Genomic DNA, 115343 nt, shown 5'->3' with positions numbered 1-115343 from the left:
CGGGCTCTACATCGCCGACTATGGCGAGCAACGCTCGCTCCTGATGCGAACTTTGTTCCGTCAGGTCCAGATGATCGATGGCTTCGAGCTTACCGAGCCGAATGCGCGGGGCTGCGTCCCCGAAATCCTGTGCAGCGCGGGTTTTCGCGATGTCGAGGAAGTCCGGGCCATCCAGACCCCGACGGGCTCGATCTCCCTCTATCGGGCGGAGCGCTAGCACGCGCCGCGGCTAGTCATGCTCCGGCTCGGCGCATTGCTCGCTGGCGGATTCCATCTGTAATGTCGCGTGCGCGATTGCGAACGCGTCGTGCAACGCTTCCGAAACCGCCAGCCGAACGGCGTCCGCTTCGCGCCCCGGCGTCAGGACGACATGCGCCGTCAGGCTCATATCGCGGCCTGCGATGGACCAGAGATGGAGGTCATGGACTTCGGCCACACCCTCGACAGCTGCGATGCTTGCGCGCACCGCCCCCAGATCGACGCCGCGCGGAACGCCTTGCAGCAGGATATTGGTGGTGTCGCGCAGAAGAATCCACGTCCGCGGCAGCACCCAGAGACCGATCGCGATCGCGACGATCGGGTCGACCCAGCTCCAGCCGGTGAAATGGATCAGGATCGCGGCCCCGATGACCCCGAGCGAACCGAGCATATCGGCCCAGACCTCGAGATAGGCGCCTTTGACGTTGAGGCTCTCATCCTTGCCGCCCGCAAGCACGCGCATCGATACAAGATTGATGATGAGCCCTGCGGCGGCAACCGCCAGCATGCCGAGCGACTGGACCTCCTGCGGCTCGACGAAACGCTTGATCCCTTCGTAGAGAATGTAAGCGGCAACCGCGAAGAGCAGCAGCGCATTGAACGCTGCGGCGAGGATTTCGAAGCGGCGGTAGCCATAGGTGCGCTTGACGTCGGCGGGGCGGCGGCCGATGCGGATCGCGGCCAGCGCAATCGCGAGCGCGGCCGCATCGGTGAACATATGCGCCGCATCGGAGAGCAGGGCGAGGCTGTTGAACAGCCACGCCCCTACCAGTTCGGCGACGAGAAATGTGCCCGTCAGCGCCAGCGCGATTGTCAGGCTCCGGCTGTTCGCGCCCGCCGCATGGTCGTGCCCGGAATGGCCGCCCTCTTTTTGACTATGCGAATGCGCCATCGTTCGTCCTTTCGTCCTTCAGCGCGCGTCCGCCTCCATAACGCGCGTAGAGCGTCGGAAGTACGAACAGGGTGAGCAAGGTCGCCGAGATCAGCCCCCCGATCACCACTGTCGCGAGCGGTTTCTGCACCTCGGCGCCGGCGCCGGTCGCTAGCGCCATCGGCACGAATCCGAGACTTGCGACAAGCGCGGTCATCACCACGGGACGCAGGCGCATGAGCGCGCCTTGCCGCGCGGCTTCCGCCCGCGCCATGCCCGAGCGCATCAGCTCCTGGATCGACGACACCATCACGAGCCCGTTGAGCACCGCGATACCCGACAGCGCGATGAACCCGACTGCTGCCGAGATGGAGAAATCCATGCCGCGCAGGAACAGGGCAAGCACGCCGCCGATCAACGCCAGCGGCACCCCGGTGAACACGATCGCCGCGTCGCGCGGCGAACGAAGCGCGCCGTAGAGCAGCAGCAGGATCAGGATGAAACACGCCGGGATGACGAGCAGGAGCCGATCGCGAGCGGAGGCCAGATTCTCGAACTGTCCGCCCCATTCGAGGTAGCTGCCCGCGGGTAAGCGGACATCCTTCGCGATACCTGCCTTGGCATCGGCGACGACGTCGGAAATCGCGCGGCCGCGAACATTGGCCTGGACGACGACGCGCCGCTTGCCATTTTCGCGACTGATCTGGTTGGGTCCATCGACGACGCGGATGTCGGCGACGCTGGCAAGCGGCACGAAAGAGCCGCCGGGAACGCGGACCTGCACCTGTTCGAGCACCGAGAGGTCCGAGCGCTGCGCGTCCGACAGCCGGACGACCACGGGGAAGCGGCGGTCGCCCTCGAAGATCGTGCCGGCCTGGCGGCCGCCGATCGTCGCGGTTACGACATCCTGCACATCCTGTGCGGTGACGCCGAGTCGCGCCATCGCCTCGCGGTTCGCCCGAATATCGAGCATCGAGAGACCTTCGGTTTCTTCGACACGCACATCGGTCGCGCCAACGGTCTTCCGCAAGATCGCGGCGATTTCCTGCGCGGTCCGGGTCATGGCGTCGAAGTCGTCGCCATAGACTTTGACGGCAATGTCGCCGCGTACGCCGGCGATGAGCTCGTTGAAGCGCATCTGGATCGGCTGCGTGATCTCATAGGCATTGCCCGCAATCTCGTTCAGCTCCTTTTCCAGCCGTTCGACCAGTTCGGCCTTGGGCAGGCTGGGGTCGGGCCACTCCTTTCGGGGTTTCAGGATCACGAAATTGTCGGTCGCATTGGGCGGCATCGGATCGGAGGCGAGGTCAGCCGTTCCGGTCTTCGAGAAGACGATGTCGACCTCGGGCTGCTTCGAGAGCATCCGTTCGATCGGCACCTGCATCGCCTGGCTCTGCTGGACCGAGGTCGAGGGAACGCGGAACGCCTGGATAAGCAGGTCGCCCTCGTCGAGCTGCGGCAAGAACACCTGGCCGAGCGAGAAGAAGGCAAGGATTGCGACGACGAACCCGCCGATCCCGGCGCCGAGCGTGACCTTGGGTTTGCTCATCGCCCGGTCGAGACCGGGTTCGTAGCGTTGCTTCAGCCACACCATGACGCGGCCCTCCTTCTCCTCGACGCGCTTGGAGAGCCAGATGGCGATCGCGGCCGGCACGAAGGTGAGCGAGAGGATGAAAGCGAAGGCGAGCGCAATGATCACGGTCAGCGCCATCGGAATGAAGGTCTTGCCTTCGACACCGCTCAAGGTGAGCAAAGGCACATAGACGAGGATGATGATCGCCTGGCCATAGACCGAGGGGCGCACCATCTCGCGCGCCGCCGCTGCGACCGAAGCAAGCCTCTCCTGAAGCGTCAGGATCCGCCCCTCGCGGTGCTGGAACTCGGCCATGCGTCGCAGCGCATTTTCGACGATGATGACGGCGCCATCGACGATCAGGCCGAAGTCGAGCGCGCCGAGGCTCATCAGGTTCGCCGACACGCCAGCGCGCAGCATACCGAAGCTGGTGAGGAGCATGGTGATCGGGATAACGAGCGCCGCGATCAGCGCCGCGCGGAAATTGCCGAGCAGCAGGAAGAGCACGACGATAACAAGCAGCGCGCCCTCGGTCAGGTTCTTGCCGACCGTCCAGATCGTCGAATTGACGAGCTTGGTGCGATCGAGAACCGGCTCGATGACGACGTCGGGCGGGAGCGACGCGTTGGTCGCTTCGAGCCGGTCGGCAACCGCGGTCGCGACGGCTCGGCTGTTCTCGCCGATGCGCATGATCGCGGTGCCGACGACGACCTCGGTGCCATTCTCCGATGCCGAGCCCATGCGTACGGCTTGGCCGGTACGGACGCTTGCCACCTGGTCGAGCGTGATCGGTACGCCCGACCGCGTCGCGACCACGACCCGCGACAGCTCGGCGGTATCGCGAATGAGCGCATCGGAACGAACGGCAAGCCCTTCGCCGTTGCGTTCGACGACCCCGCCGCCGACGCTTGTGTTGTTGCGTTCGAGGGCTTCGGCAAGATCGGTGAGGCTGAGGTCGAGCGCCGCCAGCCTTTGCACATCGGGCACGACCATATATTGCTTCGAATAGCCGCCGATCGCATCGATCCCGGCGACGCCCGGGACGGTACGGAGCAGCGGCGTGACGATCCAGTCCTGCGCGGTGCGAAGATAGGTGGCCTTGTCCGCCTCGGTGACGAGGCGTTCGCCCTCGGGCGTTACATAGCTGCCGTCGGGTTGGAGGCCGGGTTCGCCGGGCTTGTGCGTATCGTCCTTGCGGTGCGCGAGACGCACCGTCCACATATAGACTTCGCCGAGACCCGTCGCGATCGGACCCATCTCGGGCCGGACGCCGTCGGGCATGGTCTCGGTCGCTTCATTGAGGCGCTCGCCGACCTGCTGGCGCGCAAAATAGATATCGGTCCCATCGGTGAAAACGGCCGTGACCTGTGCGAAACCGTTGCGGCTCAGCGAGCGTGTATATTCAAGCCCTGGAATCCCCGCGAGCGCAGTCTCGATCGGGAAGGCGACCTGCTTCTCGACAAGTTCGGGTGAAAGCGCCGGCGCGCGGACGTTGATCTGGATCTGGTTGTTGGTGATGTCGGGAACCGCGTCGATCGGCAGGCGCGACAGCGCGAAGGCTCCGATGACGGCGGCAATGGCGGTGAGCAGGACGACAAGCCAGCGCTTCTCGACCGCCCAGGTGACGGTGCGGGCGATCATGGCTTAATCCTCATGGCCTGCTTCGCCCTTGCCGATTTCCGACTTGAGCGCGAAGCTGTTGGTGATGGCGATCTGTTCGGTGCCCTTGAGCCCCGAGCGTATGATCACATTGGCGCCGGCGCGGTCGCCCAGCACGACCGGAACGACCTCGAAACCCTCTTTGGTGCGAACGAACACGACACTCTTGCCTTCGACGGTCTGGATCGCGGTCGAGGGAATGCTGATCGATGCATCGCCGTCTGCGTCAGCGAGCGCGACCGAGGCGGTCACCGCTTCGCCGACGCGCCATTGTCCGGCGCGATTATCGAGGATCGCGATCGCGGGCACGAGCTTCGTGGCCGGATCGAGCGCGGGCGAGACGAAGCTGATCTTGCCGGTCGCCTGGCGTCCGGGCGCGCTGACCGAAACGATAGCGCCCGGGCGAATGCGTCCTGCGTCCGCGGGCTGAAGGTTCAGCGACAGCGAAACGCTCGACAGGTTCGCGATGCGGTAAAGCTCGGCGTCGGCGGCGACGGTCTGTCCGAGAACGACGCTGCGCGCGATCACCTGTCCCGAGATCGGTGCGGCAATCGCGATCCGGTTGAGCTGGCCGCCACCGCCCCCCGCTGCCGATACCTGTTGCTGGGCGAGCTGATAAGCGATCCGCGCCTCGGTCGCGGCGGTGCGCGCCGCAATGACATCCTGCTCGGGCGACACGCGCTGCGCGAACAGCCGCTCCTCGCGGGCGAGATTGGAGTTGGCGAGCGCGAGGCGCGCGCGCGTGGCCTGCACTTCGCCCTGGAGCTGTGCTGCCTCGCGGCTTTCGATGATCGCGAGCGTCTGTCCCCGGCCGATGGTCTGCCCAAGATTGCGATTGAGGGCGACGACGCGCCCGCCGATCGCGGCCGACACGGCTTGGGTTGCTTGCGGATCGCCTTCGATCGTCGCCGGCAATTGCAGGGCGCCGGCGCTGCCGCCCGTCGGGCGACCGAGGGCGATCCCGGCGATCTTGATCTGTTCGTTCGTGAGCGCGATTTTTCCTTCGTCGGCATGGCCGGCCTCTTCCTCGCCATGCTCGTCGGCGGGCTTGGCGCTCTCGCCGCCGCCGCACGCCGCGAGGAAGAGCGGCAGTGTCGCGGCGAGCAGCAGCTTTCGGCTGATGTTGATGGTCATGGCGTCAATTTCCTTCGAGGGGCGCGGGAGCCGTGAGGCGTTCCAACCGGGCCTTGGCAAGTTGATAGGAGGCGAGCGCTTCGATCGACGCGACCCGCATCTCGGTCAGCGTCCGTTCGGCATCGAGCAGTTCGAGCTGCCCGAACTTGCCCTCGCGGTAGCCGATGCGCGCGATCCGGGCCGCTTCCATCGCCGCCGAGAGGGCGGGGCCGCTCGCGACCCGCGCCGTCGCTGCCGCATTGGCGGCCTCTGTCTCGGCATCGCTGATCGCCTGCTCGACGTCGAGCGCGGTGACGCGGCGCTGCGCGTCGGCGCGCCGCCGCTCGGCATTCGCCTGGTCGACCGCCGCGCGTCCGTTTTTGAACAGCGGCAGTGGCACCGAAACGCTGAACACCGCCGCCACATCGTTGGTCGCCTCGATCCGGCGAACCCCCGGCCCGACCGTGACGTCGGGCACGCGTTGCGAGCGTGCCAGCCGGACGCTGGCATCGGCGGTCCGGAGATCGGCGTCGGCGGCCGCCAACGCGAGCGTGCCCGCCGCCGAAACGGGGCGGGGTGGACCCGTCGTTCCGTTTCCGGGTCCGCCGAGCACCGCTATGTCGAGCGGGCCGGCGACCGGACGTCCGACGCGCCGCGCGAGATTGGCACGGGCGGCATCGGCGAGGCGCCGCGCCTTGTCGGCCTCGGCTTCCGCGGTCAGGCGCGCGACTTCGGCGCGCTCCTGTTCGAGCGGCGATGCGCGCCCCGCCTGCACCCGGATTGTCGCGGCGCGCGCGGTGTCGCCCGCGATACGATATTGATCCTCGGCCATCGCGACCCGCACTTCGGCGGCGGAGGCCTGGATATAGAGTTCGGTCACTTGCAGTCTTACGTCCGCCTGGGCGATCGCCTGGGCGATTTGCGCGCGGTGCGTCGCGGCATGGGCAACCGCGACGCGCGCTTGCCGCTTGCCGCCGAGTTCGAGCGGGATCGCGACGCTTGCCGTCACATCGGCGCCATTGACGCCATTATAGGGCCCGGTGCCGACGAAATTCTCGACTTCGACCGAAAGCGCGGGATTGGGCCGGAGCCCCGCCGCGCGGCGCGCGGCGTTTGCGGCATCGACGTCCGCCGCCGCGGCTTCGGCCGCGGGCGCGCTGCCGCCCGCGAGCGCAACGGCCTCGTCGAGCGTCAGAAGCGGGCCGGATATCTGGCGGCTTTCGGTGCCGGCCTCCTGTGCGTGCGCGATCGCGACGCACGATGTGGCTGCCACCAGGGCAGCAACGAACCTGAACATAAAGATTCCATCCTCGGTTGATCGGAGAGATCGCCGCGTAAAAAGCGGCGAGCGTGCTCAGATCGCGAGGAGCGGCGGATCGAGTAGCGGGGGCAGGATGCGCGAAGCGAGCTCGGTCGCGGGCGCGGCAAAAAGCGGCGCGCGGGCTGGTTGCGCTGGGGTGTCGGTCGACGTGGCCTTGAGGTCCGGTGCGACCGGGCAATGATGATGCCCGCCATGCACGAGCTGCGATGCGGGATTCTGCCCATCCTGTTCGTCGTCGCCGGCCGACAGGTGAAAGGCGGTTTCGCTTGCCGTGGAATGCGCCGACGCCGGTTCGGCGACGTGCATGCTGCAAAGCAGCACCCCGATGATCATCAGCAGTCGCATGAACGCATTCGGCATGGCCGTTCCCTTATCAGCGCGAAACCGGTTTGTCGTGTGGCGAAATCATCTTGGCGAGATCGGGCGGCACCGGCATTGGCAGGAAGGCGCTGATCCGGGCGCGGCCGGTATTGCCGATGGGCAGCCTGCCGGTCAGCGATCCCAGCGGGACGAGGGCAAGCCGCAGCAGCTGGCCGGCCACCTCGCGCCCGTCGCGAAGGACAATCGCAAAACCGAGCATGTGCCAGTGCGCAGACAGGTGAAGTGCGAAGAAGGGCTGCGCGACGATGTGCGCGCGTCCGATGGCGTTCCAGGCGGCAGGATGGTCGCCGTCGCGGCGAGCGGCACGATATTGCGTCATCTCGACCGCGATCAGCGCGGCCGCGTCCCGACGGTTCGACATGCTCATGCGATTATCCCTCCGCTCGATTCGCTGCCCTTATGCACCCTGTAGCTACTACAGGGTCAAGTCTGCCGATCGGGTGCCGGTCACGCGGGGTTGAAGGGCTCCAGCATGCCGAACCATGCGACGAGCGCGAGGATCGCGAGACCTGCCAAGGCTTCGAGGATCAGGCTGCGGCGCATCGCGCGCGCGGCGCTGGCAGGATCGGTATCGGGCTCGTCCAATGCTCGCGCGAGCGCGGGGGTGAGGCGCCAGCGGTTGGCGGCGGCGAGCGCCAGCATCGCGGCGAACAGGAAGAGCTTTATCGCGAGAAGCTGACCATAGGGCGAGGCGATCGACCGCCCGATATTCGCGGCCCCGACGATCATCTGGCCGTTCACCAGTCCGGTCGCCGCGATCAGGAGCACGCACAATGTCCCCACCGGCGCGAACCGGTCGAGGCTTCGGGCCGTCATCGCGAGACGGTCTTTTGCGACCGGTTCGCCCGGACGGAGCATCAGGAGGAAGCCGGTAATCGCGCCCAACCAGATCGCGGCGGCAATCATATGGAGCGCGTCGCTTGCCCGGTGAATCCATCCGGCGGTGCCTTCGCTCGCGCCGGCATGGCCCGACCAGCCCAGCGTCGCCAGCGCGACGGCTCCGGCGACGGCGACGATCATTGTCGCCGCGACCGGGCTGCGGGCGATACGGAAAGCGGCGACCGCGGTGACAAGCAGGGCTGCCATGCGCACGAGCCAGGCGACGCCGACATCGGTCTCGCCCACGAGCGCGACGACCATTGCCGGGTCGATGGCGAAGATCCCGATCCCCTGCATGCTGGCGGTCAGGACCGCCATGCCCATGAGCGAAAGGAACAGGGCCGCGGCGCAGAGCCACCGCATCGGCCGGGAGAGGATCGATCCCAGTTCGGGATCCTGCCGCTCGCCAGGCTCCAGCGCATGGAGCGGGAAAGCGGCGAGTCCCGCGATGAGCATCAGGACCGCGAACAGCGCGAACCGGACACCCATCAGGAGGAGATCGGCCACGGCCTTATTTCACCGTGAAGCTGAATTCGCTTCCCATGCGGTGCGTATCGGCGCCCGCTGCCGACCATGTGACCTTGTAGGTGCCGGGGACGAGCGCGCGCTTGGCGGTGAGCGTCAGCGACTTGCCGTCCTTGCCCATCGACGACGTCGCCGGAATCTTCATCGGCGCGTGATTGGCCATGCCCGGCATGCCGGTCATCACCAGCTCGGCTTTCACGGTCGAGGCGATCAGCTTTTCGTTGAAGCGCAGGTTGACCGAGGTCACTTTCGAGGCGGTCGCATTCGCGGCCGGGGTCGAGGCGACGAGCTTGGCATGGGCGCTCGCCGCGACGGGCGTCAGGAGCAGCGCGAGGGCGGCGGTTGCAGCGGGGAGAAATGACTTCATTATAAAAACCTCCAAATTCGGGTCTGTCCTGCTAATACGCAAAGCGGCGGCACGGCCCTCGGAAAATCGGCAAGCTCTTGTTGGATTATTTCTGAGGGATGATGCGATCGTGCGCGTATTATCTGTTGTGGACTGCAGGAAGGCCGATGGACGAACTCCGGATTTTGAATGAAGCGCAGGTGCCGATCGAGCTCGAAACGCTCGACGAGCGTGTGCTGTCCGCGCTCGCGGGTCGGCAGCGCGAGGCGTCGGCGGTGCGGCGCATGATGGCGATTGCCGCTTTCGTTTCGCTGGGTGGTGGCTTCGTTGTCGGCAGCGCGGTCGTTCCGCCCGCCGTTGCCGCGAGCCCGATCACGCCGCTCATTCCGGCCAGTCCGCTGGCCCCCTCGACCTTGCTGGATTCGCGTTGATGACGTCGTCGCGCCGTTTGCTGCTCTTCGGTCTGGTCGCGTTCGTCGCGGCACTCGCTGGCGTGCTCGCCGGACGCCTCGTCGTCGAGGCGCCGCGTGCCAGCGAAACCGAACTTCACGCGCTTCTCCATCGCGAGCTGAAGCTTTCACCCGCGCAGAAGGTGAAGCTCGACAAGATCGAGGCGAAATTCGCGACCCGGCGCGATGCGCTCGAACTCGACATGCGCGCCGCCAATATCCGGCTCGCGCAGGCGATCGAAGCCGAACATGGCTATGGACCGCGCGTTACCGAGGCGATCGACGAGACCCACCGCGTGATGGGCGAGCTGCAGAAGGAAACGCTCCAGCATCTGTTCGCGATGCGCGTCGTCCTCGACCGCGAGCAGGCCGCGATGTTCGACAAGAGCGTGGTCCAGGCGCTGACCGCCGATGCGCGGTGACCCTCGACCTTGCGCAATGTAGCGACCGCGAGCTCGCTGCGCTGGCAAGCGCCGGTCAACAACAGGTCTATCGGGAATTGTTGCGACGGTACAAGGCGCCGGTCTTTCGCCTGATCCGTGCCAATATCGGCGACCCGGACGAGGCGATGGATTTGACGCAGGAAACTTTTGTCGCCGGCTTTGCGGCGCTTGGCCGCTATGATGCGGACCGGCCGTTCCGGATATGGATCGCCCGGATCGCGCTCAACAAGTGCCGCGACTGGGCGCGGCGCCGCGCGGTCCGGTCCTTCTTCGCGCGCGCCTTGCCGCTCGAAAGCGCCCATGACGTCGCGAGCGATGGCCCGGCGCCCGATGCCGAAGCGGCCGACCGGGCCGAACTCGTCCGTGTCCGCGCCGCCATGTCGCGCCTCGCACCCAATTTGCGCGAGGTTCTGGTGCTTCGCGGCGTCGAGGAACTGAGCCAGGCGGAAACCGCCGAACTGCTCCAGACAAGCGAGAAGACGATCGAAATGCGGCTCTACCGTGCCCGTGCGAAATTGAAGGCGCTGCTCGGCGAGACGGCCGTGCGCGAGACAGGCTGAAGGCAGGAGCGCAGCTCATCACGCAATTTCGTCCGAAAGGGTGAGGGGCGGGGGAGCGTGCCGCGTATGACTATTGAGACAAGGCAATATCCGGGAATTTTATGCAGATAGACAGGCGTCGTTTCGTGACGGGGGCATTGGGCGGCGGAACCGTGGCCGCGCTTGCTCCCTGGTTTCCGGCCTGGGCGCAGTCGGTGTCGTCCGGTATCGTCGCGCCGCTGCCGACAGTGTCGGGCAACGATATCAGCCTTCGCATCGCGCGTCAGACGATGCGGATCGACGGCAAGGTCAGCCGCGCGATCGGGATCAACGGCACCGTGCCCGCGCCGCTCGTGCGCCTGAAGGAGGGACAGACGGCACGCCTCACGGTCATCAACGACCTCGATGAGGACAGCTCGATCCATTGGCACGGGCTGATCCTGCCGTTCCACATGGACGGCGTGCCCGGCGTCAGCTTCCCCGGGATCAAGCCGCGATCGCGCTTCGTCTATGAATTTCCGGTCGTGCAATCAGGGACCTATTGGTATCACAGCCATTCGGGGCTTCAGGAACAGCTCGGGCATTACGGCCCGATCGTCATCGATCCCGCAGGTCCCGATCCGATCGGTTATGATCGCGAGCATGTCGTCGTCCTCTCGGATCATAGCCAGCTGTCGCCCGAGGCGATCTTTCGAAAGCTCAAGGTCAACCCGGGCCATTTCAACATGCAGCGCCAGACCCTGTCCGGTCTGCTGGCCGGCAAGGACCAGTCGCTGAAGGAGCGCGTCGAATGGGGCGCGATGCGCATGGACCCGACCGATGTCGCCGACGTCAATGGATCGACCTATAGCTTCCTCGTCAACGGCCACGGTCCGCGCGATAATTGGACCGCGCTCTTCAATCCCGGCGAGCGCGTGCGGCTGCGGATCATCAACGCGTCGGCGATGACGATCTTCAATGTGCGCATCCCTGGCCTCAGGATGACCGTCGTTCAGGCCGACGGGCTCAACGTCGTGCCGACCGAGATCGACGAGTTCCAGATTGCCGTCGCCGAAACCTATGACGTCATTGTCACCCCGGTCGAGGACCGTGCCTATACCTTCGTTGCCGAAGCCAATGATCGCTCGGGCATGGCGCGCGCGACGCTCGCGCCGCGCGCCGGCATGGCCGCCGCGGTGCCGCCGCTCCGCGAACGCCCGCTGGCGACGATGAAGGACATGGGCATGGGCGCGATGGCGAGCGGCGATGCGTCGTGCACGCCCGAACATGCGGCAATGGGCCATTGCACGCCTCCGCCGGCTGACGGCGGGGCCGTCGATCACGCGGCGATGGGGCATGGTGCAGGGGGCATGAACCACAGCATGCGCGACTTCAGCGTCGCGCCGCAGGTCAAGCGCGACCCCAGCGTCCAGTCGATCTCGCCGATGCCGGTCGACCGTATGGGCGAGCCGGGGCAGGGGCTCGAGGACGTCGGGCACAAGGTGCTGACCTATCACGACCTTGTCGCGCTCGAACGCAACCCCGACGTGCGCGCCGCCTCGCGCTCGCTCGACATCCACCTCACCGGCAATATGGAACGCTTCATGTGGTCGTTCGACGGCGTGAAAATGTCCGACCATCACGAACCGATCCCGTTCATCGAGGGCGAGCGGGTGCGGATCAACCTCATCAACGATTCGATGATGAGCCACCCGATCCACCTGCACGGCCATTTCTTCGAACTGGTCACGGGCAAGGGCGATCGCTCGCCGCGCAAGCATACGGTGCTCGTCCAGCCCGGCGGCACCGCGAGCTTCGACTTCACCGCCGACGCGCTCGGCGACTGGGCGTTCCATTGTCATATGCTTTACCACATGCATGCCGGGATGATGCGCGTCGTGAGCGTCCGTCCGAAGGGAGAAGCCGAATGACGCGCATCGCGCTCCTCCTCTCGGGCATCGCGCCGCTCGCCTTCGCGGTTCCCGCCGCGGCCCAGTCGGCGGATCATTCGATGCACGGTTCGGCGCCCGCGCCGGCGGCAAAGCCATCGGCCGAGTCCCCGGGCTGTTCGCCCGAGCATGCGGCGATGGGCCATTGCACACCGGAACCCGATGTCTCCGAAAAGGAGGCTGAGGACGTGCGCGCGGTGGATCAGGGGACGATGCTGTCATCCGATCCCGATTGTCCGCCCGAACATGCCAAAATGGGCCATTGTACCCCGAAGGCCTCGCCCGCCATGGCGGGGATGGAGAAGGCGACCGCGGTGAGCGGCACGGACTTGCCGCCGGGCGATGGCACCGCGCCGGCCCCGCCGGCCGACTGGTATGCCGACCGCATCTATCCGGGCGCTGAAATGGAACATTCGCGCCACGAGATGATGAAGGAGAATGGCGCGCAGACCATCGCCTTTATCAGCTTCAATCTCGCCGAATATCAGGCGCGCAAGGGCGGCGACGGTTTCCGCTGGGCTGGCGAGGCCTGGTACGGCGGCGACATCAACCGGCTGACGATCAAAAGCGAAGGCGAGGGCGTCTTTGGCGAAGGCATCGAGGGCGCCGAAATTCAGGCGCTCTACAGCCGCGCGATCGGCCCCTATTTCAACGCGCAGGCGGGTATCCGGCAGGATCTGGGCCCCGGCCCCGACCGAACCTATGCGACAATCGGCTTCGAGGGGCTGTCGCCCTATTGGTTCGAAGTCGAGGGCGCGTTGTTCCTCTCGAACAAGGGCGACCTGCTCGGCCGCCTCGAGGGTTATTACGACCAGCGCATCACCCAGAAACTGATCCTCCAGCCGATGGCCGAACTCAATTTCTCGGCGCAGGATGTGCCCGAAACCGGAACGGGCTCCGGCTTGTCCGACGTCGAGCTCGGGCTTCGCCTGCGGTACGAAATCGTCAGGGAGTTTGCGCCCTATGTCGGTGTCGAATGGGCGCGCAAGGTGGGCGATACCGCGCGCTTTGCCCGCGCGGCGGGCGAGGATGCGAGCGGGGTCAGCTTCGTCATGGGGATACGCGCCTGGTTCTGAGCCGCGGCGGGCGGCGCATCAGGAGGAGGCACATCGTGTGCACGCCTGTCGCCGCCTTGCGCTCCAGGCTTTCGCAGGCGACGCCGCTATCTAGCTGGTGATCGTCGCCCGACCCGGCGCAGGCCCGGCCGGGCCCGGCCAAAGGCGGTGGGATCTCCCGCCGCCGCTCCTTCGCGAACGACCGAAAGCGATGAAAGGACTCGCCGTTCCCCGGCATCCCGCGCGATTCGCCGGGGATGGAAATGCCCGACGCGAGCAAGAACGCCTTCGACGTGACGGCCTTCGGCGGCGAGGGCCAGTCCCGGGTTTTTGCGGCCCGGCCGGCGCCCGGCACGCATCGCCGCCCGCGTTCAAAAAAATGTCATTCAGCGTGAGGGGTAGATGCTTCGGATGCGTATTATATGGACCGACTACGCGCCCATGAGTACCATCTAAGATATTGATCTTCAACGTAAATTTTTATTGACCTGTATATACATTTGATGCTCTCTGCGGTGGGTAACGCAACCAACAGGGGGTTTCGCGATGAAGATCAGGACAGTTTTGCTCGCCGGTGCAGCGGTTTGTGCGGGCATTTCCGCGCCAGCATTCGCGCAAGCCGAGTCGGCACCCGAGACGGGCGCTGAGGGCGCGACCAGTGGCAGCGATATCGTTGTGACCGGGTCGCGCATCCGCCGCCAGGATCTCGCCGGGGTTGGACCGGCAACGGTGGTCTCCGCCGAGCAGATCGAGAATACCGGCGTCGTCAATATCGAGACCGTGCTGCAGCGCCTCCCCGCCAATGCGGGCTTCGCGGGCAACCAGACCTCGGCCTATTGGGCGAACAACGGCTATGGCACCGCACAGGTGAACCTCCGCGGCCTCGGCATCAAGCGCACGCTCGTCCTGCTCAACGGTCGCCGTCTCGTCGCGGGTGGCACCGGGGCGAACTCGTCGCCCGACCTCAACATGATCCCCGTCGCGGCGCTCGCGCGCACCGACGTCCTCAAGGACGGGGCTTCGGCGATCTACGGCGCCGACGCGATGGCGGGCGTCGTCAACCTCGTGACCCGCACCGACTATGAAGGTCTTGGCCTCAGCGTTCGTCAGGGGCTTACCGAAAAGGGCGACGGGTCGGACTTCACCGCCGACCTGCTGTGGGGTGTTCGCAATGATCGCGGCGGCTTCATGGCGGCGGTCACCTATCAGAAGACCAAGGCGGTCAACATGGCGAGCCGCGCGCCCTGCTCGCTGGCGGAAACCACGCCCGGCGCGCTGAGCTGCGTCAACAGCGCGTCGACCATCGGCGGCCGCGCGGTGCTGCCGAACGGTCAGCAGATCAACTTCAATCAGGTGCTGGGCGGCAACGGCAATTTCTTCGAGCCGTATAGCGCGGCGAAGCATAATTTCAATTCGAACCCGTTCCTGAACGCGGTCAGCCCCGTCGAGCGCGTCAGCACCGCCTTTTTCGCCGACTATGACATCACCGACAATATCGAGGCGTTTGGCGAATTCCTCTATACGTTCCGCAAATCGAACCAGATCGCGACGCCCGGTACGCTGCGAAATCTTTCGATCGCGGCGAGCAATCCGACCAACCCGACGGGGCAAAATATCGTCCTGATCCAGCGCCGCCTCGCCGAACCGGGGCCGCGCCAGTTTTTTCAGGAAACCGATACCTGGCAGGGCACGTTCGGCCTGCGCGGCAAGCTCTCGAACAATTGGGGGTGGGAAGTCGCGGGCGCGTTCGGCCGCAACACCGCGGTCGACGGGTCGACCAACGTCGCCAATCTGGAGCGTGTCCGCAACACGATCGACACGACCAAGTGCAGCCTCGCTGCCGGTGCGACGATCCCCTGCGCCGACTATCTTGGCTTCGGCGACCTGACCCCGCAGGTTCTCGACTATATCCTCTTCACATCGCGCGATCGCGGCGGGAATGAGCTGGCGACGGTCACCGCCGACCTCAACGGCGATCTGTTCAAGCTGCCTGCGGGGCCCGTCTCGTTCGCGGCGGGCGTCGTCTATCGCAAGGAAAAGGGCTGGCGCGATCCCGATCCGCTGACCGTGCTCGGTATCGCCAACACCAACCAGCAGAGCCCGATTTCGGGAACCAGCACCGCCAAGGAAGCCTATCTCGAGCTGTCGGTGCCGATCCTGGCCGATACGCCTTTCTTTCAGGCGCTGACGGCGGGCGGCGCGGTCCGCTATTCGAACTATGATTTGTTTGGCAGCGACTGGAACTACAAGGGAAGCCTCGACTGGGTCATCAGCGACAGCTTCCGCCTGCGCGGCACCTATGGCACCGGTTTTCGCATTCCGAATGTCCCCGAATTGTTCGGCGGCGTGTCCGAGGGCAATCTGACCACGACCGATCCGTGCTCGCGCTATTCGACCAGCGGCAATGCCGGGCTGATCGCCAACTGCCGGGCGTCGGGAGTCCCTGCGAACTATGTCCAGCTCGGCACCACGATTTTGACGACGGTCGGTGGCAACGAGAATTTGCAGCCCGAAAGCTCGACCACCTGGACGGTCGGGACGGTCGTTTCGCCCAAGGGGCTGATCCCCGGCCTGTCGCTCACCGCCGACTGGTTCGACATCACGATCAAGGACGCGATCCGCGCGATCCCCGGATCGACCAAGCTCGCCATCTGCTACGCCAGCACGAACCTGTCGCATCCCTTCTGCGACGATTTCACGCGCAGCCCGCTCACCGGCGAAGTCACTTTCCTCTCGGCGCAGCCGATCAACACCGGACGCGAGGAAATGAACGGGCTCGATCTCGGTCTCGTTTACGCGGGCGGCATCGGCAGCGTGAACATCTCGCTCGACGTCAACCTGACCTACCTCAACAAATATGTCGTTCTGCCTTTCCCCGGCGGCGCGCCGATCGATTTCGACGGCTTCATCGGGGGCGGTAATGGCGGCTATTCGAAATGGCGCGGCTATGGCGTGCTGACCGCCGAAAAGGACGGTATCAGCGCGACCTGGTCGACCCAGTGGGTCGGCAAGGCGACCGACTTCAATGCGGCGCCCGGCGAGATCGGCTACAGCACGCCCAATGTCTTCTACCATAATCTTCAGGTCGCGTTCGAGATCGACGAAAAAACCCGCTTCCAGCTGGGGGTCGACAATCTCTTCGATCGCAAGGCGCCCTATATCCAGAGCTTCACCGATGCGAACACCGACACGATGACCTATGATCTGCTCGGACGGCGTTTCTACGTCGGTTTCCGCACGGCATTCTGAGGGCAGGGGAAATGGCGATCCGTTGGCCGCTGCTTGTTCGGCGAACGCATAAATGGCTGGCGCTGGTCGTCGGCGTCCAGGCACTGCTCTGGACGCTGACCGGCCTCTATATGGTGGTTGTCCATATCGACATCATCCACGGCGACAATCTCGTGCGGGCGCCGGTTGCCGAACCGTTCGACCTTGCCGGCCTTGCACCGCCCGCGCGCATCGTCGCGGCGGCGCCCGGCGCATCCGAGCTCCGGCTGCAGCGCTTCTTCGACCGGCCCGTCTGGCGCGCCGAGACACCCGAAGGCGCGCGCCTCTACGATGCCCGCTCGGGCGCGCCGCTGCCTGCGCTGACCGAGTCCCAGGTTCGGGCGCAGGCGCGGCGCATCTACACCGGCGACGGGCGGATCGTGTCGGTGCGTTTGCTCACTACGGCACCGCAGGAAATGCAGTCGCGAAAGCCGCCTTATTGGCAGGTCGAGTTCGAGGGCTGGAATCGTCCGACGCTCTATCTCTCGCCGCAAACCGGCGAGCTGATTTCGCGCCGCCATGCGCTGTGGCGCGTCTTCGATTTCGCCTGGATGCTCCACATCATGGACTATGACGAACGGACCGACGTCAACAATCCGCTGCTTCGCGTCGCGACATGGAGCGCCTTTGCCATGGCGCTGACGGGCGCCTGGCTGCTGATCTGGTCCTTCAAGCGTCGCAAAAGGAACAAGGCATGAAACGCATCCGGCTGACGCCGCTGTTCTTCCGGCGCATTCACAAATGGGTGGGGCTCATCCTGGGCCTCCAGTTCCTCCTTTGGGCCTTGAGCGGCTCGGTGATGGCGCTGCTCGACAAGGACAAGGTCGGTGGCCATGACGGCGGCATGTCGCACGCGCATCCGCTGCCGGCCGGGGCGTATTTCGACGTCGCCGCCTTGCCGCGCGGCGAGCCCGTGACCGGGGTGATCCTGCGCGACCTCGGCGCCCGGCCGGTCTACGAGCTTCGTTCGGCCAAGGGCGTTCGTCTGGTCGACGCGACGAGCGGCGCGCTTGTTCATGTCGACGAGCAAATGGCGCGCGATGTCGCCGCAATGATGAACGAGGCGCCGATCCGCAAGGTCAGCGTGCTGGCGAAGCCGAATCTCGAATCGCGCGACCATGAAGGCGCGATGTGGCGTGTCGACTTCGCCGATGCCGAGAATAGCAGCGCCTATGTCGCGCTCGACACCGCGCGCTTTCTCGTCATGCGCGGCGATACCTGGCGGACCTGGGATTTCTTCTGGATGCTCCACAATATGGACTATGTGAACCGGAAGAGCTTCAATCACCCGCTGATCATCTTCGTGGCTTTTGGCGTGCTGTGGCTGTCGGGGACCGGTTTCTACCTGCTGTTCAAGAGTTTCAGCCGCGCCGACTTCCGCTGGCTGCGCCGGCGCCGCAAACCCGTCGTCACCCGCAGCGCGGCCTGACCTGCCGGCGGTCAGTCGTCGATCGAGAAGGCGGCCGACAGCTCGAAGCGCGATCCCGGATGCGTCAGCCAGGCGTGGCTGACGAGGCGCGAATGGCTCCATGTCCGGCGCGTCATCCGCAGCACGGGTTCGCCGTCCGACAGCCCCAGCATGCTGTGGGTGCGCGCATCGGGCATTTCGGCGCGAACCCGATGTTCGACGCGCTCGAGCGGCGCCGTCCTTGTCAGATATTCGTTCGGCGTCATCTGCGTGAAGTCGATCTTGCCATAGTCGGGGGCGGCCGACGCGAGCACGAAACGCTCTTCGAGCTGGATCGGGAACTCGGCTTCATGATGCACGATGATCGAGTGGAACAGCCGGGTCCCGACCGGAACCTCGAGCAGCGCCGCCATGTCGGCATTGGCGCGTATCTCGTCATTCTGCACGACGCGCGCGCGGTAGACATGCCCGCGCTCCCGGATTTCTTCGGCGATATTGCGGATTTCGATCATCTGGCCGATCGGCTTGGGCTCGGCGATGAACGATCCGCTGCCCGCGCGGCGCACGAGGACGCCCGCGGCCTGTAGCTCGCGTAGGGCCCGATTGGCGGTCATGCGCGACACGTCGAACTGCTGGACCAGTTCGGCTTCCGACGGCACCCGGTCGCCCGGCTTCAGATGCCCGTCGCGAACGGCATCGCAAATGCTCTGCTTGATGGCGGCGTAACGAGGCGGAGACCGGTCATTTTCGTCGTCGGGGCTGCGGGGCCGGGCGGCCGCGGATCCAGTCGAAAGCTTTGATCCGCGTCCGCGCGTGCGAGTGATAAAATCCATAACCCGTCTATACAGGTTGCGGTCGGTAGAAGCCAAGCACGCTGTTTGCAGGGTGCTCAGACGCCCGGCAGGCCGGCCAACTGAGCCGGCGTCACGACGGGTTCGTTTCGATCCTTGCGTTCCGAATAGCGGTCGACGAGCTGGGCGGCGTGACCGCGCGTCAGCACGGTGAAGCGTACAAGCTCTTCGGCGACATCGACGATCCGGTCATAATAGCTAGAGGGCAGCATACGGCCCGCCTGGTCGAATTCCTGATAGGCCTTGGCGACGCTCGACTGGTTGGGGATGGTGACCATCCGCATCCAGCGGCCGAGGATGCGGAGCGTGTTGACGCTGTTGAACGATTGCGAACCCGCCGAGACCTGCATGACCGCGAGCGTGCGGCCCTGCGTCGGTCGGAGGCCCTTATAAGCGAGCGGCAGATGATCGACCTGCGCCTTCATGGTCCCGGTGATCTGGCCGTGACGTTCGGGGCTGCACCAGACCTGGCCTTCGGACCAGAGCGAATGCTGCCGGAGCTCCTCGACCGCCGGATGATCGTCGTCGGCGATCAGGTCGGGAAGCGGCAGGTCCGTGGGATCGAAGATACGCGTCTCACAGCCGAAAAGCTGGAGCAGGCGCGCAGTCTCTTCGACGACGAGTCGCGAGTAAGATCGTTCGCGCAAGCTCCCGTAGAGCAGCAGGATGCGCGGCGCGGGATCGAGCGGGCCGAGGCCCAGCGCCGGTTGTGACCGGACATATTCTGGGCTCAGCGCCGGAAGATGGGTGGGGTCGGTGAGTGTGCGGAGGCGCGAGAAGGTCGGGGCAGTCATGGAGATCAGTCTTTCGCGGGGGTGGACGACGGAAACCAGCGGCGTCCGAACCAAAAGGCGACGCTTACCAGCAGGATAAGCACGGGAACCTCGACGAGCGGGCCGATGACAGCGGCGAAGGCGACCGGCGAGGCAAGGCCGAAGGCGGCGATGGCGACCGCGATCGCGAGCTCGAAATTATTGCCGGCGGCGGTGAAGGCGACCGCCGTCGTGCGCGGGTAATCGGCCTCGATAAGCTTGCCCATCCAGAAGCTGATGACGAACTGTACGACGAAATAGATGGTGAGCGGGATCGCGACGCGCACGACGTCGCCGGGGATGGCGATGATCTCGCCGCCCTTGAGGCTGAACATCGCGACGATCGTGAACAGCAGCGCGACAAGCGTGATCGGCGCGATGCGGGGCAGGAAACGCGCTTCATACCAGTCATTGCCTTTGGCGCAGGCCAGCCATTTGCGGGTAAGATATCCCGCCGCAAAGGGAATGCCGAGGTAGATGAGGACCGCCTCGGCGACGGTCCGGAAGCTGACGTCGATCACGCTGCCTTCGAGCCCGAAATGCGGCGGCAAGATGGTCAGAAAGAACCAGGCATAGACGCTGAAAAACAGGATCTGGAAGATCGAGTTGAAGGCGACGAGCGCGGCGACATATTGATTGTCGCCGTTCGCGAGCTGGTTCCACACAATCACCATTGCGATGCAGCGCGCGAGACCGATCAGGATCAGCCCGGTCATATATTCAGGCCTATCAGACAGAAAGATCACCGCGAGCGCGAACATCAGCACCGGACCGATGATCCAGTTCTGGATGAGCGAGATGGCGAGAACGCGCTTGTCCTCGAAGACTCGTGGGAGCTCATCGTAGCGAACGCGTGCCAAGGGCGGATACATCATCAGGATGAGGCCGATCGCAATCGGGATATTGGTCGACCCGACCGACAGCGCGTCGATCGCGGCGGGCAGGCCGTCGAAGGTCGACCCGAGCCAGACGCCGAGCGCCATCGCAAGGAAGATCCAGAGCGTCAGGTAGCGATCGAGGAACGACAGTGGTTCCCGCTTGATAGCATTGGACATGGATGTTTTTCCTCAGGGCTGGACGCGATTTCCATCTGCATCGACGACGCGCTCGCCATCCTCCTTTGCAAAGGCGCCGAGCTGACGGGCCGGAAGGATATCGAGCGCCGCTTCGGATGGCCGGCAGAGCCTCACACCGAGCGACGACACGACAAGCGGTCGGTTGATCAGGATCGGGTGCGCCATCATCGCCTCGACCAGCGCCGCATCGTCGAGGGATGGATCGGCAAGACCCAGCTCGGCATAAGGCGTCCCCTTTTCGCGAAGGAGCTCGCGCGGCGCGATGCCCGCCCGCTCGATCAGTTGTGCGAGCAGGGCGCGCGACGGGGGCGTTTTCAGATATTCCACGACATGCGGCTCGATCCCGGCGTTGCGGATCAGCGCGAGCGTGTTCCGCGACGTCCCGCATTCCGGGTTATGATAGATGATGATATCGGTCATCGGGCGGGTTCCTTCAGCAGCACGCCAATTCGGCAAGCAGGGGCTCGCAAAGCTCGGCGCGCCCCTGGCAACAATCCTTGGCGAGGAAGAGCATCAGGCCGCGAAGGGCGTCGATATCCGCGCGCTGGATAATCTGGCGCCCGCGCTTCTCGGATATCACGAGACCGGCTTTCGCGAGTACCGCGAGATGAGTCGAAAAGGTGCTTTGGGTGAGTGCCGACGCCTCGACAAGCTGACCCGTCGACAGGCCTTCTGGTTCATGTTTGACGAGCAGGCGGAACGCATCGAGGCGGGTCGGATGCGCCAGCGCGGCGAGAATGGCCAAGGCGGAATCGGTTTGCATCCATCGGAATTATCCGATGGAATCTCGTCCGTCAATTCTTATCGGGAATATCCGATGGGTTTGCCCGGCTGCGCGATCCCGCTATAGTTTCGTAACCTGCTTCGCGTTGGTCGCTGCGAATGAAAATCGACATAGGTGGCCGGTGCATGGAGGCCGCGCCGGCAAGGGCGCGGGAATCAGTCCGCCGAGAAGTTCAGTGACACGAGGGCAAAGACGAAGAGAAGAGCCACGGCGGTGAACAAGGCGGTCGTCGCCGTGAACAGGATCGCGCTCGACGGCCGCCGCGCATAAAGTTCGCTGGCGTCGCTCGCGCTCGCCGCATTGGCCATATCGTCCGCTTCCTCGCCGGGGGCGGCTTTGAGCAGCGCCGCGCTGATCGCGCTCGCCGGGACGGGCGTCAGGAACTCGCAGCCGAAGAGCCTGCCGTCATGGCGAACGACGCGCGCGGGAGCGGCGCCGAGTTCCGGCAAGACCAGCAGGAAGGTCTCGCCGATGGAAAAGCCAGCGTCGGTCTCGATCAGCAGGCCGGTCCGCGACAGGTTGCGGATGATCACGGCGGATTCGGCCGTGGCCGTGCGCGCCGCGACATCGAGCCGAAGCGTGCGGCGGCTCGTTCGCCTGCGATCGGTCGTTTCGACGGGGACCGCGATATGCGCCAGCAAGGATCTCACCAACCTCTCCTTTGGTGAACCATTATCGTCCGGCAACCCTTAATATTGCATTTTCGCCGCGGTTTTTTGGGTGCGCCGGTCGGGTGCATTGGCGTTGCTAAGATCGTGCCGCATTCACTTAACGCCGCGTGGAGAGTTGGACCGATTCGCCGCTCGGACGGGGCGGCGAATGCGACGAGCCGTGTTAATTTGTGGTTCTAATTGGGACGAGGGCATCGCTTTGGTGGTGAGCGATCTTGATAGGGAATTCACATTATATCATTGAATATATGTTGTATTCTGCTCCACAGGCGATGCGAGGATGATCGCTCGTTTAGTGCAAATTAGCGATTGATAAAAATGTGTTAACGCGCTTGCGGATTTCCGGGAATCCATGTTTCCTAATGCGTGGGGAAGGTCCGAGTCGCTTGGACCGTGGGTCGCACTGACATTGGTGGAAATTTTGCTGTGCCGTTTTTGCGGCAGGGCGAGGTGCGTTCGAGGGAAATTGACATGGATGCTTTCGACAATCCGGCGCGGAATGGCATGACGGGTCCCGAGCGCGACGGCGCATCGAACGAGCCATCGAATCGGGCCGTACCGGGCGGCGAATTTCTTGCCGCCGCGGCGAACGTGACCGCCGCCGCATCGGTCATACCGCTGGCGATCCAGGCGATCCTCGTTCCCGACGCAAGCGGCCGCATCGTCCTGCCCGCGGGCGCGTCGATCGACGATATCACGATCTCGGGCACCGACCTTGTCATCACCCTGCCGAACGGTCAGGTGTTCATCATTCCCGGCGGCGCGGTCGATGTCCCGTCGATCGTCGTCGATGGCGATACGGTGCCCGCGAGCACGGTGGCGCAGCTGCTGGAGAATCTGGGCGAGCTGAACCCCGAAGCCGGTGTCCGCAGCTCGGGCGGCAATTTCGCCGACCCCGAAGGCCCGATCCAGGATGCCTATGCGCTCGGCGACCTGCTGCCCTATACCGAACTTGCCTTTCCGCAGCCCGAAGGCCGCGAACTGATTCCCGACGCTCCGGATGAAGAGCCGACGATTTCCATTGTCACCCCCGACCAGCCGGCCGGGGCGCTCGACGCGACCTCCAGCGTCAATGAAGCCGGACTTCCGGCGCGCGGCAATGAACCCGCCGGAAGCAACAGCGCGGCGACCAGTGAAACCGTCACGGGTTCGATCGTCATCGATGCGCCCGACGGGCTGGTGTCGGTCGCGATCAACGGCACCGTCGTCACCGGCGTCGGTCAGGTCATCACCTCGCCGCTCGGCCAGCTCACCATCACCAGCGTGACGCCGGACAATATCGGCTACAGCTACACGCTGGCCGACAACACCAATGCCAATGCCAATCTGACCGACGTCTTCAATGTCGTCGTTACCGACCGCGACGGCGATACGGCGCCCGCGCGGCTGACCATCTCGATCATCGATGACGTCCCGACGGCACGCAACGACACCGACCAGCTTGCGGGCGGCAGCCGTGGTCCCGAAACGGGCAATGTGCTGACCGGCGTGGGCACCACCAGCGGGACGCCCGGCGCCGACACGCAGGGCGCCGACAGCGCCACCCTCACCGGCATTCGCGGCGCGGGCAGCGAGAGTTTTGCGGCGCCCGGCACGGTCCAGGGCCAATATGGCGCGCTGACCATCAACGCCAACGGCAGCTATTCTTATACCCGCAATCCGGGCACGCCGGGCGGCGTCAGCGACGTCTTCACCTATCGCATCACCGACGGCGACGGCGATACTTCGACCGCGACGCTGACGATCGCGATCGGCGACGCGCCCACCACGATTACGTTCGTCCCCGGCGACGGGGAAAGCGACGCCGGCACGATCGTGCGCGAGGCCGACCTGCCGGCGCGCGGCGGCGAAGCGCCCGGCTCGCAGTTCGACGGCGATGCGGCGTCGACCAGCGGAACAATCACCTTTACCGCGACCGATGGCGTGGGCAGCGTGACGATCGAGGGCGTGACCGTCACGCCGGGATCGCTGCCGCAACAGATTGTCAGCGATGCGACCGGAACGCTGGTCGTCACGGGCTACTCCTACAATGCGCAGACGGGCCAGGGTTCGTTCACCTATGTCTATACGCTGAAGGACAATGTTCTCGACGGCGACGGTTCGACCGTCAGCTTCGACTTCACGATCACCGATCTCGACGGCGACGCCGCTTCGGATACGCTGGACATCGACATCATCGACGACGCGCCGACGGCGCGCGCCGACCTCGACAGCGTGACCGAGGACGGCCCGACGGTCGCCAACGGCAATGTGCTGACCGGTGCGGGCGGCAATGACGCGAATGCGACCGACGGCGTCGCCGACGTGCAGGGCGCCGACGGTGCGACCGTTACCGCGGTCACCGGCGGCACGGTTGGGACGGCACTGGCGGGCGCCTACGGCGCGCTGACGCTCAACGCCGACGGCAGCTACAGCTACGCTCTCAACAATGCGGCGCAGCCGGTGCAAGGCCTTTCGGCCGGGCAGACGCTGACCGAGACCTTTACCTACACGATCACCGACGGCGACGGCGATACGTCGACGACGACGCTGACGATCATAATCAACGGCGCCGACGACGGCATCACGATCAATGGCATCAACACCGAAGGCGGCGACCTGACGGTCGACGAGGATGACCTCGCCGACGGTTCGTCGCCCGACGCGGCGGCACTGACGCAGGCCGGCAGCCTTTCGATCTCGACCCCCGACGGGCTCGGCAATGTGACGATCGGCGGAACGCAGGTCGTGACGAACGGCGTGTTCACGGCGGGCACCGCGACGAGCCCGCTCGGCACGATCAACATCACGGGCTTCACCCCGGTGACGGGTGCCGACGGGTCGGTGATCGGTGGCACCTTCACCTATAATTATGTGCTGGGCGACAACACGTTGACCCACGGCGCGCAGGGCGAGGACAATGTCACCGACAGCTTTGCGGTGATCGTCACCGACAGCGACGGGTCGACCGGCACCGACAGCATCGATGTGCGTATCATCGACGATGTCCCGACCGCGCTTCCCGATGTCGACAGCGTGACCGAGGATAGCGGAAACGGCGACAATCCGGCCGCTGCCGATGGCAATGTTTTGACGGGCTTGGGTGGCGGCGACGCCAATGCGACCGACGGGGTCGCCGACACTCAAGGCGCCGATGGTGCGACGGTCACCGCCGTCGGCGGCGGCACGCTGGGTGAGGCTTTTGCCGGCGCCTATGGATCGCTGACGCTGAACGCCGACGGCAGCTATCGTTATGTGCTGAACAACCAGGCGCAGCCGGTGCAGGGCCTTGCGGCCGGCGAATCGCTGACCGAGATCTTCACCTACACGATCACCGACGGCGATGGCGACACCGCGACCGCGACGCTGACGATCACCATCAACGGCGCCGACGACGGCGTGACGATCAATGGCCTGAATGCCGAGGGCGCCGAGGTCATCGTCAACGAGGACGATCTGGCCGACGGTTCGTCGCCCGACCCGGCGGCGCTGACCCAGCCGGGCAGCTTCACCGTGTCGACCCCCGACGGGCTGGGCAATGTGACGATCGGCGGCACGCAGGTCGTGACGAACGGCGTGTTCACCGCGGGCACCGCGACGAGCCCGCTCGGGGTCGTCAACATCACCGGCTTCACGCCCGTCCTGGGCACCGACGGATCGGTGATCGGCGGGACTTTCACCTATAATTACGTCCTTTCCGACAATACGCTGACGCACACGAGCATCGGCGAGGATTTCGTCGGCGACAGCTTCGCGGTCGTCGTGACCGACAGCGACGGATCGAGCGCGAATGCCAGCCTCGACGTGCGCATCATCGACGATGTGCCGACCGCCAATCCTGACGCGGACAGCGTCAGCGAAGATGGCGGCACGGGCGAAAGCCCTCCGACCGCCGACGGCAATGTGCTGACCGGTTCGGGCGGCACCGACGCCAACGCAACCGACGGTGCGGTGGATGTGCGCGGCGCCGATGGCGCGAGCGTGACGGGCGTGGGATTTGGCCAGACCGCCGGCACCGTGGGGGCGCCGCTCGCTGGCGCCTACGGTACGCTGACTCTCAATGCTGATGGCAGCTATAGCTATGTCCTCAACAATGCGGCGCAGCCGGTGCAGGGTCTTTCGGCGGGTCAGACGCTGACCGAGATCTTCACCTATACGATCACCGACGGCGACGGCGATCCGGCGCCGACGACGCTGACGATCACGATCAACGGCGCCGACGACGGGGTCACGATCAATGGCCTCGACGTCGAGGGCGCCGAACTGGTGGTCGACGAAGATGGCCTGGCGGCGCGCCCCGGCGAGGCGCCCGGGTCGGCTCCGAACCCCGCCAATGTCACCGACAGCGACAGCTTTACCGTCTCGACCCCCGACGGCATGGGCACGGTTGTGATCGACAGCTTCAACGGCGTGCCGCTCGGTGCCCCGCTGACGCTGGTCGTCGCCAACGGCACCTTTACGCCGCAGTCGGTCACGAGCGCCTATGGCACGCTCACCGTTACCGGTTTCACCCCCGTGACCGGCGCCGACGGATCGGTGATCGGCGGGACGTTCACCTATAATTATGTGCTGAACGACAACCGCGCCGACCATCCGGCAATGGGCCAGGACGGCCGCGACGACAGCATCGGGATCAAGGTCACCGACGCCGACGGTTCGACCGCCAGCGCGTCGATCGACGTCCGCATCGTCGACGACGTTCCCGACGCGATCAATGACGGCACGACGCAGACGATCGAGAATGCGCCGGTGACGATCAATGTGCTCGCCAACGACGTCCAGGGCGCCGACAGCGTCCAGCCTTCGGCGGTCCAGCTCGTCGCCGGTTCGCTCACCGGCACGGGCGCCCTCGTCAACAATGGCGACGGCAGCTTCACCTACACGCCCGGCGCGCAGGAAACCGGCAGCGTCAGCTTCCAGTATCGGATCACCGACGGCGACGGCGACACCGACGTCGCCACCGCGACGATCACGCTCGTCGCCGATTCGGCGCCGCAGATCGGCAAGATTGCTGACGTCACCGTCGACGAGGACGGCCTCGTGGGCGCCAATGCCGACAACGGTCTGTCCGGCGAAGTGACCTCGACCGGCAGTGCGAGCGCCAATGGCACGATTACCGTCGATTTCGGCAGCGACGTCCCCGCGACGCTCGCGGGTTCGCTTGTGCTCAATGACAGTGCCGCGCTCGACACGCAGCTGACCGTCAACCTTGTGCCGGTGACCTTCGAGAAGGTCGGCAACGATCTCGTCGGCTCGGTCGGCGGCAATGAAGTGATCCGCATCAGCCTGACGGCCCCGGCCGCGGGGCCCGGCGCGACGCAGGTCACCTATGGCTATACGGTCACCCTGTCGCAGGCGATCGATCAGGCGGCGGCGGGCAGCGAGGATAGCGATTTCCTTGCGGGGATCGGCTTCACCGTCACCGACAATGACGGCACCACGGCGTCGGGATCGTTCGGTGTCACGATCGTCGACGACCTGCCGACGCTCAACCTTTCGGATACGCCGACGACCGTCGTCGAAGGCGCGACCGCGACGGGCACCTGGACGCTCGACCGCGGCGCCGACGGCGTCGCCTCGGTCAATGTCAGCTTTGGTAGCGGCAACGCGACGCTGTCGCTCGCACCCGGAAGCAGCGTTTCGATTACCCAGCCGACGGGCACGCTGACGGTCAACGCCAACGGCACCTTCAGCTTTGCGGCGGCGGGGAACCAGAACAACGCCACGAATCCGTCCGCCAGCTTCACCCTGTCGGCGGTCGACCGCGACGGCGATCCGACATCGGACAGCCTGACGATCGCGATCGACGACGGCGCGAATCCGCGGATCGTCAAGCCGATCACGCTGACGGTCGACGAAGCCGCGCTGATGGACGGCAGCAACTCGGCGAGCGGTGCAGAAGTCAGCAGCGGCGACCTCTTTTTCGGTGCAGGCTCGGACGCGCTGTCGGGTTTCGCCTTTACCGGCGTCGCCGGGCTTGTCGCCAATCTTGACGGGGCGGGCACCGACATTTTCTGGTCGATGGCGCCCGGCGGGCAGACGATCACCGGCTCGCTGACGTCCGGTGGTCCCGCCGCGATCACGATCAGCCTGACGGCACCGGCATCGGTCGCGCCCGACACCTTCGGGCTTGCGACGGTCACCGTCACGCTCGCCGACAATCTGCCCCACGCGCTCGCGATGGCCGCGCAGACGCAGGCGCTTGGCACCGTCACGGTGCAGGCGACCGACACCGACGGCGACCTCGCGACGGGCGTCGTCACCGTGCAGGTCACCGACGATGTTCCCACCGCCGATCCCGACACCGACAGCGTGACCGAGGATGGTCCCTCGACCGCCGACGGCAATGTTTTGACCGGTACGGGCGGCACCGACGGCAATGCGACCGACGGTGATGCGGACGTCAGGGGCGCCGATGGCGCGAGCGTCACGGGCGTGAGCTTTGGTGCGACGGTTGGCGTCGTCGGCGCGGGGCTGGCGGGCGCCTATGGCACGCTGACGCTGAACGCCGACGGCAGCTATTCCTATGTCCTCAACAATGCGGCGCAGCCGGTGCAGGGTCTTTCGGCGGGTCAGACGCTGACCGAGATCTTCACCTATACGATCACCGACGGCGACGGCGATCCGGCGCCGACGACGCTGACGATCACGATCAACGGTGCCGACGACGGGGTCACGATCAATGGCCTCGACGTCGAGGGCACCGAACTGGTGGTCGACGAAGATGGCCTGGCGGCGCGCCCCGGCGAGGCGCCCGGGTCGGCTCCGAACCCCGCCAATGTCACCGACAGCGACAGCTTTACCGTCTCGACCCCCGACGGCATGGGCACGGTTGTGATCGACAGCTTCAACGGCGTGCCGCTCGGTGCCCCGCTGACGCTGGTCGTCGCCAACGGCACCTTTACGCCGCAGTCGGTCACGAGCGCCTATGGCACGCTCACCGTTACCGGTTTCACCCCCGTGACCGGCGCCGACGGATCGGTGATCGGCGGGACGTTCACCTATAATTATGTGCTGAACGACAACCGCGCCGACCATCCGGCAATGGGCCAGGACGGCCGCGACGACAGCATCGGGATCAAGGTCACCGACGCCGACGGTTCGACCGCCAGCGCGTCGATCGACGTCCGCATCGTCGACGACGTCCCGGCCGCCTCGCCCGAGGCGAACCAGAATGTCGCCGAGGGCGCGACGGTTACCGGCACGCTCGACTTCGTGCAGGGCGCCGATAGCGCGACCGTCACCCAGATCAACGGCACCGTCCTGCTGTTCGGTGGCGACGGCTTCTCGCAGGCCATCGACATCGGTCACGGCACGATCAAGGTGAAGGCCGACGGCAGCTACAGCTTCACCGCCGACGCATCGGTGCCCGGCACCGGCAGCGCGTCCGCGACCTACACGGTCACCGATGGCGACAACGACACGGCGACCGCGTCAATCAGCTTCACGATCACCGACGCCAACGTCCCGACCGCGGGCCAGACGGAGGCTTCTGTCGACGACGACGCACTCGCCGGGGGCAATCCCGCCAGCACGATCGGCGACCTGGCCGATCCGAACAGCGACGGCGACAATAATCAGGCGACCTTCAGCGGTCTGCTCGACCTCAATTTCGGTGGCGATGGTCCGGGTTCGGTAAGCTTCGCCGCGATGAACGGCCTGTTCGTCATTGTGGGCCAGGAATCGGTCCAGCTTGGCTGGAACGCGGGCACCAACATACTGACCGGCACCGGTCCGCGCGGCTTGCTGTTCACCGTCGAGGTCACCAACCCCGCGACCGGCGCCTATAAGGTGACGCTGGTCGACAATGTCCTGCACACACCGGGCGGCGACGAGAATGACGCCACGGCGGTGCTGGGCTTCATTGTCAGCGACAGCGACGGATCGACGGCGCCGGGCACGCTCCGGATCACCTTCGACGACGATACGCCGACGGTGGTTGCGAACACCACGCAGCCGGTGCTGACGGTCGATGAATCAACGTTCGGCACGGACGCGCCGTTCAGCTTTGCCTCGGTCTTTACCCCGACCTTTGGCGCCGACGGCGCCGCGGCGGCGAATTCGACGACCTATGCGCTCGGCATCACGGCCGGACCGACGGGTCTTGTCGACACGCTGACGAACCAGGCGGTGGTGCTCAGCGTCGTCGGCGGCGTGGTCCAGGGCCGGACCGCGACCTCGGACGAGCTGGTCTTCACGGTCAGCGTCGCGGCGAACGGCACGGTCACGCTCGACCAGAGCCGCGCGGTCGTCCACACCCCGAACAGCGGACCCGATCAGCCGACGAGCCTGTCGGCAGACAATCTGATCACGCTGACCGCAACGGTCACCGATGCCGACGGAGACACGGCGACCGCCACCGCCAATATCGGCCAGAATCTGGTATTCGAAGACGATGCGCCGGTGGCGAATGACGATATGGCGGGCCTCACCGAAGGCGGCCCGATCTCGGTCACCTTCGACGTCGACACCAACGACACCGACGGCGCTGACGGTTTCGGCAGCCGCACCTTCACCAGCCTGACGGGCACCTATGGTACGATCACGATCAATGGCGACGGCACGCAGACCTATACGCTGACCGCCGCCGGCCAGACCGCGATCAACGCGCTCGCCCCCGGGGCAACGCTGACCGACATCTTCACCTATACGCTGACCGACAAGGACGGTGACAGCGACCCCGCGACGCTGACGGTCACGCTGACCGGCACCGACGACGGCGTGACGATCACCAATCTGGTGCCCGAGGCGCAGGGCGGCGATGTCTCGGTCGACGAAGACGACCTGCCCGCAGGTTCGGATACGGCGAAGGAATCGCTCACCCAGACCGGCACCTTCAACATCTCGGCACCCGACGGCGTCGCGAACCTCACGATCCATGGCGTGCAGGTCATCAACAACGGCGTGTTCACGCCGGCGACAATTCCCACCCCGCTCGGCAACACGCTGAATATCACGGCCTATAATGCGGCGACTGGCGAGATCAGCTATAGCTACACGCTGGCTGCCGCCGAGGTCCATGCGACGGGCGCCAGCGAGAACAGCCTGTTCGAGAATTTTGTCGTCACCCTGACCGACGTCGACAATGATACGACCAGCAGCACGCTGTCGGTGAATATCATCGACGATGTGCCGACCGCGCGACCCGATGCCGACATCGTCGTCGCCGAGGATGCGGCGGCGGTGGGCGGCAACCTGCTGACCAATGACACGCGCGGCGCCGATGGCGCGAGCGTGACGTCGGTGACGATCGGGGCGACGACCACCGCGATCGCGCCGGCCGGCACCACGACGATTACCACGGCGAACGGGGTCTACACCTTCACTGCGGCCGGCGCATGGACCTTCGATCCGAACCCGGTGAACAGTGCAGCACCGGTCGATGCCGGCTTCAGCTACACGATCACTGACGGCGACGGCGATCCTTCGACCTCGACGCAGGCGATCAGCCTGACCGACGGCGCCAATCCCATCGGCGGCGGGTCGATCACGCTCGCGCTCGACGACCAGAATCTGGTCGATGGCTCGACGCCCGCAAACCCCGACTTCACCAGCGGCTCGCTCGTCTTCACCCCGGGTTCGGACGCCATCGCCTCGATCGTCTTCGCAAGCAGCGTTGCGGGTCTCGGCGGCGGCCTGACCTGGTTGCGCGTCTCCGACACGCAGATCACCGGCTCCGACGGTGCGCGGCTCGTCGTCACGCTCGACCTGGTGCGCGTGGGCAATAATGCCTCGGTCACCGCGACGCTCAACGATAATTATGACGACCATCCGACGATCAATGTCGACGACCTCGTCAACCTCGGCTCGGTCGGTGTTGTCGCCACGGACGTCGATGGCGATACGGCGAACGGTACGGTCAATGTCACCGTTTCGGATGACCTGCCGACGGCGCGTCCCGATACCGATGCGGTGACCGAAGATACGGTGCAGACCGCGACCGGCAATGTCCTGACCGGCGTCGGCACGACCAATGCGCCGGGCAGCGCCGACACGTTGGGCGCCGACGGCGCGGCGGTGACGGGCGTCGCTGCCGGGGCTTCGCCGACGCCGGTGACGGGCAATGTCGGCCTGGTGGTCAACGGGACCTATGGCACGCTGACGCTGGGCGCCGGCGGCGGCTACACCTATACGCTGAACAACGGCAATGCGACGGTGCAGGCGCTCGGTGTGGGTGAAACGCTGCTCGAAACCTTCACCTATACAATCACCGATGGCGACAATGACCATTCGACGACGACGCTGAAAATCACGATCAACGGCTCGAACGACCTGCCGACGATCGGGACGGCGGCGACCGCGGTATCGGACGAAGGCCTGCCGGGCGGTTTCCCCGATACGACGGGCACGGTCGATACGACCAACCTCACCGTCCGGAACGGAACGATCACCGCCACCGACCTCGATGGCGATGCGCTGACCTTCTCGCTCGGCGCACCGGCGACGTCGCTGTTCTCGGGCGGTCAGCCGATCGTGTGGGACACGACCAATCCGCAGCTTTTGCTGGGCAAGGTCGGTGGCAATACGATCATCAGCGTTTCGATCAATAACAGCGGCAACTTCACGGTAACGCTGTCGGCGCCGATCGATCATCCCAACACGACTGTGGAAGACGCACTGTCGCTCGTGGTGCCGGTCAGCGTCAACGACGGCACGACGACGGTGACCAACGCGACCGCGCTGACCATCGGGCTCGAAGATGACTCGCCGATCGCGATCGCGCCGCTCAGCGCGGCGCTGATCAATGCCCCCGGCTCGTCGGTGTATCAGTCGCTCGATACCGACGGCGATGTCGATAACAATTATGGCGGCGACGGACCGGGAAGCGTGATCTTCACCGCGGCGACGATCGCGGCGCTCCAGGCGCAGAATCTGACGGCGGGCGGTCTGACGCTCAACTATGTCATCTCGGCGGACGGCACCGTCCTGACCGCCGAAAAGCCGAACGGCGACGACGTCTTCATCATCCGCCTGCAGCCGGCGGGCCACGCCGACCAATATCAGGTCCAGATGATCCAGAAGCTCGATTCGACCCAGACGGTCGATTTCAACAGCGGCGGCTATAATTTCGTCGGCGGCAATACCGCGTGGGTCGGCTTTGTTAAGACCGGCGACAATAACAGCCAGGACATTCTGGTCACGCCGATGAAGAATGGCGTCGACGGCGGCACGGTGAACGCGAACAACACCGAAACCGGCGTCGATAACAACAATGTCGGGGCGAACGAGGCGGTGCGCGTCGATTTCGTCATCGACCTGACGGGCTCGCCCGCCAACGGGCAGGACTATGGCGTGCTGGCCAATCAGAACCATGCTTTCGACTCGCATTACAATGCGAACGGAGCATCGGCGCTGTTCACCAATATCAACTCCAGCAGCAGTGTCCGACTTGTCGCGCGCGACGATATCGACACCGACAACGACATCGGCGACGGTGTGAAGGACACGATCACCAAGGTCGCGATCAGCTTCAACAATGCGACGCTCTCCGTGACGGCGAATGGCACCTATAATGTCGGCGGCCAGAACTTCACCGTGACCTTCGCCAACGGCGAAGCGACCGTCGCCGGTGTCGTCGAGAATACCGTCGTCGCCGGCTTTACCGCCGATGGCTACAACAGCATCGAATTCCACCATGCCGGCGGCGATACGTTCAAGATCGGCGACTTCGGTGCGGTCGTGCAGACCGAAAACCCGGTGAACTTCAACGTCCCGGTCACGATCGTCGACGGCGACGACGACGCCGCGCAGGCGTCGCTTGCTATCACCACGGCTTCACCGCTGCTGGTCATCGGTTCGGCAACCGCCGATGTCGTGGGTGAACCCACCGACCATGTCGTCGCCAATCCGCAAGGGCAGGCCGACGGCGCCGTCCAGGGCGGCGCGTTCGACGATACGCTGGTCGGTGATCCGGGATCGGTAACGATCACCGAGGGGCAACAGGCGAATATCGTTCTGGTGCTCGACAGTTCGGGCAGCATGACGACGCAGATCGATTTCGACGGCGGCACCATCTCGCGGATGCAGGCGCTCAAGAATGGCGTGAACGCGCTGATCGACAGCCTGTCGCAATCGGGCGCGCTCGACGTGCGGATCACGGTGATCGATTTCGACAACAGCGGCACCAATCTTGGGACGTTCAACCTGATCGTGAACGGCGTCGTTCAGACGGCGCAGGTCACCTCGGCAAAGGCGGCGGTCAACGGCATGTCGGCGTCCGGCGGCACCAATTATGAAGACGGCCTCCAGGATGCGCTCAGCTGGATCAACGGCAACAATGGCATCGCCGGCGCCGATGTGAACAAGGTCGTGTTCGTTTCCGATGGCCTCCCGACCCTCTGGAATAGCGGCGGCACGGGGAGTGATTCGGATGCGACCAACGTCCAGAATTCGATGGATCAGGTCCTCGGGTCGGACGGCACCAACGAGCCGCAGCAGATCCTTGCGACCGGCTATTCGATCGACTCGATCGGCATCAACGTCAATTCGACGCTGCTCGCGCGGCTGAGCGACGTCGAAGACGGCAATGCGTCGGGCGGAACCGGTAGCGCGACCAACGCGGACTCGGCCGAAGAGCTTGCCGCGGTCCTTCAGGTTCTGGGCGGCTCGACCGACCTCGCCGCGGCGGCGAATGACACCATCAATGGCGGCGCCGGCGGCGACGTGATCTTCGGCGACGTCCTGTTCACCGATGCGCTGGCGACCCAGCTTGGCGTCAGCCTTCCCGCCGGGTCGGGCTGGGCGGTCTTCCAGACGCTCGAAGGTCGGGCAAATCTGGAGTCGATCGATCCGGGTCTGAATGGCGGTGACTGGAACCGTCAGGACACGATCGCCTATATTCGCGCGAACTATGCGGCGCTTGCGAAGGAAAGCGGCCGGACCGGCGGCAATGACACGATCAATGCGGGGACCGGGAACGACATCGTCTTCGGCCAGGAAGGCAATGACAGCATCGATGGCGGCGATGGCGATGACCTGATCTCGGGTGGCACCGGTTCGGACACGCTGACCGGCGGTATCGGCAACGATATTTTCTGGCTCGCCAATGGCGAGTTCGGGGCGACCGAAACGATCAACGGCGGTGCGAACAACGACACCATCCTGTTGACGGGCGCCACGACGGTCAATTTCGCCACCGGCACGGTCAGCGGCGTCGAAACGCTGACGGGCAGCAGCGGTATCGACACCGTGTCGATGTCGGCAGCGCAATGGGCGCCGTTCGGCGCGATCGACCTGGCGGCCGGCGCCGACGTGCTGAACGTCACATTCAGCGGCGCGGTGAATATTTCCGCTGCGGGTACGCCGGTGGTGAGCAATGTCGAGACGAGCAATCTCACCGGCTCGAGCGGTGCCGACACGCTGACGCTGACCGGCGCGCAGCTCGACGCGATCATCCAGGCGGCTGGAACAATCGACCTTGCCGGCGGCAGCACCGATATCATCGCGCTGACCTCGACCTCGGCCGACCTCAACGGTCTCGCCGATGGCAGGCTGGTGAATGTCGAGACGGTTTCCGCATCGGGAGCTGCGACGGGCGTGACGATCAACCTCGGCGCGCAGACCGAGACGATGACGATCACCGGGTCGGCGAGCGGCGACGCGCTCACCGCGAGCACCGGCAACAACAGCGTGGTCAGCGCCGGCGCCGGGGCCGATACGGTCACCATCAACGCCGCAGCACTCACCACGCGCGCCTGGACGATTGATCTGGGCAGCGGCGACGGCGCGGCGGACAAGATCGTCTTTAGCCACACGGCCCTGGGATTTGGTGACAACACGGTCGCCACCGTCAGCAATTTCTCGACGACAAACGACCGGGTCGCGGTGTCGATGGGCGGGATCAGCCGCACCGATGGCAGCTTCGTGACCGTGACGGCTGCGCAGACCACCATCGGCGCCGGGGTCGAAGTCGTCGAATTGGTCAATAGTGCCTGGGTGACGGGTTCGCTTGGCAACGACGGCGACGGATCGACGATCGAAGGCTTCATTCAAGCGGCAACCGACGGCATTCCGGTCGGGATCTACACGTTCATCGTCTATTCGGGCACGGGCGGATCGGCGAATGCCGGCATCTATTCGGTGTCGATCACCGGTGCCGCCAACCCCACCCAGGGTGGGATGGCCGTCGAACATATTATGACCATCAACGGCGTTGGGTACGGCAATCTTTCCGCCGCCAACTTTGTCGGAACCGCCGACCCGATCATCCTCGATCTGGGCGGTGACGGCTATGCCTTTGGCGCGACCGCGGCGTTCGACATCAATGCCGACGGTGCGGCCGACCGGGTAACGTGGAATTCGTCGAACGACGGCATTCTGGCGGTCGACCTCAACGGCAATGGCAAGATCGATAGCGGAACCGAGATTTTCACCCCCGGCTTCGGTGGCGGCGATTTCGCCAGCGGCGTCGCGGCGCTCGCTTCGCTCGACGGCAATGGCGATGGCGTCATCGACGCGGCCGACGCGGCGTTCGCCAACCTCCTGATCTGGCAGGACGCCAACGCCGACGGCGTCAGCGATGCGGGCGAGCTTTCGAGCCTTGCCGATCGGGGGATCGCCTCGATTGCGACGGGCGCCACCCCCACCGACGAACAGGTCGATGGCCAGGCGGTGACCGCGCGCGGCGGCTTCACCCGCGAGGACGGCACGAGCGGCGACTATATCGAAGTTCAGCTCGACACACAGCTCGGCGCTCGCGCACCGGCGCGCGAGGCGGAAGACGTCCAGCGCGCCGCGGGCAACCAGGCGCTGACGAGCTCGCTGGTCGCCGCGTCGTTGATCGTTGGGGTTCAGAACGCGCAGCCGGACAGCGGCGCGTCGCCGATCATTGCGGCGAAGGACGAGCCGGGTATCGAGCAGGCCGACGGCGGCGTCGCAGCGGCATCCATCGATGCTGCGGCGACGGCCGCGCCTTCGAGCGCTGCGAGCGACAGCCTCGCCGAAACGCCGAAAACCGCCGCGCCCGACACAGCGGCCACACCGCATTCCGACGAGGCGAGCGCCGCCGCGATCGACGGCGCCGAGGACAGCGGCTGGCGCAGCGAGCCCGCCGACAATGCCGATACCGGCAACTCGGATTCGCTGGCCGACATGATCGCGGATCGCGGGTCGTTCGATCCGGGCGTGATGGACGGTCTGCTGGCGCTGGTGGCGGTGCCCGCCGAGGCGGCTGCCGCGGCGCATGATCCGGCGGCGGCCGCGGTGCTTGCCGAGGTCCTGGAGAGCGGCGCCAGCACGGTCGATCAACTGATCCACGCCGTCACGGGCGGCGCCGAACCGGTGCAGGTCGCGGCCGGCGAGACGCCCGCTTTCGATCTGGCGCAGTTCCTCGATCAACAGATCGCGCCCGACGTGGCGTTCCCGACCAGCCAGACGCTGGAAGCGGATCTTCACCAGATGGCGGCGGCCTGATCGAGAAAATTTAGGACCAGTGGAACAGAGAGTAACGGGAGGGCGATACGAAATGGCACATCAACCGGGAAAATGGATGGCGGGGGCATTCGCCGCGCTGGCCTTCGCCCAGCCTGGCAGCGCATTGGCGCAGGCGCTTGCCGATCTGCCGATCGACCAGGTGCGAACCGAGGTCCAAACCCGCTATGACGCGGCCCTGGCGCTGACCACCGATCGATCGGTCGTCGCCGCCAACAGCAATATCTATACCTGGGCGTCGGAAGCCAAGGTCCAATGCGGTATCGCGAAGGGCTTCCTGAAATCGGGCACCAAGGACGCCGAAAGCCTGCGTCGCTGCGATTTCGCTTATGGCATGATGACCAAGCGGCCGCAGCCGACGCCCGAAGCGCCGCTGGTGCCGCCGGCACCGCCGACCGAAAATTGCCCGCCCGAGGTCGCGTCGACCTTCTATTTCGACTGGGATTCGACCGCTGCGCCCGCCGATGCGGGCCAGTCGGTCGCATTCATGGCCGAGAACCGCACGCGTTGCGGCTGGCGCAGCTTTACCGTCGTCGGTCACACCGACCGGTCGGGCTCCGACAAATATAACGACGGCCTCGCGCTGCGCCGGGCGCGCGTGATCGCCGACATGATGGGCACCGCGGGCATTCCGGCCGACGCCATCGCGGTGTCGGGCATGGGCGAGCGCAAGCCGCGCGTCCAGACCGTGGACGGCCAGCGCACGCCGGAGAACCGGCGCGTCGAAGTTGAAGTAAATGGGACGGGGGGACAGTGATGAAACCGCAATATAAGCTCGCCGGCTTTGCCTCGGCCATCGCCATATCCTTTTTCGCGACTTCGGCCTTTGCCGAGCCGACCAGCATGCAGAATGTCATGGCGGTCGCGATCGATTCCAATCCGCAGATCAACCAGGCGGAAATGAACAAGCAGGCGATCGAGTTCGAACTCGAGCAAGCCAAGGGCCTGTACCTGCCGCGCGTCTCGCTCGAATTGTCGGCGGGGGTCCGCCGGCTCGAAAATGCGACGCGCCGCAACCTCGGCATCGCCAATGACGAACTCTACCCGCTCGAAGCCGGGATCCGCGCCGAGCAGACGCTGATCGATTTCGGCCGGCGCCATGGCGAAAAGCTGCGTCAGGCGGCGCGCGTCGACGGTGCGGCGCTGCGCGTGGTCGAACGGTCCGAGTTCATTGCGCTGCAATCGGCGCGGCAATATCTCGACGTCCTGCTGCAGCAGCGCGTCGTCGCCGCCGCCGAAGACAATATGACCTTTCACAACAGCCTGGTGTCGGACCTGTCGACCGGCGTGACCGCCGGATCGATCAGCGTCGCCGATCTGCAGCAGGCGCAGGAGCGCGCCAAGGCGGCAAGCGTGCGCGTGTCCGAAGCCAAGGAAGCGCTGCAGAACGCGAAAATCGAGCTGCTCGCGCTGAGCGGGCTCGAAGTCGAAGACGTGCAGATGCCGCCCGCGATGGCCGAAAAGCTACCCGTCAGCCTGAGCGAAGCCATTGGCTTGACCCGGTCGCGGCACCCCAAAGTGCTCGAAGCGCAGGCCGATGTCGATGCGGCGAATGCCGAGGCGAAGAAGGAAAAAGGCGATATTTTCCCGACGATCGGCCTCGAATTTTCGGGCCGGGTTGGCGAGGATATCGACGCGTTCCGCGGCGAGACGACCGACCTGCTCGGCCGCGTCGTGCTGCGCTGGGATATTTTCAACGGCGGGATCAATCAGGCGAAATATCAGGAGATGATACGCCGCGCGAGCGAGAGCCGCTTCCGCCTGCATGAAACCGAACGCAATGCCGAGGCCGATACGCGCCGCGCGTGGAACAGCCGCGAAACGCAGACCGCGGTGTTCCGCGATCTCGTCGATCAGAGCAAGTCGACCGACGAACTCCTGCTGTCGTACCGCGAGCAATTCTCGGTCGGCCGTCGTTCGCTGCTCGACGTGCTCGATGCGCAAAACACGCGTTTCAACGTCCAGGTGCGCGCCGAAACCGCACGTTTCTCGGAGATGTTCGCGGTTTACCAGATCCTTGCATCGACCAACAGCCTGCTCGAGGCGTTCAACCTGACCGCCCCCGAAGCGCGCCGCGTCTATGCGCGCGAGAAGGTGAATTACGGCCCGCCGGCGCCGGCCGAACTCCAGCGTCGCCACCGCCCGTAATAATTTATTAGCGGATTGATTCTAAGTAGAAAATTCAAGATATGGTACAGGGTCAATCCTCGATTGCACGTATCGGTAAAGAGGCGCCGGGCGATCCGCTGATCGCCTGCATCCTCTTTGTTGCGCAGCATTTCGGCCAGAATTTCCAGCGCGGTGCGCTTGTCGCGCTCGCGCGCGATGAAAGGGGTTTCCTCCCCTTTCATCAGGCCGAGGCGGCGCTCGACCTTTGCTTCATCAACAATGAGCGGCTCTATGCGCGCAAGGTGCGGAACCTTGCGCGCGACCTGCCCGCGATCATCCGCCGCACCGACGCATCATGCGCGGTGCTGATCGAGGCGAAGGACGGCCAGTATCTCATCTGGGAGCCGGGTGCCGAGGCGCCCGTGTGGGCCGACGAAGCGGCGGTCGAGGAAAGTTACGCCGGACAGGCGGTGGCGGTCGCCGCCGACCCGACCGCGATCCGCGCCGAGGAACGGCCGTGGGACGAACAGGCCAAGCGCCACTGGTTCTGGAGCGAGGTCCGGCGGATGCGCCGTTCCTTCTATCCGGTGCTCGGCGCAGCGCTGATGATCAACCTGCTCGGCTTTGCGCTGCCGCTGTTCACGATGAACGTCTATGACCGCGTCATCCCGAACAAGGCGGTGTCGAGCCTGTGGGTGCTCGCCGTCGGCGCGCTGCTCGCTTTCGCGGTCGAATTCACGCTCCGCCTCGCGCGGTCGACCTTGCTCGACGATCTCGGCCGCGACCTCGACGTCAAATTGTCGGAGAAGATCTTCTCCAAAGTGCTGAACATGCCGCTCGCCGATCGCCGTGGCAGCACCGGCATGCTCGCGCGGCGCGTCTCCGAGTTCGAATCGGTGCGCGATTTCTTCGCCTCGACGACGATCGTGCTCATCGTCGACCTCCTTTTCCTCGTGCTGTTCCTGATCATGATCGCGGTGCTCGCAGGCTGGCTCGCGCTTGTCCCGCTGGCGATCATTGTCGCGATGGGCGTCGCCGGTTATTTCCTGCAGCGGCGCATGATGCAGGCGTCGCTCGACAATCAGGCCGATATGAGTATCCAGCACGCGATGCTCGTCGAGGCGATCGGCGGCGCCGAAACGGTCAAGAGCTGTGCTGCCGAGGGACAAATACTCGGCCAGTGGCGCCGGATGGTCGACACCAGCGCGCGGACGCAGGCGGTGATGCGCCGGACCGGCGCCGCCGCGATCAACCTCGCGACGCTCGGCCAGCAATTTTCGGGCCTCGCGCTCATCGTCGGCGGCTTTTATCTGTTCGATGCGGGCAAGATTTCGATGGGCGCGATCATCGCGATCGTGATGCTCGCCGGCCGCTCGATGGCGCCGGTCGGGCAACTCGCCTTCCTGATGACGCGCGGGCGGCAGGCGCTGACGACGATGGCGAGCATTCAGCAGATGATCGAGGCCGACGACGAACGCCGCATGGGCAGCAGCGCGCTGAACCTCACGATCGACACGGGCAATATCTCGGTCGAGGGCCTGTCCTTCACCTATCCGGGCGCCGCGGCGCCGTCGCTGACCGACATCGACCTCAAGATCGAGGCGGGCGAGCGGATCGCGATCGTCGGCCGCGTTGCGTCGGGCAAGTCGACGCTGGGGCGTCTGCTCTGCGGGCTGTACGCGCCCGAGGCGGGCAATATCTTCATCGACGGGCTCGACAGCCGCCAGCATTCGCCGATCTACCTGCGCTCGCAATTCCGCTTCGTCGGGCAGGATGCGGTGCTGTTCAGCGGCTCGATCAAGCAGAATATGCAATTTTGCGCGCCGGCGGCGACCGACGCCGAGTTGCTCGCGACGCTGCAGTCGATCGGCGCCGACCGTTTCATGGGCCGCGACGAAACCGGACTCGACCGGGGGACTGGCGAACGCGGCGGGCAGTTGTCGGGCGGGCAGCGCGGTTTCCTGACCATCGCGCGCGCGCTCGCCTCACCCTCGCGCCTGCTCTTCCTCGACGAGCCGACGGGCGCGATGGACACGCAGAGCGAGCGGCTTTTCATCAACGCGCTCGATAGCGCCGTCGCGAAATCGCAGACGGTGATTATCGCGACGCACCGCGAGGCGATCCTGCAGATGTGCGACCGCATCATCGTCATCGACGGCGGACGGATCGTCGCCGACGGCCCGCGCGCCGACGTCCTCGCGCGATCGACCAAGGAACCGGCAGCATGATCCCTGAGCTTCACATCGGGCGCGATGGCGCCGCCAGCGCCGAGGCGCCGTGGCCCGACGACAAAGCGCTTCGCGATGGTTCGTCGAAGAGTCTCAAATTCGTCCTGCTCGGGCTCACGGTCGTCGCCGCAGCGATCCTGTTCGCTTCGTCGAACGATCGCCTGTCGCGCTTGGTCGAGGGTGTGATTGCCGATTGGACCGCCGACCCCGTCGAAACCGCCAAAGCGGCGAAGAAGAATGCGATCGCGAAGCTGATCACCGAAACCGAAACCGACTCGATCGTCCCCACCGCCGAGGGCGCCGATGCCGTTGCGCGCAACGCGCTGCTCCCGGTTTCGACCCTGCCGGTCGAGGCGGCGCGGCCGTTCCTGATGCCGACGATTTCGCTGGTGCAGGCGACCAATGCGCAGCGCTGCCTGACGCAGGCGATCTATTATGAGGCCGCGACCGAATCCGACGCGGGTAAGGCCGCGGTCGCGCAGGTCATCCTCAACCGCATGAAGCACCCGGCCTATCCGAACACCGTCTGCGGCGTGATCTATCAGGGCAGCGCGCGCCCGGGATGCCAGTTCAGCTTCGCGTGCGACGGTTCGATGCGCCGCCCGCCGGTGCCCGCGTTGTGGCGTCGTTCGGCCGAGATCGCGCGCGCGGCGCTATCGGGCCATGTCGAGGTGAGCGTCGGCATGGCGACGCATTATCACGCCAATTATGTCCTGCCGCGCTGGGCGCCGAAACTCACCAAGATCGAGCAGATCGGCGCGCATATCTTCTATCGCTGGCCGGGTTCGTGGGGGAAGCCGGGGGCTTTCTCCGACGCCTATGCCGGCGCCGAGTGGATTCCCGCGTTCAGCCAGCTTTATCAAGGCGGTACGGCGGCTGTGGTGGCGCTACCCGGCGAAGCGATCGCGGTCGAGGGCGTGCCCCCGCCGCGCGACCCGACCGACCACCGCGCCGACAATGACGTCGGCGGCCGTGTCGATATGACCAAGGGCTGGGTCCCCAATATTCCCGACCCGACGCAGAGCAAATCGCGGTTCGACAGCCTGACGAGCCAGCAGGGCGTCGCCGTCACTCCCGAAATCCAGCCCGGAACATAACCATGGGAATCGTGAAATCCTGGCAGCGCCTCCGCGGAAGCGAGCAGATCATGGTCGCGGCTGCCGCCGGCTTCGTGCTGTTCCTGCTGTGGGCGAGCATCGCGCGCGTCGATGAGGTGTCGCGCGGGCAGGGCCGCGTCATCCCCTCGTCGAAGGTGCAGATCATCCAGTCGGCCGAACCCTCGACGATCCGCGAAATCCTCGTCCGTTCGGGGCAGACGGTCAAGAAAGGCCAGCTGCTCGTTAGGCTCGACAATACGACGTCGCAGTCCGAGCTCGGCCAGCTCGAAACCGAAAATGCCCGCCTCGCGCAGCGCGCCGCGCGGCTTGCGGGTGAAGGCGGCGGGGCGGGTTGCATTGGGACAAGCTGCGGCGACGAAACGCGGCTGGCCGAAGTGCGGCGTTCGTCGCTGCAAAGCCAGCTCGCCGCGCTATCCGCAAGTGTCGAACAGCGCCGCCGCGACATGGGCGAAGCACAGGCGACCGCCTCGTCGCTCGAAAGCAGCCTGAGCCTCGCGCGCGAACAGGTCGCGATGCTCGCGCCGCTCGCAGCAAAGGGCGTCGTGCCGCAGACCGAATTGCTCACCGCACAGCGCGAGGTCGTCGATATCCAGGGCCGCCTCGCCGCGGCGCGCCAGGCGATTTCGCGCTCGCAGGCCGCGGTGCGCGAAGCGGGCGCCGAAGTGTCGCGCGCGCGCTTCGACTTCCAGCAGGAAGCACTGAACGAACGCAGCCAGCTCACGACCAAGATGGCGGTCAACGAGGAAACGATCCGCGGTGCCGAAGGGCGGCTCGCGCGGTCGGAGATCCGCTCGCCGACGCGCGGCGTCGTCAACGACCTGCTCGTCAACACGCTTGGCGGCTATGTGAATGCGGGGGAAAAGATCATGCAGATCGTGCCGCTCGGCGACAAATTGCTGATCGAAACCCGCGTCACCCCGCGCGACATCGCCTTCATCAAGGTCGGCGACCCCGCGAACGTCAAGGTCACCGCCTATGACTTTTCAATCTATGGCGGGCTCAACGGCAAGGTCGTGCGCGTGTCGGCGGACAGCATCTATGACGAGGTCGAGCGGCAGGCCTATTTCACCGTCGTCGTCGAAACGACCAACAGCTATCTGACGTCGAACGGCCGGCGGCTGCCGATCACCCCCGGCATGCTGTGCGATGTCGAGATTGTGACCGGCAAGAAATCGGTGCTGAGCTACTTGCTCAAGCCGGTCTTGAAGGTCAGCGGATCGGCGCTCACCGAACGCTGATTGTTCAGCGCGAGCGTATAGCTTTTCTGCGACGCCGGGATTGCGGCGAGGTTCGGCGATGGCTGCGTGCCGCGATAGGCGTGGACCCAGCGGCGGTTCTCGCTGAACGACAACACCGGCCGCACCGCATTCGACTGGCTACCGTCATAAAGCCGGTCGGTCACATTATCGAGTACGACCTTGCCCGCATCGGTCTGGACGAGCAGGAAGGCGTGGTCGGCGTTGGCGGCGAGATCGCGGAGGAGCACGAGCTTCATGCGGTCGGCATCGACCCCCGCCGCGCGCAGCATCTGCATCTTCAGGATCGCGAAATCCTCGCAATCGCCTTTGCCGCGCCCGAGCGTCTGCTCGGCGGTCGCCCAGAAATCGCGCTGCCGGTAATTGCGGTCGTCGTTCACATAGGCGATCTCGCGATTGACCCATTGATTGACGCGCGCGAGCAGGTCCTGCTCGGCCAGCCCCGGCGAAGCGTTCGCGCGGCGCAGCTTGCTTTGCATCAGCCCCGCGGGCGCCGCGCGGCGGACATGATCCCAGCGGTCGTCGAAGCGCGTACGCTTGACCGGGATCGCGCGGGTGCCGAGTTCGGCGGCGGGATCATATTCGGCGGTTTCAACAAGCGGTGCAAAAATCGAGGGCGTTCCGCAGCCTTCAGGGGAGGCGAAAGCGAACGGGGTACGGCTGGCGGGCTCGAGCGTCTGCCCAACCGGGAAAGCATCGAGGCCGGCGGTGATCGGTACAGCGGCAGCGGGTTCGGCCGCCGCGACGCTCTGCTGGTCGGCGCGGATGCGGTCGAGCGCGCTCGGCGCTCCGCCCAATATCGCGCGCGACATGTCGACCCTGGCCGGCGGCGCATGGCTCGCCGCGACGGGACATGCGGCCTTGCCGTCCGCCAACGCCTTGGCGTTGAGCAGCTTGGACGAGGCATGGGCGGCCGACGGCGTCAGCGCCGCGGCGGCAAGGGCGATGGAGACAGGAAGCCATCGCGAATCGCCAGCGACAAGATGGGCATGCTTTCTCATGCGGCCCGATTTGCCGGGGCGGGGTGAGGATATGCTTCATGGCGATAGTAAACGCCGCATTCAGCACGTTTTGGGAATGATGCGTTTTAGGCCCCGCGCGGCTTGAGCGTGAGGGGCAATCCCGCAGTGAGCAGCACGACTTCCTCCACCGCCGCCGCAACCGACTGGTTGAGCTGTCCCGCCGCGTCGCGGAACGCGCGTGCGAGTGGGTTGTCGGGCACGATGCCAAGGCCCACCTCGTTGGCTACGAGGATCAGCTGTCCTTCGAAGTTGCTGATCGCACGGCATAATTCGTGGCTTGCGGCCGGAATATCGGCATCGACGAGCAACAGGTTCGATACCCAGAGCGTCAGGCAGTCGACAAGCACGACGGATTGGCTGCTGTTTAATGCATCGATCGCTGCGGGCAGGTCGCGCGGCGCCTCGACCGTGCGCCAGCGCGCGTCGCGATCGGCCTGATGGCGGGCGATACGTTCGTGCATCTCGTCGTCGAACGCCTCGGCGGTCGCAACGAAGACCGGGCTGCCGCCTGCAGCTTCGGCGCGCGCCTGCGCATAGCGACTCTTGCCCGAGCGTGCGCCGCCGAGCACGAACAGCGACGATCCGCTCATGCGGCGATCCCCGCGATGCGCAGCATCGCATCGATATCGGCGTGCGCCGCAAACTCGGCCGCGATGTCGTCGAGTGCCGCATCGACGTTGGCGGCATAGTCGCGTCCGTCGCCCGCTACGCCGATTTGCGCAAGCAAATTGCTGCGCAGCCGGGGGGAGGCAAACAGGCCGTGCAGATAGGATCCGATCACATTGCCCTCCCGATTGATGGCGCCGTCGCGTGCGCCGTCTTCCAGCGTGGCGAACGGCTGCGCTGCGCCGGGACCGCTGGTTTCGCCCATATGCATTTCATATCCCTCCACCGTCGCACCCAATGCGGTGCCCTGCACGTGACGCAACGTCTTTGCGGGCGAAAGAATCGTCTCGACGTCGAGCAGGCCGAGCCCTTCGACCTCGGCAGCTGCCCCCTCGATCCCCAGCGGGTCGGCGATCCGGCGCCCGATCATCTGATAGCCGCCGCACAGCCCGACGATCATCCCGCCACGCCGGTGGTGCGCCTTGATGTCGATGTCCCAGCCCTCGGCACGCAGCGCCGCGAGGTCGGCGATCGTCGCCTTCGATCCCGGCAGCACGATGATCGCCGCCTCGGCAGGAATCGGGCGGCCCGGCGGCACCATCACGATCTCGACCCCCGGTTCGAGCTTTAGCGGGTCGAGGTCGTCGAAATTCGAAATGCGCGGCAGGATTGGGCAGGCGATCATCTTGCGTCCCTCGCGCGGATCGGCGGGGCGTTCGAGGATCACCGCATCCTCGCTTGGCAAGCGCGATGCGGCGCGCAGCCAAGGGATGACGCCGAACCCTGGCCAGCCGCTGCGCCGTTCGATCTCGCGATAGCCGTCCTCGAACAGCGCCGGGTCGCCGCGGAACTTGTTGATCAGGAAACCGCGGATCATCGCGGCGTCCTCGGCGTCGATCACCGCGCGCGTCCCGACGAGCGAGGCGATCACGCCGCCGCGGTCGATGTCGCCGATCAGCACGACGGGCACGTTCGCGGCGCGCGCGAAACCCATGTTCGCGATGTCGCCCGCGCGCAGGTTGATCTCGGCGGGCGATCCGGCGCCCTCGACGATTACGATGTCAGAGGCGGCGCGGAGGCGTTCATAGCTTTCGAGCACTTCGGCCATCAGCGCGCCGCGGGCCTCGCGGAAATTGCCGCTGCCAAGCGTGCCGCGCACGCGGCCGTGGACGATCAGCTGCGACGTGCGGTCGGCTTGCGGCTTCAGCAGTACGGGGTTCATGTCGCTATGCGGTTCGACGCGGCACGCGATGGCTTGCAGCGCCTGCGCGCGCCCGATCTCGCCGCCGTCGGTCGTCACCGCGGCATTGTTCGACATATTCTGCGGCTTGAAGGGAAGCACGCGAAGGCCGCGATTGGTCAGCGCGCGGCACAGCGCGGCGACGAGCACCGACTTGCCGACGTCCGAGCCGGTGCCCTGCAGCATCAGCGCAGCCACATTGCGCCTCCCGCGATCAGCCACAGCAGGAGGCAGGCGCGGATATAGATGGTGAGCGCGCGGTCGATTTCGTCGCCGCCCGCCTCGCTGGTCCCATCGCCGATCCATGGTTTGTCGTGCATGACCCCGTCATAGGCGACCGGGCCCGCGAGCCGAAGCCGCAGCGCACCCGCCATCGCGGCTTCGGGCCAGCCGGCGTTGGGTGAGGCGTGTTTGCGCGCGTCGCGCAACAGGATGCGCCAGCCGCCACGGCCCGCCAGGCAGATGAGCACGCCCGCCAGCCGCGCGGGGATCCAGTTCAAGAGATCGTCGGTACGCGCCGCCGCCCAGCCGAAGGCGCGCCAGCGCGCCTCGCGGTGGCCGATCAGGCTGTCGGCGGTGTTCACCGCTTTATACGCCCACACGCCGGGCAGGCCGAGGAGGAGCAGCCAGAAGAGCGGCGCGGCGACGCCGTCGCAAAAGCTTTCGGCAAGGCTTTCGATCGCGGCGCGCGCGACGCCGCTTTCGTCGAGCGCGGCGGTGTCGCGGCCGACGATCATGCCGACCGCAGCGCGCGCGCCGGCGAGATCGCCGGCATCGATCCGCTCGCCGACCGCGCGGACATGATCGAACAGGCTGCGCTGCGCGAGTGCGGGCCAGGCGAGGATCGCGACGGCGATCCAGCCCCAGCCGCGGAACGACGCGAGCAGCAGGCGCTGGAGCGCCCAGCCGGAGCCGGCCACGAGGACAAGCAGGACGAGCAGGGTCAGGATACCGAGCGCGCGTCGCACGCCGAAACTGTGTCCGGGGCGGTTCCACCGCGTCTCGCAACCTTCGATGATCCGCGCAAACAGCCCGACGGGGTGGCCGAGGCGGCGATAGAGCGCGCGCGGCCAGCCGAACGCGGCGTCGAGCGCGAGCGCGGTGAGCGCGATCGGCTCAGCCATCGGTCAGCGCCGCTTCCAGCCGCGCGCGCGCGGCGGCGTCGGCGGGCAGGCCGATTCGCAGCCAGCGCCGCTGATCGGCGAAGGGACGCGTCAGGATCGCGCGCCGCGCGAGCCGCTCGAACAGCGCATGCGCGTCGTCGATTTCGATCAGGCGAAAGAGCGGGCAGGCGCCGATGGGCTGGAAACCTCTACCAGCCAGCATCGCGTCGAGTGCGGTCGCCTCTTCGCCGAGGCGACGGCGCGTCGCGGTGATCCAGTCGCGGTCGGCATAGGCGGCGGTTCCGATCAAGATCGCGGCCGCCGACAGCGGCCACGCGCCGAGCCGTCCGCGCAGCGCCGTCACGATGGCCTGCGGCGCGACAACGAAACCGAGCCGCACGCCCGCGAGGCCGAAGAATTTGCCGAAGGAGCGGAAGACGATCAGCCGCTGGCTGTCATCGACCAGCGGCGCGATACTCGTGGCCGGATCGGAGTCGGCAAAGGCTTCGTCGACCAGCAACCAGCCGCCGGGCCCGCGCCCGTCCAGCAGCGCCTGCATCGCCGCGGCGCCGGTCACGCGGCCATCGGGATTGTTGGGGTTGGCGAGGATCAATGTGCCGTCGTGGCCGCGTGCCGCTTCGGGGGCGATGGGTGCGCTTCCCGCGACCATTTCGCCATGGGTGCGATAGCTCGGCGCGATATGCCGCGCGGGGCCGCCCACCAGCGTCCCGACAAGGCGCAGGCCGATCTCGCTTCCGGGCACGGCGCAGATATGGCGGGCGTCGACGCCGAAATAGCTAGCGGCAACGGCTTCGAGCCGCGCGAGCGCGTCCGGATCGGGCAGGCGCTGCCAGTCGACCGCGATCGCGGCGGCGCCGGGCCAGGGGTGCGGATTGATCCCGGTCGACAGGTCGATCCAGTCGCCATTGCCGAACCGGCGCTTCGCGGCTTCGAGCCCGCCGCCGTGCCAGGTCCATGGGCCGCTCATGCAAAGTGCGCCGGCAGCAAGGCGGCGGCGAGCAGCAGGCTTTCGGCGATCTCGATCCCCGCGCCGTGCCCGTCGCCCGAAATCCCGCCGATCTTGCGCAGCAGCCACGCGCCCCAGAGGAGGAAGATCAAGGGCGCGATCAGCAGCGAGGACGATGCCCACGCCGCAGCGACAAGAGCCAAACCCCAGATGACGAAGTCCATCGGCCGCACCGCGCCCCGAAAACGCGAACCGAGCCCCGCGTGGAGATCGGGAAGCGCGCGCGACCAGACGAGCGGGCCAATCCGCGCGGCGAACGGGATCAGCGCGATCGCGGCGAACATCTGGCGGTCGAGCAATGCATGGAGCAGGACGAGTTTGGCGATCAGTTGCAGCGCGATGGCGACGACCGCGAAACTGCCGACATGCGGGTCGCCAAGCACGGCGATCAGTCGTTCGCGGTCCTTGTGCGCTGCCCCGCTCGCGTCGGCGATGTCGCCCAGCCCGTCGAGATGCAGCGCGCCGGTTACGGCGACCCAGATGATGAGCGCGCATAAGGCTCCTGTCCACGGATCGATCCGCGCACCGGCCCAGCCGCCCGCCGCGACAATCGCGCCGACGATCAGCCCGACCGCGGGAAACCAGCGCATCGATGCCGCGAATTCGTCGCTCGACACCGCGATGCGCGGCGTCGGCAGGCGCGTCAGGAACTGGATCGCGACGATCAGCCCCTTCATGGATAGAGCCCCGCGATCTGCGCGCTGGTCGGTTCGCCCAGCCACACACGGAGCGAGAGCAGCGCGGCATAGGGCAGGTCAAACGCCCAGAGCTGGCGCTGGTCGAAACCGCACAGCGTGTGGAGCGCGGCACGCATCGCGCCGCCGTGGGTGACGATCAGTGTCGGAACGGGGGGCAGATCGGCGATGGCGGCCGATACGCGCGCCACCAGCGCCGACCAACGTTCGCCGCCGGGCGGAGGATTTGCGTCGGGATTGTTCCAGAAGCGGCCGAGCGCGTCGCGGTCGATGGCGCTCGCCGCTTTGCCGTCCCAGTCGCCGAAATCGAGTTCGCGCCAGCGCGGATCGATGAGGAGCGGTGCGCCGAGCGCCGCGCCGATCGCTTCGCCGGCTGCGCAGCTGCGATGAAGGTCGGACGCGATCAAGCGTTCGATGCCAAGGCCTTCTGCCTGCTGCACGCAAGCGGCGATGCCTTCGGCGGTTGGCGCGCCATCGGTGCGTCCCATCAGCAAACCCGGCGTTTCGGGCGCGCCGTGGCGCAGCAGATGGAGCGCGAAGCCGCTCACAGCGACGCCGAAACCTGCGCTTCGGCAAAGGTCGCCATCTGGTCGTGCGCGACGAGGGCGCTGCGGATGATATTCGCCGCGACCGCCGCGCCGCTGCCTTCGCCAAGCCGCATGCCCAGCGACAGCAGGGGGACGAGGCCGAGCAGGTCGAGCAGGCGCTTATGCCCCGGTTCGGCCGAGCAATGGCCCGCGATGATATGGTCCGCGATCGCGGGATTCTCGGCCGCGAGGGGTGCGATGGCCGAGGTGCAGATGAAGCCGTCGAGCAGCACAGGGACGCCAAGCTGGCGCGCGCGCACGACCGCGCCCGCGATCGCCGCGATCTCGCGCCCGCCGACGCGGCGCAGTGTCTCGAACGCCGAGCGCGGCGCATCGATGTGAAAGGCGAGCGCACGCTCGATCACCTCGACCTTGCGCGCGACGCCGTGGCCGTCGACCCCGGTGCCGGGCCCGACCCATCCCGCCACGCCGTCGGCGAAGCTGCGCGCGCAGAGTGCGGCGGCAGCGGTCGAATTGCCGATCCCCATTTCGCCGAGAACGATCAGGTCGAGGTCGGCGTCGACCACGGCGGCGCCGCGGTTCAGCGCATCGAGGCATTCGGCCTCGCTCATCGCTGCATCGACGGTGAAATCGGCGGTCGGCCGGTCGAGGTCGAGCGCGACGACCGTCAGTTCCAGCCCGGCGGCGCCCGACAAAGCGTTGATCGCCGCGCCGCCGTTCGCGAAATTGGCGACCATCTGTGCGGTGACGCTCGGCGGAAAGGCGCTGACGCCGTGGACGGTGACGCCATGGTTGCCCGCGAAGATCGCGGCGCGGGCGCGGGCGATCTGCGGCCGCGCCTTGCCCTGCCAGCCAGCGAAAAAGATCGCCAGATCCTCGAGCCGCCCCAGCGATCCGGCGGGTTTGGTCAATTCGGCCTGCCGTACGCGGGCATCGGCTGCCGCTTCGGCGCTTGGTTCGCGCAGATCGGCAAGAGCAGCCTCGAAAGCATCGAGCGATGGAAAGCTGGTCATTCGGCGACAAATCCTGGTGGCGGGGTGCGGGTGATGAAATGCCCTTTGACGCCTTCGGGCCAAAGCGAAAAGGGGACGCGGCCATGCTCGCTCGTCGCATAATGGACGGCATAGTCGAGAATGGCACGCGCGGAATTTGCATCGCCCTGAAACCGGCCGAGGACATAGCCGACCTTGTCGGGTGCGCGCAGATGGACGGTGCAATGATCCTGGCATGCGAACAGGCATGCCATTTCCTGCACCGCGATGCCGGCGTAGCGCGGCTCGCATTCCTTAAGCTGTTTCAGCGCCTCGGCGAGCCGTGCACCACCGCGTTTGCCTGTTGCGTCGTCCCGGGACTCGCGGCTGTGGCGGCAGGTGTTGCACACCACGACCGCCGGGCCCGGGTCGACGCGCGTCAGCATTAGGCCGCCGTTGCCGGTTGCGGCGGCGCCGGGACGCCAACCGCGACGAGCGCGCGATACAGGGCGTAAAGCCCGATCAGGATCGCGCCGTTGCGCACGAACTGTTCGGCGAGCAGGTCGGGCGCCATCGCGGTGTGCAGCCCGCCGAGGACGAGCGCCCATAGGAGGATGATGCCCTTGAACGCCGTGAACCCCGCCGCATAGGCGAGGCTCAGCCGCGCCGCGACCGAGCGGTATGGAAGCGCCTGCAGCGCCGCATAGCCCGCGAGCGCCGACCCCACAGCGGCGGTGCCAAGCCCCGCGCCCCAGCCGAGCGTGCTTCCATCGCGCGGATAGCTGAGCAAGAAGAAGCCGACGAACTGGCTCGCGGCCCACGCGAGCAGCATGAGCGCCACGCCATCGCGGCGGCGCATATGCACCGCCGCGAGCGCCGCAAGCGCCGGAAAGGGCGTCGCGCAGGCGAGCGCGAGCGTCGTCGCGGTGCTCGCTGCCGTCAGCAGCGAGACCCAGAGCGCCGAGGCCCCCCGGTCCGACAGCGCGATCATCAGAAGCGACCCCTTATGCCGGCGTAGATGCTGCGGCCGAGCGAGCCATAGCGCAACGCCGTCATATATTGCTCGTCGAAGATATTCTCGGCGCGCGCGAACAGCTTCACCGCGTCGGACAACGCATATTCGGCGCGCAGGTCGACAAGCGTATAATCGTCGAGCCGCGTCGCATTGCTCGCATTGTCATAGCTCTTGCCCGACCAGCGCACCGCCGCACCGAGTTCGAGCCCGAAGCCGAAGGCATAGCTCGCCGAGGCGTTGGCGGTGTTGCGCGGGCGGCGCGGCAACCATTTGCCGAAATTGGCGGTGCCTTCCGAGGCGTCCTCGGCGACGATCCAGCTGTAGTTTCCGTCGAGCGTCAGCCCGCCGAGCGTCAGCGCCGCAGACGCCTCGACGCCATGCGCTTCGCTGCGCGCGACATTGAGATAATAGCCGAAGCGCGGGATCGCCGGGCTGCTGCCAGGGATCGTGCAGCGCGGATCGGTCGAGGTCGGAAAGCTGCAGCTGTTGAAGATGATCTGGTTCGTCGTCGTGCGGTCGAACCAGCTTGCGCCGACGACGAGCTTGCGGTCGAACAGATGCTGCTCGATGCCGGCTTCCCAGCCATGCGCTTCCTCGGGGTCGAGCCCGACATTCCCATATTCGCTGAACAGCTGATAGAGCGACGGCGCCTTGAAGCCTTCGCCATAGCTGGCGCGCAGCACGGTGCCGGTGGCGAGGCGCCAGACGCCGCCTGCCGCGAACAAGGTCTGCCCGCCGTAGCGGTCGTGATCGTCATAGCGGACGCCGCCGTTCAGGGTCAGGCCGTCGACCGGCTCGATGCTCAATTGGCCGTAGGCGCTCGTCAGTTCGGCCTTGCCGCGTACGAACGCCGGAAGCGGGGTTGCCAGCGATGCCGACGGCGAACGGCTGCGGAAGTTCGAGCGTTCATTCTCGACCCCGAAGATCGCGGTAATGCGATCGGTGAAATCGAAGCTGCCCTGATATTCCCAGCGCTTGTTCTGTCCATCGGCCTCGAAGCTCTGCGGACGCGCGCGGTCGGGATTGAAATTATCGCGGTTGGTGTCGGTATAGGCAAAAGCGACGCGGTTGCGGAAGCGCTCGCCGGCGAGGTGGAAATTGAGCCCGGCATAACCGACGAACTCCTTGTTCTGCCCATAGTCGTTGCTGTCGGTGTTGAAGCCGTCGAATTCCACCCGGCCGCTCGAATAAGTGCCGCGGACCTCGGCGCTGACATTGTCGGCGAGCGCCAGTTCGGCGCGGCCCGAAAGATTAGTGTTGCGATAGCCGTCGCGCTCGACCCCGCCGAACGCCTTGGCGTGCGACGAAATGCCGTCGGTGGTGAAGCGCTGGCCGCCGAGGCGCCAGGCGAGCGGGCCGGAGCGCCCGCCGATCGCGGCGCGCGCGCTGACGGTCTCGCGCGAACCCGACTCAAGGTCGAAGCTGCCTTCGAGCGATTGTTCGGGCGAGGCGGTGACGACATTGACGACGCCGCCGATCGCCTGGCTGCCCCACAGGATTGATTGCGGGCCGCGCAGCACCTCGATCCGGTCGATATCGCCGACGAGCAGGTTGGCGAAGTTGAAGCCGCCGCCGGTCGACGACGGATCGTTGAGCTTCACCCCGTCGATCACGACGACCGTGTGCTCCGATTCGGCGCCGCGAATGCGCAGCGAGGTCGAGGTGCCGTAGCCGCCGTTGCGCGCAATGCTGATGCCGGGCGTGCGGAGCAGCAGCTCGGTGACGCCGATATCCTGCGCGCGGTCGATCGCTTCCTTGTCGAGCACGGCGATCGACGAGGGCACTTCGTCGAGCGTCAGCGGCGCGCGCGTCGCGGTAACGATGATGCTGTCGCCGTCGGCGGCGACGGCATGAGCGGTCGACGCCTCGTCAGCGAACGCAGCGGAGGATGCCGCAACGGCGGCGAGGCAGATCGAACTTCTGAAAATCACTTTAAACATGGGATAACCCCTCGACAACACCGCTCACGCACACGGTCGATGCAGTTGTCCCGGGGACACACGACATCGCCCGCGCCCATGCGCAGCCAAGCTTGTCGTCATGCGGGTTCACCCCCGTCCGCCCGGCACACCCTGTCCGCGCGAAAGACGACGGCGACGGGCAGGTCTCCTGGCTTGCGGGTCAGCGCCGGTCGGCCGCCTTCTCGGGACCGGAATCCCAATGGCAAGTGGCCGATGGCTCGCCGCGTACAGTTGCAGGGGCAGCCGGGGTTTTCCCGTTCCCTCTTAGTCCCCGTCGCCGGGGAACCTGTCGCTTGCCGCGGCCGTTAGCCCCTTTTTCGGGCCGCGGTCAATTGCTGCGATGCAGCAGGGGGCGATCAGAACAGCCCGGGCAGTTCGCGTTGCGCCGCGCTCGGCCGCTCGGGGGTCAGCATTTCGGGCTCGGCGAGCATACGGGCGCTGCGGCTTCGCGCCGCCGGACCCGCGCTGGCGTCGGCGATGCGCGTGGTACAGGCGTTGCCCGACAGGAAGCCGATCGCGGCGCGGATCGACGCCTCGCGCGGATCGCCGAGCGGGACGGTCAGGTCGTCGCTCGCGGCGCAGCTGTTCGTGATTTTCGGGGCGAGCCCGTCATAATAATCGCCCGCGCCGGTCGAATTGGCCGTCGCGAATGCGACGACGCGCATGCGGTCGTCGCATTCGGCCTTGTCGAGCGCGATCTGGCCGACCGGCTTGCCATAGGTGTTGCCGCCGACCAGCGTCATATTGGTGCCGAGATAGGGCAGCATCGAATTGATCACGAGCTCGCTCGCCGATGCGGTCGACTCAGTGCCGATAAAGGCGATGCGCGTCGGTGCGATCGATTCGGGCTGGGCGGTGAAGAAATGCCGCTCATTTTCGGCCGATTTCGATGACCGGAAATTGGTCTGCGAGAAAACCTCACTCGAATTGCGGCTTCGCCCGAGCAGGTCGCCCATCAGCTCGGCGGTCGAAACGAGCCCGCCGCCATTGTAGCGGAAGTCGATGATGACGTCGGTCACGCCCTGGTTGCGGAAATTGAGGAAAGCCGCGCGCAGTTGCGGGTTCGCCGACGAGATGAAGGTTCGAAGGTTGAGATAGCCGTAGTTGCGGCCGCCTTCGCTGATGATCTTCGCGCCATAGCGGTCCGAAACCGGATCGAGCGAATAATCCGCCTTCACGACGGTGACGTCGCGCGTTCCGGCCGCGTCGGTGATGCGTAGCACGCGGCTGACCCCGGGGTCGCTCGGGCCGAGCGCATTGGTGAGGCCCGCGGTCCCTTCGGCGGCGACGATGCTCGCCACGCTACGCAAATTTCCGCTGTTCGTGCCGATCGCGACGATCGCGGTGCCGCGGTCGATCCCCGCGGCGAACGCCGGCGCGCTTTCATAGGCTTCGGCGATGAGGATGCGCTGACCCGCCGCGTCATAGCTCATGCGGACGCCGAAGCCCGCGCTCGACCCACTGGCGTAAAAGGCGTTCTCCTCGGCGATCGAGGTGATGTAGGTGAAGAAACGATCCTTGTTCAGCGCGCGCGCCGGGGCGACGAGCGCGTCGATATAGGATTGGACATTGCTATGGCTCGCCGCGCTGACGTTCGCGACGTCGCTGGGGAACAGATACCATTCGTCGATCACCGCCTTGGCAAAGGCCTGGCGCGAGGCCAGCGCGCAAGTGGGCGTCGGAGTGGGGCTCGGTGTCGGGGTGACCGTGACGGGGCCGCCACTGCTCAAACTGCCTTCGCCGCCGCACGATGCCAACATCAGCGCGGCGAGCGTCACAGCCGCAACTGATTGTTTCGACTTACCCATCAAAATACCCCCCGGTTCGACCCATTGCACCGATTATTCTGCGTCCGCCTCCGCATCAGAGCTCCGGCCCTTGAAGCCCTGGGCGATGACATAAAGTTCGGGCGACCCCTTGCGGCTCGCTGGCGGTTTGGCGTGCTTTACCGTTGAAAAGTGACGTTTTAGTAAAGTCAGCAGCGTGTGGTCGGCCCCGCCCGCGAACACCTTGGCCACAAACGCGCCGCCGGGGAGCAGATTCTGCACCGCGAAATCGGCGGCGGTTTCGGCAAGGCCGATCGTGCGCAGATGGTCGGTCTGTTGATGGCCGACGGTGTTCGCCGCCATGTCCGAAATGACGAGGTCGGGGGCGCTGCCCAGCGCCTCGATCAGCGCGTCAGGCGCCGCATCGTCCATGAAATCCATTTCGAGGATTGCGACGCCCTCGATCGGTTCGCACGCGAGCAGGTCGATCCCGGCGACGCGCGCGCGCGGGTTCGCCTTGCGCACGACCTGCGACCAGCCGCCGGGCGTGATGCCAAGGTCGACGACCGCGCGCGATTTCTTGAGGAAGCCGAATTTCTCGTCGAGTTCGATCAGCTTGTACGCGGCGCGCGAGCGATAGCCCTCGGCCTGCGCGCGGCGGACATAGGGATCGTTGAGCTGGCGCTGCAGCCAGCGCGTCGATGAGACGCTGCGCTTGCGCGCGGTTTTGACGCGGACGTGCAGACCGCCGCGGCCTGAACCGCCGCCTTTTCCGCTTCCGCCGCTCATTTGCGATACTCGCGGCGGGTGACGGGGATGTCGCGGCCCTGCATCGCCAGCGTGCGCAATATGCCCTCGCGGATGCCGCGGTCGGCGACGCCGACGCGCACCGCGGGCCACAGGTCGATGATGCTTTCAAGGATCGCGCAGCCGGCGACGACCAGGTCGGCGCGCTCGCGGCCGATGCACGCGATTTCGGCGCGGTCGGCGATGCTGGCGTCGGCGAGGCGGCGGCTGATGTCGCGCATCGCCTCCGACGGGACGACCAGCCCGTCGACCGCGCGCCGGTCATAACGCGGCAGGTCGAGGAAGACGCTGGCGAGCGTCGTCACCGTGCCGCTGGTGCCGAGCAGGCGCAGCTTCTGACCGGCAAAGCGCTCGGCGCGCCCGGCAAAGGCGGCAAAGGCTTCGCGCGTCACTTCGCGCATATGCGCATAGGCGGCCTGGCGGCCGGCGAGGCTGTCGTCGGGAAGCGGCGCATGTTCGGTCAGCGAGACGACGCCCCACGGCACGCTGATCCAGTCGTGGATCTTGACGTCATGGTCCGACACGTCGACGTGCATCAGCTCGGTCGAGCCGCCGCCGATGTCGAAGATCAGCGCCGGGCCTTCGCCGGGCTCCATCAGATTGTGGCAGCCGAGCACCGCGAGCCGCGCCTCTTCGGCGGCGGAGATGATGTCGAGGACGATGCCCGTTTCGCGGCGGACCCGCTCGGCGAGTTCCTCGCCATTGCTCGCGCGGCGGCACGCTTCGGTCGCGACCGCGCGCGACAGCGAGACGTGACGGCGGCGCAGCTTGTCGGCACAGATCGAGAGCGCGGCGACGGTGCGGTCCATCGCGGCGTCGCTGATGCGCCCGCTGCCATGCAAGCCTTCGCCGAGGCGGACGATGCGGGAAAAAGCGTCGATGACGACGAGCTCGCCATTTTGCGGGCGGGCGATCAAAAGCCGGCAATTGTTGGTGCCAAGGTCGATCGCGGCATAGCTGCGCGGCCGCGCGATCGGCATCGGACGCGCTTCGCCGCCCGCCTTGTTTCGTCCTTTTGCCGCCGGGCCCGTTCTGGAACTTGGCCGCGGCGGTCGCCCTGATGGCGCTGCCATTTGCCGCATGGCTATTGTAACCTGTTCTGCTCACGCGCCCGCAAGACCGCAGGCGTGCACTTGGCAGCAAACCTAGGCTTTCGCAGGCGTTATGGCAAGCGCCTCCTCCCCGGCCTGCCGGGCGCAAAGAAAACCCCGCCCGGCACGGGGCCGGACGGGGTGAAAGGGGAGAGGGAATTATTGGGGGTCGGGACAGCCCTTAACGGCAGCCGTCATTCCCCTTGTCGATCGCGCGGCCGGCGAGGGCGCCGACGGCGCCGCCGATGATCGTGCCGACCGTGCGGTCGCCGCGACCGGCGATTTCATGGCCGGCAAGGCCGCCCGCAATCGCACCGATCACGGTGCCGCCGGTGCCCTTGTCGCACTGGCGATAGTTGCGGCGGTCACCACGGTAATAGCGGCGATCGTTGCGGTAATCGCGGCGGTCGCGGCGATAGTCACGGCGGTCGTAACGATCGTAGCGACGATCGTCGCGGTCGTAGCCGCTGTAATAGCTCGAATAGCCGTCGCGGTCATAATAGCCGTTCTGCGCCGCGGCGGGAGCCGCCATGCCCAGCGTCGCGGTGGACATCAGGGCGGCGATCGAGAGGGTCACCATCTTTTTCATTGTCGTTCTCCTTCGTCGTCATTGGCCCGACTGGGCTTTGTCGATGAAACAGGTTCTGCCCGATTCGCATTGAGCCAAGCCTGAACATCATTGTTGGCTATTGTTCAGCTTTCTGCGGCGAACCGCTTCCCTTTCGCGCATCGCCGCCCTAACCCGCGGCGATGCGCCGTTTGCTCTTCGCTGCCCTGATATTTCTGGCCGTCGGCCCGGTGCCCGGCACCGTGATGCGCTTTCCGAAGGGCGACATGACCGAACGCGCCGCCGCGCGTCCGCTGGTCTTCGCGCCCGAGACTTCGGGTGCGATGCGGTTCGTCCGCGGCTGGCATCTCGTCAGCCCGCACAGCCGGTTCGGTGGCTTTTCGGCGCTCGCGCGGATGGGGCCGGACCGGTTTCAGCTGATCGGCGATAATGGTTATGGAGTGCGCCTGACGCTCGACGCGCGCGGTTCGGTTTCGGATGTTCGGATTCGCGCGCTGCCGACGCCCGACGGCCGACCGCAACGCAAATCCATGGTCGATGCCGAGGCGATGTTTGTCGCCCCCCAAAGCGGCAAGAGCTGGATCGCGCTCGAGGGGATCGACGAAATCTGGCGACTCGATGCCGGTCTTTCGGCCATCGAGTCGCGACGCAAGCTACCCGAACCGGCGCGCTGGCCCAGGAATCGCGGGCCTGAGGCGATGGTGCGGCTGGCGGACGGCCCGACGGTCGTGTTTCTGGAAGACGCCAACGACGATCCGCGCGGGCGCGAGGCGTTGATCTACACCGGCGATCCGGCGGCGCCCGGTCCCGCGCCGATTCGCTTCTTTTATGATTCGGCGGGGCGTGGGCTGGTCAGCGATGCCGCGGCGCTGCCCGACGGACGCATCCTGCTCGTCCACCGGCGGCTGGGTTTCGACCCCGTTTTCACGACGATCGTCGCTGTTGTCGACCCTGCGGACATCAAAAGGGACGCTGTCGTGCGATCACGGACGGTCGGCCGCGTTCCCGCGGCGCTCGCCGAAAATTATGAAGGCGCCGCGATCTCGGTCGAGCAGGGACGGACCTGGTTGTGGCTCGTCGCGGACGATAATTTCAACGTCTGGCAACGCAGCCTGCTGCTGCAATTCGAACTGGTGGGCCTGCCGCCGAAAAAGAGGCCGGACAGCAAAAAGGCCGCGCGGTAACCCGGCGGCCTGATTGCTTTTAGCGATTTGAAAGCGCTTAAGCGGCCTTTTCGGCCAGCTTCTTCGCGACTTCCTTCTTCACCTTGCGTGCCGAAGTCGACAGCTGGTCGTCGCCGGCCTTCAGCAGCCAGTTGTCGAGGCCGCCATTATGCTCGACCGTGCGCAGGCCGTGGGTCGACACGCGCAGCTTCACACCCTTGCCGAGCGCGTCCGACAGCAACGTCACATTCTGCAGGTTGGGCAGGAAGGTGCGCTTGGTCTTGTTGTTGGCGTGGCTCACATTGTGGCCAACCTGGCGGCCCTTGCCGGTCAGTTCGCAGATGCGCGACATGGTTTCGTCCTCGTCAAAAAAATTTCGGATCGGCGTCCGGGCACTTCCCGTAAAACGGGCAGTACAGGACCGGAGTGAGCCGGGAAAGGCGCGCGCTTATCGGCTTGCCGGAGATTCGTCAAGCGAATAGGGCGCTTTTATGGCCCAGTTTCCGCTCCCCGAACCGATGCGCCGCGCGCTCGATCTGGCCCGCATCGCCGCGGAATGGGGCGAAGTGCCCGTCGGCGCGGTGATCGTCAAGGACGGCGCGATTATCGCCGAAGGCCATAACCGCCCGCGCGAATCGCATGACCCGACCGCGCATGCTGAAATCGTCGCGATTCGCGCCGCGGCGGCCAAGCTCGGCAACGAGCGTCTCGATGGCTGCGATCTTTATGTGACGCTCGAACCCTGCGCGATGTGCGCCGGCGCGATCGCCCACGCGCGAATCGCGCGCCTCTATTATGGCGCCGACGATCCGAAGGGCGGCGCCGTCGTCCATGGTCCGCGCACCTTCGCGCAGCCGACGATCCACCATAGGCCCGAGCTTTACGACGGCATCGGCGACGCGGAGGCGGCCGCGCTCCTCCGCGATTTCTTCGCGTCGCGCCGCTAGCTAGCCCAGAATTTCCTCGACCCACTCGGGCACCAGCCGCGTCGCCGGACCCTGCCGCGCCTCGTCGAACCAGTAGCTGCCCTGGCTCGGCTCCATATTGAGCTCAAGCGTCCGCGCGCCCGATGCGCGCGCCTCGCGCACGAAGCCCGCGGCGGGATAGACCGCGCCCGACGTGCCGATCGACACGAACAGGTCGGCGCGGTTCAGCGCATGATAGATATCGTCCATCCGGTACGGCATTTCGCCGAACCAGACGATGTCGGGACGCAGCGTGCCGACGATGCCGCACGCGCTGCACGCCGGCCGGTCGAGCAACGGCCCCGTCCACGGCACCCGCGTATCGCATGCGGTGCACCAGGCATTGAGATGCTCGCCATGCATATGGATCAGCCGCTTCGCGCCCGCGCGCTCGTGGAGGTCGTCGACATTTTGTGTTACGATGAGCAGTTCGCCCGGCCATGCGGCGTCGAGCCGCGCGAGCGCTTCATGCGCGGCGTTCGGCGCCTTGGTCTGGATCGCCTCGCGCCGCATGTCGTAAAAGCGCAGGACAAGGTCGGGATCGCGCGCAAAGGCTTCGGGGGTCGCGACATCCTCGACGCGATGCTGTTCCCAAAGGCCGCCGCTGTCGCGAAAGGTGTCGATGCCGCTTTCGGCCGAAACGCCGGCGCCGGTCAAGATAACGATATTCTGGATGTCACGCATGACTCCTCTCTATCCGTTCGCATCGAGCGAAGTCGAGATGCCCATCGGCATTGCATCATTTCGACGGGTGCCTCGACTTCGCTCGACACGAGCGGCTAAAGGGGGCGGCAATTTAGGGGACAGGTTATGACCAGCATCGGCATTATCGGCAGCGAAGGGCGGATGGGCGTCGCGCTCGCCGCCGCGATCTCCGAAGCGGGACAGCGCAGTTGCGGTATCGACCGGGGCGGCAATGTCTTGCGGCTCGCCAGCGACGCCGATGTGCTTGTCGACTTTTCGTCGCCCGCGGCGCTCGAGGCGACGCTCGATGCCTGTGTCGCCGCGAAAACCCCGATCGTCATCGGGACGACGGGGCTTGAGGAGCGCCATCATTATCTGATCGACGATGCCGCGAAGGATATCGCGGTGCTCCAGACCGGCAACACCTCGCTCGGCGTCACGCTGCTCGCGCATCTGGTGCGCGAGGCCGCGACGCGGCTCGGCGCCGACTGGGATATCGAGGTGGTCGAGATGCACCACCGGATGAAGGTCGACGCGCCGAGCGGCACCGCGCTGCTGCTGGGGCAGGCGGCGGCGCAAGGGCGCGGGATCAACCTCGACACCTGCTCCGAACGCGGCCGCGACGGCCTCACCGGCGCGCGCGGGCACGGCAAGATCGGCTTTGCGAGCCTCCGCGGCGGGACCGTCGCGGGCGACCATGACGTGATCTTCGCGGGCCCCGAGGAGATGATCACCCTGTCGCATCGCGCCGAAAACCGCATGATTTTCGCACGCGGCGCGGTGCGCGCGGCGCTGTGGCTGCTCCAGCAGAAGCCCGATCGCTACACGATGCCGCAGGTGCTCGGGCTTAACTGATCCAATGAAGAAGGCCGATATTTTCGAATTCTACCGGCGGCTCGCGGAACTAAACCCGAGCCCCGAGACCGAGCTGGAGTTCGGCAACACCTATCAGCTGCTCGTCGCCGTCGTCCTGTCGGCGCAGGCGACCGACGTCGGCGTGAACAAGGCGACGCGGCGGCTGTTTGAGGAGGTCACGACCCCGCAGGCGATGATCGACCTCGGCGAGGAGGGGCTGAAGCAGCACATCAAGACGATCGGGCTGTTCAACGGCAAGGCGAAGAATGTCATCGCACTCAGCGAGATCCTCGTCCGCGATTTCGGCGGCGAGGTGCCCGCCGACCGCGATACGCTCGTCGAACTGCCCGGGGTGGGGCGCAAGACCGCCAATGTCGTGATGAACTGCGCCTTCGGCGCTCAGACCTTCGCGGTCGACACGCATATCTTCCGCGTCGGCAACCGCACCGGGCTCGCGCCGGGCAAGACGGTGCTTGCGGTTGAAAAGCAGCTCGAAAAGAACACGCCCGCGCCCTTCCGCGTCGGCGCGCACCACTGGCTGATCCTCCACGGCCGCTATATCTGCAAGGCTCGCACGCCCGAATGCTGGCGCTGCCCGGTCGACGATCTCTGCCGCTACAAGCCGAAGACGCCAGCGCCCAAGGCCAAGAAGGCGGCATAGGAATCGTCATCCTGGCGAAAGCTGGGACCGATGCCGCCCTGCCACAACGGGAGCGATCCCAGCTTGCGCTGGGATGACAGCTGGTTAGGGTCCGTTTCCATGCGCAACCTTACCGCCCCGCTCGCCCTCGCCGCCGCCTTGCTCGCCGCCGCGCCCGTCCACGCCAAGCCCGCCGACACCGACGCCGCGAAGAAGATCCTGAAAGACAGCATCGCGATTCCAACGGTCGAGGGCCGCGGCCAGGTGCCCAAGCTCGCGGCCTATTATGCGAGCGTGCTGAAAGCCGCGGGTTATGCCGACGCTGACATCGAGATCACGCCGATCGGAGAAACCGCGACCTTCGCCGCGACGCTCGCCGGAACGGGCAAGGGCAAGCCGATCGTGCTGCTCGGCCATATGGACGTCGTCGAGGCCGATCCCAAGGACTGGACACGCGACCCCTTCGTGCCGGTCGAGGAGAATGGCTATATCTTCGGCCGCGGTTCGGAGGACAATAAGTTCGACGTGTCGATGATGGTCGCGACGATGGCGCAGCTCAAGAAGGACGGCTTCAAGCCGAAGCGTTCGATCATCCTTTTGCTCTCGGGCGACGAGGAAACCTCGATGACCACGACGCGCGCGCTCGCGGCGAAGTATAAGGGCGCCGAATTCGCGCTCAACGGCGACGGTGGTGGCGGGACGATCGGCGAGGATGGCAAGCCCAAATATTACGGGCTGCAGGCGGGCGAGAAGACCTATGCCGACTTCACGCTCGAAGTGACCAACCCCGGCGGCCACAGCTCGCGCCCCACGGGCAGCAATGCGATCGTCCAGCTGTCGAACGCGCTCGCCAAGGTCGGCGCGTATCGCTTCACGCCGCAGCAGAATGAGCTGACCAAGGTCGGCATGCCGATCGTCGCCGACCAGGTTGGCGGCGATATCGGCACGGCGCTGAAGGCCTTCGCGGCGAACCCGGCCGACGCCAAGGCGATCGCCGCGATCCGCGCCGAGCCCGAATATGTCGGCCAGATCGGCACCACCTGCGTCCCGACGCTGGTCAAGGGCGGTCACGCCGAAAATGCGCTTCCCCAAAGGGCGACCGCGAACATCAACTGCCGCATCTTTCCCGGTGTGCCGGTCGAAACGGTGCGCGCCGAGCTTGAAAAGGCCATCGCCGACCCTGCGATCAAGGTGAACACCGATCCCGACGCCAGCGCGAGCGATGCCTCGCCGCTGCGCCCCGACGTCGTCGCGGCGGTGACGAAGGCGGTGCATGCGCGCGCGCCGGGCCTGCCGATCATCCCGTCGATGAGCGCGGGCGCGACCGACAGCTATCATTTCCGCATTCAGGGCGTGCCGAGCTACGGCGTCGCGGGTCTCTTCTCGAAGGCGAGCGACAGCTACGCGCACGGCCTCAACGAGCGCGTGCCCGTCGACGCGATCGCCCCCGCGCTCGCGCATTGGGACAGCCTGCTGCGCGATTTGTCGAAATAGAAGGCGGCGCTACGCCGACAAGCCGAACTCCGGCGCCGTGCGTAACCGCGCGGCGTCGCGCAGGGGCGGTACGCCGAAGGTCCGGCTGTAATCACGGTTGAACTGTGATGGGCTTTCGTACCCGACCTGAAAGCCCGCGCTCGCCGCGTCCATCGCCTCCGACACCATCAGCCGCCGCGCTTCTAGCAGGCGCAGCCGGGTGCGGTATTGCAGCGGGCTGAAGCGCGTAACGCTCTTGAAATGCTCGTGGAAGGACGACGGGCTCATCCCCGCCAGCCCCGCCAGATGGTCGACGCTGAACGCGCCGGCATAATGGTCCTTGATCCAGGCCACCGCGCGGCTGATCTGGTGCAGCCGCGTGTCGGCGGTGGCGATATGGCGCAGCATCGCGCCCTGCGATCCGGTCAGCAGCCGGTACAATATCTCGCGTTCGACCAGCGGCGCCAGCGCAGCAATGTCGCCCGGCGTATCGAGCAGCCGCAGCAGGCGGAGCGCGGCGTCGAGCAGGCCCGCGTCGGTGTAACCTACCGCGATCGACGGGGCATGGTCGCTGCGCGGCACGCGCGCATCGTGCGCCAGCAGCAGTTCGCTAAGCACCGCGACGTCGAGGTCCAGCTTCAGGCACAGATAAGGATTCTCGGTGCTGGCATCGACGATCATGCCGCTCACCGGCAGGTCGACCGACACCACCAGAAATTGTGCGCTGTCGTAGATGAAGCTTGTATCGCCCAGCAGCACCCGCTTGCGTCCGCTGACTGCCAGGCAGAGCGACGGTTCGTACACGACCGGCATCGGGTTGCTCGGTTCGGAGCTGCGGACAAGCGAAACGCGTGGCAGCGCGCAGGCGTGAATCCCCTCGGTGGGCCGGTGTCGAAGCAACAGCGACCGCATTTCCTCAAGTGTCGTCATTGCGACGGTCTTGCAGTCTTGCCGTGCCCGGACAAGCGCAAAGCGCGGCGTCCGGAGAATCGTGCAATCATCGCGGAGGTGCGTTCTACCGCTTCCCGTCGGAAACGGTCCAAAACCGGTCAACGGACGGCACAGGGCCGCCCGGCTTCGATGGAGACAAGCATGACCCCCACCACCGACAAAGTCATCCTGATCACCGGCGCGAGCAGCGGCATCGGCGCCGCGACCGCGCGCGAGCTCGCCGCCACCGGCGCGAAACTTATTCTCGGCGCCCGCCGTACCGACCGGCTCGAAGTGCTCGCCGCAGAGATTGCCGCTGCAGGCGGCACGGTCGAGTTTCGTGCGCTCGACGTCACCAGCCGCGACGACATGCAGGCGTTCGTCGATCACGCGGTCGCTCGCTTCGGCCGCGTCGATGTGCTCGTGAACAATGCCGGCATCATGCCGCTGTCGCCGCTCGCCGCGCTCGAAACGCAGAATTGGGATGCGATGATCGACGTCAACATCCGTGGCGTCCTGAACGGCATTGCGGCCGCGCTCCCCCGTTTCACCGCGCAGCGTTCGGGCCATTTCATCAATGTCGCCTCGCTCGGCGCGCATTATGTCGTGCCGACCGGCGCGGTCTATTGCGCCACCAAATTTGCGGTGTGGGCAATCACCGACGGCATCCGGCAGGAGCATCAGGACGTTCGCGCGACGATCATTTCGCCCGGTGTTGTCGAATCCGAACTCGGCCATGACATCACCGATCCCGACAGCGCGGCTGCCATGGCCGAATTTCGCAGCATTGCCATCACGCCCGACGCGATCGCCCGCGCGATCCGTTTCGCAGTCGAACAGCCCGAGGATGTCGACGTCAGCGAGATCATCGTCCGCCCGGTGAGGGGCAGCTTCTGAGACGTTTCGGCGGCGGCGTTGCTAATCGAGCAGCGCCGCCACGGCCTTTTCGACCATCGCCGCCGCCGCTTCGGCACCGAAGCTGGCGGCGTCGAGCGACAGTTCGAGCCACAGCCCGTCGACCATCGCCGTGAGCATGATCGCCAGCCGCTCGGCGTCAGCTGCGCCGCACGCGATCAGTAATTCGCAAAGCCGGGCGCGATAGCCCGCGTAACTTGTCGCGTGGATTGCCGCCATGCGCGTGTCGCTGCGCGCGAGTGCCCAAAAGGCGGTCCAGGCGCCGAGCAGTTCGGGATCGGTCACCGGCGGGCGAAAGCTGGCGGTCAGATAGGCGTTGAGCCGCTCACGCGGGTTGGCACCGGCGCCGTCCACTGCGGCCGCGAAAATCGCGTCCATCCGGTCGCTTGTCGCCTCGTAAGTTGCCGCGACCAAGTCGTCGATGCCGCCGAAATAATGGCGCAGCAGCCCCGGCGACACCCCGGCCTTCGCGCAGATCGCGCGGACGTTCGTTCCCGCCAGCCCCTGTTCGGCGAGCACCGCGGCGGTCGCCTCGATCAGGTCCGCCCGGCGGGCATCGGCGCTTTCGCGCGTAAAGGCTTGGCGAGCGGGTTGCATGTTGTTATACGTATGTACAACAAGGAACGAGACATGGCAACTGCACCGCTTCGCACACCGAACATTGACCCGCTCGATGGCTGGTCGCTGCCCGCCTGGACGTACAGCGATCCCGACTTTTACGCCGCTGAAGTGGAACGGATTTTCCGCTCGAGCTGGCAGGTCGTCTGCCACGACAGCGACATTCCGAACGTCGGCGACTGGCACAGCATCGACTATTGCGGCGAGAGCGTGATTCTGGCGCGCGGCGCCGACCGCAACGTGCGCGCCTTCATCAATGTGTGCCGCCATCGCGGCTCGCGCCTTGTCGATGGCGCGGCCGGCTGCGCGAAAAAGCTCGTCTGCCCCTATCACGCGTGGACTTACGAGCTCGACGGCCGGCTGACCGGGGTGCCCGATTCGGCGAGCTATCCGACGCTCGACAAGGGCAAGGCGGGGCTCGTCCCCGTCGGACTCGAACAATGGCGCGGCTTCTGGTTCGTGCGGCTCGAGGATGACGGCGGCCCGTCGGTCGCGTCGATGATGGCGCCCTACGAAGCGCAGGTCGCGCCCTACCGCTTCGAGGAACTCGGCGCGCTCGGCCGCGTCACGCTGCGTCCGCGCGACGTGAACTGGAAGAATGTCGGCGATAATTATTCGGACGGGCTCCACATCCCCGTCGCGCACCCCGGCCTCACGCGCCTGTTCGGCAAAAGCTATGGCGTCGAGGCCGAGGACAATGTCGACCGCATGTGGGGCGATCTGATCGACCGGCCGTCGGCGAACTGGTCCGAGCGCATGTATCAGCGATTGTTGCCCCCGGTACCGCACCTGCCCGAGGCGAACCAGCGCCACTGGCTCTATTTCAAGCTCTGGCCCAATGTCGCCTTCGACATCTATCCCGATCAGGTCGACTTCATGCAGTGGCTGCCGACCGGGCCGACGACCTGCCTGATCCGCGAGATCAGCTATGTCCTCCCCGACGAGCGCCGCGAGATGAAGGCCGCGCGCTACCTCAACTGGCGCATCAACCGCCAAGTCAATGCCGAGGACACCGAACTGATCACGCGCGTCCAGATGGGCATGCAGTCGAAAAGCTTCACCATGGGGCCGCTCAGCGACAAGGAAGTGTGCCTCAAGCATTTCTGCGCGCGGATGCGCGACCTGATCCCCGAAGCGCGGTTGGAGCATGCCCCGCCGCCGGGGTGGGGCCGCTAAAAACAACAGGCGGGAGGAGGGGAGCATGACGAGCGATCGAGTCATCATCGTCGGCGGCGGTCCAGCGGGCATGGTCGCTGGCCTGCTGTTCGCGCGTGCGGGCGTGCCCGTCACCATCCTCGAAAAGCACGCCGACTTCCTCCGCGATTTCCGCGGCGACACGGTGCACCCCTCGACGCTCGAGCTGTTCCACGAAATCGGGCTGCTCGAAGAGCTGCTGAAAGAGCCGCACGCCGCGATCGACACGATGACGCTCAATCTGCTGGGCGGGCGCTATACGATCGCGACGATGAAGCATCTGCCCGTCGCGGCGCGCTTCGTCGCGATGATGCCGCAATGGGATCTGCTCGATTTCATCGCCGGGCAGGGCCGAAAATATCCGACCTTTGATCTGCGCATGTCGACCGAGGCGACCGGGCTGACCTATGACGCGGCGAACCGCGTCAGCGGGGTAACGCTCGCGACCGGAGAGGCTTTGCCCGCCCGGCTCGTCATCGCCGCCGATGGGCGCCGCTCGGTGCTCCGCGACGCGGCCGAACTGCCGCTCGAAGATCTCGGCGCGCCGATGGACGTGCTGTGGTTTCGCATTCCGGTGCCCGCAGGCATGGACATGTCCGAAGTTGCGCTCGGCACGATCGACAAGGGCGGCATGGTCGTCGCGATCCCGCGCGGCGATTATTGGCAATGCGCGCAGATCATCGAAAAGGGCGGCTTTGCCCCGATCGAGGCGCGCGGCATCGCGGCCTTCCGCGATCGGATCGTCGATATTGCGCCCGGGCTCGCTGCCGGGATCGATGCGATCCGGAGTTTCGACGACGTCAAACTGCTCTCGGTCGCGCTCGACCGGCTGACGCGCTGGTCGCGCCCCGGCCTGCTCGCGATCGGCGACGCCGCGCACGCGATGTCGCCCGTCGGCGGCGTCGGGATCAACCTTGCTGTGCAGGATGCGGTGGCGACGGCGAATATCCTCGCCGCGCCGCTCGCCGCGGGCGCCGACCCCGATCCGCTGCTCGCCAGGGTGCAGGAACGCCGCTGGAAGCCGACGACGCGGATGCAGGGGCTCCAGCGTTTTGCGCATCAGAATATCATCGAACCGATGCTCCGAGGCGAAATCACCCGCGTCCCGCTCGCCGTCCGCCTGCTCAACCATATCCCGCTGCTCCGCCGTATCCCCGGCCGCGTTCTCGGCCTCGGTTTCGGCCGCCAGCATGTCCAATCCCCGCTTGCGAAAGACTTCCAATGACCAAAGCCTATGACGCGCTGATTATTGGCGCCGGCCACAACGGCCTCGTCTGCGCCTTCTATCTCGCGAAGGCGGGGCTCAAGGTGCGCATCGTCGAGGCGCGCGACGTCGTCGGCGGCGCCGCGGTGACCGAGGAATTCGCGCCGGGCTTCCGCAATTCGGTCGCGAGCTACACCGTCAGCCTGCTCCAGCCCAAGGTCATCGCCGACATGAAGCTCGCCGATCATGGCTATCGCGTGATCGAGCGGCCGATCAGCAATTTCCTGCCGCAGGAGGATGGCGGCTATTTGAAGCTCGGCGGCGGGCTCGAACGCACGCAGAAGGAATTTGCGCGCTTCTCGGCGCATGATGCCGCGCGCCTGTCCGAATATTATGACATGCTCGAGGGCGTCGCCGATGTGCTGCGCGATCTCGCGCTCAAATCACCGCCGAATGTCGGCGACGGCTTCAAGACGCTGATCGACGCGGCGCGGCAGGGACGCGGCCTCACCAAACTCAGCCTGTCGCAGCAGCGCGACGTGCTCGAGCTCTTCACCAAGTCGGCGCGCACCTTCCTCGACAGCTGGTTCGAAAGCGAGGCCGTCAAGGCGGCCTTCGGTTTCGACGCGGTCGTCGGAAATTACGCCAGCCCCGATACGCCGGGCAGCGCCTATGTTCTTCTTCATCACGTCTTCGGCGAGGTGAACGGTAAGAAGGGTGCGTGGGGCCATAGCGTCGGCGGCATGGGCGCGATCACCCAGATGATGGCGAAGGTCTGCGCCCAGCTCGGCGTCGAGATCAGCCTCGAAGCGCCCGTCGCGCGCGTATTGGTCGATGGGAACAAGGCCGTCGGCGTCAAGCTGGTCAGCGGCGAGGAAATCGCCGCGACGCGCGTCATCGCCAATGTCGGGCCGAAGCTGCTCTACGAACGCCTGATGGGCGAGGGCGATATCGCGCCCGAATTCCGGCGTCGGATCAAGGCGTTCAAGGCGGGCAGCGGCACCTTCCGCATGAATGTCGCGCTCAGCGAACTGCCCCGCTTCACGTGCCTCCCCGAACCGGGCGAGCATCATCAGTCGGGCATCATCATCGCCCCGACGCTCGACTATATGGACAAGGCGTTCCTCGACGCGAAGCAATATGGCTGGTCGAAGAAGCCGATCGTCGAAATGCTCATCCCCTCGACCGTCGACGACAGCCTCGCGCCGCCGGGCCAGCATGTCGCGAGCCTCTTCTGCCAGCAATTCGCGCCCGAGCTTCCAGACGGGCGCGACTGGGATGCCGAGGAGGGCAAGGCGGCCGATACGATCATCGACACGGTCGAGGCTTATGCCCCCGGCTTCCGCGCCTCGATCGTCGGGCGCCAGATCCTCAGCCCCAAGGGGCTCGAACGTAAGTTCGGGCTGGTCGGCGGCGACATCATGCACGGCAATATGAGCCTCGACCAGCTGTGGTCGGCGCGCCCGGTGCTCGGCAACGGCGCCTATCGCGGGCCGCTCAAGGGCCTCTATATGTGCGGTGCGGGGACGCATCCCGGCGGCGGTGTCACCGGCGCGCCGGGGCATAATGCGGCGCAGGTGATCCTACGCGACCGGGGCCTCTTCGCTCCCCGATGGCGTTGAGCCGCGCGTCCACCAGTAAAGCGGCAGCCCCGCGACCATCAGGATCAGGCTCATCGCGCTGACGTTCAGCCCGGCGCCCCACAGCGTCCAGACCGAATAGGCGAGACCGATCAGCGCAACCGGTATCGCGACGCGCAGGCGCAGCGCGGCTGCCGCGCACGAGAGGTAGAGCCAGAGCGTCACCGAGGTCGACAGGATCGCCATGAAGGTGAACATCTCGGCGGTCGATTTGTTGCTGTTCAGCACGACGCACGCGGTCGCGAGGCCGCTCGCGATCAGCAGCGCGGCAACGGGCGTGCCGTGGCGGTTCGTGCGTGCGAACCATGCGGGAAACAGGCCCTGGCGCGCGAGCGTTGCCGGCAGCTCGGCCTGGATCAGCGTGAAGCCGTTCAATGCCCCGATCGCGCTGATCGCGGCGAAGGCGGCGATGAACAGCGCTGGCCCGTGTCCCCAATAGGTTTCGGCGAACAGGGCGAAGGGCGCGTCGGACGTCGCGACATCGGCCGCGGGCAGCATCAGTGCGACCGCCGAACAGACGATCAGATAGAGGATGCCCGTCGCCAGCGTGCCGATGATCGTCGCGCGCGGGATGGTGACGACCGGATCCTTGACCTTGTCGGTTGCGACGCTCGCCGATTCGAAACCGAGCAGCGCCCATAAGGTGAGGATCGCCGATCCGCTGACCGCGGTCAGCGACAATCCCTCGGCGGGGAAGGGCGTCGTGACGACGCGGGTCTCGCTGCCGAACGCGATCGGTATCAGGACGATCACCGTCAGCAGCGGGATCAGCTTGATGAGCAGGGTCACGATCTGGAAGCGCCCCGCCGCACGCGCGCCGCGCCAGCTGATCGCGGTGACAGCCCAGATCAGCGCGAGCGTCGACAGCGCCATATGGTCGCCGAGCGCGGGCGCGAAGAGGCTGAGGAAGCTGACCGCGGCGACCGCGAGCGTCACATTGGCGGTCCACACCGACACCCAATAGGCCCAGCCGATCATGAAGCTGGGAACGCGCCCGAAGGCGAGCTGGACGAAGGCGGTCGGCCCGCTCGCCTGCGGAAAGGCGACGGTCAGCCGCGCGAGAACCACCGCGAGCGCAAGCGCGCCGGCGATCGTGATCACCCACCCCGCGACGCCGTTCCAGCCGAACGGCGCGAGGCTGGCGGGGAGGAGGAACACCCCCGATCCGATCATATTGCCCATGACGAGCGCGACACACATCGAAAGGCCGAGCTTTTGGGCGGGCCTGACCCCTGCGGTCATCATCTCTGCCATGCGAAGCTGGTTCCCATCCTCTATCCCCGGCCCCGATCGACCCGATTGTCGATACCGTCCGATCGGGGTCTGTTCGTCCATCCCCCGCGTGGGGGATAGCGCCGAGGGGACGGCGCGATCGCCTCGCGCCGTCCCCTCAATGGGTCGCTCAGAAGTCCTTGCTCACCTTGATGCCGATCAGACGCGGGCGGATCACATTGTCATAGAAGACCCCGCCGCCCGGGGTAAGACCATCGCCGTCGCCGCACACCGTCTCGCCGCACTGGACCGCGCTGTTGATCACACCGCGGCTGTCGAACAGATTGGTCGCATAGATTTCGGCGTCCCAGCCTTCGCCCTTCACCCCGATGCTGAAATCGGCGGTCGTATAGGCTTTGAAATTGCCGACGATGTCATTTTCAAGCGTGCGAAGGTCGGACCGCCTTTTTCCGATATGGTTGACCGCGAACTGGACGTGGCCATCGAGGCCGCTGATGGGGAATTCATAGCGCGCGACGGCGTTGCCCTTGAACTTCGCGGTGACCGGCAGGCGCGATCCCGCCGGAGCGAGCAGGCTGTTGTCGTTGCTGTCGTCACCGTCGTTGGAGAAGGGGACCGAGCAATCGAATTGCGGGTTCGCAATGGCGCAGAAATCGCGGCGGATCGTCGCGTCATTATAGCTGGCGCCCATGCCGAGCGAGAAACCGCCCGAACGGTAGCTGACGTCGGCCTCGATCCCGCGGATGCGCGCGATGCCCGCGTTGCGGACTTCGCTGAGCCCATTGGCGCCGAGGAAGGACAGCTGGATATTCTTCCAGTCCTGCTGATAGACTGCGCCGTTGAAACGCACCGGACCAAAGCTGGTCTTCCACCCCAGCTCATAATTGTCGAGCGTGTCCGAGCCATATGGCGGCAGCGAGCCGCGCCGGTTGATCCCGCCGGGACGGAAGCCGCGCGACCAGGTCGCATACATCATCACATCGTCGGTGAATTTATACGTCAGGTTCAGCTTGTGGATGAAGTCGGTCTTTTTCGTCCGTTTGTCGAGGTTGGTGCACGGCGAGCCGTCGACGACCGCCGGCCCCTGGCATGCGTAGACCGGATTGCTGCTGTAGCCGGGGTTGTTGTAGCCGAAGAAGCCGACGAGGCTGTTGTCGAACTTGTAGAGGCGGCCGCCGCCGGTCAGCGTCAATTTGTCGGTGATATCGAAGCTGAGCTCGCCGAACGCCGCATAGTCGCGGTCGACGCGCTGCTGCTTGGTCAGCCAGATATTGTCGACGGTGGTCGGCACCTGCAGATCATCGGACAGGTTATCGATGATATAATGCTGCTCGATATTGTGCGACTGGCGCTGGTAGAACAGCCCGCCGATAAAGCGGATGCGCGCGTCGGCGGGCGAAGCGACGCGGATTTCGCCGAAGTTCCGGCGATAGCGGTCGATGCCTTTGATATACTGGTTCGGGCTGATCTGGTCGCCGGCATTGTCATAAAGATAGACCGCCGAGCCAAAGAGCGCGTCATAGAAATAGGCATAGTCCGAATAGTCGCTGTCGGTCAGCGTCTTGCGGCGGAGATGTCCGCCGGTGACGGTCAGGTCCCAATTGCCGATCTTGCCCTCGATCGTCAGCGCGGCCTGTATCCACTTATCGTCGCTGCGTTCGGGGTTGTATTGCACCGTCTGGAGGCTGCGCGTCACCGCCGACGAGCGTTCCTGCGCAAAACTGCCATTCGCTTTCTGGATCTGGCCCATCAAGGTCGGGCGGATCGTCCAGTCGTCGTCGAGTTCGATGCCGAGCGCGAGGCGCGCGCCATAGGTGTCGACGGTGTTATAATCCTTTTCGACCAGATCGTCGTTGTTCTGCGTGATGTCGTCGCCGGGAAGATTGATCACCGTATCATTCTCGCCGTCGCCGTCGGTATCGGTGTTCTGGCTGATCGGATAAACGCGCGTCCCCGCGATATTATCGATATAGCCCGCATCATGGCGATACCAGCCGACGATGCGCAGCGCCGCGCGATCGCTGATCCGCGCGTTGATGAAGCCCTCGGCAACGCCGCCGATGCCGCCGCGTGTCACGCTGTTGAGTTCAAGCCCCACCGAGCCATAGGTGCCGCTGGTGTCGGGCTTGTTGGTCACCAGTTTGATCGTGCCCGCCATCGAGCTTGCGCCATACAGCGTGCCCTGCGGCCCCGCGAGCGCCTCGACGCGCGCGAGGTCATAGGCGTGGATGTCGAGCGCGCCCTGGATGGTCGTGATCGGCATTTCGTCGAGGTATGTGCCGACGGTCGGCAGCGAGGTCGAATGGTTGGCATTCTCGCCCGATGCGACGCCGCGGAAATAGACCTGGCTGAACCCCGGCGCGAGCGTCTGGATCGTCACCGACGGCAGGAATTTGACGACATCCTGGAACTCCTTGACCTGCAGCTCGTCGAGCCGTTCGGTCCCGATCGCGGTGATCGCGAGCGGCACGTCCTGCAGATTTTCTTCGCGCTTCGACGCGGTGACGACGATGTCGCGGTCGTCGTTGGTGTTGCTTTGCTGGGCCAGCGCGGTTCCCGACGTGCACAAGATCGTGCTGCCGAGCAGGAACGCGCCGCTTTTGGTCAATACTGCCGATAGTTTCCGCATGGAATCCCCCTCACATGACAGCCATGTGACGGAGCATGACGCACCGCCGCGCAAGCGCAAGCATTGTTGGCGGAGTGCCGTGGTCGTTGGTCGAAAATGTCGTCCGCTGTTGCCGAAAGGCAACGTTTTGTCGCGTGGGGCCTAACCGAAATCGGCGGGAATGGCGGGATAGGCGCCGAGGACGGGGCCGAGCGCCTGTTTCAGCGGATCGAGCCATTTTTCATAGGGTTGCCACTGCCCGACGCCGTCGCGATTGATCGGTTTGCGCACCTGTTCGCTCGACGCCGTGCGCACCGCGCGCGCGTTGGTGTGGAACGCCATGCAGGCGGCTTCGAAAGGCTGGTTCAGAAAGGCGAGCAGCGCACGCACTTCGGTTTCGGGGTCGTCGAGCAGCGCCTCGTGGATCACGCGGTGGACGCGGCCGGGCTGGACCGCGTCGATATGCGCCATCAGGCGGACATAGTCGCGGTAATAGCCGCCGACGTCGGCGAGGCCGTAACTGAACGCCTGCCCCTTCGCATAATGCTGGCGGAAGTTCGAAAAGCAGCAATCGAGGGGCGCGCGCCGCGCATCGATGATCTTTGCATTCGGCAGGATCAGGCGGATGAAGGCGGTGTAGAGCCAGTTGTTCGGCAGCTTGTCGATATAGAAGGGCTTGCCGGTCTTGCGCTGCACCGCGGTGCGCTGAAGGAACGCCGCGCCCATTTCGGCAAGCCGCTCGGGCGGCGTCTCGGCCAGCGCCTCGATCCAGCGGCGCCCATCGTCGTGCTTCTCACGGCCGAGCCCGAGCGCGAGCGCGGGGATGTCGGGCAGCTCCATCGTGCCCTCGATCGCCGAATGGCAGCTAAGGATCTGCTCGATCAGCGTCGATCCGGCGCGCGGCATGCCGAGGATGAAGATCGGGTCGGGCGCCGGATCGCCCGCGCCAGCGCGCGCTGCGAAGAATTCGGGGGTACAGGCGGCGATGATCGCGTCGACCGCGGCGCTCGTTTCGGCGGCGCGATAGCCGAGCTGGGCGGAGCGGATCGCGTTGCCCGCAGCATAATGGCGAAACGCCGGCTCATGTTCGGCGGCATCGTCATACGCTTTGCCGAGCGCGAAATGCAGGTGCAGCCGGTCGTCGGCGCGCGCTTCGCTGTCGGGCTCGGCCGCAACCAGCGCAGCCTCCATCGCTGCACGGTCCTCCGCCCCGAAGCGGATTGTTTTGAGGTTCGCGAGGCTCCACCAGATTTCGCCGAGCCCCGGATCGGCGGCGAGCGCGCGGCGATAGGCGGCGATGCTGTCGTCCTGCCGTCCCACAGTCTTGAGCATATGGCCGTAGCTCATCCACAGCTTGGCATGATCGGGGAAGCGGCCTGTCAGCTCTTCATAGAGCGCGAGCGCCTCGTCATAACCGCCGATGCGGCCGAGCGCGGCGGCGCGGAGATTCGCATGCGCGGGATTGTCCGGGTCGTCGCCGAGCACCGCATCGAGCGTCTCGGCGGCGTCAGCAAAGCGGTTCTGCTTGTAATAGACGGTCGCGAGATTGGCGCGCGCGGCACCGAAATCGGGCGCAAGCTGCAACGCGCGCGACAGCAGTTTTTCGGCGTCGTCATAACGTCCGATGCGACCCGCGACCTCGGCGAGCATACGGATCGCCGCAACATCGGTCGCATCTTCGCGGAGGCGCTGGCGCAGCGCCCGCTCGGCGTCGGGCAGCCGGTCCTCGGCGAGCGCGAGCGCGGCGTCGACCATCGCGGGATCGTGGATCGTCGCGCCGATCGCCGCGAGCGACGCCGCCTGTGCTTCCGCCTCGCGGTTCAGGGCGCGGAGGGCATGCGCGGCGAGGCGGTGCGCCGCCGCCGATGTCGGGACGGCGTCGATGATCGCCTGCGCCTGCGCCAGCGCGGCGCCGGGTTCGCCGCTCAGCAGGCGGCGGGCGTTGGCGAGCGCTTCATCGTGCGAGACGGTCGCCACGGTCGCGGCCCTCAGCTTTTCGCCGCGCGGGCTTTCGCGACGGCTTGCTTCAACCCGTCATAACCGATCTGGCCCTGGAACAGCTGGTTGCCGACGATCCAGGTCGGGGTGGCGTTGAGCTGGAGCTGCGTCGCGATCGCGAGATTGCTGTCGAGTTCGCGCTGGAACAGCGCCTCGTTCGCGGTCGCATCGGCGGTGCCGTCGGTGACGACCCCGGCCTTTGTCGCTGCTGCGGCGATCGCCGCCTTATCGAGCGAGCCCGCCGCGAACATCGCGTGGTGGAACGCATCATATTTGCCCTGCCGCGCCGCGGCGAGCGCCATGATCGCGGCGTCACGGCTCTGCGGCGCGATGATCGGCAGCTCGCGGAACACGACCTTCAGCCTTTTGTCCTCGCGGATCAGCCGGTCGACGTCGGGCACGCTCGCGCGGCAGAAACCGCACGCATAATCGGTGAACACGACCAGCGTCACATCGCCGTCGGCATTGCCCGCCCAGGCACCGGCATAGGGTTTTTCGAGCGCGGGACGGATTTGATCGATCGCCTTGGCGATTTCGCCATTGCGCTGCGCTTCGAGCGCCTCGGGAATGATCTGCGGGTTCGCCTTGATATAATCGGCGACTACGCCCTCGACCTCGCTCTTGCTCATGCCGCCGCCGAAGCGGCCGCCGAGCCAGAAGACGATGGCGAGGAGCAATATGCCTCCAAGCGCCAAACCCCATGTGCGCGTTGAAACGCCGTCCATTCCCGTCCCCTTCACCTGCGGCAAGCTTTGCGCCGGCATCGCCTTGGTCTTTGCGGCATTTTTGGCCGGCGACGCAATCGGCGAACGATCGTCGCCGTCCATCGCGTCCGCCGAATTGGCCGGCGCTGGCTTCGCTACTGCCGGAATTGCGGCGTCACCCGCAAAGAGCGGCAGGTCGGGTGCGGCAGGCGCGTTCGCCTGCGCGGCGGCGGCTTCCTCGCGCGCGAGCAATTGTTCGAGCCCCGAAGGCGGCGGCGCCAGTTCCTCGCGCGGCGCGGGGCGCAGCTTGCTGGCGGCATCGCCGATGCCGTCGCGAAGACTTTCGCTGCTCGCCTTGGCGATGTCGACAACGCCCGCCTTGGTCTTGCCGGCGACTTCGCCGAGCCCGCGCCCGGCTTCGCTCGACAGTTTGCGGGCCTTGTCGCCGAGCGCCATCTTGTCCCATGCCTCGCCGCTCGCCTTCGCGGCGGCGCGGCCGGCCTGCGCCGATCCGCGCCCCGCCGCCCGTGCGGCGCGCGCGGTCAGCGCACCGGTCTTCGCCGCGAGTTCGCGCGAGCGGCGCGGAATTTCCATCGCTTCGACGCGCGCGGGAATGTCGGCGCGGTCGCCGACGCGGATCGTCCAGTCGGCAAAGGCTTCGGCGCCGTCACGGATACGATCCCACAGGTTCGCCGCGCCGGCCTTGATCGCCTCGGGCTTCACCAGCGGATCGCGCGGCTTTTCGGGGGCGCTGTATCGCGTCAGGTCGATGCCGACGGGGGGCTCGTCCTTTGGCTTCGCCAATCCTTCGCCCTGCGCCGGCGCGCCGCCTGTCGGCGTCGGCGCGGGGTCGCGCAGCCACGGCTGGTAATAATCGTCTTTTCTGTCAGTCACTTATCGCCCTCGAGCATCACGGAAATGCGACGCGTCGCCCCTGTCTTCACCCGAAACTAACGCCGTTTGCGCTCGCGTTCCACCTCGGCGCGAGCCACCAACGAAATATCCTGTGCACGGATCCAGTCGGGCGAGCCTTGGGGCAAACCCTGCATCGCCATTTCGGCATTACGCAGCGCGAGCCCCGACTGTCCACCCTCAAGGCTGTAGCGTTCGGCCGAGGCGAGCGCGGCGCGCGCCTGATCGCCCTTGTTCGCATAGACGATACCGAGCTGATACCAGGCGAACGGGTTCTGATTGTCGAGCGCGACGGCGGTTTTCAGCACCTCTTCGGCCTCGGCATAATTCGCCGGATCCTCGGTCGCGATCAGCGCATGACCCAGCGTCGCGCTGATCAACGGCTGCGACCGCGACAGGCTGACCGCCTTGCGTAGCGCGGGGATCGCTTCCTTGGGGCGGCCCGATTCGAGCAGAACCTGGCCCTCGAGTTCGAGGAAATAGGGGTCGCTGGGGCTCGTCGCGAGCAGGCCTTCGACCTCGGTCAGCGCCTTTTGCGGATAGGCGCTTTTGTGCCAGGCATAGGCGCGCGCATAGCGCGCCGGAATGCTGCGGTTGCTTTCGGGGAATTTGCGCAGCGTCCGTTCGGGCTCGGCCATATAGCCCGACAGCTTCGCCTTGATGCGCTGAAAGCGCGCCTCGATTTTCGGGTCGGCGGGCTTTTCCCATGCCGGATCGATGACATAGACTTCGCGCAGCGCCTGGATGCGATCGCCCGACATCGGGTGGGTGCGGCCATAGGCCTGATCGTCGTCCTGCTTGACCCCATAGCGAAATTCGAGGTTCTGGAGTTTCTTGAAAAAGGCGAGGCTGCCGCGGCCGCTGATCCCGGCCGTCGACAGATATTGCGCGCCCGCGGCGTCGGCGGTCGATTCCTGCACGCGCGAAAAGGCGAGGAACTTGCCGAGCGCGGCCTGCTGCCCCGCCATCATCACGCCCATGCCGGCCTCACCCGCGCCCGCCGCGATCGCCGCGGCGCCGAGCAACAGGCTGAGGAGCGAGATGCCCGTTGCGGTCTTGGCGCCTTCGTTGACGCGGATCGCGTGGCCGCCCATCACATGGCCGAGTTCGTGCGCGAGCACGCCCTGCACCTCTTCGGCGCTGTCGGCGGCCTCGATCAGCCCGCTGAAGACATAGATGTCCTGGCTGCCCGCGACGAAGGCGTTGATGCTGCGGTCGCCGAGCAGATGCACGCGCACCTGTCCAGGTTTGAGCCCCGCGGCGACGAGCAGCGGGTCCATCATGTCCTGAAAAAGCGCCTCGGTTTCGGCGTCGCGCAAGATCGACTGCGCTGCCGCCGGGCGCAGCGCGATGGCGAACATCGCAAGCAATGTCAGCGCGATACGGAAAATGGAGCGCAGTCTTTGCGCCCCGAACGCGGGTTGCGGCGGGAAAGCGGTCATCCCCGCCTCTCTTGCGCCGCGCGCCTGAACCCCGAGTGAAGCCATGCGGGCTTATTGGGGGGCCGTGCGCGCGGACGCAAGGTCAGCTTGCTATTTCTGCGACAACGCGAGCCGAATTGAGAGGCGCGGTTCGGATGCTATCCGACCACAACAAAGCGACGTGCTCCCGCGAAGGCGGAAGGCCATCTCCCGCCGGCGCTATTTTGAACCCGCAGGAGATGGGTCCCCGCCTTCGCGGGGACACACGTCATTTCATTTGGAGCCGATATCAGTTGCCGAACGTGCGCTGCCACCAGCCGCGGCGCGGTTCGCCGTCGGGGCCTTCGCCCTCGCCGTCGGCATCGGCCGCAACCGGTTCGGCTTCGCCGGCGGTCGCGGGCTGCGCTGCCGCCTCAGCCGCGACCGCCTTTTTCGCGCGGCTTGCACGCTTCTTGGGCGCGGGCTTGGCGGGTTCAGCTTCGGCCGGAGCTTCGGCGGCGGGTGCTTCGACCGCGGGCGCTTCGACGACCGGTGCCTCGGCGGCTTCCGCAGCCTCGGCTTCGGCGGCCGCGGCGGCCTTGGTCTTGCGCGGCGCGCGCTTGCGCTTCGGCTTTTCCTCGGCGACCGGCGCTTCTTCGGCAACCGGTTCGACGGCTTCGACCGTCTCTACCGGTGCAGTTTTCGCTTCGACTTCGACCACGGCCTCATCGGCGGTCTCCACCGCATCGGCCTTCTTGCGGCCGCGTCCGCCACGGCGGCGGCGCGGCTTGGCTTCGGCTTCCTCGGCGTCCGCTTCGGGAGCAGCCTCGACGGGTTCGGCCGGTGCGGCTTCGCCTTCGTCGGCCTCGGCGCTGTCGCCTTCGCGATCCTCGCCGCCCTCGCCACCTTCGGCGATTTCATTGCCTTCTTCGTCGCGGCGGCCGCGGCGGCCACGGCGGCGGCGGCGGCGGCGCTTGCGGCCCTCGCCGTCGGCATCGCCTTCCTCGCGGTCGCGCGCGCCTTCTTCGCGATCAGGCGAACGTGCAGGACGCTCTTCGGCCGCTTCTTCTTCGGCTTCTTCTTCCTCGTCCTCGGGATAATCGTCGTCGTCATCCTCGATCGGCGCGATCGGGGCGAAGCTGCGGCGCGCGATCGGCGGCGGACCGCTGACCTCGACCGCCATGCGCGCGCCTTCGGTTTCGCCGTCGGGCAGGATTTCGACCGTCACGCCGTAAAGCTCTTCGATCTCGCGCAATTCGCGGCGCTTTTCGTTGAGGAGGTAGAAGGTCGCTTCCTGGCTCGCGCGCAGGGTGATCTTGTTGCCCTTGCCGCGTGCGGCTTCCTCTTCGATCAGGCGCAGCGCGCTGAGACCCGCCGACGAGGCGGTGCGGACGAGGCCGGTGCCTTCGCAATGCGGGCACGGACGCGTTGAGGCTTCGAGCACGCCGGTGCGCAGGCGCTGGCGGCTCATCTCCATCAGGCCAAAGCCCGAGATGCGGCCGACCTGGATGCGCGCACGGTCGTTCTTCAGCGCGTCCTTCATCGCGCGCTCGACCTTGCGGACGTTCGAGCCATGATCCATGTCGATAAAGTCGATCACGACCAGCCCGGCCATGTCGCGCAGCCGCAGCTGGCGGGCGATTTCGGCCGCTGCCTCAAGGTTGGTGCTGAGCGCGGTCTGCTCGATATTATGCTCGCGCGTCGACCGGCCCGAGTTGATGTCGATCGACACCAAAGCCTCGGTCGGGTTGATCACCAGATAACCGCCCGATTTCAGCTGGACGACGGGATTGAGCATCCCGGCGAGCTGATCCTCGACACCGTAGCGCTGATAGAGCGAGACGGGGTCGGCATATTGCTTCACGCGCCGCGCGTGGCTCGGCATCAACAGCTTCATGAACTGCTTCGCGGCCTTGTAGCCATCGTCGCCCTCGACGAGCACTTCCTCGATGTCTTTATGATAGATATCGCGGATCGCGCGCTTCACCAGATCGCTGTCCGAATGGATCAGCGCCGGCGCGCTCGACCCCAGCGTATTTTCGCGAATCTCGTCCCACAGGCGCGCGAGATAGTCAAAGTCGCGCTTGATCTCGACCTTGGTGCGGCTCATCCCCGCGGTGCGGACGATGCAGCCCATCGTCGGCGGCAGCGCGAGTTCGTCGATCATCGCCTTCAATTTGCGGCGATCGGCGCCGTTCGAAATCTTGCGGCTGATCCCGCCGCCGTGCATCGTGTTCGGCATCAGCACGCAATAGCGGCCGGCGAGCGACAGATAGGTGGTGAGCGCGGCGCCCTTGTTGCCGCGTTCTTCCTTGACGACCTGGACCAGCATCACCTGACGGCGACGGATGACGTCCTGAATCTTGTAGCGGCGGCGCAGCGACATGCGGTTTTCGCCGTCCTCGTCGTCGTTGCGGCGGCTGCGGCCACGGCCGCCCTTGCGGTTGTTGCCGCGTCCGCGCCCACGCCCACGGCGATCGCCGCGGCCTTCCTTGCCTTCTTCCGACCCTTCGGCGCCTTCTTCGGCGTCGCCATTCTCGGCATCGCCATTGTCGTCGCGGTCATCATGGTCGTCATGCTCGTCGCGGTCGTCGTCGCGATCGGCGCGGCTGTCGCCATTGTCATCCTCGTCGTGATATTCGACGTCGGCGACATCGCCTTCGAGCTCGTCGAGGTCTTCCTCGGCGCGCTGCGCGGCGGCGGCGGCATGCTCGGCCTCTTCGCGCAGCAGCGCGTCGCGGTCTTCCTTCGGAATCTGGTAATAATCGGGATGGATTTCGCTGAACGCGAGGAAGCCGTGGCGATTGCCGCCATATTCGACGAACGCCGCCTGCAGCGACGGTTCGACACGGGTAACCTTGGCCAGATAGATATTGCCCTTGAGCTGCTTATGCTCGGCGGACTCGAAATCAAACTCCTCGATTCGGTTTCCCTTGGTGACGGCGACCCGGGTTTCTTCCCGGTGCCGCGCGTCGATCAACATGCGCGTGGTCATTAGATACACTCCAAGCGCGCCTTAGCGCGCCATCAAAAAATCCCGCGAACCTGCCCGAGGACGGGCCGCGGCGGATACGGGTGAAAAGAAAAAAGACGTTATTGCCGAAAGGAGCCTGCGTCCGGTCCTGGACGCGCATGCGGTCTTCAAATCCGGCGACGGCCGGGGCGAAAGCGCCCGCGTCGGGATTCAAAGAGGGCATGGCAAGCCTCATGCGGCATCAACCTGTTACGGGATGAGCGGGCGGGCAGGGCGGGCGTGATGCGCACGCCCCGACTGTCCGGTCAACCGGGTGGACTGGCGGCAGGTCGCCCTTCCCCGTAAGTCCGGCGCCAAGGCGGCCATGTTCCGCATATTCGCGGAGCAGGCCTTCCCCTCAAAAGGCCGGACGGCACCGGGAACGACACCGTCAGTGAGGGCGTGCTAGCATCGGCATCTGCCGACGGCAACCACAACCACCGTACAAAGATAGGATGATGCAGGGGTGTTGCAAGAAAACCCGCACCTGCGAACAGGCTGAATCGCTTGCTAACCTGCCAGTCGGCGCGGGTTTGACGCGCGATGCCTAATCGATGATTCACTTCGCTCTGCGGCCGGCGGCGCCATGTTTTCAATAAGCGCTGGACCAGCGCGCGCTTCGGGCGGCATAGACGCGCCATGAGCCTGCTTGCCCTGCTTGGCATGATCGCGTCGCCGCCCGCAGCCATTGCGGGACGGCCAATCGTCGATCCGGCATTCGACAGGCCGCGCATCGAATGGCCGGTTTCGACGGGATTCCGTGCAAAACGCCCGGGAAAACGATACAGCGTGACCGTTCCGATTGGAAAGCCGAAGCCCTCGGTGGCGCTGCCGCGCATCGAGGGGCCGGCGAACGACCGCCTGCCGCTCGTCGTGATCGATGCCGGGCATGGCGGGCACGACCCCGGCGCGATCAGCCCGCACAGCGGCAAGCGCGAAAAGGATATCACCCTCGCGCTCGTTCGCGCGATCCGCGCCGATCTGCTCGCTTCGGGCCGCGTGCGCGTAGCGCTCACGCGCGCGGACGACCGTTTTCTGGTGCTCGAGGAACGCTATGGCATCGCCCGGCGGCTGAAGGCCGACCTGTTCATCTCGGTCCACGCCGACGCCGCCGAAAACAGCCAAGCCAGCGGCGCTTCGATCTACACGCTGTCCGAAGTCGCCTCCGATCGCGAGGCGGCGCGGCTCGCCGCGCGCGAGAACAAGGCGAATGTCATCAACGGCGTCGATCTCGGTGCGCATAGCGGCGACGTGTCGGCGATCCTGCTCGACCTCACCCAGCGCGAAACGATGAATGTCGCGTCCGAATTCGCACGGCTGCTCCAGCGCGAGGCGTCGGGCGACGTCAAATTCCGCACGACCGCGCACCGCTTCGCCTCGTTCATCGTGCTGAAGGCGCCCGACACCCCGTCGGTATTGTTTGAAACGGGCTTCATCTCGAACAAGGACGACAGCAAATTCCTTGCCTCGTCGGCGGGCCAGAAAAAGGTCGCGCGCGGGGTGCGCAATGCGGTGCAGGTCCATTTCGCGCGGCGGATTGTGGCGCGTTAGGCGCGGTTGACCCTCCGTCGCAAGGCCACTTAGATGTCGGTTTTGGGGTGGAAAGCGGACGCCGCCCCTTTCCTTACGTCGCCATCCCCGCGAAAGCGGGGACCCAGCGCGTCCGTCGGCTGGCCCATCCCTGGGTTCCCGCTTTCGCGGGAATGACGAAGGGAGAGAGTGCGGCAACAGTCGGTCGGAAGCTGTCGCCGCGACGAATGAAATATAGTCTTGACTAACTTTTCTGCGGCGCACAGCTTCGGCCAGTTCGCTGCGGGAGAGAGGCATGGCGTGGAGCAACTGGTCGGGCAGCGTCACCGCGAGCGGCGAGGTCGCGCGCCCGCAAAGCGAGGATGAGCTCGCGGCACTCGTCCGCAGCGCGAACCGGCTGCGCGTTACCGGCGCGGGACACAGCTTCATGCCGCTCTGCGAATCGGGCGAGCTGATCGTCAGCCTCGACGATATGGCGGGCACGATTCACATCGCCGCCGACCGCCGGACCGCGCGCATTCCCGCGGGCTGGAGCATCCGCCGACTGACCGCGGCGCTGTGGGAGGAGGGGCTGGCGCTCGCCAACCAGGGCGACGTCAATCCGCAGTCGCTCGCGGGCGCGATGGCGACGGGCACGCATGGCACCGGCGTCGATCTGGGCTCGCTTTCGACCTTCGCACGCGGTTTCCGGCTGGTCGGCGCCGATGGCGAGGCGCATTGGTGCGATAGCGCGACGAACGCCGACCTCTATCAGGCGCAGCGCCTGTCGCTCGGCCTGTTCGGCGTCGCGACCGAGATCGAGGTCGCCGTCGTCCCCGCCTTTCACCTCGCCGAACGGATCGAAAAGCGGCGCTGGGCCGAGATTCGCGAAAGCTATGACGAGCTGGCGGGGCAGCACCGCCATATCGAATTCTGGTTCTTCCCGCACAGCGACGATGTGATCCTGAAGACGCTCGACCTATGCGATCCCTGCGACCCGCCGCCGAGCACGACCGACATGGAGGAGGCGACGTTTCGCCGTATCCTCGACATGTCGGCGCGGCTGCCGTTCCTCACCCCCTTTCTTCAGCGGCTGATGATGAAAAGCGGCATTTCGGGCCGCCGCCGCGGTCCCGCGCACGCGATCTTTCCCTCCGACCGGACGCTGCGGTTCGAGGAGATGGAATATGAAATGCCGCGCGCCGCCGGGCTTGAGACGCTCGACGAGGTCGTCGGCTGGATTCGCAAGAAACGGCTGCCGGTCACTTTTCCCTTCGAATATCGCACCGTCGCCGCCGACGATATCTGGATGAGCCCGATGAACGCCGGGCCCGTCGCCGCGATCTCGATGCACCAATATGCGAAAATGCCCTGGGCGGCGCTGTTCGCCGAAGCCGAGGCGATCTTTCGCGGCGCCGGCGGCCGGCCGCACTGGGCCAAACGCCACACGCTGAGCCGCGCCGACGTCGCGGCGCTTTACCCGATGGCGGGACGTTATACCGCGGTGCGCCGCGTCGCCGACCCGACCGGCAAATTCCTCAACCCGCATCTGGAGACTTTGTTCGCATGACGACCGACCGTGAATTGCACGACCATCTGATCGGCCGGCAGGGCTCGCGCGCCGACCTCAATACGCCCGTGCTTGTCCTCGATGTCGACGCGCTCGACCGCAATATCGCGGCGATGGCCGCGCTCACCGCGCAGCACGGCGTCGCGCTGCGCCCGCATGCGAAAACGCACAAGAGCGTCGATATCGCGCGGCGCCAGCAAGCGGCGGGGGCGGTCGGCGTCTGCTGCGCCAAAATCGGCGAGGCCGAAGTACTCGCCGGGGGCGGCGTTACCGGCATCCTCATCACTTCGCCCGTTGCTGCACCCGCCGCGATCGAGCGGCTGGCGAAACTCGCGGTGACCGCCGACGGGTTGATGGCGGTGGTCGACCATCCGGGTATCGCGGAGCGCATCGACGCTGCTTTGGGGGCGAGGGGCGCGAAGCTCGATGTCATCATCGACATCGATCCCGGCATCGCGCGCACCGGCGTCGCGTCGGCTGAAGCGGCCGTGGCCTTGGCGAAGACGATCGCCGCATCGCCCAACCTCGAATATCGCGGCGTGCAATTCTACTGCGGGTCGCAGCAGCATATCGAAAGCTACGCCGAGCGCCGCGCCGCGATCGTCGAACGCACCGCCTATCTGCAGGAGGTCATCGCCGCGCTGACCGATGCGGGCTTCGCGCCCGCTATTGTCACCGGATCGGGCACCGGCACGCACCGCATCGACCTCGACCTCGGCGTCTTCACCGAACTCCAGGCGGGTTCCTATGTCTTCATGGACAAGCAATATCTCGACTGCGACATCGCCGATGGCGGCGAACCGCCGTTCGAGGTTTCGCTGGCGGTCGACGCGCGCGTCGTCAGCGCCAACCACAGCGGGCTCGTCACGATCGACGCCGGTTACAAGTCGCTGTCGACCGACGGCGGCGTTGCGGTGGTGCAGCGCGGGGCGCCCGAGGCCGCCTTTTTCGCTTTCATGGGCGACGAGCATGCGGCGCTGATCGCGCCCGAAATCGGGACACAGCTGGCGCCAGGCGATCCGGTCAGCCTGACCGTGCCGCACTGCGACCCGACGGTGAACCTCTATGATTATTATCATATTGTCGCGGGCGACACGCTCGTCGACATCTGGCCGGTCGGCGCGCGCGGCCGGGCGCGGTGATCGCCGCCGCCCGCCAGCCGCCGAAGCAGGCTCGCGCGCGGCAGACGCAAGGCCGACTGCTCGATGTCGCGGGCGAATTGCTCGCCGAAGTCGGACTCGAGCGGATTTCGACCAACATGATCGCCGCGCGTGCCGGGCTGACCCCGCCCGCGCTCTATCGCTATTTCGATGACAAATATGCGGTGATCGAGGCACTCGGGCGGCGGCTGATGGAGCGCCAGAACGATGTGCTCGAACGCTGGCTCGAACGTCATGCGCCCGGCGGGATCGGGGGCATGGCCGATCATATCGGCGATCTGCTGGCGGAAAATGCCGCGGTGACGCGCGCCGAACCGGGGGCGGTGTGGATCTTGCGCGCGCTGCACGCGACGCCGCGCCTCGTCCATGTCCGGCTCGAATCGCATCGCCACGTGACCGGCCGGCTCGCCGATGCCTGTGCACCGCACCTTCCCGGCGTCGACCGCGAAATGCTCTGGTCGCGGCTGCGGCTGGCGGTCGAGCTTGGCTTTGCCGCCGACGAAATGCTGTACGAGGAAGACCGCGTTTCGGCGGGCGCCGTGCACGCCGAAGTGGCCGCGATGCTGCGTTCGGCGTTGTTCGACCTGACCCGAAGGGCATAGTCGCGCACCTTGCCGCAAGCACGCTTCCCTTTCGACGGTTCAGGCTTTAGAGGCGGGGACATATGGCCGCTGACAGTCCGCCCAATTTCCGCTTGCGCCTGCGCCGCGACAGCAATGCCGTCATCGCATGGGTCCGCGATATGTGGACGCGGCGCTGGTTCCGCTGGCTCGGTTATCTCGCTCTGGCGGGGGTTCTCTTCCTCGCGCTGATCTGGGCGGTTTTTGCGCGCGACCTGCCGTCGGTCGACCAGCTTCGCGACTATGAACCGCCGCTGCCGACGATGGTCCGCGACGGCGAGGGCAAGCCGGTGCACAGCTATGCGCGCGAACGCCGCGTCCAGCTCGAATATAGCGAATATCCGCAGCTGCTCGTGCGCAGCTTCCTCGCGGCCGAGGACAAGACCTTCTTCAGCCATGGTGGCATCGACTATCCGGGGATCGCTTCGGCGATCGTCACCAACCTGACGAACAGCGGCCGCCCGATCGGCGCGTCGACGATCACCCAGCAGGTCGCGAAGAACCTGCTGCTCACGAACGAGCTCAGCTATCGCCGCAAGGTGCGCGAGGCGATCCTCGCGATGCGCATCGAGGATGCGCTGACCAAGGAACAGATCCTCGAGCTCTATCTCAACGAAATCCCGCTCGGCCGCCGCAGCTTTGGCGTGCAGGCGGCGAGCCGCGCCTATTTCGACAAGGATGTCGACCAGCTCCAGCTGCACGAAATGGCGTTCCTCGCGATCCTGCCCAAGGCGCCCGAAAAATACGGCCGTGCGCGCTTCGAGCGCGAAGCGCTCGCGCGGCGCAATTTCGTGCTCGGGTCGATGCAGGACAATGGCTGGATCAGCACCGCGCAGCGCGATGCCGCGCGCGCGATGCCGCTCGGCCTGACCAACACGGGCAACACCGCGGTCGCGCAGGTCGGCGGCTATTATATGGAAGAGGTGCGGCGCCAGCTGATCGCCCAGTTCGGTGAAACCGCCGAGGATGGCCGGCTCAGCGTCTATGCCGGCGGCCTCTGGGTGCGCACGCCCTTTGACGGCAAGATGCAGACGGGCGCGACGATGGCGCTCCGCAAGGGGCTCCAGCGCTACGACGCGGGCAAGGGCTGGTCGGGACCGATCGCGACGATCGAGGCCGACGACCAGTGGCAGAGCCGTCTCGCGTCGAGCTTCATCGGCATCGATTACGACAATTGGCGCGTCGCCGCGGTGCTCTCGAAGTCGGCGGGCGCGGCGCGGATCGGCTTTTCCAACGGCGACACCGGCACGCTGCCCGCGAGCGCCGCGACGATGGGCTATCGCAAGACCGGCGGCAGCGCTTTCTCCGCAATGCGCCCCGGCCAGCTGATTGTTGTCAAATCGACCGGCGGCAGCAGCTACGCGCTTCGTAATATCCCCGAAGTGTCGGGCGGCATGGTCGTCGAAAGCCCGCATTCGGGCCGCATCTACGCGATGCAGGGCGGCTTCGACGTCCGCCTCTCGCCGTTCAACCGCGCGACGCAGGCCGAACGCCAGCCGGGCTCGACGATCAAGCCGTTCGTTTACGCCGCGGCGCTCGACAATGGCATGACCCCCGCGACGATGATCGTCGACGGGCCTTTTTGTGTCTATCAGGGCGCCAGCCTCGGCAACAAATGCTTCCGCAACTTCGGCGGTGCGGGCGGCTCGGGCGAGCATACGATGCGCTGGGGCCTCGAACAGTCGCGCAACCTGATGACGGTGCGCACCGCGAGTCAGGTCGGCATGGAGCCGGTGGTCGAAACGATCCAGACGATGGGCATCGGCAAGCACGAACCCTATCTGTCGACCGCGCTCGGCGCCGGAACGACGACGGTCGAAAAGATCACCAATGCCTATGCGATGCTCGCCAACCACGGCCGCGCGCTGAAACCGCGCGTGATCGATTATGCGCAGGACCGCCGCGGCAAGGTGGTCTTCCCGGCGAACTGGAAACCGTGCGAGGGCTGCAACAAGAAGGATTGGGACGGCCGGCCGATGCCGCGCTTCGCCCGGTCGGGCAAGCAGCTGATGGACCCGATCACCGCGTACCAGGTCGTGCATATGCTCGAAGGCGTGGTCCAGCGCGGCACCGCGGTGCGGCTGCGCGACCTCGACGTGCCGCTGTTCGGCAAGACCGGCACGACCTCGGGCCCGAACGATGTGTGGTTCGTCGGCGGCACCCCCGACGTGATCGCGGGCATGTATATCGGCTTTGACCAGCCGCGCAGCATGGGCGGCTATGCCCAGGGCGGCAGCTATGCCGCGCCGATCTTCAAGGATTTCGCGCTCGCCGCGCTCGCCGATCGCCAGCCGATTCCCTTCTCGGCGCCGAAGGGCGTGCGCATGGTGCGCATCGACCGCCAGTCGGGCCGCCGCGTCTATGGCAGCTGGCCGGGCACCGACCCGAAGGCATCGATCATCTGGGAAGCCTTCAAGCCCGAAAGCGAACCGCGCCGGACGATCCGCGAAGAAGAAATCAAGCCGATCAAGACACAGCGGCGGGCGACCGGCGGTCCGTCGCAAAAGGGATCGACCGGCCGCACCGACAGCGACTTCCTCGACGACCGCGGCGGCATTATCTGACGGCTTGGACCACCTTCCCCTGCGGCGCTTGAAGCCGTAAGGGCGGGATCAACATATTTCAGGAGCAAGGACATGCGCGCCGAAGCGCAGGATCATATCGACAAGATTGGCGCCGCGCTGGCGCTGCTGCGGCGTTTCCTCGACTGGGACCGCGCGGTGCGCCGGCTCGACGAACTCAATGCGAAGGTCGAGGACCCGACGCTGTGGAACGACGCGAAGGCGGCGCAGGAAGTCATGCGGGAACGCCGCCGTCTCGACGAGGCGATCACCGCGACGCGCGCGATCGAAACCGAATGCGCCGACACCGCCGAGCTGATCGAGCTGGCTGAGATGGAAGGCGACGAGGCGATGGTCGACGAGGCCGTGGCGTCGCTCGGCGTGCTCGCCGCGCGCGCCGAAGAGGACAAGATCAAGGCCCTGCTCGCGGGCGAAGCCGACGCCAACGATGCCTATATCGAAGTCCATGCGGGCGCCGGCGGCACCGAAAGCCAGGACTGGGCCGAAATGCTCCAGCGCATGTACAGCCGCTGGGCCGAAAAGCGCGGGCTCAAGGTCGAACTGGTCGAATATCAGGCGGGCGAACAGGCGGGCATCAAATCGGCGACGATGCTGGTGAAGGGCGAAAACGCCTATGGCTATGCGAAGACCGAAAGCGGCGTCCACCGCCTCGTCCGCATCTCGCCCTACGACAGCTCGGCGCGCCGCCACACCAGCTTTTCGAGCGTGTGGGTCTATCCGGTGATCGACGACAATATCGATATCGAAATCAACGAAGGCGACCTCAAGATCGACACCTATCGCGCCTCGGGCGCGGGCGGGCAGCACGTCAACACGACCGATTCGGCGGTGCGCATCACGCACATACCGACGGGCATCGTCGTCGCCAGCCAGAACGACCGGTCGCAGCACAAGAACCGCGCGACCGCGATGGGCATGCTGAAGGCGCGCATGTACGAAGCCGAGCTCCAGAAGCGCGAAGCCGCGGCATCGGGCGAATATCAGGCGAAGACCGAGATCGGCTGGGGCCACCAGATCCGCTCCTATGTCCTCCAGCCCTATCAGCTGGTGAAGGATTTGCGCACCGGCGTGACCTCGACGGCGCCGTCCGACGTGCTCGACGGCGCGCTCGACCCCTTCATGGCGGCGGCGCTGTCGCAGAAGGTGACGGGCGAGAAGGTCGAAGTGGAAGATATCGACTGATGAAGCGCGCGGCGGCCGTCCTGCTGGCGCTCCTGCCGCTGCTGAACGGCTGCGACGCGCCGTGGGACGAGGGCAGCGACCGCGCCGAGAGTGCGCGGGAATTTCCGCCCGCCGACCGGCCGGTCGCGCCGACGGTCTCGACCAAATGGTCGACTGAGGAAGCGCGCGACCGCGTCAACGAGGCCGAGGACGTGATGAACTCGGCCGACGTCCGCCCCGGCATGACCGTCGCCGACATCGGCGCGGGCGACGGCTATTATACCGTGCGGCTCGCGCAGCGCGTCGGCGTCGGTGGCCGCGTCCTCGCGCAGGACATCATTCCCGATGTGATCGAGCGGCTCGCCGATCGCGTTGCGCGCGAGCGGCTCGACAATGTCTCGCTGAAACTCGGCGCGGTCGACGATCCGCGCCTGCCCGCGGCGAGTTTCGACCGCGTCTTCATGGTCCATATGTATCATGAGATCGGCGAGCCCTACGCCTTCCTGTGGCGGCTGCGTCCGGCGCTGCGCAAGGGCGGACAGGTGCTCGTCGTCGACGGCGACCGCCCGATCGCGCAGCATGGCACGCCCTTCCGTCTGCTCGTCTGCGAGTTCGAGGCGGTGGGCTACAAGCTCGTCTCGTACGACGACAAGCAGCATGCCGGCGGCTATCTCGCGCGCTTCGAGCCCGAGGGCAGGCGCCCCGAGCCCGATGCGATCAAGGTCTGCGATAATCCATAGTTTTCAGTAGACGATCAACCGGTCGTCGGCGCCGACCTCGGCAAGAAAGCTGACCAGTCCCGCGGCGCGAACATGCGGCACCAGTTCAGTCGCCGCGATGCCGACGAGCGCCATGCCCGACTGGCAGACGAAAAGGCCGATTTCCATCGCGATCGCTTCTTCGACGAGCCAGGCGAGGTCGGGCTGGCCCGCGGCGCGGCGCGCCTCGTCGCCCGAAAAGGACACCGGGTCGCGCAGCAGCGCGGCCGCCTCGCCCTGCAGGAAGATACGCACCGGTCGGCCCAGCGCCGCCGCCGCCATTCCCGCTTCGAGCGCGGCGTAAAGCCGCCGCCCCTCGGCGACCGCGACGATGATGTTCAGGCTCGGCAGACCGGACATAGCGGATCCTTCGGTACGCCGACCTCGCGCCAGCGCCGATCCAGCATATCGACGATCGCGAGCTGGCCGGTCAAGGACGACCCGAGCCCGGTCAGCGCGCGCACCGTCTCCAGTGCCGCCATCGTGCCGATCATCCCCGCGAGCGCACCCATCACCCCGGTTTCGGCGCAGTTGATACCTTCGCGGTCGGGATCGGAGCCGACGAGGCACGCATAGCAAGCGCACTCCGCGCGCCAGCCCTCGTACAGTGCAACCTGCCCCTCGAAGGCGCCGATCGCGGCGCTGAGTAGCGGAATGCGCAGCGCGACGGCGGCGCGGTTCACGGCAAGCCGCGTGCCGAAATTGTCGCAGCCGTCGAGGATCAGGCTTGCGCCCGCCAGCAGCGCCTCGGCGTTGCTGTCATCGAGCCGTTCGGCGACCGCGACGGCATCGACGTGCGGGTTGATCCGCCGTGCCGCGCTGGCGGCGACATCGGCCTTGCGCGCGCCGATGTCGGCATCGGTGAACAAAGGCTGGCGCTGCAGGTTCGACAGCTCGATCACGTCATGGTCGATGATCGAGAGCTTGCCGACGCCCGCCGCGGCCAGATAGGTGATCGCCGGACAACCGATGCCGCCCGCGCCGATAATCGCGACATGCGCGCCCTTCAGCTTCGCCTGACCCGCGCCGCCAAAGGCCGGCAGGATGATCTGGCGGGCATAGCGGTCGAGTTCGGCGTCGCTGAGCACCGGTCAGCGCAGCTTGATGCCCGACAGCGAAGCGAGGCCGGCCGTGTCCGCAGTCTCGTCGACCGCATCGCTCTCGACCCCGGTCGATCCGAAGCCGCCCGCGCCGCGCGCGGTAGCGTCGAGCGTCTCGACTTCGGCAAAGGCCGCGCGCTGGACGGGGGCGGGGACGAGCTGGGCGATGCGGTCGCCGCGTTTGATCTCGAAGCTCTCGTCGCCGAGGTTCGCGAGGATCACCTTCACTTCGCCGCGATAGTCGCTGTCGATCGTCCCGGGCGTGTTGAGGCAGGTGACGCCATGTTTGAGCGCGAGGCCCGAGCGCGGGCGCACTTGCACCTCATAACCGGCCGGGATCGCCATCGCGAAGCCGGTCGCGACCGCGTGGCGCGCGCCGGGGCGCAGCGTCAGCGTCTCGGCCGCGACGACGTCCATTCCCGCCGCGCCATCGCTGGCATAGGCGGGCAGGGGCAGGCCGCCGCCGTTGGGCAGCCGCTGGATGGCGATTTCAATCTCTTTCAAGGGGTGCGCGTTTTTCGAGCTCATCGGCGATCTTTTCCATCAATTTGCGGGCGACGGCCTGCTTGGGCAGCCGGTCCCAGCTGTCTACGCCGGTTTTGCTAACGATATGCACCCGGTTGTTTTCGCCGCCCATCGGGTCGGCCGAAACGTCGTTCGCGACGATCCAGTCGCATCCCTTGCGCGCGAGCTTGGCCTCGGCATGCGCGATCACGTCGTTGGTTTCGGCGGCAAAACCGATCAACAGTTTCGGGCGTTCGGGCGATTTGGCGAGGCCGGCGAGGATGTCGGGATTTTCGGCGAGTGCGAGCGGCGGAACCTGCCCGCTGCCGTCCTTCTTGATCTTTTGCGCGGCAGTGTCGGCGGCGCGCCAGTCGGCGACTGCGGCGACCATGATCGCGGCATCGACCGGCAGGCCCTCAGCCACTTCGGCGGCCATCTCGACCGCGGTCTCGACATCGACGCGGATCACGCCGGGCGGGGTCGGGAGCGGGACGGGGCCGGCGATCAGCAGCACTTCGGCGCCCGCCTCGGCGGCGGCTGCGGCGATCGCAAAGCCTTGCTTTCCGCTCGACCGATTGGCGATGTACCGCACCGGGTCGATCGGCTCGTGCGTCGGGCCGGCGGTGATCAGGATGCGGCGGCCGTACAGCGGGCGGTGATTTTCGTCGGCGAAGTCGGGCTGGCCGCTCAAGTCCCCCTCCCGCTGGCGGGAGGGGTTAGGGGAGGGCATGTTTGCTGACGAGCGAGCGTCGTCTAATGGTAAGACTGACGACGAGACAGCCCCTCCCCCGACCCCTCCCGCAAGCGGGAGGGGAGAAGAAAGCGCGGCGTCGATCGCATCCTTGATGGCCTCCGGTTCGGGCAGCCGCCCGGGGCCATATTCGCCGCACGCCATCTCGCCCTCGTCGGGCTCCATCACGGTCACGCCGTCGCCGCGCAAGGTCGCGATGTTGCGGCGCGTCGCGGCGTGCAGCCACATCCGCACATTCATCGCGGGCGCCGCGAGCACCGGCTTGTCGGTCGCGAGCAGCAATGTGGTCGCGAGATCGTCGGCAATGCCCGCCGCCATCTTCGCGAGCAGGTCGGCGGTCGCGGGCGCGACAACGACCAGATCGGCCTCGCGGCTCAGTTGGATATGTCCCATCTCGACCTCGTCCTTGAGATCGAAGAGATTGGTGTAGACCTTGTTCTCGCTAAGCGCCGCGAGCGTCAGCGGCGTTACGAACTGCTCGCCCGCGCGCGTGATGACACAGCGCACGACATAGCCCGCCTTGCGGAGCAGGCGGACGAGTTCGATCGATTTATAGGCGGCGATACCGCCGCCGATGATCAGGAGGATGCGCGGCGAGGACATCAGCGGTGGCTGGCCTGCCCCGAACGGGCGGCGATCGACTGGGTTTGATTCATCGCCGTCTCCTTCGCGCATCAGTTATGCGCTTCCGCGTTTCAGTTCAAGCGGACGCCTCAATGGCGGCAGCGGGACTCGCGCGCATCGGCCGTCGCAACGATTGCACCAACGCGGTCAGCGCGGCGGGTGCGAAGGTGAGGCCGACGAACAATGTCGGCGTGATGAGCATCGCCCAATAGAAATTGGCGGGCCGCGCAAAGAGCATCAACAGCGCCGCATAGCCGAGCTGGATTAGCAGCACGGCAAGCCCGAGGCGCGAGCGCCATGCCGCCCAGCCGAGCAGCGCGAGCGGCACCAGCAACGCGCCGATCCATCCCGCGAAGAAACGCAGCAGCGACGACGCTTGGACGAACGACAGATAGGCGGTCCAGCCGCCCTGTCCGTTCCAGCCCTGACTCGCCGCGTCGGCTGCGGTCGTGACCGCCGCCAGCGCCGCGATATGCGCGCCGAGGCCCGCCGCGAAGCATAGCCCGATCGCCAGCCACCCTGCCGCCGCGCGCCAGTCGCGGTCGATCAGCGCGAAAAGCCCGAACAGCATCGCGACGGGAAGTATCGTCTCGCGGATCGCGAGCGCGGCGGCGACGATCGCCATGGCCCACCACGGGCGGGCGGGGCGATACAGCGCGAGTGCGAGTGCGAGGAGCGCGCCCGCCGCGGCTTCGTGAATGAACAGCCATTCGCGCGCGGCGAGTTGCGTCAGGTTCGCCGCGACGAACAGCGCGCCGACCGCGGCGGTGCGGGGGAGCCCGGGCTCGGTCCGCAGCCGCCGATACCAGGCAAGGATGGCCGCGCCGCCGATGACGAGGAAGAGAAGCATCGCCTTCTGCTCGCCGAGTGCCGCGACGATATAGGCAAGCGTCGGCAGGCGAACGGCGACAAAGGGGCGCAGTGGATAGTTGCCGGCGCGGTGTTCGTCGGCGGCGGCGGCGTAATAGGATTCGCCCGCTTCGACCCGCGCCACGATGCGCGCGTAGAGCGCATGGTCGCCGACGAGGCCGTCGAATTGCGCCGACGTGGGTTTTGCGATCGCGACATGCTCGCCGCCGACGCCGCCCGCCGCGCCCCAGACCATCAGCAGCGCCAGCAGACCCAGAACCACCGCCGCGACGGGGCGCGAAACCCCGGCGAAGCGGTTCCAGCCCGGCGCGCTCGCCATCATTTGCGCCACGTCAGCGCCGACGACATCGCGAAGTTCCAGATCGCGCCGACCAGCACGCCCGCAACCCCGGCGACCCACCAGCGCTCGTCATGCCCCGCCATCCACGTGCCGATGCCGATATTGGCGACCGCGCCGAGCGCCGAAATCGCATAGAAGCTCGCAAGGCCGCCGACGAGCCGCCAGCCTTTGAGCTTGCGGTCGGCGTAGGTGAAGCTGTTGTTGAGGAAGAAGTTGAACGCGATTGCGGTCATCACAGCGCTCGTCTGCGCGGTGACAAAGGCGCTGCCGGTGCCAAGGATCGTGCGCAGCACGGCGAGGTGGACGAACACGCCGAGCCCGCCGACCATCAGGAATTTGAGCAACCGCACGGGCACGAAGCGCCCGATCGTCTTGTCGGCGATCAGCTCGGCATATTCGGCGATCACGCGCGCGCCGATCTTGCTTTCGCCGGCCTCGCGGGTGCGGAATTGATAGGGGATTTCGGCGACCTTCAGCGGCGCCGGGCTCGACGCCAATAGGTCGATCAATATCTTGAACCCGATCGCCGAGAGGCGCGGCAGCGCGCGTTCGAACGCGTCGCGGCGCACCGCGAAAAAGCCGCTCATCGGATCGGACACGTCGGTGCCGAGCGCGATCTGTCCGGCGCGCGTGGCGAGACGGCTCATCCGCGCGCGGTCCTTGTCCCAGTCGCCGATCCCGCCGCCCGCGACATAGCGCGTGCCGACCGCGATATCGGCGCCGCCGGCGATCGCATCGATCAGCCGCGGCAACGCATCCTCGCTATGCTGGAGGTCGCCGTCCATCACCGCGATGACGGGCGCGGCGGTCGCCAATATGCCCTCGACCACCGCCGACGACAGGCCGCGGCGGCCGACGCGCTGGACGATGCGCACGTGCCGCGATCCGCGGCCGATGCGGCGCACCAGCGCGCTCGTTCCGTCGGGCGAATTGTCGTCGACGAAGACGACTTCCCAGCCGCGCCCCGCGAGCACGACCGAGAGTTTTTCGATCAGTTTCTCGACATTGGCGGCTTCGTTGAGCGTCGGCACCACGACCGCCACCTCGAGAGGCAGCGCATCGACCGGCAGGATCTTGTCGGCAATCAGGGTGTCGTGGCGCATGGAACCTCGGTTCTGTCCGGATTTCGCGTCCGGGGTTGGTCGAGGTCCGCGCTTAACGATTTAAGGTAAATGTCCGGTAACCAGCTCTTCCCGGCCCGATGAACGAGGATCAGCCAAACCAGTTCAGAAGCGCGGCGCCCGCCGCGGCGCCCGCGAGCGCGGTGAGCGCATAGCGCCACCAGCGCTTTTTCTCGCCCACGTCCCACATCAGCGGAATCTCGGGCAGCGGCGGCGCGGGCGGCGCGGCGCCCGGCTTCGGCAATTGCGCGTCGAGGCGGCGGATGATGTCGGGGATCAGCGCCAGCGTCTTGCCCTGTTCGCGCAAACCGTCGGCGAGCGCGGCCTCGGGACCGAGTTCGTCGCGGATCCATTCGCTGACGAACGGGCCCGAGACGTTCCACATGTTGATCTTGGGGTTCAGCATCGTCGCGACGCCCTCGACCATCACCATCGTTTTCTGGAGGAGCAGCAGGTGCGGCTGCGTCTGCATGTCGAAATCGCGCGTGATCGCGAACAGCCCGTCGAGCATCTGCCCGACGCTGAGCTCGCTCACCGGCTTGCCGCGCATCGGCTCGCCGACCGCGCGGAGCGCCGTCGCGAACTCCTCGACATTGTGATAATCGGGCACATATTGCGCCTCGAAATGGATCTCGGCGACGCGGCGATAATTGCCCGTGGTCAGGCCATAGAGGATTTCGGCGAGCCAGTAGCGCGCCTGCCGGTTGATCCGCCCCATGATCCCAAAGTCCACCGCGGCGATCGTCCCGTCGGCCTTCACGAACAAATTGCCCTGGTGCATGTCGGCGTGGAAAAAGCCTTCCGCAATGGCTTGCCGCAGGAAGGCGTTGACGAGGTTCGCCGACAATGTCTCCATGTCGTGCCCCGCGGCGATCAGCTGCTCGCGGTGCGAGATCTTGATGCCGTCGATCCAGTCGAGCGTCATCACGCGGCTCGCGGTGCGGTCCCAGTCGATCGCGGGAACCTGATAGGTCGGGACGCCAACCATCGCGTCGGCAAGCTCGGATGCCGAGGCGGCCTCGCGGCGCAGATCGAGCTCGCGCAAGGTCCAGCGGCGGAAATTGGCGATCACTTCGCGCGGGCGCAGGCGCGTCGCTTCGCCGCCGAGCGCCTCGAGATGCGCCGCCGCCCATTCATAGGTGTCGATGTCGCGCGCGAATTGCTTGTCGATGCCGGGGCGGCGGACTTTTACCGCGACCTTGCGGCCGTCGGTGGTGACCGCGCGGTGGACCTGCGCGATCGAGGCCGATCCGACGGGCTCGGGATCGAATTCGCTGTAGAGGTTTTCGAGCGGCGTTTCGAAGACCGCTTCGATTTCCTGCTTGATGCGGTCGAAGCCGACCGGGGCGAGGGCGTCCTGCAGGCTCAGCAAATTGCGCGCCGCTTCCTCGCCGACGAGGTCGGGGCGCGTCGCGAGCGTCTGGCCGAGTTTCACCGCGGCGGGGCCGATCGCCTGAAATGCGGTGGCATAGTCGGGGATTTTCGGCTGGATTGTGCCCAGTCGTGCGATCCGGCACAGGCGCTTCACCCCCGCCGGCGTTTCGGGCGCAGCTTCGATTCCGCGCAGCGCCCCGTGGCGCGCGAGAATGCGGCCCCATTTCAGTAAGCGCAGGATATGGATGACTGGACGGGTCATTCGAAGTCCCCCTCCCGCCTGCGGGAGGGGAGAAGCTAGCGTCGGCGCTCACGCCTTCCACCCGCTGTGGATCGCGACGAGACCGCCGAGGATCGGTTCGACCTTCACCGCGGTGAAGCCGGCTTCGCGGATCATCTGCGCAAATTTCGGCATCGGCGGGAAGCGGCGGATCGATTCGATCAGATAACGATAGCTGTCCTCGTCGTCGGCGATCAGCTTGCCGAGTTTGGGGACGAGGTGATGCGAGTAAGCGTCATAGGCCTGCGCGAAGCCCGGCCATTCGTTGGTCGAAAATTCGAGGCAGAAGAAACGGCCGCCATAGCGCAGCACGCGATGCGCTTCCTGCAGCGCCGCGGGGATGTCTGTGACGTTGCGGATGCCGAAGGCGATCGTATAGGCGTCGAAAAACTGATCGGGGAACGACAGCTTCTCGGCATTCTGTTCGGACCACACCAGTGTGTCGATGCCGCGTTCGGCGGCGCGCTCGACGCCGACGCCGAGCATGTCGGGGTTGATGTCGGCGACGGTGATGCTCGCGCCGAAACGCTCCATGCGAAAGGCGATGTCGCCGGTGCCGCCCGCCATGTCGAGGATCGTCTCGCCCTCGCGCGGCTTCACGCGGCGCACGAAGCGGTCTTTCCACAGCCGGTGCATGCCGCCCGACATCGCGTCGTTCATAATGTCGTACTTGCGCGCGACGCGGCTGAACACTTCGCCGACCATCGCGGTCTTCTCGCCCGCGGGGACCTGCTCATAGCCGAAGCTGACGGTGTCGGGAGTGGCCATGGATTACGCGCCTTTGCGGGGGAGAGGTAAAGTCGAACGGCCTTTAGCGGGGCCTTGCCGCCCGCGCAAATGGCGCGTAGCCCGATGCGCGATATGCCAGAGCTACCCGAAGTCGAAACCACCGTTCGCGGCCTTGCGCCTTTCCTCGAAGGGCAAAGACTGACCGCGGTCACCACCTTTCGCCCCGACCTCCGCCGTCCCTTTCCCGCCGACCTCGCGCAGCGCCTGACCGGCGCGACCGTCACCACCCTCTCGCGCCGCGCCAAATATGGCGTCATCTCGACCGAACGCGACGACCATATGATCTTCCACCTCGGCATGTCGGGGCGCTGGCGGACCGAGGGCGGCGAGGCGGGCAAGCACGATCATTTGCTGCTCGAAACCGCGGGGCACCGATTGTTCCTCCACGATCCGCGGCGTTTCGGATCGGTGGACCTCGTCAGCGGCGATCCGCTGACCTTGTTCCCCGCCTTCGTCACGCTCGGTCCCGAGCCCTTGTCTGACGCTTTCGACGCTGCCTATCTCGCGAAGGCGCTCGCGGGACGGCGCGCGCCGATCAAGGCGATGCTGCTCGACCAGACGCTCGTCGCGGGACTCGGTAATATCTATGTGTGCGAAGCGCTCAACATGGCGCGCATCGCGCCGACGAAACCTGCCACCGACGTATCGAAGGCGAGGCTCGCGACCCTCGTGCCCGCGATCAAGGAGGTGCTGATCGCCGCGATCGCGGCCGGCGGCTCGACCTTGCGTGATTTTCTCAGTCCTGAAGGCGATCTCGGCTATTTCGCGAAGGACTGGCGCGTCTATGGGCGCGAGGGCGAGGCGTGCGAATGCGGCGGGACGATCGCGCGGATCGTCCAGTCGGGCCGTTCGACCTTCTTTTGCCCCAAATGTCAGCGCTAATGCGTGCGCTTTCCCGCAATAGGCATTGACCAAAAGGGTCAAGCTGGCTATGCGCGCACCCTTCGAGCAGGGTCCGGGTTACCGGAACCGGCCGTATCCGGACATTGATTCGCCTGTTTGCGCGATTCGGCTGCTCCGGTGACGCTGCGCTCCGACTGACTTAGACCGTTTGGAAACCGAGGAATTTATGGCCAATACGCCGCAGGCAAAAAAGCGCATCCGCCGCAACACCGCGCGCACCGTCGTGAACAAGAATCGCGTTTCGCGCATCCGCACGCTGGTGAAGAAGGTCGAGAACGCCGTCGCCGCCGGTGACAAGGACGCGGCTGCGACCGCACTGAAAGCGGCGCAGCCCGAAATGGCGCGCGGCGTTGCCAAGGGTGTGCTCCACAAGAACACCGTGGCGCGCAAGTTCTCGCGCCTGACCAAGAGCGTGAACGCGATCGCCTGATTCGCTTTGTCCCGAAAGGGAACAAAAAGGACCCGCTGGCTTCATGCCCGCGGGTCCTTTTTTGCGTCGGATATTGTGACAGCGCGATGGCAATAGTGTTGCAGCGCGGTAAGTGACGGATTTACGGCGATTCGTTGTTTGGTCACTAGAATGTCATATTTAAACCATTGAAAAATAGTCATAAATTGACGTTCTGGCGCGATTCCGGCCCCCCTAGTGAGTCAAGATTTTTATTTCAGTATTTTTACACGGCCAGACCTTGATCGACTCGGCGCGGGCTGACTAGACAGGGTGCGTCGTCGGCCTTCGCCGGTGGCCGCCACATCGACATGATTCGCATCTTCTCGGGCTATCTGCCCCGGATAGTATGCCTGCGCCCTGCGCAGGCGACGAATCGGCGCGTGGCCGGCCGCCCGATCGTGCGACGCGCGGGGACCTGAGGGGGCGGCACGGCGTGATAGAAAGCATCAATCGGCATGGGCATGACGCAAAGGGCGGAGCAATGAGCGGTGATGCCGCAACGCTCTGGCCGCGCGTCGCCGAAGGGCTGCGCCGCGACCTGGGCGTGCGTACCTTCGACCATTGGCTGAAGCCCGTGCGCTTTGCCGACTATTGCACGCTCTCGGGCGTGGTGACGCTCGAAACCGTCAGCCGCTTTTCGGCGAACTGGATCAACGAACGCTTTGGCGACCGGCTCGAACTCGCCTGGCGGCAGCAGCTGCCCGCGGTGCGCGGCGTCACGGTGCGCGGCGGTGCCGCGGCGGACGATCGCGCGACGGCGCTCGCCGCCTCGCCGCTGCCGAGCTTCGACACGCCGGCGCCGGCGCCCGCCGCCAATCCCGCGCTGCTGGGCTTCGACCCGCGCCTGTCGTTCGACCGCTTCGTCGTCGCGCGCAGCAACATCCTTGCCGCCAACGCCGCGCGCCGCATGGCGATGGTCGAGACGCCGCAGTTCAACCCGCTCTATCTCTGCTCGGGCACCGGGCAGGGCAAGACGCACCTCCTTCAGGCGATGGCGCAGGATTATGCCGCCGCGCACCCGACCGCGAATATCATCCTGATGTCGGCGGAAAAATTCATGCTCGAGTTCGTCGGCGCGATGCGCGGCGGCGACATGATGGCGTTCAAGGCGCGGCTGCGCGCCGCCGACCTGCTGCTGCTCGACGATCTGCAATTCGTGATCGGCAAGAATTCGACGCAGGAAGAATTGCTCCACACGATCGACGACCTGATGACTGCGGGCAAACGCCTCGTCGTCACCGCCGACCGTCCGCCGGCGATGCTCGACGGGGTCGAGGCACGGCTGCTCTCGCGCCTGTCGGGCGGGCTCGTCGCCGACATCGAGGCGCCCGAGGACGATCTGCGCGAACGCATCATCCGCCAGCGGCTGACCGCGATGCCGATGGTCGACGTGCCCGACAATGTCGTCGCCTATCTGGTCAAGCATTTCACGCGCAACATCCGCGAACTCGAAGGCGCGCTCAACAAGCTGCTCGCCTATGCCGCGCTCACCGGGACGACGGTCGACCTCGCGCTTGCCGAGGACCGGCTGGCCGAAAATGTCCGCACCGCGCGCCCGCGCATCACGATCGACGAGATCCAGCGCGCGGTGTGCGCGCACTACCGGCTCGACAAGTCCGAAATGTCGTCGAAGCGCCGCGTCCGCGCGGTTGCCCGCCCGCGTCAGGTCGCGATGTATCTCGCGAAGGAACTCACCCCGCGCTCCTATCCCGAAATCGGGCGCCGTTTCGGCGGGCGCGACCATAGTACGGTGATCCACGCGGTGCGCACGGTCGAGGCGCTGCGCGTCGCCGACAGCGAACTCGACGCCGAGATCGCCGCGATCCGGCGAAGTCTCAACAGCTGATCCACAGGCTTATACCGGGGTTATCCCCGGGGCTATGCACATTGTTGCGGGCCGCTGTTTGGCGGTCTGGTTCGGGGTGGAGAGCTGCCCTTCACTCATCCACTTCCGTCATCCCGGGCTTGACCCGGGACCCGCCTTTTCCTTCAAGAAGGCGGGCCCCGGATCAAGTCCGGGGTGACGATGATTGATAGGGCGTCTACCGGTCGAAAGCCGGCATTACTCTCCCCTGGAATCAAAAAGCCCGCCTTCCTTTCGGAGGGCGGGCCTTTTGCTTTGGCTCGGAAGGCGGTTCAGCCCTTTTCGGGCGGCGCCACCGTGATCCGCACGCGCTCGCCCGAATTGCCGGGGAAGCCGGTGAACATCGCCTCGACGAGGTTCGGGACGATCGCCTGCAGATTATTGTCGCGCGACTGCGCCTCGGCATGGCCTTCGAACAGGCGCGATCCGTCGGCGGCGCGATTGATCTGGAGATTCAGGCCGCTGGTGTAGACGGTGTAGCTCGACACGTCGTTATAGCCCCAGCCCGGGCCGAAGCCGCCCCACAGGAAGGGGTCGCGATAGCCATAGACATAGCGCCGCCCGCCACGGCCGCTGACGATCACCGGGCGATAGAAGCCGCGGCCATAATAGCCGCCGTACCCGCCGTACCAGGGGTCGCCGAAGCCGGGGCTCGACACGACACGCTCACGCCCCTTGTCGACGCCATAATCCATGCGCACGACCAGATCGGCGCGTTCGCCGTTCGCCGCGGGGCGATAGCCGTAGCGCGTCAGTTCGCCGGCGACCAGATTGGCATAATGGCCGAACTCGATACCGCCCTGCAGCGCGGGGTTGCTTGCTTCGACGACGAAGCTCTGGCCCTGCGGTGCGGGAAGCTGCGACTGGAAGCGCGCGACATCGGCCTTGAACGGCGTCGCGCAGCCGGCGAGTGCCAACGCCGCGCCGGTCATCGCGGCCAGGCCCAGCCGCCTAAGATTCATCTTGCTCATCGTCTTGGCTCCGTAATTCGGGAAGCGCATATAGCCGCGCTCTCGTACCATAGACTATGCCGATACGACTTAACCTTGGTTGAACTCGTTTCATCGCATGGCGGTTCCATGTCCCGATATGGGGACGCGCGCCGCAAAAACAAGAAATTTCGCCCGCGAAACAGCGCGCTGTCAGCGGCAGAGCCCCAGCGCGGCATAAGCGGCGTCGAGCGTCGGCTTGGCGAGCGCCGATGCGCGCGCCGCACCGGCCTCGAGCGCCGCGTCGATCGCCGCCGGGTCGGACTTGAGTTCGTTCAGCCGCGTCGCGATCGGGCGCAGCGTTTCGACGAGCAGCTCGCCGAGCGCGGGCTTGAACGCGCCGAAGCCTTGCCCGGCAAAACGCGCGAGCACCTGATCGATGCTCTCGTCGGCCATCGCGGCATAGATCGCGACCAGATTGCGTGCTTCCGCGCGCCCTTCGAGCCCCGCGGCCTCGGACGGCAGCGGTTCGGCGTCGGTCTTCGCCTTGCGAATCTTCGCCATGATCGTGTCGGCATCGTCGATCAGGTTGATGCGGCTCGCATCGCTCGGGTCCGATTTCGACATTTTCGCCGACCCGTCGCGCAGGCTCATAATCCGTGCCGCGGCGGCGGGGATTGTCGGCTCGGGCAGGGTGAAGGTTTCGGTCCCCGTGTCGAGGTTGAACTTGGCCGCGATGTCGCGCGCCAGCTCGAGATGCTGTTTCTGGTCGTCACCAACCGGCACATGCGTCGTCTGATAGATCAGCACGTCGGCCGCCTGCAGCACCGGATAGGCGAACAGGCCGACGCTCGCGCCCTCGCGATTCTTGCCCGATTTTTCCTTGAACTGCGTCATCCGGTTCAGCCAGCCGATGCGCGCGGTGCAAAACAGCAGCCAGGCGAGCTCGGCGTGCGCGGGAACGCGCGCCTGGTTGAACAGGATCGATTTCGCGGGGTCGATCCCCGCCGCCAGCAGCGCCGCCGCCATTTCGCGCGTGTTCGCGGTCAGCTCGGCGGGGTCGTTATAGACGGTGATCGCGTGCAGGTCGGCGAGGAAATAGAGCTTCTCGCCCGGCATCTCGTCCTGCATCCGCACCCAGTTGCGGATCGCGCCCAGATAATTGCCGAGGTGCAAATTTCCGGTGGGCTGGATGCCCGATAGCGTCCGCATGTCTTACTCCTGAATTTCGGCAGGTTTGCCGCGCCGACGCGTCAGCATGGCGACCAGATCCTTGTCAAGCGCGCCGACGAGGAAGGCGACGACGAAAAACACCGCGCCGCCCGCCGCGCAAAGCGCGGCAAGCGACCAGATACGCTCGAATACACCGCCGCCATAATAAGGCTCCATCATCGGCATCATCCACCACAGCAGCGCCGACATCGCGGCGACCGCGATCAACTGGCGCGCGATGCGCCCCGCGAGTTTCGCGGTGAAATGGAACCAGCCGCGACGATGGAGCACCGCGTAGAGCAGGATGCAGTTGAGCGACGCCGACGCCGCGGTCGCGCCCGCGAGCCCGACGATCCCGTAGCGCTCGACGACATAGAGGTTGATCGCGATGTTGACGATCAGCGCCGCGAGCGCGGTCCACACCGGGGTGCGCATATCCTCGCGCGCGAAGAAGCCCGGGTTCAATATCTTGACGATGACATAGGCGGGAAGCCCCGCGACGAGCGCCGCGACGATTTGCGCCATGATCGCGCCGTCGGCATCGGTGAAGCGGCCGCCGACGAAAAAGGCGGTGACGAAGGCGGGGGCGCAGATCGCGAGCGCGGCGGCGGCGGGGAGCGTCAGCAGCGTTGCGATCTCGAACGCGTTGCCCTGCAATCGCTGCGCCTCGGCGGCGTCGCCCGAATGGATATGGCGCGACAGCATCGGCAGGATCGCGGTGCCGAGCGCGATGCCGACGATGCCGAGCGGCAGCTGGTTGAGCCGGTCGGCGAGCTTCAGCAGCGTGAGCGAGCCCTGCGCCAGCGAGGTCGCGAAGAAGGTGTCGACGAACTGGCTGATCTGATAAATCCCCGCGCCGAAGGTCGCGGGCAGGATCAGCATGCCGAGCTTTTTCACCTCGGGCGTGAGCCGGGGCAGGTGCCAGTGCAGCTTCAGCCCGGCGCGGCGCACCGCCCACCACATATAGGCGAGCTGGACGACGCCCGCGATGCTCACCGCGACGCATAGCGCTTCGGCAACGATCCGGTCGTCGCCTCCCGGCCCGCGCAGCCACCATCCGGTGATGATGCCGCCGATCAGCACGATATTGAGCAGCACCGGCGCAAAGGCGCCCGGCGCGAAGCGCGAGCGCGCATTGAGCAGCCCCGACAGCATCGCGACGAGGCTGACCAGCGCGAGATAGGGGAAGGTCACGCGGCTCAGGAATACCGCGAATTCGAACTTGCCCGGCACCTCCTGGAAATCGCGCGCGAGCAGCCACACGATGCCCGGCATTGCGATCATCATCACGGCCGAGAAGGCGAGCAATATCCAGAGGAAGACCGAGAGCACGTCGTCGGCGAACTTCGCCGCCGCCGCTTCGCCGCCGTCGCCATGCAGCGCGCGGCTGTATGTCGGGACGAAGGCGACCGAGAAGGCGCCCTCGGCGAACAGGCGGCGAAAGGTGTTGGGGAGCGTGAAGGCGAGCTGGAAGGCGTCGGCGGCGAGGCCGGCGCCCAGCACGCGGGCGAGCAGCATGTCGCGGGCGAAACCGAAGATCCGGCTGACCATCGTCAGCCCGCCGATCGTCCCGACATTTTTGATGAGGCTGCTCAACCCGTCAGCCCGCCCGAATGGGGGTTAAGCCTGGCCGACCGGCGCGACGTCGCCCGCCTGCTCGGCTTCGACCTGCTGGACCTGCTGCATGAACAGGCCGTGGAAATCGATCGGTTCGAGCAGCAGCGGCGGGAAGCCGCCGTCGCGGACGGCATCGGCAACGACGCGGCGTGCGAAGGGGAAGAGGATACGCGGCGCTTCGGCGAGGAAGAAGGGCTGGAGCTGGTCGTCGGGGACGTTGCGGACGCCGAACAGGCCCGCATATTTCAGGTCGATCACGAAGCTGGTGCCCGCATCGGTCTTCGACGTCACGTCGATCTTCAGCGTCACTTCGTACAGATTGTCGCCGACGCTGTCGGCGGCGATGTTGAACTGCACATCGACCTGCGGCGCGTCCTGCCACTGATAAACCGCGGGGGCGTTCGGATTTTCGAACGACAGATCCTTCACATATTGCGAAATCAGGCCGATCGCCGGGCTCGTGTCCTCGCCATTGGGCTGCAGGGCGGGATTGTTGATGTCGGCGCTGGTCTCGTCAGCCATGATGAAGAAGCTTTCACTGAAAAGATGGAAACAATATCGGCATCCGCGGACCGTGTCGGAACCACGGCGGACGGTTGCCGCGGCGCTTAGCAGCGCCCGGCGGCGAGCACAATGGGCGCCCTGTCGATCCTATAGTTAAGGGGGAATCGTTGACCCGCCGCGCGGCAGCGGTCATGGTCATTTGAAACTGAGGCGCGTATCGCCTATGTATCAACCGCTATGTTTCTATTGCCCGCATTGGACTTTTGCCCGTGACCGCTTTTTCGATCGTCCTGCTCGCCATGATTGCCGCCTTCCTCGGCATGCGGCTCTACTCGGTGCTCGGCAAGCGCACGGGGCATGAGCAGGAGCCGGTGCTGCCGCGCGAGCGCTCCGCCGCGTCGCCGGTGCGGCTCGACGAGAATGACGGGTCGCAGGCGCCCGCGCCCGCACCCGCCGACACCTCGGGTCTCGTTTACGAACCCGCTGCCGAGGCGGGCCTCCGCCAGCTGCTGGCCTCCGACCGCAATTTCGACGCGGGCCGCTTCATGGAAGGCGCCGAGGCCGCGTATCGCATGATCCTCGAAGCCTATTGGAAGGGCGACCGCGACACGCTGCGTGACCTCTGCGACGATGACAGCTACGAAGCCTTTGCCGACGCGATCGCCGCGCGCGAAAGCCGCGGCGAAACGCTCGACAACCGCCTGATGGGAATCGATTCGGCCAAGATCACCGCGGTCGAACTGAACCGCAGCGAGGCGCGCGTCACCGTGCGCTACCACGCCGATATCAGCGCGGTCACCCGCGACGCCGACGGCAAGCTGATCGCCGGATCGATGAGCGACGCGTCGCAGACCGACGATCTGTGGACCTTCCGCCGCCAGATCGGCAGCAACGACCCCAATTGGGTGCTCGACGAAGCCGAATCGGCCTGATCGCATGACCCGGGCGGTGGGGGCGCCGCGCGCGCGGACTTTCGGATTCGCGCTGCTCGCTACCCTGCCGCTGCTTTCGGGTTGTGCGTCGATCGTTCCCGCGGCGGACGCCAGCCGTCCCGCGACCGCCACCCCCGCGCCATCGACCCCGGCCGGCACGCCGCGCGCCTATATACCGCGCCCGTCCGAAGGCGCCGGTGCCGCCGCGCAGCCGATTCCCGCGACTCCGCGCGCGGCGCTTCCCGCAACGCCCGTCCCGGCCGATGCGACGACCGCCGCCGCCAGCGGCGTTGTTGCGGGACCCGATTTCGCGACGCTCGGCGTGACCGCCGAACAGGCGGCGACCGCGCTCGTCGCCTTCCGCATCAGCTGCCCATCGGTTCAGCGCCGCACCGACACCAGCGGCCTGACGCAGGGCGCCGACTGGACCGAAAGCTGTACCGCGGCGAAAAACTGGAAGGACAGCGACGCCTCGGCCTTCTTCACCCGCTATTTCGGCACGGTCCAGGTCGGCGCGGGCACCGCCTTCGTCACCGGCTATTACGAACCCGAAATCGCCGGCTCGCGCACGAAGCAGCCGGGTTATGACGTCCCCATCTATCGTCGCCCCGCCGACCTGATCGAAGTCGACCTCGGCCCGTTCGCCGACGACCTCAAGGGCCGCAAGATTCGCGGCCGCGTCGATGGCTCGAATTTCACCCGCTATTACGACCGCGCGGCGATCGAAAGCGGCGCGCTCGATGGGCGCGGGCTCGAGATCGCTTATGCCGCCGACGCCGCTGAATTTTTCTTCCTGCAGGTGCAGGGCTCGGGTCGCCTCCGTCTGCCCGACGGCGGCATCATGCGCATCGGCTACGACACGCAGAACGGCCGTGGCTATGTCGGCATCGGCAAGCTCTTGCTCGACCGCGGCGAGTTGCAGCGCGGGCAGGCGTCGATGCAGGGCATCCTCGATTACCTCCGTGCCGATCCCGTGCGCGGCGCCGCGGTGATGAACGAGAATCCGAGCTGGGTCTTTTTCCGCGAACTGTCCGGCCCGGGCCCGCTCGGCGCGCTCGGGGTGCCCGTGACCGGCCGCGCGAGCGTCGCCGCCGATCCCAAATATGTGCCGCTCGGCGCCCCCGTTGTCCTCTCGCTCGACCGCGCCGAACCCAATGGCCTCTGGATCGCCCAGGACACCGGCGGCGCGATCAAGGGCGCGAACCGCTTCGACAGCTTCTGGGGTGCGGGCGACGATGCGCGCGCGATCGCGGGCGGCATGGCGGGGCGCGGCTCGGCGCTGCTGCTGCTTCCTCGCGCCAGCATCGCACGGCTGATCCCGGCGCCTTGATGTGCCGCGGCGCCTCGCCCCCGACGAAAGCGCGCTGTGGAAGAAGGTCGCGGCGACGGTAAAACCGCTCGCCAAGGCGAAGGCGCCGCTCGCGCCCGTGGCGCCGCCGACTGTGAAGCCGCCTCCGCCGACCCCGCGCACTGCCGCTGCTCCAGCTGCCGCCCCGCGTGGTCCCGTAAAGCTGCCGCCACCGCGCCGCACGCACCAGGCGGCGACGCTCGACGGCCATTGGGACCGCCGCTTGCGCAAGGGGCTCGTGCGTCCCGACCTCAGCATCGACCTGCACGGTCATACGCTCGCCTCGGCGCAAGCCTTGCTCGACGAGGCGATCGGGCGCGGGCTGATGCGCGGCGCGCGCGTGCTGCTGGTGGTCGCCGGGCGGCTGCGTCCGGGTGCCGACCGCCTGCCGCAGATGCACGGTGACCCGCGCCCGCGCGGCGCGATCCGCGCGTCGCTGCCCGACTGGCTCGCTTACTCGCCCTACGCCGACCAGATCGTCGCGCTGCGCCCCGCGCATATCAGCCACGGCGGCGCCGGGGCGGTCTATGTGATCCTCAGACGCAGCCGGGAGGACTAGAGGAAAGCGCGCATCAAGATACCGCGATAGATGGCGGTCAGCGTGTGGAGATCTTCGACCGCCACGGCTTCGTCGAGCTTGTGCATCGTCGCATTGGTCAGCCCGAACTCGACCACGGGACAGAGCGCGTGGAGGAAGCGCGCGTCCGACGTGCCGCCGGTCGTCGACATTTCGGGGCGCACATCGGTCTCGGCGTGGATCGCCTCGGCGACCAGTTCGGACAGGTCGCCCGGCGGAGTGAGGAAGGCTTCACCCGAAATCTTGCCAAGCACCTTGGCATTCGGTTCGACGTCGTGCGCAAGGCGCTCGATCAGCGCGACGAGGTCGGCGCCGCGATGCTGGTCGTTGAACCGGATCGACAGCCGCGCGCGTGCCGATGCGGGGATGACGTTGGTCGCGCCATTGCCGACGTCGATATCGGTGAATTCGATGTTCGACGGCTGGAACCAGTCGTTGCCGCTGTCGAGCACGACCGCATCGATCGCGGCCAAAATCTTCACCAGCTTGGGGATCGGATTGTCGGCGAGGTGCGGGTAGGCGACATGCCCCTGCGTCCCCGGCACGTCGATCCAGATATTCACCGAGCCGCGCCGGCCGATCTTCACCATGTCGCCGAGCCGGTTCACCGACGTGGGCTCGCCGACGACGATCATGTCGGGGCGGATACCGCGCGCATCCATATGTTCCATCAGCGCGCGCGTACCGAAGATCGCGGGGCCTTCCTCGTCGCCGGTGATGATCAGGCTGATTGTGCCGGCCTCGACCGGCGTCGCAGCCGCCGCGGCGACAAAGGCGGCGATCGAGCCCTTCATGTCGACCGCGCCGCGCCCATAGAGCAGCTCGCCGCGCACTTCGGGAGCAAAGGCATCGCCCGTCCAGCCGACGCCCGGCGGCACGACATCGAGATGCCCGGCAAAGCCGAAATGCTTGGGCCCCTTGCCCGTGCGGACGGCGAGCAGATTCTCGACCGGCCCGTCGGGCTCGATCCCGTCGATGAACCGCTCGACCGTAAAGCCCAGCGGCGTGAGCGCCGCCTCGATCGTGTCGAACACGGCGCCCATGGCGGGGGTGACGCTCGGCGCGGCGATCAACGCCTTGGCAAGCTCTACGGGGTCGACGGTGATGCTCATGCCGCTCCCTTACTCCCTCGCGCGGCCGCAAGTCGAGGCTTTGCATCGCGCCGCCTTTGTGCGAAACAAAGGAGGAACAAAGCCGCGAGGACTGCCATGCCCAAGCTCGATCTCGATACGATCCCGCAAACCAACACCACGGGCTATCCCGCACCGTACAACGAACCCGTGCAGGGCCGCTGGTATCGCCGTCTTGCACCGGCCACGGGGCTCAGCGATTTTGCCGCGAGCCATGTTGTGCTGAAACCCGGGGCCTGGTCGTCGCAGCGCCACTGGCACGACGGCGAGGACGAGATGCTGGTGATGATTTCGGGCGAAGCGGTGCTGATCGAGGACGACGGGCGCTGGCCGATGCGGCCGGGCGATATCGCGGTGTGGCCGAAGGGCAGCACCAACGGCCATCATCTGGTCAACGAATCGGACGGCGACTGCGTCTTCGTCGCATTGGGCGGCGGCAAGAAATACGACACCGGCGGCGGCTATTCGGACATCGACATGCTGTTCACGCCCGATGGCTATTTCCACAAGGACGGCACGCCCTATCCGACGACGCGGATTCCCTAACCCCCGACCGGCCCCTCGAACTTCTCGATGATCCAGTCCTCGGCCTGCGCGCCGCCGATCCATTCCTGCATGCATGGGTGGCTGATCACCGCCTGTGCATAAGCGGCGGCAAAGCGCGGCAGCGGAATCGAGTAAGTGATGAAGCGCGTGACGACGGGCGCGAACATGATGTCGGCGGCCGACCAGCTGCCGAAGAGGAAATCGCCTTCGCCGCCGAAGCGTGCGCGCGCCTCGGCCCAGATCTGGAAGATGCGGACGACATCGGCCTGCACCTCGGGGAGCAGCTCGGCGGGCGGATAAATGCGCCGGATGTTCATGCTGTGGTTGCGGCGGAGCGCGGCAAAGCTCGAATGCATTTCGGCCGCCATCGAGCGCGCCATCGCGCGCGCCGCCATGTCGTCGGGCCAGAAGCCCTTTGTCCCGCCGGTCTTTTCGTTAAGATAATCGACGATGGCGAGGCTGTCCCACACGACGATATCCTCGCCGTCCCACAGGATCGGCACCTTGCCGCCCGACGGCGCGAACTCGTCGCCCTCGCGGCGGTTCGACCAGTCCTCGTCATAGAGCGGGACGGTGACTTCCTCGAACGGCAGGCCGCTATGCTTGACCGCGAGCCAGCCGCGCAGGCTCCAGCTGGAGTATGCCTTGTTGCCGATAAACAGTTTCATAGGGTCTCCTTGGCCCTACCCTCAAGGGGAGGGAGGAAAAGGTCAACTCTCGACCGCCTCCAGCACCGCAGTGCGCAGTTCGGCGATGCCCATGCCCTTTTCGCTGCTCGTCGCGATCACTTGCGGGTGCGCGGCGGGGTGCTTGCGGGCTTCGGCCTCGGTCGCGGCCTGCACCGCTTCGAGTTCGGTCGCCTTGATCTTGTCGGCCTTGGTCAGGACGATGCGGTAGCTGACCGCCGCGGTGTCGAGCATTTCGAGCACGTCGCGGTCGACGTCCTTGATCCCGTGGCGGCTGTCGATCAGCACCAGCGTGCGCTTCAGCACCTGCCGGCCGCGGAGGTAATCGTTGATCAGGAAACGCCATTTCTTGACGACATCCTTCGGCGCCTTGGCAAAACCGTACCCCGGCATGTCGACGAGCCGGAAGATCAGCGGATCCTCGCCGACGTCGAAATAGTTCAATTCCTGCGTCCGTCCCGGCGTCACCGATGTGCGCGCCAGCCCGTTGCGGTTCGTCAGCGCGTTGAGCAGCGACGATTTGCCGACGTTCGAGCGGCCCGCGAACGCGATCTCGGGCACGCTCGGCGGCGGCAGGTGCTGGAGCGCGGGCGCCGATTTCAGGAACGTGATCGGTCCCGAAAACAGCTTGCGCGCGCGCTCCGCCCGTTCGGGGTCGGCGCCGGGTTCGAGGTCGGTATCGCTCACTTCGCCGGTGCCGCCTTCAGCTGCGGGAATTTGCGGTACATCCACTGCTGCTGGCCGATCGACAGGATATTGTTGGTGATCCAGTAGAGCAGCAGGCCCGCCGCGAACGGCGCCATGATGAACATGAACAGCCACGGCATGATCTTGAACACCTGCTGCTGCACGGGGTCGGTCGCCTGCGGGTTGAGGCGGAACTGCAGCCACATGGTGATGCCCAGGATCACCGCGAGGATGCCGATCGAGAGGATCGACGGCGGGGTGAAGGGCAAGAGGCCGAACAGGTTGAGGATATGCAGCGGGTCGGGCGCCGACAGATCCTTGATCCACAGGATGAACGGCTGGTGCCGCATTTCGATCGTCAGCATCAGCACCTTGTACAGCGCATAGAAGATCGGGATCTGGATCAGGATCGGCAGGCAGCCCGCGAGCGGATTGATCTTCTCGTCCTTATAGAGCTTCATCAGCTCCTGCTGCATCTTGGGCTTGTCGTCCTTGTGGCGTTCCTGCAGCGCCTTCATCTTCGGCTGGACGAGGCGCATCTGCGCCATCGATCCGAACTGGCGCTGCGCGATCGGGAACATCAGCGCGCGGATGATCAGGGTCAGCACCATGATCGCCACGCCGAAATTGCCGACCTGCTTGAACAGCCAGTCGAGCAGCTTGAAGATGGGCACCTCGAAGAAATCGAACCAGCCCCAGTCGATCGCATGTGATAGACGGGTGATGCCTTGATTGTTGGTATAATCCTCGAGGACGCTAACTTCCTTCGCACCGGCAAAAATGCGGCTGGTCGTCGTGATCTGCTGACCTGACGCGACCTGTACGAAATTGCGAGCAAACATCGTTCTGAAAACGTTCGTGCTCAACGCTGCCATCTCTGCCGATACCCGTTCGCCATTTGCAGGGATTACAGCTGCGAGCCAATATTTGTCGCTAAATCCGATCCACGCGGCAGAAGTGAATTTCGCTTCACTGTCGTCCTTTTCGAGGTCGTCGTAATCCCACTTGAAGTTGGAAATGCCGTCAACGAAGCCCGTGGGACCAACATGGAGCGTAATTGAATCGGCATCTTCGTGGTGGGTCGGTTTACCGAACCGATCGATCAGCGCGAAACTGCTCGCGCTAATCGCGGCGGTGCCGGTGTTGGCGATCGTCTGCTTCGCGGTGATCAGATAATCATCGTCGATGCTGTACTCGATGCGGAAGGTTTGGCCGGCGCCATTGGCCCAGCTCAGCGTGACCGGCGTCGTCGGTGTCAGCTTGGTCCCGTTCGCGGTCCAGACCGTGGTCGGACCCGGAACGACGACGCCCTGCGCCGACCAGCCGATGCTCGCGAAATAGGCGCCCTTGGTGCCGGCGGGGGCGAACAGGCGAACGGCAGGCGAATCCTTTTTGATCGTCTGGCGATATTTGCTGAGCGTTATGTCGTCGACACGCGCGCCGACGAGGTTGATCGACCCCTTGATCGCGGGGGTTTCGATCGGGATGCGGTTGCCGTCGGCGAGCACGGCCTCGATCGGGCGGATCGCCTGCGGCGCGGCCGTAGCGGGCACGCCGGGGGCGGGCAGCGCAGCGGGCTGGCCCGGCGCCGCGGCGGGCGCGGAGCCGTTGGGCCCGGCGACCGTCGTGGTCACATCGGGCTTGTCGGGCGTGGGGAAGAATTTCTCGGAGACGAAATTCCAGCCGATCAGGATGGCCACCGACAACAAAATTGCCGCGATCATGTTACGCTTGTCGTCCACGCTCTTCGGTCTCTCTTCGTCTCTAAAGAATGTCGGGAATCGATTACGGGACCGGGTCGTACCCGTGTCCCCCCCAAGGATGGCAGCGCAATAGCCGCTTTGTCGCCAACCAGCCACCCTTGATCGCACCATGGCGCCGCAGCGCGACGATCGCATATTCGCTGCACGAGGGCGCGTAGCGGCAGGTCGGCGGAAGGATGCGCGA

The 115343-nt window shown here is 66.1% G+C and carries 93 protein-coding genes, 1 pseudogene and 1 riboswitch (2 of these 95 only partly in view); of the genes and pseudogenes, 38 read left to right on the top strand and 56 right to left on the bottom strand.

All coding sequences use genetic code 11. The annotated features are described in order from the left end of the window. Positions 1-217: the 3' end of a class I SAM-dependent methyltransferase gene (locus tag V8J55_RS04730; RefSeq protein WP_336444569.1), read on the top strand. The gene continues 443 nt to the left of window position 1, outside the view; 217 of the gene's 660 nt are visible here — the last part of the coding sequence; its start codon lies beyond the left edge, outside the window; its stop codon occupies positions 215-217. A gap of 12 nt (positions 218-229) precedes the next feature. Here V8J55_RS04730 and V8J55_RS04725 read toward each other — a convergent pair whose 3' ends face one another. From V8J55_RS04725 to copC, 8 genes are all read right to left on the bottom strand, one after another. Next, positions 230-1150 (bottom strand): cation diffusion facilitator family transporter, encoded by a 921-nt coding sequence (locus tag V8J55_RS04725; protein WP_336444568.1) that lies wholly within the window; start codon positions 1148-1150, stop codon positions 230-232. After that, positions 1134-4343 carry an efflux RND transporter permease subunit gene (locus tag V8J55_RS04720; RefSeq protein ID WP_336444567.1) on the bottom strand — a complete coding sequence of 1070 codons (3210 nt, stop codon included), beginning with the start codon at positions 4341-4343 and terminating at the stop codon, positions 1134-1136. The genes V8J55_RS04725 and V8J55_RS04720 overlap by 17 nt, the downstream gene beginning before the upstream one ends. Before the next feature lie 3 nt (positions 4344-4346). Further along, positions 4347-5495 (bottom strand): efflux RND transporter periplasmic adaptor subunit, encoded by a 1149-nt coding sequence (locus V8J55_RS04715; protein ID WP_336444566.1) that lies wholly within the window; start codon positions 5493-5495, stop codon positions 4347-4349. Positions 5496-5499: 4 nt separating this feature from the next. After that, entirely contained in the window at positions 5500-6771 is a 1272-nt protein-coding gene (locus V8J55_RS04710; protein ID WP_336444565.1) for a TolC family protein, read from the bottom strand. Between the two features lie 57 nt (positions 6772-6828). Beyond that, positions 6829-7155, bottom strand: coding sequence for a hypothetical protein (locus tag V8J55_RS04705; protein ID WP_336444564.1), 327 nt, complete (start codon positions 7153-7155; stop codon positions 6829-6831). 13 nt (positions 7156-7168) lie between these two features. Further along, positions 7169-7543: a DUF3703 domain-containing protein gene (locus tag V8J55_RS04700; protein WP_336444563.1), complete on the bottom strand. Its 375-nt coding sequence runs from the start codon at positions 7541-7543 to the stop codon at positions 7169-7171. Positions 7544-7623: 80 nt separating this feature from the next. Further along, positions 7624-8562 (bottom strand): copper homeostasis membrane protein CopD, encoded by a 939-nt coding sequence (gene copD / locus V8J55_RS04695; RefSeq protein WP_336444562.1) that lies wholly within the window; start codon positions 8560-8562, stop codon positions 7624-7626. Positions 8563-8566: 4 nt separating this feature from the next. Further along, on the bottom strand, positions 8567-8947 hold the full coding sequence (gene copC / locus V8J55_RS04690; RefSeq protein WP_336444561.1) for a copper homeostasis periplasmic binding protein CopC: 381 nt from the start codon (positions 8945-8947) through the stop codon (positions 8567-8569). A gap of 146 nt (positions 8948-9093) precedes the next feature. On the opposite strand from copC, the gene V8J55_RS04685 reads away from it, so the two are divergent. The 8 genes from V8J55_RS04685 (at position 9094) to V8J55_RS04650 (ending at position 18036) form a co-directional block, all read left to right on the top strand. Continuing rightward, positions 9094-9357, top strand: coding sequence for a hypothetical protein (locus tag V8J55_RS04685; protein WP_037517152.1), 264 nt, complete (start codon positions 9094-9096; stop codon positions 9355-9357). Beyond that, on the top strand, positions 9357-9797 hold the full coding sequence (locus V8J55_RS04680) for a periplasmic heavy metal sensor (protein WP_037517149.1): 441 nt from the start codon (positions 9357-9359) through the stop codon (positions 9795-9797). Before V8J55_RS04685 ends, V8J55_RS04680 begins: the two co-directional genes overlap by 1 nt. Continuing rightward, positions 9794-10378 (top strand): RNA polymerase sigma factor, encoded by a 585-nt coding sequence (locus V8J55_RS04675; RefSeq protein ID WP_336444560.1) that lies wholly within the window; start codon positions 9794-9796, stop codon positions 10376-10378. The genes V8J55_RS04680 and V8J55_RS04675 overlap by 4 nt, the downstream gene beginning before the upstream one ends. 101 nt (positions 10379-10479) lie before the next feature. Continuing rightward, on the top strand, positions 10480-12267 hold the full coding sequence (locus tag V8J55_RS04670; RefSeq protein ID WP_336444559.1) for a copper resistance system multicopper oxidase: 1788 nt from the start codon (positions 10480-10482) through the stop codon (positions 12265-12267). Further along, positions 12264-13361, top strand: coding sequence for a copper resistance protein B (locus tag V8J55_RS04665; RefSeq protein ID WP_336444558.1), 1098 nt, complete (start codon positions 12264-12266; stop codon positions 13359-13361). Before V8J55_RS04670 ends, V8J55_RS04665 begins: the two co-directional genes overlap by 4 nt. Before the next feature lie 525 nt (positions 13362-13886). Beyond that, positions 13887-16589, top strand: a complete 2703-nt coding sequence (locus V8J55_RS04660) for a TonB-dependent receptor domain-containing protein (protein WP_336444557.1) — start codon at positions 13887-13889, stop codon at positions 16587-16589. Between the two features lie 11 nt (positions 16590-16600). After that, positions 16601-17305, top strand: a complete 705-nt coding sequence (locus V8J55_RS04655; protein ID WP_037517136.1) for a PepSY domain-containing protein — start codon at positions 16601-16603, stop codon at positions 17303-17305. Next, positions 17302-18036 (top strand): PepSY domain-containing protein, encoded by a 735-nt coding sequence (locus V8J55_RS04650; RefSeq protein ID WP_336444556.1) that lies wholly within the window; start codon positions 17302-17304, stop codon positions 18034-18036. The genes V8J55_RS04655 and V8J55_RS04650 overlap by 4 nt, the downstream gene beginning before the upstream one ends. An 11-nt stretch (positions 18037-18047) precedes the next feature. Here the strand turns inward: V8J55_RS04650 and hutC are convergent, their stop codons facing one another. The 6 genes from hutC to V8J55_RS04620 form a co-directional block, all read right to left on the bottom strand. After that, a complete protein-coding gene (hutC, locus tag V8J55_RS04645; protein WP_336444555.1) occupies positions 18048-18848 on the bottom strand; it encodes a histidine utilization repressor in 801 nt (266 codons plus the stop codon). Between the two features lie 56 nt (positions 18849-18904). Continuing rightward, the gene (arsH, locus tag V8J55_RS04640; protein WP_336444554.1) at positions 18905-19660 is read right to left on the bottom strand and encodes an arsenical resistance protein ArsH; all 756 of its coding nucleotides are present in this window, start codon (positions 19658-19660) and stop codon (positions 18905-18907) included. Positions 19661-19665: 5 nt separating this feature from the next. Next, a complete protein-coding gene (gene arsB, locus V8J55_RS04635) occupies positions 19666-20733 on the bottom strand; it encodes an ACR3 family arsenite efflux transporter (RefSeq protein ID WP_336444553.1) in 1068 nt (355 codons plus the stop codon). A gap of 12 nt (positions 20734-20745) precedes the next feature. Beyond that, the gene (gene arsC / locus V8J55_RS04630) at positions 20746-21174 is read right to left on the bottom strand and encodes an arsenate reductase (glutaredoxin) (RefSeq protein WP_336444552.1); all 429 of its coding nucleotides are present in this window, start codon (positions 21172-21174) and stop codon (positions 20746-20748) included. A gap of 13 nt (positions 21175-21187) precedes the next feature. Next, positions 21188-21517: an ArsR/SmtB family transcription factor gene (locus V8J55_RS04625; RefSeq protein ID WP_336444551.1), complete on the bottom strand. Its 330-nt coding sequence runs from the start codon at positions 21515-21517 to the stop codon at positions 21188-21190. 176 nt (positions 21518-21693) lie between these two features. Beyond that, positions 21694-22188, bottom strand: a complete 495-nt coding sequence (locus V8J55_RS04620) for a PilZ domain-containing protein (protein WP_336444550.1) — start codon at positions 22186-22188, stop codon at positions 21694-21696. A gap of 492 nt (positions 22189-22680) precedes the next feature. Here V8J55_RS04620 and V8J55_RS04615 point away from each other — a divergent pair, with 492 nt between their 5' ends. The 6 genes from V8J55_RS04615 to V8J55_RS04590 are packed head-to-tail and all read left to right on the top strand — an operon-like array spanning position 22681 to position 44310. Beyond that, positions 22681-37599 carry a beta strand repeat-containing protein gene (locus V8J55_RS04615; RefSeq protein WP_336444549.1) on the top strand — a complete coding sequence of 4973 codons (14919 nt, stop codon included), beginning with the start codon at positions 22681-22683 and terminating at the stop codon, positions 37597-37599. A 52-nt stretch (positions 37600-37651) separates the two neighbouring features. Then, positions 37652-38374: an OmpA family protein gene (locus tag V8J55_RS04610; RefSeq protein WP_336444548.1), complete on the top strand. Its 723-nt coding sequence runs from the start codon at positions 37652-37654 to the stop codon at positions 38372-38374. Continuing rightward, the gene (locus tag V8J55_RS04605; RefSeq protein WP_336444547.1) at positions 38374-39765 is read left to right on the top strand and encodes a TolC family protein; all 1392 of its coding nucleotides are present in this window, start codon (positions 38374-38376) and stop codon (positions 39763-39765) included. Before V8J55_RS04610 ends, V8J55_RS04605 begins: the two co-directional genes overlap by 1 nt. Positions 39766-39806: 41 nt before the next feature. Beyond that, positions 39807-41954, top strand: a complete 2148-nt coding sequence (locus V8J55_RS04600) for a type I secretion system permease/ATPase (protein WP_336444546.1) — start codon at positions 39807-39809, stop codon at positions 41952-41954. Next, the gene (locus V8J55_RS04595) at positions 41951-43051 is read left to right on the top strand and encodes a cell wall hydrolase (protein WP_336444545.1); all 1101 of its coding nucleotides are present in this window, start codon (positions 41951-41953) and stop codon (positions 43049-43051) included. Before V8J55_RS04600 ends, V8J55_RS04595 begins: the two co-directional genes overlap by 4 nt. Before the next feature lie 2 nt (positions 43052-43053). Then, on the top strand, positions 43054-44310 hold the full coding sequence (locus tag V8J55_RS04590; protein WP_336444544.1) for an HlyD family type I secretion periplasmic adaptor subunit: 1257 nt from the start codon (positions 43054-43056) through the stop codon (positions 44308-44310). Here V8J55_RS04590 and V8J55_RS04585 read toward each other — a convergent pair. From V8J55_RS04585 to V8J55_RS04515, 15 genes are all read right to left on the bottom strand, one after another. Next, the gene (locus tag V8J55_RS04585; protein WP_336444543.1) at positions 44256-45329 is read right to left on the bottom strand and encodes a transglutaminase-like cysteine peptidase; all 1074 of its coding nucleotides are present in this window, start codon (positions 45327-45329) and stop codon (positions 44256-44258) included. The two genes, V8J55_RS04590 and V8J55_RS04585, sit on opposite strands and share 55 nt — an antisense overlap. A gap of 86 nt (positions 45330-45415) precedes the next feature. Next, positions 45416-45940: a bifunctional adenosylcobinamide kinase/adenosylcobinamide-phosphate guanylyltransferase gene (gene cobU, locus V8J55_RS04580; protein ID WP_336444542.1), complete on the bottom strand. Its 525-nt coding sequence runs from the start codon at positions 45938-45940 to the stop codon at positions 45416-45418. Then, the gene (locus tag V8J55_RS04575) at positions 45937-47394 is read right to left on the bottom strand and encodes a cobyric acid synthase (RefSeq protein ID WP_336444541.1); all 1458 of its coding nucleotides are present in this window, start codon (positions 47392-47394) and stop codon (positions 45937-45939) included. The genes cobU and V8J55_RS04575 overlap by 4 nt, the downstream gene beginning before the upstream one ends. Then, on the bottom strand, positions 47382-48320 hold the full coding sequence (gene cbiB, locus V8J55_RS04570) for an adenosylcobinamide-phosphate synthase CbiB (protein ID WP_336444540.1): 939 nt from the start codon (positions 48318-48320) through the stop codon (positions 47382-47384). Before cbiB ends, V8J55_RS04575 begins: the two co-directional genes overlap by 13 nt. Further along, on the bottom strand, positions 48313-49287 hold the full coding sequence (locus V8J55_RS04565; RefSeq protein ID WP_336444539.1) for a threonine-phosphate decarboxylase: 975 nt from the start codon (positions 49285-49287) through the stop codon (positions 48313-48315). The genes cbiB and V8J55_RS04565 overlap by 8 nt, the downstream gene beginning before the upstream one ends. Beyond that, positions 49284-50003, bottom strand: a complete 720-nt coding sequence (locus V8J55_RS04560) for an adenosylcobinamide-GDP ribazoletransferase (protein WP_336444538.1) — start codon at positions 50001-50003, stop codon at positions 49284-49286. The genes V8J55_RS04565 and V8J55_RS04560 overlap by 4 nt, the downstream gene beginning before the upstream one ends. Next, complete coding sequence (locus tag V8J55_RS04555) at positions 50000-50569, bottom strand: histidine phosphatase family protein (RefSeq protein WP_336444537.1); 570 nt, start codon at positions 50567-50569, stop codon at positions 50000-50002. Before V8J55_RS04555 ends, V8J55_RS04560 begins: the two co-directional genes overlap by 4 nt. After that, complete coding sequence (cobT, locus tag V8J55_RS04550; protein ID WP_336444536.1) at positions 50566-51582, bottom strand: nicotinate-nucleotide--dimethylbenzimidazole phosphoribosyltransferase; 1017 nt, start codon at positions 51580-51582, stop codon at positions 50566-50568. The genes V8J55_RS04555 and cobT overlap by 4 nt, the downstream gene beginning before the upstream one ends. Beyond that, the gene (locus V8J55_RS04545; protein ID WP_336444535.1) at positions 51579-51986 is read right to left on the bottom strand and encodes a DUF1636 domain-containing protein; all 408 of its coding nucleotides are present in this window, start codon (positions 51984-51986) and stop codon (positions 51579-51581) included. The genes cobT and V8J55_RS04545 overlap by 4 nt, the downstream gene beginning before the upstream one ends. After that, positions 51986-52531: a hypothetical protein gene (locus V8J55_RS04540; protein ID WP_336444534.1), complete on the bottom strand. Its 546-nt coding sequence runs from the start codon at positions 52529-52531 to the stop codon at positions 51986-51988. Before V8J55_RS04540 ends, V8J55_RS04545 begins: the two co-directional genes overlap by 1 nt. Next, positions 52531-54495 carry a TonB-dependent receptor plug domain-containing protein gene (locus V8J55_RS04535; protein ID WP_336444533.1) on the bottom strand — a complete coding sequence of 655 codons (1965 nt, stop codon included), beginning with the start codon at positions 54493-54495 and terminating at the stop codon, positions 52531-52533. Before V8J55_RS04535 ends, V8J55_RS04540 begins: the two co-directional genes overlap by 1 nt. Positions 54496-54637: 142 nt before the next feature. After that, positions 54638-54821: riboswitch (cobalamin riboswitch) on the bottom strand. 51 nt (positions 54822-54872) lie between these two features. Further along, the gene (locus tag V8J55_RS04530; protein WP_336444532.1) at positions 54873-56324 is read right to left on the bottom strand and encodes a S41 family peptidase; all 1452 of its coding nucleotides are present in this window, start codon (positions 56322-56324) and stop codon (positions 54873-54875) included. A 33-nt stretch (positions 56325-56357) separates the two neighbouring features. Further along, the gene (locus V8J55_RS04525) at positions 56358-57071 is read right to left on the bottom strand and encodes an RlmE family RNA methyltransferase (protein WP_336444531.1); all 714 of its coding nucleotides are present in this window, start codon (positions 57069-57071) and stop codon (positions 56358-56360) included. Next, a complete protein-coding gene (locus V8J55_RS04520; RefSeq protein ID WP_443030788.1) occupies positions 57068-58171 on the bottom strand; it encodes a Ppx/GppA phosphatase family protein in 1104 nt (367 codons plus the stop codon). The genes V8J55_RS04525 and V8J55_RS04520 overlap by 4 nt, the downstream gene beginning before the upstream one ends. Positions 58172-58361: 190 nt before the next feature. Then, on the bottom strand, positions 58362-58769 hold the full coding sequence (locus V8J55_RS04515; protein WP_037517099.1) for a glycine zipper 2TM domain-containing protein: 408 nt from the start codon (positions 58767-58769) through the stop codon (positions 58362-58364). 161 nt (positions 58770-58930) lie between these two features. Here V8J55_RS04515 and V8J55_RS04510 point away from each other — a divergent pair, with 161 nt between their 5' ends. Continuing rightward, on the top strand, positions 58931-59932 hold the full coding sequence (locus tag V8J55_RS04510) for an esterase-like activity of phytase family protein (RefSeq protein ID WP_336444529.1): 1002 nt from the start codon (positions 58931-58933) through the stop codon (positions 59930-59932). Positions 59933-59969: 37 nt separating this feature from the next. On the opposite strand, the gene rpmB is transcribed toward V8J55_RS04510, so the two are convergent. Next, positions 59970-60263: a 50S ribosomal protein L28 gene (gene rpmB / locus V8J55_RS04505; protein WP_037517097.1), complete on the bottom strand. Its 294-nt coding sequence runs from the start codon at positions 60261-60263 to the stop codon at positions 59970-59972. Between the two features lie 139 nt (positions 60264-60402). Between rpmB and tadA the strand changes: the two genes are divergently transcribed. Beyond that, positions 60403-60858, top strand: coding sequence for a tRNA adenosine(34) deaminase TadA (gene tadA / locus V8J55_RS04500; protein WP_037517095.1), 456 nt, complete (start codon positions 60403-60405; stop codon positions 60856-60858). Here tadA and V8J55_RS04495 read toward each other — a convergent pair whose 3' ends face one another. Beyond that, positions 60859-61560: an NAD-dependent deacylase gene (locus tag V8J55_RS04495; RefSeq protein ID WP_336444528.1), complete on the bottom strand. Its 702-nt coding sequence runs from the start codon at positions 61558-61560 to the stop codon at positions 60859-60861. 126 nt (positions 61561-61686) lie between these two features. Between V8J55_RS04495 and dapB the strand changes: the two genes are divergently transcribed. The 3 genes from dapB (at position 61687) to V8J55_RS04480 (ending at position 64549) form a co-directional block, all read left to right on the top strand. Then, positions 61687-62415: a 4-hydroxy-tetrahydrodipicolinate reductase gene (gene dapB, locus V8J55_RS04490; RefSeq protein WP_336444527.1), complete on the top strand. Its 729-nt coding sequence runs from the start codon at positions 61687-61689 to the stop codon at positions 62413-62415. Between the two features lie 4 nt (positions 62416-62419). Continuing rightward, the gene (gene nth / locus V8J55_RS04485; protein WP_336444526.1) at positions 62420-63076 is read left to right on the top strand and encodes an endonuclease III; all 657 of its coding nucleotides are present in this window, start codon (positions 62420-62422) and stop codon (positions 63074-63076) included. A 99-nt stretch (positions 63077-63175) separates the two neighbouring features. Further along, positions 63176-64549 (top strand): M20/M25/M40 family metallo-hydrolase, encoded by a 1374-nt coding sequence (locus V8J55_RS04480; RefSeq protein WP_336444525.1) that lies wholly within the window; start codon positions 63176-63178, stop codon positions 64547-64549. Between the two features lie 9 nt (positions 64550-64558). Here V8J55_RS04480 and V8J55_RS04475 read toward each other — a convergent pair whose 3' ends face one another. Beyond that, a complete protein-coding gene (locus V8J55_RS04475) occupies positions 64559-65458 on the bottom strand; it encodes an AraC family transcriptional regulator (protein ID WP_336444524.1) in 900 nt (299 codons plus the stop codon). A 162-nt stretch (positions 65459-65620) separates the two neighbouring features. Here V8J55_RS04475 and V8J55_RS04470 point away from each other — a divergent pair, with 162 nt between their 5' ends. After that, positions 65621-66355: an SDR family oxidoreductase gene (locus V8J55_RS04470; protein WP_336444523.1), complete on the top strand. Its 735-nt coding sequence runs from the start codon at positions 65621-65623 to the stop codon at positions 66353-66355. A 21-nt stretch (positions 66356-66376) separates the two neighbouring features. On the opposite strand, the gene V8J55_RS04465 is transcribed toward V8J55_RS04470, so the two are convergent. Then, positions 66377-66970 carry a TetR/AcrR family transcriptional regulator gene (locus V8J55_RS04465; protein WP_336444522.1) on the bottom strand — a complete coding sequence of 198 codons (594 nt, stop codon included), beginning with the start codon at positions 66968-66970 and terminating at the stop codon, positions 66377-66379. A gap of 33 nt (positions 66971-67003) precedes the next feature. Here V8J55_RS04465 and V8J55_RS04460 point away from each other — a divergent pair, with 33 nt between their 5' ends. Genes V8J55_RS04460 through V8J55_RS04450 form a run of 3 tightly spaced genes read left to right on the top strand, consistent with a single transcriptional unit; the run spans position 67004 to position 71011 of the window. After that, positions 67004-68167: an aromatic ring-hydroxylating oxygenase subunit alpha gene (locus V8J55_RS04460; RefSeq protein ID WP_336444521.1), complete on the top strand. Its 1164-nt coding sequence runs from the start codon at positions 67004-67006 to the stop codon at positions 68165-68167. 25 nt (positions 68168-68192) lie between these two features. Further along, complete coding sequence (locus tag V8J55_RS04455) at positions 68193-69410, top strand: FAD-dependent oxidoreductase (RefSeq protein WP_336444520.1); 1218 nt, start codon at positions 68193-68195, stop codon at positions 69408-69410. After that, positions 69407-71011 (top strand): phytoene desaturase family protein, encoded by a 1605-nt coding sequence (locus V8J55_RS04450; RefSeq protein WP_336444519.1) that lies wholly within the window; start codon positions 69407-69409, stop codon positions 71009-71011. Before V8J55_RS04455 ends, V8J55_RS04450 begins: the two co-directional genes overlap by 4 nt. Here the strand turns inward: V8J55_RS04450 and V8J55_RS04445 are convergent. From V8J55_RS04445 to V8J55_RS04420, 6 genes are all read right to left on the bottom strand, one after another. Continuing rightward, a complete protein-coding gene (locus tag V8J55_RS04445) occupies positions 70973-72283 on the bottom strand; it encodes an amino acid permease (protein ID WP_336444518.1) in 1311 nt (436 codons plus the stop codon). The genes V8J55_RS04450 and V8J55_RS04445 overlap by 39 nt on opposite strands. Positions 72284-72431: 148 nt before the next feature. After that, complete coding sequence (locus V8J55_RS04440) at positions 72432-74891, bottom strand: TonB-dependent receptor (protein WP_336444517.1); 2460 nt, start codon at positions 74889-74891, stop codon at positions 72432-72434. Between the two features lie 141 nt (positions 74892-75032). Further along, complete coding sequence (locus V8J55_RS04435; protein WP_336444516.1) at positions 75033-76847, bottom strand: tetratricopeptide repeat-containing sulfotransferase family protein; 1815 nt, start codon at positions 76845-76847, stop codon at positions 75033-75035. An 11-nt stretch (positions 76848-76858) separates the two neighbouring features. Further along, positions 76859-78466, bottom strand: a complete 1608-nt coding sequence (locus V8J55_RS04430; RefSeq protein WP_336444515.1) for a DsbA family protein — start codon at positions 78464-78466, stop codon at positions 76859-76861. A gap of 56 nt (positions 78467-78522) precedes the next feature. Continuing rightward, on the bottom strand, positions 78523-79926 hold the full coding sequence (locus V8J55_RS04425; RefSeq protein WP_336444514.1) for a M48 family metalloprotease: 1404 nt from the start codon (positions 79924-79926) through the stop codon (positions 78523-78525). A 268-nt stretch (positions 79927-80194) separates the two neighbouring features. Further along, positions 80195-82879, bottom strand: coding sequence for an Rne/Rng family ribonuclease (locus tag V8J55_RS04420; RefSeq protein WP_336444513.1), 2685 nt, complete (start codon positions 82877-82879; stop codon positions 80195-80197). Positions 82880-83665: 786 nt separating this feature from the next. On the opposite strand from V8J55_RS04420, the pseudogene V8J55_RS04415 reads away from it, so the two are divergent. The 7 genes and pseudogenes from V8J55_RS04415 to V8J55_RS04385 all read left to right on the top strand — a co-directional run. Next, positions 83666-84448: pseudogene (locus V8J55_RS04415) on the top strand (N-acetylmuramoyl-L-alanine amidase family protein); the annotation flags it as partial. Between the two features lie 274 nt (positions 84449-84722). Further along, positions 84723-85976, top strand: coding sequence for a D-arabinono-1,4-lactone oxidase (locus V8J55_RS04410; protein WP_336444512.1), 1254 nt, complete (start codon positions 84723-84725; stop codon positions 85974-85976). Beyond that, entirely contained in the window at positions 85973-87118 is a 1146-nt protein-coding gene (locus V8J55_RS04405) for a DSD1 family PLP-dependent enzyme (RefSeq protein ID WP_336444511.1), read from the top strand. The genes V8J55_RS04410 and V8J55_RS04405 overlap by 4 nt, the downstream gene beginning before the upstream one ends. After that, positions 87115-87738: a TetR/AcrR family transcriptional regulator gene (locus tag V8J55_RS04400; RefSeq protein ID WP_336444510.1), complete on the top strand. Its 624-nt coding sequence runs from the start codon at positions 87115-87117 to the stop codon at positions 87736-87738. Before V8J55_RS04405 ends, V8J55_RS04400 begins: the two co-directional genes overlap by 4 nt. A gap of 62 nt (positions 87739-87800) precedes the next feature. After that, positions 87801-90320 (top strand): penicillin-binding protein 1A, encoded by a 2520-nt coding sequence (locus V8J55_RS04395; RefSeq protein WP_336444509.1) that lies wholly within the window; start codon positions 87801-87803, stop codon positions 90318-90320. 72 nt (positions 90321-90392) lie between these two features. Further along, positions 90393-91520, top strand: coding sequence for a peptide chain release factor 2 (gene prfB / locus V8J55_RS04390; protein WP_037514181.1), 1128 nt, complete (start codon positions 90393-90395; stop codon positions 91518-91520). Further along, complete coding sequence (locus V8J55_RS04385) at positions 91520-92239, top strand: class I SAM-dependent methyltransferase (protein ID WP_336444508.1); 720 nt, start codon at positions 91520-91522, stop codon at positions 92237-92239. The genes prfB and V8J55_RS04385 overlap by 1 nt, the downstream gene beginning before the upstream one ends. Before the next feature lie 3 nt (positions 92240-92242). On the opposite strand, the gene V8J55_RS04380 is transcribed toward V8J55_RS04385, so the two are convergent. The 8 genes from V8J55_RS04380 to V8J55_RS04345 all read right to left on the bottom strand — a co-directional run bounded on the left by V8J55_RS04380 (position 92243) and on the right by V8J55_RS04345 (position 99989). Continuing rightward, positions 92243-92617 (bottom strand): DsrE family protein, encoded by a 375-nt coding sequence (locus tag V8J55_RS04380; protein ID WP_336444507.1) that lies wholly within the window; start codon positions 92615-92617, stop codon positions 92243-92245. Continuing rightward, positions 92596-93345 carry a HesA/MoeB/ThiF family protein gene (locus V8J55_RS04375; RefSeq protein WP_336444506.1) on the bottom strand — a complete coding sequence of 250 codons (750 nt, stop codon included), beginning with the start codon at positions 93343-93345 and terminating at the stop codon, positions 92596-92598. Before V8J55_RS04375 ends, V8J55_RS04380 begins: the two co-directional genes overlap by 22 nt. 3 nt (positions 93346-93348) lie before the next feature. Beyond that, positions 93349-93885, bottom strand: coding sequence for a dUTP diphosphatase (gene dut / locus V8J55_RS04370; protein ID WP_336444505.1), 537 nt, complete (start codon positions 93883-93885; stop codon positions 93349-93351). After that, complete coding sequence (locus V8J55_RS04365; protein ID WP_336444504.1) at positions 93848-95215, bottom strand: bifunctional phosphopantothenoylcysteine decarboxylase/phosphopantothenate synthase; 1368 nt, start codon at positions 95213-95215, stop codon at positions 93848-93850. The genes dut and V8J55_RS04365 overlap by 38 nt, the downstream gene beginning before the upstream one ends. A 97-nt stretch (positions 95216-95312) precedes the next feature. Continuing rightward, positions 95313-96425 carry a hypothetical protein gene (locus tag V8J55_RS04360; protein ID WP_336444503.1) on the bottom strand — a complete coding sequence of 371 codons (1113 nt, stop codon included), beginning with the start codon at positions 96423-96425 and terminating at the stop codon, positions 95313-95315. Continuing rightward, positions 96425-97549 carry a glycosyltransferase family 2 protein gene (locus tag V8J55_RS04355; RefSeq protein WP_336444502.1) on the bottom strand — a complete coding sequence of 375 codons (1125 nt, stop codon included), beginning with the start codon at positions 97547-97549 and terminating at the stop codon, positions 96425-96427. The genes V8J55_RS04360 and V8J55_RS04355 overlap by 1 nt, the downstream gene beginning before the upstream one ends. A 109-nt stretch (positions 97550-97658) precedes the next feature. Next, positions 97659-99203: a 2-polyprenylphenol 6-hydroxylase gene (gene ubiB / locus V8J55_RS04350; RefSeq protein ID WP_336444501.1), complete on the bottom strand. Its 1545-nt coding sequence runs from the start codon at positions 99201-99203 to the stop codon at positions 97659-97661. Positions 99204-99251: 48 nt separating this feature from the next. Continuing rightward, a complete protein-coding gene (locus V8J55_RS04345; protein WP_037514173.1) occupies positions 99252-99989 on the bottom strand; it encodes a class I SAM-dependent methyltransferase in 738 nt (245 codons plus the stop codon). 93 nt (positions 99990-100082) lie between these two features. On the opposite strand from V8J55_RS04345, the gene mutM reads away from it, so the two are divergent. The 3 genes from mutM to dnaA all read left to right on the top strand — a co-directional run bounded on the left by mutM (position 100083) and on the right by dnaA (position 103210). Beyond that, a complete protein-coding gene (mutM, locus tag V8J55_RS04340) occupies positions 100083-100892 on the top strand; it encodes a bifunctional DNA-formamidopyrimidine glycosylase/DNA-(apurinic or apyrimidinic site) lyase (RefSeq protein ID WP_336445705.1) in 810 nt (269 codons plus the stop codon). Positions 100893-101079: 187 nt separating this feature from the next. Further along, complete coding sequence (gene rpsT, locus V8J55_RS04335) at positions 101080-101343, top strand: 30S ribosomal protein S20 (protein WP_037514171.1); 264 nt, start codon at positions 101080-101082, stop codon at positions 101341-101343. Positions 101344-101845: 502 nt separating this feature from the next. Continuing rightward, positions 101846-103210, top strand: a complete 1365-nt coding sequence (gene dnaA / locus V8J55_RS04330; RefSeq protein WP_336444500.1) for a chromosomal replication initiator protein DnaA — start codon at positions 101846-101848, stop codon at positions 103208-103210. A gap of 290 nt (positions 103211-103500) precedes the next feature. Here dnaA and V8J55_RS04325 read toward each other — a convergent pair whose 3' ends face one another. The 4 genes from V8J55_RS04325 to secB form a co-directional block, all read right to left on the bottom strand. Then, positions 103501-104199, bottom strand: a complete 699-nt coding sequence (locus tag V8J55_RS04325; RefSeq protein WP_336444499.1) for a DUF4136 domain-containing protein — start codon at positions 104197-104199, stop codon at positions 103501-103503. A gap of 171 nt (positions 104200-104370) precedes the next feature. Beyond that, entirely contained in the window at positions 104371-105369 is a 999-nt protein-coding gene (gene trpS, locus V8J55_RS04320) for a tryptophan--tRNA ligase (protein WP_336444498.1), read from the bottom strand. Positions 105370-105372: 3 nt separating this feature from the next. Further along, positions 105373-106965, bottom strand: a complete 1593-nt coding sequence (gene murJ, locus V8J55_RS04315) for a murein biosynthesis integral membrane protein MurJ (RefSeq protein ID WP_336444497.1) — start codon at positions 106963-106965, stop codon at positions 105373-105375. Between the two features lie 24 nt (positions 106966-106989). Beyond that, positions 106990-107508, bottom strand: coding sequence for a protein-export chaperone SecB (secB, locus tag V8J55_RS04310; protein ID WP_058538698.1), 519 nt, complete (start codon positions 107506-107508; stop codon positions 106990-106992). 251 nt (positions 107509-107759) lie between these two features. Here secB and V8J55_RS04305 point away from each other — a divergent pair, with 251 nt between their 5' ends. Genes V8J55_RS04305 through V8J55_RS04295 form a run of 3 tightly spaced genes read left to right on the top strand, consistent with a single transcriptional unit; the run spans position 107760 to position 110329 of the window. Then, positions 107760-108422, top strand: a complete 663-nt coding sequence (locus tag V8J55_RS04305) for a Tim44/TimA family putative adaptor protein (RefSeq protein ID WP_336444496.1) — start codon at positions 107760-107762, stop codon at positions 108420-108422. 4 nt (positions 108423-108426) lie between these two features. Beyond that, entirely contained in the window at positions 108427-109752 is a 1326-nt protein-coding gene (locus tag V8J55_RS04300) for a murein transglycosylase A (RefSeq protein ID WP_336444495.1), read from the top strand. 1 nt (position 109753) lies between these two features. Next, on the top strand, positions 109754-110329 hold the full coding sequence (locus V8J55_RS04295) for a Smr/MutS family protein (protein ID WP_336444494.1): 576 nt from the start codon (positions 109754-109756) through the stop codon (positions 110327-110329). Here V8J55_RS04295 and dapE read toward each other — a convergent pair. Then, entirely contained in the window at positions 110326-111459 is a 1134-nt protein-coding gene (gene dapE, locus V8J55_RS04290) for a succinyl-diaminopimelate desuccinylase (protein ID WP_336444493.1), read from the bottom strand. The genes V8J55_RS04295 and dapE overlap by 4 nt on opposite strands. 96 nt (positions 111460-111555) lie before the next feature. Between dapE and V8J55_RS04285 the strand changes: the two genes are divergently transcribed. Then, entirely contained in the window at positions 111556-112023 is a 468-nt protein-coding gene (locus V8J55_RS04285) for a cupin domain-containing protein (RefSeq protein ID WP_336444492.1), read from the top strand. Here V8J55_RS04285 and V8J55_RS04280 read toward each other — a convergent pair. The 4 genes in view from V8J55_RS04280 to yidD are tightly spaced (at most 43 nt apart) and all read right to left on the bottom strand, a layout consistent with a single transcriptional unit that may run on beyond the window. Beyond that, positions 112020-112691, bottom strand: coding sequence for a glutathione S-transferase family protein (locus tag V8J55_RS04280; protein ID WP_336444491.1), 672 nt, complete (start codon positions 112689-112691; stop codon positions 112020-112022). The genes V8J55_RS04285 and V8J55_RS04280 overlap by 4 nt on opposite strands. A gap of 42 nt (positions 112692-112733) precedes the next feature. Next, positions 112734-113396 carry a ribosome biogenesis GTP-binding protein YihA/YsxC gene (gene yihA, locus V8J55_RS04275; RefSeq protein ID WP_294047911.1) on the bottom strand — a complete coding sequence of 221 codons (663 nt, stop codon included), beginning with the start codon at positions 113394-113396 and terminating at the stop codon, positions 112734-112736. Further along, positions 113393-115138 (bottom strand): membrane protein insertase YidC, encoded by a 1746-nt coding sequence (gene yidC, locus V8J55_RS04270; protein ID WP_336444490.1) that lies wholly within the window; start codon positions 115136-115138, stop codon positions 113393-113395. The genes yihA and yidC overlap by 4 nt, the downstream gene beginning before the upstream one ends. Positions 115139-115181: 43 nt before the next feature. Next, positions 115182-115343, bottom strand: partial view of a membrane protein insertion efficiency factor YidD gene (gene yidD, locus V8J55_RS04265; RefSeq protein WP_058538707.1) — the 3' portion only. It continues 51 nt past the right edge of the window; the window shows 162 of its 213 coding nt (coding positions 52-213); the start codon falls outside the window, past its right edge; the stop codon is at positions 115182-115184.

The organism is Sphingopyxis sp. CCNWLW2 (assembly GCF_037095755.1).
Taxonomy (GTDB): domain Bacteria; phylum Pseudomonadota; class Alphaproteobacteria; order Sphingomonadales; family Sphingomonadaceae; genus Sphingopyxis.
The sequence above is the reverse complement of the archived record's forward strand: the minus strand, read 5'-3'. Positions and strand labels throughout refer to the sequence as shown.

Excerpts from the sequence above, each read along its gene's own strand:
- V8J55_RS04560 (WP_336444538.1), bottom strand. The coding sequence starts at position 50,003 with ATGAAGGGGCTGATCGTCGCGATCCAGTTCCTGACGCGCCTGCCGACG.
- V8J55_RS04380 (WP_336444507.1), bottom strand. The coding sequence starts at position 92,617 with ATGTCCGGTCTGCCGAGCCTGAACATCATCGTCGCGGTCGCCGAGGGG.
- arsC (WP_336444552.1), bottom strand. The coding sequence starts at position 21,174 with ATGACCGATATCATCATCTATCATAACCCGGAATGCGGGACGTCGCGG.
- V8J55_RS04705 (WP_336444564.1), bottom strand. The coding sequence starts at position 7,155 with ATGCCGAATGCGTTCATGCGACTGCTGATGATCATCGGGGTGCTGCTT.
- V8J55_RS04525 (WP_336444531.1), bottom strand. The coding sequence starts at position 57,071 with ATGAGCGGCGGAAGCGGAAAAGGCGGCGGTTCAGGCCGCGGCGGTCTG.
- V8J55_RS04455 (WP_336444520.1), top strand. The coding sequence starts at position 68,193 with ATGACGAGCGATCGAGTCATCATCGTCGGCGGCGGTCCAGCGGGCATG.
- V8J55_RS04680 (WP_037517149.1), top strand. The coding sequence starts at position 9,357 with ATGACGTCGTCGCGCCGTTTGCTGCTCTTCGGTCTGGTCGCGTTCGTC.
- V8J55_RS04360 (WP_336444503.1), bottom strand. The coding sequence starts at position 96,425 with ATGGCGAGCGCGCCGGGCTGGAACCGCTTCGCCGGGGTTTCGCGCCCC.
- V8J55_RS04565 (WP_336444539.1), bottom strand. The coding sequence starts at position 49,287 with ATGAGCGGCCCATGGACCTGGCACGGCGGCGGGCTCGAAGCCGCGAAG.
- V8J55_RS04605 (WP_336444547.1), top strand. The coding sequence starts at position 38,374 with ATGAAACCGCAATATAAGCTCGCCGGCTTTGCCTCGGCCATCGCCATA.
- ubiB (WP_336444501.1), bottom strand. The coding sequence starts at position 99,203 with ATGACCCGTCCAGTCATCCATATCCTGCGCTTACTGAAATGGGGCCGC.
- V8J55_RS04445 (WP_336444518.1), bottom strand. The coding sequence starts at position 72,283 with ATGGCAGAGATGATGACCGCAGGGGTCAGGCCCGCCCAAAAGCTCGGC.
- V8J55_RS04600 (WP_336444546.1), top strand. The coding sequence starts at position 39,807 with ATGGTACAGGGTCAATCCTCGATTGCACGTATCGGTAAAGAGGCGCCG.
- V8J55_RS04395 (WP_336444509.1), top strand. The coding sequence starts at position 87,801 with ATGGCCGCTGACAGTCCGCCCAATTTCCGCTTGCGCCTGCGCCGCGAC.
- V8J55_RS04520 (WP_443030788.1), bottom strand. The coding sequence starts at position 58,171 with ATGCGGCAAATGGCAGCGCCATCAGGGCGACCGCCGCGGCCAAGTTCC.
- V8J55_RS04480 (WP_336444525.1), top strand. The coding sequence starts at position 63,176 with ATGCGCAACCTTACCGCCCCGCTCGCCCTCGCCGCCGCCTTGCTCGCC.
- V8J55_RS04300 (WP_336444495.1), top strand. The coding sequence starts at position 108,427 with ATGACCCGGGCGGTGGGGGCGCCGCGCGCGCGGACTTTCGGATTCGCG.
- V8J55_RS04460 (WP_336444521.1), top strand. The coding sequence starts at position 67,004 with ATGGCAACTGCACCGCTTCGCACACCGAACATTGACCCGCTCGATGGC.
- V8J55_RS04650 (WP_336444556.1), top strand. The coding sequence starts at position 17,302 with ATGAAACGCATCCGGCTGACGCCGCTGTTCTTCCGGCGCATTCACAAA.
- V8J55_RS04425 (WP_336444514.1), bottom strand. The coding sequence starts at position 79,926 with ATGACCGCTTTCCCGCCGCAACCCGCGTTCGGGGCGCAAAGACTGCGC.
- V8J55_RS04345 (WP_037514173.1), bottom strand. The coding sequence starts at position 99,989 with ATGGCCACTCCCGACACCGTCAGCTTCGGCTATGAGCAGGTCCCCGCG.
- V8J55_RS04725 (WP_336444568.1), bottom strand. The coding sequence starts at position 1,150 with ATGGCGCATTCGCATAGTCAAAAAGAGGGCGGCCATTCCGGGCACGAC.
- arsB (WP_336444553.1), bottom strand. The coding sequence starts at position 20,733 with ATGTCCAATGCTATCAAGCGGGAACCACTGTCGTTCCTCGATCGCTAC.
- tadA (WP_037517095.1), top strand. The coding sequence starts at position 60,403 with ATGGCCCAGTTTCCGCTCCCCGAACCGATGCGCCGCGCGCTCGATCTG.
- trpS (WP_336444498.1), bottom strand. The coding sequence starts at position 105,369 with ATGCGGACGCTATCGGGCATCCAGCCCACCGGAAATTTGCACCTCGGC.
- copC (WP_336444561.1), bottom strand. The coding sequence starts at position 8,947 with ATGAAGTCATTTCTCCCCGCTGCAACCGCCGCCCTCGCGCTGCTCCTG.
- V8J55_RS04660 (WP_336444557.1), top strand. The coding sequence starts at position 13,887 with ATGAAGATCAGGACAGTTTTGCTCGCCGGTGCAGCGGTTTGTGCGGGC.
- dapE (WP_336444493.1), bottom strand. The coding sequence starts at position 111,459 with ATGAGCATCACCGTCGACCCCGTAGAGCTTGCCAAGGCGTTGATCGCC.
- V8J55_RS04545 (WP_336444535.1), bottom strand. The coding sequence starts at position 51,986 with ATGCTGACGCGCGTCGACCCGGGCCCGGCGGTCGTGGTGTGCAACACC.
- V8J55_RS04670 (WP_336444559.1), top strand. The coding sequence starts at position 10,480 with ATGCAGATAGACAGGCGTCGTTTCGTGACGGGGGCATTGGGCGGCGGA.
- dut (WP_336444505.1), bottom strand. The coding sequence starts at position 93,885 with ATGAGCTCGAAAAACGCGCACCCCTTGAAAGAGATTGAAATCGCCATC.
- V8J55_RS04510 (WP_336444529.1), top strand. The coding sequence starts at position 58,931 with ATGCGCCGTTTGCTCTTCGCTGCCCTGATATTTCTGGCCGTCGGCCCG.
- V8J55_RS04420 (WP_336444513.1), bottom strand. The coding sequence starts at position 82,879 with ATGACCACGCGCATGTTGATCGACGCGCGGCACCGGGAAGAAACCCGG.
- V8J55_RS04540 (WP_336444534.1), bottom strand. The coding sequence starts at position 52,531 with ATGATCGCGCTGTCGGACCGGGGGGCCTCGGCGCTCTGGGTCTCGCTG.
- prfB (WP_037514181.1), top strand. The coding sequence starts at position 90,393 with ATGCGCGCCGAAGCGCAGGATCATATCGACAAGATTGGCGCCGCGCTG.
- V8J55_RS04665 (WP_336444558.1), top strand. The coding sequence starts at position 12,264 with ATGACGCGCATCGCGCTCCTCCTCTCGGGCATCGCGCCGCTCGCCTTC.
- V8J55_RS04530 (WP_336444532.1), bottom strand. The coding sequence starts at position 56,324 with ATGGGTAAGTCGAAACAATCAGTTGCGGCTGTGACGCTCGCCGCGCTG.
- V8J55_RS04535 (WP_336444533.1), bottom strand. The coding sequence starts at position 54,495 with ATGTTTAAAGTGATTTTCAGAAGTTCGATCTGCCTCGCCGCCGTTGCG.
- cbiB (WP_336444540.1), bottom strand. The coding sequence starts at position 48,320 with ATGGCTGAGCCGATCGCGCTCACCGCGCTCGCGCTCGACGCCGCGTTC.
- V8J55_RS04710 (WP_336444565.1), bottom strand. The coding sequence starts at position 6,771 with ATGTTCAGGTTCGTTGCTGCCCTGGTGGCAGCCACATCGTGCGTCGCG.
- V8J55_RS04465 (WP_336444522.1), bottom strand. The coding sequence starts at position 66,970 with ATGCAACCCGCTCGCCAAGCCTTTACGCGCGAAAGCGCCGATGCCCGC.
- V8J55_RS04715 (WP_336444566.1), bottom strand. The coding sequence starts at position 5,495 with ATGACCATCAACATCAGCCGAAAGCTGCTGCTCGCCGCGACACTGCCG.
- mutM (WP_336445705.1), top strand. The coding sequence starts at position 100,083 with ATGCCAGAGCTACCCGAAGTCGAAACCACCGTTCGCGGCCTTGCGCCT.
- V8J55_RS04595 (WP_336444545.1), top strand. The coding sequence starts at position 41,951 with ATGATCCCTGAGCTTCACATCGGGCGCGATGGCGCCGCCAGCGCCGAG.
- rpmB (WP_037517097.1), bottom strand. The coding sequence starts at position 60,263 with ATGTCGCGCATCTGCGAACTGACCGGCAAGGGCCGCCAGGTTGGCCAC.
- V8J55_RS04440 (WP_336444517.1), bottom strand. The coding sequence starts at position 74,891 with ATGCGGAAACTATCGGCAGTATTGACCAAAAGCGGCGCGTTCCTGCTC.
- V8J55_RS04475 (WP_336444524.1), bottom strand. The coding sequence starts at position 65,458 with ATGACGACACTTGAGGAAATGCGGTCGCTGTTGCTTCGACACCGGCCC.
- V8J55_RS04585 (WP_336444543.1), bottom strand. The coding sequence starts at position 45,329 with ATGAGAAAGCATGCCCATCTTGTCGCTGGCGATTCGCGATGGCTTCCT.
- V8J55_RS04615 (WP_336444549.1), top strand. The coding sequence starts at position 22,681 with ATGGATGCTTTCGACAATCCGGCGCGGAATGGCATGACGGGTCCCGAG.
- V8J55_RS04685 (WP_037517152.1), top strand. The coding sequence starts at position 9,094 with ATGGACGAACTCCGGATTTTGAATGAAGCGCAGGTGCCGATCGAGCTC.
- cobU (WP_336444542.1), bottom strand. The coding sequence starts at position 45,940 with ATGAGCGGATCGTCGCTGTTCGTGCTCGGCGGCGCACGCTCGGGCAAG.
- hutC (WP_336444555.1), bottom strand. The coding sequence starts at position 18,848 with ATGGATTTTATCACTCGCACGCGCGGACGCGGATCAAAGCTTTCGACT.
- V8J55_RS04700 (WP_336444563.1), bottom strand. The coding sequence starts at position 7,543 with ATGAGCATGTCGAACCGTCGGGACGCGGCCGCGCTGATCGCGGTCGAG.
- V8J55_RS04590 (WP_336444544.1), top strand. The coding sequence starts at position 43,054 with ATGGGAATCGTGAAATCCTGGCAGCGCCTCCGCGGAAGCGAGCAGATC.
- secB (WP_058538698.1), bottom strand. The coding sequence starts at position 107,508 with ATGGCTGACGAGACCAGCGCCGACATCAACAATCCCGCCCTGCAGCCC.
- rpsT (WP_037514171.1), top strand. The coding sequence starts at position 101,080 with ATGGCCAATACGCCGCAGGCAAAAAAGCGCATCCGCCGCAACACCGCG.
- arsH (WP_336444554.1), bottom strand. The coding sequence starts at position 19,660 with ATGACTGCCCCGACCTTCTCGCGCCTCCGCACACTCACCGACCCCACC.
- V8J55_RS04720 (WP_336444567.1), bottom strand. The coding sequence starts at position 4,343 with ATGATCGCCCGCACCGTCACCTGGGCGGTCGAGAAGCGCTGGCTTGTC.
- V8J55_RS04515 (WP_037517099.1), bottom strand. The coding sequence starts at position 58,769 with ATGAAAAAGATGGTGACCCTCTCGATCGCCGCCCTGATGTCCACCGCG.
- V8J55_RS04450 (WP_336444519.1), top strand. The coding sequence starts at position 69,407 with ATGACCAAAGCCTATGACGCGCTGATTATTGGCGCCGGCCACAACGGC.
- V8J55_RS04655 (WP_037517136.1), top strand. The coding sequence starts at position 16,601 with ATGGCGATCCGTTGGCCGCTGCTTGTTCGGCGAACGCATAAATGGCTG.
- V8J55_RS04405 (WP_336444511.1), top strand. The coding sequence starts at position 85,973 with ATGACGACCGACCGTGAATTGCACGACCATCTGATCGGCCGGCAGGGC.
- V8J55_RS04410 (WP_336444512.1), top strand. The coding sequence starts at position 84,723 with ATGGCGTGGAGCAACTGGTCGGGCAGCGTCACCGCGAGCGGCGAGGTC.
- cobT (WP_336444536.1), bottom strand. The coding sequence starts at position 51,582 with ATGACCAGCTTTCCATCGCTCGATGCTTTCGAGGCTGCTCTTGCCGAT.
- V8J55_RS04625 (WP_336444551.1), bottom strand. The coding sequence starts at position 21,517 with ATGCAAACCGATTCCGCCTTGGCCATTCTCGCCGCGCTGGCGCATCCG.
- V8J55_RS04355 (WP_336444502.1), bottom strand. The coding sequence starts at position 97,549 with ATGCGCCACGACACCCTGATTGCCGACAAGATCCTGCCGGTCGATGCG.
- V8J55_RS04280 (WP_336444491.1), bottom strand. The coding sequence starts at position 112,691 with ATGAAACTGTTTATCGGCAACAAGGCATACTCCAGCTGGAGCCTGCGC.
- V8J55_RS04495 (WP_336444528.1), bottom strand. The coding sequence starts at position 61,560 with ATGCGTGACATCCAGAATATCGTTATCTTGACCGGCGCCGGCGTTTCG.
- V8J55_RS04470 (WP_336444523.1), top strand. The coding sequence starts at position 65,621 with ATGACCCCCACCACCGACAAAGTCATCCTGATCACCGGCGCGAGCAGC.
- dnaA (WP_336444500.1), top strand. The coding sequence starts at position 101,846 with ATGAGCGGTGATGCCGCAACGCTCTGGCCGCGCGTCGCCGAAGGGCTG.
- V8J55_RS04365 (WP_336444504.1), bottom strand. The coding sequence starts at position 95,215 with ATGTCCTCGCCGCGCATCCTCCTGATCATCGGCGGCGGTATCGCCGCC.
- dapB (WP_336444527.1), top strand. The coding sequence starts at position 61,687 with ATGACCAGCATCGGCATTATCGGCAGCGAAGGGCGGATGGGCGTCGCG.
- V8J55_RS04385 (WP_336444508.1), top strand. The coding sequence starts at position 91,520 with ATGAAGCGCGCGGCGGCCGTCCTGCTGGCGCTCCTGCCGCTGCTGAAC.
- nth (WP_336444526.1), top strand. The coding sequence starts at position 62,420 with ATGAAGAAGGCCGATATTTTCGAATTCTACCGGCGGCTCGCGGAACTA.
- V8J55_RS04325 (WP_336444499.1), bottom strand. The coding sequence starts at position 104,199 with ATGAGCAAGATGAATCTTAGGCGGCTGGGCCTGGCCGCGATGACCGGC.
- V8J55_RS04610 (WP_336444548.1), top strand. The coding sequence starts at position 37,652 with ATGGCACATCAACCGGGAAAATGGATGGCGGGGGCATTCGCCGCGCTG.
- V8J55_RS04285 (WP_336444492.1), top strand. The coding sequence starts at position 111,556 with ATGCCCAAGCTCGATCTCGATACGATCCCGCAAACCAACACCACGGGC.